Annotated in this window: 111 protein-coding genes and 4 pseudogenes (1 of these 115 running past the window's edge); 63 read left to right on the forward strand and 52 right to left on the reverse strand. The window is 59.7% G+C overall.

All coding sequences use genetic code 11. The annotated features are described in order from the left end of the window. Positions 1-414 precede the first annotated feature (414 nt). The 3 genes from KW849_RS28385 to kynU form a co-directional block, all read right to left on the reverse strand. Positions 415-1,827, reverse strand: coding sequence for an amino acid permease (locus KW849_RS28385; protein WP_218432806.1), 1,413 nt, complete (start codon positions 1,825-1,827; stop codon positions 415-417). Positions 1,828-1,912: 85 nt separating this feature from the next. Continuing rightward, positions 1,913-3,226, reverse strand: coding sequence for an OprD family porin (locus KW849_RS28390; RefSeq protein ID WP_218432807.1), 1,314 nt, complete (start codon positions 3,224-3,226; stop codon positions 1,913-1,915). Between the two features lie 102 nt (positions 3,227-3,328). Next, a complete protein-coding gene (gene kynU / locus KW849_RS28395) occupies positions 3,329-4,579 on the reverse strand; it encodes a kynureninase (protein ID WP_218432808.1) in 1,251 nt (416 codons plus the stop codon). A gap of 209 nt (positions 4,580-4,788) precedes the next feature. On the opposite strand from kynU, the gene KW849_RS28400 reads away from it, so the two are divergent. Further along, positions 4,789-5,262 carry an Lrp/AsnC family transcriptional regulator gene (locus tag KW849_RS28400; protein ID WP_218432809.1) on the forward strand — a complete coding sequence of 158 codons (474 nt, stop codon included), beginning with the start codon at positions 4,789-4,791 and terminating at the stop codon, positions 5,260-5,262. A gap of 12 nt (positions 5,263-5,274) precedes the next feature. Here the strand turns inward: KW849_RS28400 and KW849_RS28405 are convergent, their stop codons facing one another. The 3 genes from KW849_RS28405 to KW849_RS28415 form a co-directional block, all read right to left on the reverse strand. After that, positions 5,275-6,288, reverse strand: coding sequence for a helix-turn-helix domain-containing protein (locus KW849_RS28405; RefSeq protein ID WP_218432810.1), 1,014 nt, complete (start codon positions 6,286-6,288; stop codon positions 5,275-5,277). Between the two features lie 455 nt (positions 6,289-6,743). Next, the gene (kynB, locus tag KW849_RS28410; RefSeq protein ID WP_218432811.1) at positions 6,744-7,406 is read right to left on the reverse strand and encodes an arylformamidase; all 663 of its coding nucleotides are present in this window, start codon (positions 7,404-7,406) and stop codon (positions 6,744-6,746) included. Positions 7,407-7,622: 216 nt separating this feature from the next. Next, positions 7,623-7,784, reverse strand: coding sequence for a DUF2986 domain-containing protein (locus KW849_RS28415; protein ID WP_218432813.1), 162 nt, complete (start codon positions 7,782-7,784; stop codon positions 7,623-7,625). A gap of 453 nt (positions 7,785-8,237) precedes the next feature. Here KW849_RS28415 and KW849_RS28420 point away from each other — a divergent pair, with 453 nt between their 5' ends. Continuing rightward, positions 8,238-9,320, forward strand: coding sequence for a 2OG-Fe(II) oxygenase (locus tag KW849_RS28420; RefSeq protein ID WP_218432816.1), 1,083 nt, complete (start codon positions 8,238-8,240; stop codon positions 9,318-9,320). Positions 9,321-9,385: 65 nt separating this feature from the next. On the opposite strand, the gene KW849_RS28425 is transcribed toward KW849_RS28420, so the two are convergent. Further along, positions 9,386-10,399, reverse strand: coding sequence for an FAD:protein FMN transferase (locus KW849_RS28425; RefSeq protein ID WP_218432818.1), 1,014 nt, complete (start codon positions 10,397-10,399; stop codon positions 9,386-9,388). 208 nt (positions 10,400-10,607) lie between these two features. Between KW849_RS28425 and rsxC the strand changes: the two genes are divergently transcribed. From rsxC to KW849_RS28445, 4 genes are all read left to right on the forward strand, one after another. Next, on the forward strand, positions 10,608-12,008 hold the full coding sequence (rsxC, locus tag KW849_RS28430) for an electron transport complex subunit RsxC (RefSeq protein ID WP_218432820.1): 1,401 nt from the start codon (positions 10,608-10,610) through the stop codon (positions 12,006-12,008). Next, on the forward strand, positions 12,005-12,979 hold the full coding sequence (locus KW849_RS28435) for an RnfABCDGE type electron transport complex subunit D (protein ID WP_108218098.1): 975 nt from the start codon (positions 12,005-12,007) through the stop codon (positions 12,977-12,979). Before rsxC ends, KW849_RS28435 begins: the two co-directional genes overlap by 4 nt. 281 nt (positions 12,980-13,260) lie before the next feature. Further along, positions 13,261-13,881, forward strand: coding sequence for a dihydrofolate reductase family protein (locus KW849_RS28440; protein ID WP_218432828.1), 621 nt, complete (start codon positions 13,261-13,263; stop codon positions 13,879-13,881). Positions 13,882-14,136: 255 nt separating this feature from the next. Then, positions 14,137-14,931 (forward strand): glycosyltransferase family 2 protein, encoded by a 795-nt coding sequence (locus KW849_RS28445; protein WP_218432830.1) that lies wholly within the window; start codon positions 14,137-14,139, stop codon positions 14,929-14,931. Between the two features lie 418 nt (positions 14,932-15,349). On the opposite strand, the gene KW849_RS28450 is transcribed toward KW849_RS28445, so the two are convergent. From KW849_RS28450 to KW849_RS28460, 3 genes are all read right to left on the reverse strand, one after another. Then, entirely contained in the window at positions 15,350-15,994 is a 645-nt protein-coding gene (locus tag KW849_RS28450; RefSeq protein ID WP_218432831.1) for a c-type cytochrome, read from the reverse strand. A gap of 10 nt (positions 15,995-16,004) precedes the next feature. After that, positions 16,005-17,246, reverse strand: a complete 1,242-nt coding sequence (locus tag KW849_RS28455) for a molybdopterin-dependent oxidoreductase (protein ID WP_218432833.1) — start codon at positions 17,244-17,246, stop codon at positions 16,005-16,007. A 527-nt stretch (positions 17,247-17,773) separates the two neighbouring features. Continuing rightward, positions 17,774-18,082 carry a DUF6124 family protein gene (locus tag KW849_RS28460; RefSeq protein WP_218432835.1) on the reverse strand — a complete coding sequence of 103 codons (309 nt, stop codon included), beginning with the start codon at positions 18,080-18,082 and terminating at the stop codon, positions 17,774-17,776. Positions 18,083-18,218: 136 nt separating this feature from the next. On the opposite strand from KW849_RS28460, the gene KW849_RS28465 reads away from it, so the two are divergent. Together KW849_RS28465 and KW849_RS28470 are read left to right on the forward strand one after the other, a co-directional pair. Further along, positions 18,219-18,446 (forward strand): DUF2188 domain-containing protein, encoded by a 228-nt coding sequence (locus KW849_RS28465; protein ID WP_218432842.1) that lies wholly within the window; start codon positions 18,219-18,221, stop codon positions 18,444-18,446. Between the two features lie 47 nt (positions 18,447-18,493). Continuing rightward, a pseudogene (locus KW849_RS28470) lies at positions 18,494-18,664 on the forward strand (transposase domain-containing protein); the annotation flags it as partial. Positions 18,665-18,695: 31 nt separating this feature from the next. Here the strand turns inward: KW849_RS28470 and KW849_RS28475 are convergent. Beyond that, positions 18,696-19,316: a LysE family translocator gene (locus KW849_RS28475; protein WP_108218092.1), complete on the reverse strand. Its 621-nt coding sequence runs from the start codon at positions 19,314-19,316 to the stop codon at positions 18,696-18,698. Positions 19,317-19,678: 362 nt separating this feature from the next. On the opposite strand from KW849_RS28475, the gene KW849_RS28480 reads away from it, so the two are divergent. Then, positions 19,679-20,086 carry a DUF3224 domain-containing protein gene (locus KW849_RS28480; protein WP_108218091.1) on the forward strand — a complete coding sequence of 136 codons (408 nt, stop codon included), beginning with the start codon at positions 19,679-19,681 and terminating at the stop codon, positions 20,084-20,086. Positions 20,087-20,236: 150 nt separating this feature from the next. Further along, complete coding sequence (locus KW849_RS28485; RefSeq protein WP_218432844.1) at positions 20,237-20,590, forward strand: NIPSNAP family protein; 354 nt, start codon at positions 20,237-20,239, stop codon at positions 20,588-20,590. Between the two features lie 224 nt (positions 20,591-20,814). Here the strand turns inward: KW849_RS28485 and KW849_RS28490 are convergent, their stop codons facing one another. From KW849_RS28490 to KW849_RS28505, 4 genes and pseudogenes are all read right to left on the reverse strand, one after another. Further along, positions 20,815-21,123: a hypothetical protein gene (locus KW849_RS28490; protein ID WP_150725465.1), complete on the reverse strand. Its 309-nt coding sequence runs from the start codon at positions 21,121-21,123 to the stop codon at positions 20,815-20,817. A 44-nt stretch (positions 21,124-21,167) separates the two neighbouring features. After that, positions 21,168-21,881, reverse strand: a complete 714-nt coding sequence (locus tag KW849_RS28495) for a YafY family protein (protein ID WP_218432846.1) — start codon at positions 21,879-21,881, stop codon at positions 21,168-21,170. After that, positions 21,874-22,128: a helix-hairpin-helix domain-containing protein gene (locus KW849_RS28500; RefSeq protein WP_218432848.1), complete on the reverse strand. Its 255-nt coding sequence runs from the start codon at positions 22,126-22,128 to the stop codon at positions 21,874-21,876. Before KW849_RS28500 ends, KW849_RS28495 begins: the two co-directional genes overlap by 8 nt. A 539-nt stretch (positions 22,129-22,667) precedes the next feature. Next, positions 22,668-22,835 (reverse strand): annotated as a pseudogene (locus tag KW849_RS28505) (transposase domain-containing protein); the annotation flags it as partial. On the opposite strand from KW849_RS28505, the pseudogene KW849_RS28510 reads away from it, so the two are divergent. Further along, positions 22,831-22,989, forward strand: a pseudogene (locus KW849_RS28510) (transposase domain-containing protein); the annotation flags it as partial. The pseudogenes KW849_RS28505 and KW849_RS28510 overlap by 5 nt on opposite strands. Here KW849_RS28510 and KW849_RS28515 read toward each other — a convergent pair. The 3 genes from KW849_RS28515 to mqo all read right to left on the reverse strand — a co-directional run bounded on the left by KW849_RS28515 (position 22,952) and on the right by mqo (position 27,258). Further along, entirely contained in the window at positions 22,952-24,160 is a 1,209-nt protein-coding gene (locus KW849_RS28515; protein ID WP_218432849.1) for an MFS transporter, read from the reverse strand. The pseudogene KW849_RS28510 and the gene KW849_RS28515 sit on opposite strands and share 38 nt — an antisense overlap. Before the next feature lie 105 nt (positions 24,161-24,265). Next, positions 24,266-25,132 (reverse strand): LysR family transcriptional regulator, encoded by an 867-nt coding sequence (locus tag KW849_RS28520; RefSeq protein WP_256357419.1) that lies wholly within the window; start codon positions 25,130-25,132, stop codon positions 24,266-24,268. 479 nt (positions 25,133-25,611) lie between these two features. After that, positions 25,612-27,258 (reverse strand): malate dehydrogenase (quinone), encoded by a 1,647-nt coding sequence (mqo, locus tag KW849_RS28525; protein ID WP_218432850.1) that lies wholly within the window; start codon positions 27,256-27,258, stop codon positions 25,612-25,614. 430 nt (positions 27,259-27,688) lie between these two features. On the opposite strand from mqo, the gene ilvD reads away from it, so the two are divergent. Then, on the forward strand, positions 27,689-29,371 hold the full coding sequence (ilvD, locus tag KW849_RS28530; protein ID WP_218432851.1) for a dihydroxy-acid dehydratase: 1,683 nt from the start codon (positions 27,689-27,691) through the stop codon (positions 29,369-29,371). A gap of 29 nt (positions 29,372-29,400) precedes the next feature. Here the strand turns inward: ilvD and KW849_RS28535 are convergent, their stop codons facing one another. Further along, positions 29,401-30,051: a DUF2238 domain-containing protein gene (locus tag KW849_RS28535; protein ID WP_218432852.1), complete on the reverse strand. Its 651-nt coding sequence runs from the start codon at positions 30,049-30,051 to the stop codon at positions 29,401-29,403. Positions 30,052-30,209: 158 nt separating this feature from the next. Here KW849_RS28535 and KW849_RS28540 point away from each other — a divergent pair, with 158 nt between their 5' ends. Then, positions 30,210-30,641, forward strand: a complete 432-nt coding sequence (locus KW849_RS28540) for a nuclear transport factor 2 family protein (protein ID WP_218432853.1) — start codon at positions 30,210-30,212, stop codon at positions 30,639-30,641. Between the two features lie 131 nt (positions 30,642-30,772). On the opposite strand, the gene KW849_RS28545 is transcribed toward KW849_RS28540, so the two are convergent. Next, positions 30,773-31,588 carry an AraC family transcriptional regulator gene (locus tag KW849_RS28545; RefSeq protein ID WP_218432854.1) on the reverse strand — a complete coding sequence of 272 codons (816 nt, stop codon included), beginning with the start codon at positions 31,586-31,588 and terminating at the stop codon, positions 30,773-30,775. A gap of 134 nt (positions 31,589-31,722) precedes the next feature. Here KW849_RS28545 and KW849_RS28550 point away from each other — a divergent pair, with 134 nt between their 5' ends. Together KW849_RS28550 and grxC are read left to right on the forward strand one after the other, a co-directional pair. After that, on the forward strand, positions 31,723-32,241 hold the full coding sequence (locus KW849_RS28550; RefSeq protein WP_218432856.1) for a carboxymuconolactone decarboxylase family protein: 519 nt from the start codon (positions 31,723-31,725) through the stop codon (positions 32,239-32,241). A 26-nt stretch (positions 32,242-32,267) separates the two neighbouring features. Then, entirely contained in the window at positions 32,268-32,519 is a 252-nt protein-coding gene (gene grxC, locus KW849_RS28555) for a glutaredoxin 3 (RefSeq protein ID WP_108218082.1), read from the forward strand. A gap of 87 nt (positions 32,520-32,606) precedes the next feature. Here grxC and KW849_RS28560 read toward each other — a convergent pair whose 3' ends face one another. Genes KW849_RS28560 through KW849_RS28570 form a run of 3 tightly spaced genes read right to left on the reverse strand, consistent with a single transcriptional unit; the run spans position 32,607 to position 35,580 of the window. Then, positions 32,607-34,115: a tripartite tricarboxylate transporter permease gene (locus tag KW849_RS28560; RefSeq protein ID WP_218432857.1), complete on the reverse strand. Its 1,509-nt coding sequence runs from the start codon at positions 34,113-34,115 to the stop codon at positions 32,607-32,609. 15 nt (positions 34,116-34,130) lie between these two features. Next, the gene (locus KW849_RS28565) at positions 34,131-34,613 is read right to left on the reverse strand and encodes a tripartite tricarboxylate transporter TctB family protein (RefSeq protein WP_218432859.1); all 483 of its coding nucleotides are present in this window, start codon (positions 34,611-34,613) and stop codon (positions 34,131-34,133) included. A gap of 1 nt (position 34,614) precedes the next feature. After that, on the reverse strand, positions 34,615-35,580 hold the full coding sequence (locus KW849_RS28570) for a tripartite tricarboxylate transporter substrate binding protein (protein ID WP_218432861.1): 966 nt from the start codon (positions 35,578-35,580) through the stop codon (positions 34,615-34,617). Between the two features lie 385 nt (positions 35,581-35,965). On the opposite strand from KW849_RS28570, the gene KW849_RS28575 reads away from it, so the two are divergent. From KW849_RS28575 to KW849_RS28595, 5 genes are all read left to right on the forward strand, one after another. Beyond that, on the forward strand, positions 35,966-36,223 hold the full coding sequence (locus KW849_RS28575; protein WP_218432863.1) for a DUF2790 domain-containing protein: 258 nt from the start codon (positions 35,966-35,968) through the stop codon (positions 36,221-36,223). An 84-nt stretch (positions 36,224-36,307) separates the two neighbouring features. Continuing rightward, positions 36,308-36,979 (forward strand): heavy metal response regulator transcription factor, encoded by a 672-nt coding sequence (locus KW849_RS28580; protein WP_218432865.1) that lies wholly within the window; start codon positions 36,308-36,310, stop codon positions 36,977-36,979. 8 nt (positions 36,980-36,987) lie between these two features. Next, complete coding sequence (locus KW849_RS28585) at positions 36,988-38,418, forward strand: heavy metal sensor histidine kinase (protein ID WP_218432867.1); 1,431 nt, start codon at positions 36,988-36,990, stop codon at positions 38,416-38,418. 189 nt (positions 38,419-38,607) lie between these two features. Then, positions 38,608-40,935, forward strand: a complete 2,328-nt coding sequence (locus KW849_RS28590; protein WP_256357420.1) for a DUF3772 domain-containing protein — start codon at positions 38,608-38,610, stop codon at positions 40,933-40,935. Between the two features lie 122 nt (positions 40,936-41,057). Beyond that, positions 41,058-41,729, forward strand: coding sequence for a bifunctional 2-polyprenyl-6-hydroxyphenol methylase/3-demethylubiquinol 3-O-methyltransferase UbiG (locus KW849_RS28595; protein WP_218432871.1), 672 nt, complete (start codon positions 41,058-41,060; stop codon positions 41,727-41,729). A gap of 161 nt (positions 41,730-41,890) precedes the next feature. Here the strand turns inward: KW849_RS28595 and metE are convergent, their stop codons facing one another. Continuing rightward, a complete protein-coding gene (gene metE / locus KW849_RS28600) occupies positions 41,891-44,179 on the reverse strand; it encodes a 5-methyltetrahydropteroyltriglutamate--homocysteine S-methyltransferase (RefSeq protein WP_218432875.1) in 2,289 nt (762 codons plus the stop codon). Positions 44,180-44,274: 95 nt separating this feature from the next. Here metE and KW849_RS28605 point away from each other — a divergent pair, with 95 nt between their 5' ends. The 6 genes from KW849_RS28605 to KW849_RS28630 all read left to right on the forward strand — a co-directional run bounded on the left by KW849_RS28605 (position 44,275) and on the right by KW849_RS28630 (position 48,681). Next, positions 44,275-44,436 carry a hypothetical protein gene (locus tag KW849_RS28605; protein ID WP_218432876.1) on the forward strand — a complete coding sequence of 54 codons (162 nt, stop codon included), beginning with the start codon at positions 44,275-44,277 and terminating at the stop codon, positions 44,434-44,436. A 151-nt stretch (positions 44,437-44,587) separates the two neighbouring features. Next, positions 44,588-45,571 (forward strand): iron chelate uptake ABC transporter family permease subunit, encoded by a 984-nt coding sequence (locus tag KW849_RS28610; RefSeq protein ID WP_218433040.1) that lies wholly within the window; start codon positions 44,588-44,590, stop codon positions 45,569-45,571. Further along, positions 45,571-46,338 (forward strand): heme ABC transporter ATP-binding protein, encoded by a 768-nt coding sequence (locus tag KW849_RS28615; RefSeq protein ID WP_218432878.1) that lies wholly within the window; start codon positions 45,571-45,573, stop codon positions 46,336-46,338. Before KW849_RS28610 ends, KW849_RS28615 begins: the two co-directional genes overlap by 1 nt. A 52-nt stretch (positions 46,339-46,390) precedes the next feature. After that, the gene (locus KW849_RS28620) at positions 46,391-47,275 is read left to right on the forward strand and encodes a ChaN family lipoprotein (protein ID WP_218432882.1); all 885 of its coding nucleotides are present in this window, start codon (positions 46,391-46,393) and stop codon (positions 47,273-47,275) included. Positions 47,276-47,564: 289 nt separating this feature from the next. Further along, positions 47,565-48,170, forward strand: coding sequence for an SCO family protein (locus KW849_RS28625; protein ID WP_218432885.1), 606 nt, complete (start codon positions 47,565-47,567; stop codon positions 48,168-48,170). A gap of 1 nt (position 48,171) precedes the next feature. Next, positions 48,172-48,681, forward strand: coding sequence for a copper chaperone PCu(A)C (locus tag KW849_RS28630; protein WP_218432890.1), 510 nt, complete (start codon positions 48,172-48,174; stop codon positions 48,679-48,681). Between the two features lie 117 nt (positions 48,682-48,798). Here KW849_RS28630 and KW849_RS28635 read toward each other — a convergent pair whose 3' ends face one another. Together KW849_RS28635 and KW849_RS28640 are read right to left on the reverse strand one after the other, a co-directional pair. Continuing rightward, positions 48,799-49,215, reverse strand: coding sequence for an organic hydroperoxide resistance protein (locus tag KW849_RS28635; RefSeq protein ID WP_218432891.1), 417 nt, complete (start codon positions 49,213-49,215; stop codon positions 48,799-48,801). 124 nt (positions 49,216-49,339) lie between these two features. Beyond that, positions 49,340-49,669, reverse strand: coding sequence for a hypothetical protein (locus KW849_RS28640; protein WP_115947498.1), 330 nt, complete (start codon positions 49,667-49,669; stop codon positions 49,340-49,342). Positions 49,670-49,851: 182 nt separating this feature from the next. Between KW849_RS28640 and potE the strand changes: the two genes are divergently transcribed. The 8 genes from potE to KW849_RS28680 all read left to right on the forward strand — a co-directional run bounded on the left by potE (position 49,852) and on the right by KW849_RS28680 (position 60,227). After that, positions 49,852-51,261: a putrescine-ornithine antiporter gene (gene potE, locus KW849_RS28645; RefSeq protein ID WP_115947497.1), complete on the forward strand. Its 1,410-nt coding sequence runs from the start codon at positions 49,852-49,854 to the stop codon at positions 51,259-51,261. Continuing rightward, positions 51,258-53,543, forward strand: a complete 2,286-nt coding sequence (locus KW849_RS28650) for an Orn/Lys/Arg decarboxylase N-terminal domain-containing protein (protein WP_218432899.1) — start codon at positions 51,258-51,260, stop codon at positions 53,541-53,543. Before potE ends, KW849_RS28650 begins: the two co-directional genes overlap by 4 nt. A gap of 241 nt (positions 53,544-53,784) precedes the next feature. After that, positions 53,785-54,186: a hypothetical protein gene (locus KW849_RS28655; protein ID WP_218432901.1), complete on the forward strand. Its 402-nt coding sequence runs from the start codon at positions 53,785-53,787 to the stop codon at positions 54,184-54,186. Further along, complete coding sequence (locus KW849_RS28660) at positions 54,186-54,725, forward strand: HD domain-containing protein (protein WP_218432903.1); 540 nt, start codon at positions 54,186-54,188, stop codon at positions 54,723-54,725. Before KW849_RS28655 ends, KW849_RS28660 begins: the two co-directional genes overlap by 1 nt. Positions 54,726-54,924: 199 nt before the next feature. Next, positions 54,925-56,538: an arylsulfatase gene (locus tag KW849_RS28665; protein ID WP_218432904.1), complete on the forward strand. Its 1,614-nt coding sequence runs from the start codon at positions 54,925-54,927 to the stop codon at positions 56,536-56,538. Between the two features lie 69 nt (positions 56,539-56,607). Beyond that, a complete protein-coding gene (locus tag KW849_RS28670) occupies positions 56,608-57,876 on the forward strand; it encodes an OmpP1/FadL family transporter (RefSeq protein WP_218432906.1) in 1,269 nt (422 codons plus the stop codon). Positions 57,877-57,926: 50 nt separating this feature from the next. Then, positions 57,927-58,604, forward strand: a complete 678-nt coding sequence (locus tag KW849_RS28675) for a DUF3313 domain-containing protein (protein ID WP_218432908.1) — start codon at positions 57,927-57,929, stop codon at positions 58,602-58,604. An 840-nt stretch (positions 58,605-59,444) separates the two neighbouring features. Beyond that, positions 59,445-60,227, forward strand: coding sequence for a ZIP family metal transporter (locus KW849_RS28680; RefSeq protein ID WP_218432909.1), 783 nt, complete (start codon positions 59,445-59,447; stop codon positions 60,225-60,227). A gap of 131 nt (positions 60,228-60,358) precedes the next feature. Here the strand turns inward: KW849_RS28680 and KW849_RS28685 are convergent, their stop codons facing one another. Next, positions 60,359-60,802: a potassium channel family protein gene (locus tag KW849_RS28685; RefSeq protein ID WP_218432912.1), complete on the reverse strand. Its 444-nt coding sequence runs from the start codon at positions 60,800-60,802 to the stop codon at positions 60,359-60,361. A gap of 510 nt (positions 60,803-61,312) precedes the next feature. On the opposite strand from KW849_RS28685, the gene KW849_RS28690 reads away from it, so the two are divergent. The 7 genes and pseudogenes from KW849_RS28690 (at position 61,313) to KW849_RS28720 (ending at position 67,030) form a co-directional block, all read left to right on the forward strand. Further along, positions 61,313-63,283: an FUSC family protein gene (locus KW849_RS28690; protein ID WP_371319190.1), complete on the forward strand. Its 1,971-nt coding sequence runs from the start codon at positions 61,313-61,315 to the stop codon at positions 63,281-63,283. Then, a complete protein-coding gene (locus KW849_RS28695) occupies positions 63,270-63,476 on the forward strand; it encodes a DUF1656 domain-containing protein (protein WP_218432914.1) in 207 nt (68 codons plus the stop codon). Before KW849_RS28690 ends, KW849_RS28695 begins: the two co-directional genes overlap by 14 nt. Positions 63,477-63,503: 27 nt before the next feature. After that, a complete protein-coding gene (locus tag KW849_RS28700) occupies positions 63,504-64,385 on the forward strand; it encodes an HlyD family secretion protein (protein WP_218432916.1) in 882 nt (293 codons plus the stop codon). A 122-nt stretch (positions 64,386-64,507) separates the two neighbouring features. Continuing rightward, positions 64,508-64,716: pseudogene (locus KW849_RS28705) on the forward strand (transporter); the annotation flags it as partial. A 50-nt stretch (positions 64,717-64,766) separates the two neighbouring features. Then, entirely contained in the window at positions 64,767-65,441 is a 675-nt protein-coding gene (locus KW849_RS28710) for a DUF3313 domain-containing protein (RefSeq protein WP_218432925.1), read from the forward strand. Positions 65,442-65,918: 477 nt separating this feature from the next. Then, complete coding sequence (gene pcsA / locus KW849_RS28715) at positions 65,919-66,641, forward strand: phosphatidylcholine synthase (protein ID WP_108218059.1); 723 nt, start codon at positions 65,919-65,921, stop codon at positions 66,639-66,641. Positions 66,642-66,643: 2 nt separating this feature from the next. Further along, positions 66,644-67,030 carry a DUF488 domain-containing protein gene (locus KW849_RS28720; protein WP_218432927.1) on the forward strand — a complete coding sequence of 129 codons (387 nt, stop codon included), beginning with the start codon at positions 66,644-66,646 and terminating at the stop codon, positions 67,028-67,030. 124 nt (positions 67,031-67,154) lie between these two features. On the opposite strand, the gene KW849_RS28725 is transcribed toward KW849_RS28720, so the two are convergent. Together KW849_RS28725 and KW849_RS28730 are read right to left on the reverse strand one after the other, a co-directional pair. Further along, complete coding sequence (locus KW849_RS28725; protein ID WP_218432929.1) at positions 67,155-67,967, reverse strand: class I SAM-dependent methyltransferase; 813 nt, start codon at positions 67,965-67,967, stop codon at positions 67,155-67,157. A gap of 45 nt (positions 67,968-68,012) precedes the next feature. Then, positions 68,013-68,282 carry a DUF4242 domain-containing protein gene (locus tag KW849_RS28730; protein WP_218432931.1) on the reverse strand — a complete coding sequence of 90 codons (270 nt, stop codon included), beginning with the start codon at positions 68,280-68,282 and terminating at the stop codon, positions 68,013-68,015. Positions 68,283-68,460: 178 nt separating this feature from the next. Here KW849_RS28730 and KW849_RS28735 point away from each other — a divergent pair, with 178 nt between their 5' ends. Both KW849_RS28735 and KW849_RS28740 read left to right on the forward strand, forming a co-directional pair. After that, positions 68,461-69,438, forward strand: a complete 978-nt coding sequence (locus tag KW849_RS28735) for an AraC family transcriptional regulator (RefSeq protein WP_218432934.1) — start codon at positions 68,461-68,463, stop codon at positions 69,436-69,438. A gap of 76 nt (positions 69,439-69,514) precedes the next feature. Then, positions 69,515-69,976 (forward strand): GNAT family N-acetyltransferase, encoded by a 462-nt coding sequence (locus KW849_RS28740; protein ID WP_218432935.1) that lies wholly within the window; start codon positions 69,515-69,517, stop codon positions 69,974-69,976. A gap of 17 nt (positions 69,977-69,993) precedes the next feature. Here KW849_RS28740 and KW849_RS28745 read toward each other — a convergent pair whose 3' ends face one another. The 3 genes from KW849_RS28745 to KW849_RS28755 form a co-directional block, all read right to left on the reverse strand. Beyond that, positions 69,994-71,211, reverse strand: coding sequence for a cytochrome c biogenesis protein DipZ (locus KW849_RS28745; RefSeq protein WP_218432936.1), 1,218 nt, complete (start codon positions 71,209-71,211; stop codon positions 69,994-69,996). A gap of 147 nt (positions 71,212-71,358) precedes the next feature. Then, positions 71,359-71,571 (reverse strand): hypothetical protein, encoded by a 213-nt coding sequence (locus tag KW849_RS28750; RefSeq protein WP_218432937.1) that lies wholly within the window; start codon positions 71,569-71,571, stop codon positions 71,359-71,361. Between the two features lie 48 nt (positions 71,572-71,619). Continuing rightward, complete coding sequence (locus KW849_RS28755; RefSeq protein ID WP_218432938.1) at positions 71,620-71,883, reverse strand: DUF2790 domain-containing protein; 264 nt, start codon at positions 71,881-71,883, stop codon at positions 71,620-71,622. 306 nt (positions 71,884-72,189) lie between these two features. Between KW849_RS28755 and KW849_RS28760 the strand changes: the two genes are divergently transcribed. Together KW849_RS28760 and KW849_RS28765 are read left to right on the forward strand one after the other, a co-directional pair. Next, positions 72,190-72,930: a response regulator gene (locus KW849_RS28760; protein WP_218432939.1), complete on the forward strand. Its 741-nt coding sequence runs from the start codon at positions 72,190-72,192 to the stop codon at positions 72,928-72,930. Further along, on the forward strand, positions 72,927-74,237 hold the full coding sequence (locus KW849_RS28765) for an ATP-binding protein (protein WP_218432941.1): 1,311 nt from the start codon (positions 72,927-72,929) through the stop codon (positions 74,235-74,237). Before KW849_RS28760 ends, KW849_RS28765 begins: the two co-directional genes overlap by 4 nt. An 858-nt stretch (positions 74,238-75,095) precedes the next feature. On the opposite strand, the gene KW849_RS28770 is transcribed toward KW849_RS28765, so the two are convergent. Further along, positions 75,096-75,392, reverse strand: a complete 297-nt coding sequence (locus tag KW849_RS28770; protein WP_218432943.1) for a DUF1330 domain-containing protein — start codon at positions 75,390-75,392, stop codon at positions 75,096-75,098. Positions 75,393-75,462: 70 nt separating this feature from the next. On the opposite strand from KW849_RS28770, the gene ribBA reads away from it, so the two are divergent. The 6 genes from ribBA to KW849_RS28800 all read left to right on the forward strand — a co-directional run bounded on the left by ribBA (position 75,463) and on the right by KW849_RS28800 (position 82,779). Beyond that, complete coding sequence (gene ribBA, locus KW849_RS28775; RefSeq protein ID WP_218432945.1) at positions 75,463-76,569, forward strand: bifunctional 3,4-dihydroxy-2-butanone-4-phosphate synthase/GTP cyclohydrolase II; 1,107 nt, start codon at positions 75,463-75,465, stop codon at positions 76,567-76,569. Between the two features lie 288 nt (positions 76,570-76,857). Next, a complete protein-coding gene (locus KW849_RS28780; RefSeq protein WP_218432947.1) occupies positions 76,858-77,883 on the forward strand; it encodes an ABC transporter substrate-binding protein in 1,026 nt (341 codons plus the stop codon). After that, a complete protein-coding gene (locus KW849_RS28785) occupies positions 77,880-78,812 on the forward strand; it encodes an ABC transporter permease (protein WP_218432949.1) in 933 nt (310 codons plus the stop codon). Before KW849_RS28780 ends, KW849_RS28785 begins: the two co-directional genes overlap by 4 nt. A gap of 6 nt (positions 78,813-78,818) precedes the next feature. Beyond that, positions 78,819-79,628, forward strand: a complete 810-nt coding sequence (locus KW849_RS28790) for an ABC transporter permease (protein WP_007976227.1) — start codon at positions 78,819-78,821, stop codon at positions 79,626-79,628. A 16-nt stretch (positions 79,629-79,644) separates the two neighbouring features. Next, positions 79,645-80,799 (forward strand): ABC transporter ATP-binding protein, encoded by a 1,155-nt coding sequence (locus KW849_RS28795; protein WP_218432951.1) that lies wholly within the window; start codon positions 79,645-79,647, stop codon positions 80,797-80,799. Positions 80,800-81,063: 264 nt separating this feature from the next. Continuing rightward, entirely contained in the window at positions 81,064-82,779 is a 1,716-nt protein-coding gene (locus tag KW849_RS28800; RefSeq protein ID WP_218432953.1) for an amidase, read from the forward strand. 45 nt (positions 82,780-82,824) lie between these two features. Here the strand turns inward: KW849_RS28800 and KW849_RS28805 are convergent, their stop codons facing one another. After that, positions 82,825-83,823 carry a bile acid:sodium symporter family protein gene (locus KW849_RS28805; protein WP_218432954.1) on the reverse strand — a complete coding sequence of 333 codons (999 nt, stop codon included), beginning with the start codon at positions 83,821-83,823 and terminating at the stop codon, positions 82,825-82,827. Between the two features lie 85 nt (positions 83,824-83,908). Here KW849_RS28805 and KW849_RS28810 point away from each other — a divergent pair, with 85 nt between their 5' ends. Beyond that, positions 83,909-84,697, forward strand: a complete 789-nt coding sequence (locus KW849_RS28810; RefSeq protein WP_218432955.1) for a helix-turn-helix domain-containing protein — start codon at positions 83,909-83,911, stop codon at positions 84,695-84,697. A gap of 67 nt (positions 84,698-84,764) precedes the next feature. Here KW849_RS28810 and KW849_RS28815 read toward each other — a convergent pair whose 3' ends face one another. Then, complete coding sequence (locus tag KW849_RS28815) at positions 84,765-85,865, reverse strand: polyamine ABC transporter substrate-binding protein (protein ID WP_218432956.1); 1,101 nt, start codon at positions 85,863-85,865, stop codon at positions 84,765-84,767. A 536-nt stretch (positions 85,866-86,401) separates the two neighbouring features. Here KW849_RS28815 and KW849_RS28820 point away from each other — a divergent pair. Next, entirely contained in the window at positions 86,402-87,016 is a 615-nt protein-coding gene (locus KW849_RS28820; RefSeq protein ID WP_218432957.1) for a glutathione S-transferase family protein, read from the forward strand. Between the two features lie 218 nt (positions 87,017-87,234). On the opposite strand, the gene KW849_RS28825 is transcribed toward KW849_RS28820, so the two are convergent. Next, positions 87,235-88,641 carry a cytosine permease gene (locus tag KW849_RS28825; protein ID WP_218432958.1) on the reverse strand — a complete coding sequence of 469 codons (1,407 nt, stop codon included), beginning with the start codon at positions 88,639-88,641 and terminating at the stop codon, positions 87,235-87,237. Positions 88,642-88,964: 323 nt separating this feature from the next. On the opposite strand from KW849_RS28825, the gene KW849_RS28830 reads away from it, so the two are divergent. The 5 genes from KW849_RS28830 to KW849_RS28850 all read left to right on the forward strand — a co-directional run bounded on the left by KW849_RS28830 (position 88,965) and on the right by KW849_RS28850 (position 93,246). Beyond that, positions 88,965-89,450 carry a flavin reductase family protein gene (locus tag KW849_RS28830; RefSeq protein ID WP_008000480.1) on the forward strand — a complete coding sequence of 162 codons (486 nt, stop codon included), beginning with the start codon at positions 88,965-88,967 and terminating at the stop codon, positions 89,448-89,450. 282 nt (positions 89,451-89,732) lie between these two features. Then, positions 89,733-90,776, forward strand: a complete 1,044-nt coding sequence (locus tag KW849_RS28835; RefSeq protein WP_218432959.1) for an LLM class flavin-dependent oxidoreductase — start codon at positions 89,733-89,735, stop codon at positions 90,774-90,776. 187 nt (positions 90,777-90,963) lie between these two features. Further along, positions 90,964-91,113 carry a hypothetical protein gene (locus KW849_RS28840; protein ID WP_162130443.1) on the forward strand — a complete coding sequence of 50 codons (150 nt, stop codon included), beginning with the start codon at positions 90,964-90,966 and terminating at the stop codon, positions 91,111-91,113. A 91-nt stretch (positions 91,114-91,204) separates the two neighbouring features. After that, positions 91,205-91,882 (forward strand): isochorismatase family cysteine hydrolase, encoded by a 678-nt coding sequence (locus KW849_RS28845; protein ID WP_218432960.1) that lies wholly within the window; start codon positions 91,205-91,207, stop codon positions 91,880-91,882. A 5-nt stretch (positions 91,883-91,887) separates the two neighbouring features. Further along, complete coding sequence (locus KW849_RS28850; RefSeq protein ID WP_218432961.1) at positions 91,888-93,246, forward strand: cytosine permease; 1,359 nt, start codon at positions 91,888-91,890, stop codon at positions 93,244-93,246. A gap of 308 nt (positions 93,247-93,554) precedes the next feature. On the opposite strand, the gene KW849_RS28855 is transcribed toward KW849_RS28850, so the two are convergent. The 4 genes from KW849_RS28855 to KW849_RS28870 form a co-directional block, all read right to left on the reverse strand. Continuing rightward, positions 93,555-94,901, reverse strand: a complete 1,347-nt coding sequence (locus KW849_RS28855) for a glutamine synthetase family protein (protein WP_218432962.1) — start codon at positions 94,899-94,901, stop codon at positions 93,555-93,557. A 20-nt stretch (positions 94,902-94,921) separates the two neighbouring features. Then, positions 94,922-95,476, reverse strand: a complete 555-nt coding sequence (locus KW849_RS28860) for a helix-turn-helix domain-containing protein (RefSeq protein ID WP_218432963.1) — start codon at positions 95,474-95,476, stop codon at positions 94,922-94,924. Positions 95,477-95,501: 25 nt separating this feature from the next. After that, positions 95,502-96,791, reverse strand: a complete 1,290-nt coding sequence (locus KW849_RS28865; protein ID WP_218432964.1) for an FAD-binding oxidoreductase — start codon at positions 96,789-96,791, stop codon at positions 95,502-95,504. Positions 96,792-96,928: 137 nt separating this feature from the next. Continuing rightward, complete coding sequence (locus KW849_RS28870) at positions 96,929-98,131, reverse strand: NAD(P)/FAD-dependent oxidoreductase (RefSeq protein WP_218432965.1); 1,203 nt, start codon at positions 98,129-98,131, stop codon at positions 96,929-96,931. Between the two features lie 314 nt (positions 98,132-98,445). Here KW849_RS28870 and KW849_RS28875 point away from each other — a divergent pair, with 314 nt between their 5' ends. Next, positions 98,446-99,006, forward strand: a complete 561-nt coding sequence (locus KW849_RS28875; RefSeq protein WP_218432966.1) for an Rrf2 family transcriptional regulator — start codon at positions 98,446-98,448, stop codon at positions 99,004-99,006. A 94-nt stretch (positions 99,007-99,100) separates the two neighbouring features. On the opposite strand, the gene KW849_RS28880 is transcribed toward KW849_RS28875, so the two are convergent. Next, positions 99,101-99,436: a hypothetical protein gene (locus tag KW849_RS28880; RefSeq protein ID WP_218433043.1), complete on the reverse strand. Its 336-nt coding sequence runs from the start codon at positions 99,434-99,436 to the stop codon at positions 99,101-99,103. 268 nt (positions 99,437-99,704) lie between these two features. Between KW849_RS28880 and KW849_RS28885 the strand changes: the two genes are divergently transcribed. Beyond that, complete coding sequence (locus KW849_RS28885; protein ID WP_108218034.1) at positions 99,705-99,944, forward strand: hypothetical protein; 240 nt, start codon at positions 99,705-99,707, stop codon at positions 99,942-99,944. Between the two features lie 13 nt (positions 99,945-99,957). Then, the gene (gene osmE / locus KW849_RS28890) at positions 99,958-100,308 is read left to right on the forward strand and encodes an osmotically-inducible lipoprotein OsmE (protein ID WP_218432968.1); all 351 of its coding nucleotides are present in this window, start codon (positions 99,958-99,960) and stop codon (positions 100,306-100,308) included. A gap of 153 nt (positions 100,309-100,461) precedes the next feature. Here the strand turns inward: osmE and KW849_RS31555 are convergent, their stop codons facing one another. From KW849_RS31555 to KW849_RS28935, 10 genes are all read right to left on the reverse strand, one after another. Beyond that, positions 100,462-100,662, reverse strand: a complete 201-nt coding sequence (locus tag KW849_RS31555; protein WP_223463149.1) for a DUF2188 domain-containing protein — start codon at positions 100,660-100,662, stop codon at positions 100,462-100,464. A gap of 117 nt (positions 100,663-100,779) precedes the next feature. Beyond that, positions 100,780-101,478, reverse strand: a complete 699-nt coding sequence (locus tag KW849_RS28895) for an alpha/beta hydrolase (RefSeq protein ID WP_218432972.1) — start codon at positions 101,476-101,478, stop codon at positions 100,780-100,782. A 45-nt stretch (positions 101,479-101,523) separates the two neighbouring features. Beyond that, positions 101,524-102,297, reverse strand: a complete 774-nt coding sequence (locus KW849_RS28900) for a 1,6-dihydroxycyclohexa-2,4-diene-1-carboxylate dehydrogenase (protein ID WP_218432974.1) — start codon at positions 102,295-102,297, stop codon at positions 101,524-101,526. A 155-nt stretch (positions 102,298-102,452) separates the two neighbouring features. Further along, positions 102,453-103,466 carry a benzoate 1,2-dioxygenase electron transfer component BenC gene (benC, locus tag KW849_RS28905; RefSeq protein WP_218432975.1) on the reverse strand — a complete coding sequence of 338 codons (1,014 nt, stop codon included), beginning with the start codon at positions 103,464-103,466 and terminating at the stop codon, positions 102,453-102,455. Between the two features lie 10 nt (positions 103,467-103,476). After that, positions 103,477-103,965 (reverse strand): benzoate 1,2-dioxygenase small subunit, encoded by a 489-nt coding sequence (benB, locus tag KW849_RS28910; protein ID WP_218432977.1) that lies wholly within the window; start codon positions 103,963-103,965, stop codon positions 103,477-103,479. After that, positions 103,962-105,326, reverse strand: a complete 1,365-nt coding sequence (benA, locus tag KW849_RS28915) for a benzoate 1,2-dioxygenase large subunit (RefSeq protein WP_218432978.1) — start codon at positions 105,324-105,326, stop codon at positions 103,962-103,964. Before benA ends, benB begins: the two co-directional genes overlap by 4 nt. Before the next feature lie 299 nt (positions 105,327-105,625). Further along, positions 105,626-106,585 carry an AraC family transcriptional regulator gene (locus KW849_RS28920; RefSeq protein ID WP_305729739.1) on the reverse strand — a complete coding sequence of 320 codons (960 nt, stop codon included), beginning with the start codon at positions 106,583-106,585 and terminating at the stop codon, positions 105,626-105,628. Positions 106,586-106,753: 168 nt separating this feature from the next. After that, on the reverse strand, positions 106,754-107,683 hold the full coding sequence (gene catA, locus KW849_RS28925) for a catechol 1,2-dioxygenase (RefSeq protein ID WP_218432979.1): 930 nt from the start codon (positions 107,681-107,683) through the stop codon (positions 106,754-106,756). Between the two features lie 52 nt (positions 107,684-107,735). Next, entirely contained in the window at positions 107,736-108,026 is a 291-nt protein-coding gene (gene catC, locus KW849_RS28930; RefSeq protein WP_218432980.1) for a muconolactone Delta-isomerase, read from the reverse strand. 10 nt (positions 108,027-108,036) lie between these two features. Then, on the reverse strand, positions 108,037-109,185 hold the full coding sequence (locus KW849_RS28935; RefSeq protein ID WP_218432981.1) for a muconate cycloisomerase family protein: 1,149 nt from the start codon (positions 109,183-109,185) through the stop codon (positions 108,037-108,039). Between the two features lie 127 nt (positions 109,186-109,312). Between KW849_RS28935 and KW849_RS28940 the strand changes: the two genes are divergently transcribed. Next, complete coding sequence (locus KW849_RS28940) at positions 109,313-110,200, forward strand: LysR family transcriptional regulator (RefSeq protein WP_108218023.1); 888 nt, start codon at positions 109,313-109,315, stop codon at positions 110,198-110,200. Positions 110,201-110,435: 235 nt separating this feature from the next. On the opposite strand, the gene KW849_RS28945 is transcribed toward KW849_RS28940, so the two are convergent. Then, a complete protein-coding gene (locus KW849_RS28945) occupies positions 110,436-111,335 on the reverse strand; it encodes a polysaccharide deacetylase family protein (RefSeq protein WP_218432982.1) in 900 nt (299 codons plus the stop codon). A 197-nt stretch (positions 111,336-111,532) separates the two neighbouring features. Here KW849_RS28945 and KW849_RS28950 point away from each other — a divergent pair, with 197 nt between their 5' ends. Continuing rightward, a protein-coding gene (locus tag KW849_RS28950) for an SOS response-associated peptidase family protein (protein ID WP_218432985.1) crosses the window boundary here: on the forward strand, positions 111,533-111,704 show its start. It continues 509 nt past the right edge of the window; 172 of the gene's 681 nt are visible here — the first part of the coding sequence; it begins with the start codon at positions 111,533-111,535; its stop codon lies off the right edge, out of view.

Genomic DNA, 111,704 nt, shown 5'->3' on the forward strand with positions numbered 1-111,704 from the left:
GTCAGGCGCGACTCTCATCGTGGCGCGGGGCATGCCCCAGATAGACGCCGGATAGATTTAAGCAAGCCAACCACTTCACCCATTAATCAGTATTGCAAAAATGGGGGTGACCATAGATTTTTATGCGTGCATCGCGAGCATTTGCGCTGTTTATCGAGTGGTTGCGCAGGCATTGAAAGTCAAAAGATCGCAGCCTGCGGCAGCTCCTACGGGTTTTGCGTACACGCGCAAAATGACGGTTGTAGCGGACCCATGTAGGAGCTGCCGCAGGCTGCGATCTTTTGATCTTGCTTTTGCGATCTGGAGATTGTTGATCAAGATCAAAAAGATCGTCCGAACGCGGCCCGAGCCTGCGGCAGCCCCTACAGATATTTCGTTATATGTGTTCCCCGGAATTCCGTGAAGAACCATTTTTTATGGGGCCAGTATTTTTCGCTCTTGACGCGTGACCGCCCTGGGTTTCCTGAAGAAAATACCGTAGACAATCGACAGCACCAGCAGGAACGGCACACCGAACACCAGGGTCATCTTGAAGGCCTCAGTGAAATAGGTCGTGATCATCACCGCCCCCATCAGCACCAGCCCCAGCAATGTGCTGTAGGGAAACAGACGCATGCGGAACGACAGTTTGCGGTTGCCATTGCGTTCGTGAAAACGACGGAAACAGTAGTGCGTGAGGAAGATCATGAACCAGGTAAAGATCGCGCCGAACATCGAGATCGCCATCATCAGGGTGAACGAACTTTCCGGGTACAGGATGTTGAGCAAGGTCGCCAGGGCGATCCCCGAACTCGAAAGCAACAGCGCGTTCAACGGAATCCCGGTCTTGCTCAACGCACCCATGGATTTTGGCGCGTAGCCGGCACGGGACAGGCTGAACATCATGCGCGTGGTGATGTACAACTGGCTGTTCATCGCCGACAACGCGGCAATCAGGATCACGAAATTCATCACGCCGGTGGCGCCGGGAATGCCGATGGCTTGCATCACCGTGACGAACGGACTCTGGGCATTGCCTGCCTGGACCCAGGGCACGATCGCCAGCATCAACGCCAGGGTCAGCAGGTAGAACACCACCAGGCGCACGATAGTCCCGCGAAAGGCTTTCTTCACCGCCTGCTCCGGGTCTTTTGCCTCACCGGCGGCCACCGCGATCATCTCCACGCTCAGGTAGCTGAAGATCGACACGATCACCGCGATCCACATCCCTTGCAGGCCATTGGGGAAGAAGCCGCCGTGAGCGGTGTAATTGTGCACGCCGTACTCCGGATTGCCGGAACCGAACACCACATACACTGCCAGGATGATGAAGCCGACAATCGCGCCGATCTTGATGGTCGAGAACCAGTACTCGAAGGTGCCGAAAGTCTTCACGCTGATGGCATTGAGCACGATCAGCACGCTGGAGAACGAGACGATCCATACCCACTCCGGCACGTTGGCGAACCAGTACTTCATATACATCGCCACCGCCGTCACTTCCGTGCCGACCGCGAGCACGATCGCCGCCCAGTAGGCATAGCGCACCAGGAACCCGGCCAGCGGGCTGACATAAAATTCGGCGTAGGCACCGAACGAACCCGAGGTCGAATGGGCCACAGTCATTTCCGCCAGGCAACCCATCAGCAGCAAGGTGATGATTGCGCCGATGGCATAGCTGAGCAATACACTCGGCCCGGCATACCCGATGGCATAGGCGCTGCCCATGAACAGCCCGGTGCCGATTGCACCGCCAATGGCGATCATGCTCATCTGCCCCGACGTCAGCTGACGCCGCAGGCCGTGTTCACGGTTGGATATCGTTTCGAAACCGCAGTTATCGGTCATTTTTATGTCCTCTGGATTTTGTCTTTCTTGAAGAGCACGTCGTAGGTTTAACGGTGGGGATCAGCCACGCACAGCAGGACACGGATCAGAAAATACTCAGCGGATATTCGATGATCACCCGGACTTCGTTGTTGTCCGTGGTGTCGGCACGGGCGACCTGCGCAGTGGAACGCACACTGGCCTGACGCACGCGTATTGAAAGATCCCTGGCCTTGCCCGACTGCACGACATAGCGCGCCTCGATGTCACGCTCCCAGCGCTTGCCGTCATCGCCGTAACGTCCATAGGCGCCATTGGGTCCGCCGTCGTAATGGCTGTCATCGATGTGGTCGCCACTGACGTAACGCGACATGAAGCTCAGGCCCGGCACGCCGAAAGGTGCCATGTCCAGGTCATAACGCAGTTGCCAGGAGCGTTCGTTGGGGGCGTTGAAATCGAGAACCTGAATCGAGTTGGCGAGGAAGATCGACGTGCCTGGCTGCTGGTCGAAGCCCAGGTAATCGAACGGCTCGTCGCCATCGACCCGCTGGTACGCCAGGGTCAACCGATGGGCACCGAATTTGTACGCGGTGGACAGCGACCAGGTGGTGTTGTCGATCTTGCCGGCCAGGCTCTGGCCGTTGTCGTTGGTGCGATAGAGATTGAAGTCCAGGTTCAGCGACTGGCCTTCGCCAAGGGCAAAGGTGTAGTTGGTATTGGCGTAGTACTGGCGCCAGATGTCGGTGAACTGCGAACCGTACAGGCTGACACTCAGTTGATCGCTCAGGGCATAACTGCCGCCCAGATAATCGACGCTGCGGGTTTCCACGCCGGCGTACAGCGCTTTGAGCGCGCCATTGGCATTGGTCGAATTGCTGTCGTTGCCGGCGGTGAAGTGACCGATGTCCAGTTGCAATGCCTTGAGTTCATTGCTGGTCAGTTGAAAGCCGGTGGCACTGTTGGTGAACAGACGCGCATTGCCAGTGCCGAACACCGGGTTGAGCGGTGTCAGGTTGCCGTACTTGAGTTCGGTCTGCGAAATTCGCGCCTTCAGCGCACCGCCCGCTTCGGAATACTCATCCTCGGGACGACCATCGGCATCGACCGGCAGCAGACCCGTGCCCGTGCGACCTTTGCCACTATCGAGCTTGATGCCCAACTGCGCATAGGCATCGACCCCGAATCCCAGCGTTCCCTGGGTGTAGCCGGAGCGGTAATCGAGCATGACCCCGTGGGCCCACTCGTCCCGATAGTTCTGACCGCCCGGGTTGTTGAGGTTGTTGCGGTAGAAATAAAAGTTACGGTTGGTCAGGGTCAGGCTGCTGTCTTCGACAAATCCGTTGTCAGAGGCGGCACAGGCCATTTGGCCAAGGCAACTGGAGATGGCGAGCGGCAAGGCAGGCCAGAGGGACAGTTTCATTCTGCGTGCTCCTTATTATTGTGATTGCAGAACTGGTTATTGCCGGCAGCCGAAGCCCTGCCGCTGGGAAACTCCCGCAGCAGGACAAGGACGCCGCAGGGTTCAGGTCACGCTGTGGCGAACCTGGAATTGCGCTTGCGACCAGGTGTTCCGGTCGAGGATCTCGCCGAGGATCTGCACCGCATCCCAGACTTCGGTGAAGGTCGTGTACAGCGGGGTGAAACCGAAACGCATGATGCGTGGCTCGCGGTAATCACCAATCACGCCTCGCTCGATCAGGGCCTGGATCACCGCATAACCTTCCGGGTGTTCGAAGCTGACGTGGCTGCCACGTCTGGCGTGCTCACGGGGTGTGATCAACTTCAGTTCGTGAGCCGCGCAACGCTGCTCGACCAATTCGATGAACAGGTCGGTCAGGGCCAGGGATTTGCGGCGCAAGCTGGCCATGTCGGTCTGGGCGAACACGTCCAGGCCGCACTCGACCATCGCCAAAGAGGTAATCGGCTGGGTACCGCACAGGTAGCGCGCGATGCCGCTGCTCGGCTGGTAATGCGACTCCATGGCGAATTGCCGCGAATGGCCGAACCAGCCGGACAACGGCTGCGGCACCAGATCGCACAACTGTGGCGAAACCCAGACAAAGGCCTGCGAACCCGGCCCGCCATTGAGGTACTTGTAGGTGCAGCCGATGGCGTAGTCGGCACCCGCCTGATGCAGGTCGACCGGCACCGCGCCGGCGGAATGGGCCAGGTCCCAGATCGCCAGCGCGCCACATTCGTGGCTCAGCGCGGTCAGGGCCTGCATGTCGTGCATGTAGCCGGTCTTGTAATTGACATGGGTGAGCATGACCACCGCCGTGTCCTGGTCAATCGCTTGCGGCAACGCTTCAGGACTGTCCACCAGGCGCAGGGTGTAACCCTGTTGCAGCATCTGCGCGAGGCCTTCGGCGATGTACAGGTCGGTGGGGAAATTGCTCGATTCGCTGACGATCACCCGTCGCTGCGGCGACCTGGTGGCCTGTACGCGCAAAGCGGCGCTCAGCACTTTGAACAGGTTGATCGAGGTGGTATCGGTCACCACGACTTCACCCTCCCCCGCACCGATCAAGCCCGCCAAACGGTTGCCCAGACGCTCGGACAGCTCGCGCCAGCCTGCGCTGTTCCAGCTGCGGATCAAGCCATTGCCCCACTCCTCGGCAACCACCGCTTGCGCCCGGGCCAAAGCAGCGACCGGCCGCGCACCCAAGGAATTGCCATCGAGATAAATAACGCCCTCGGGGAGCGCAAACTGCCGGCGCAGGGGCGCCAGCGCGTCCTGGGCATCAAGCGCCAGGCAACTGTTTCTTGTCGTCATCGGGTGTCCTGTTTTTTGTTATGCGACGCCATCCGGGCAGGTTGCACCAGCCGGTTCCTGCGCCCTGATTCAAGGCGCTTCACTTGCCTTTCGGTGGAGAGATAATGAACGAACCTTTGAAGAATTTTCGTGCAAAGTAACTGGTCATGTAGTAGTTATTTCGCAGAATATTCGAATCAACCCCCAATAAACGCGGATTTATTCAAACCATGAATCTTGACTCGACAGACCTGCGAATCCTGCATCAATTGCAACAGGATGGCCGTATCAGCAATCAGGAATTGGCAGAGAAAGTCGCCTTGTCACCGTCGGCTTGCCTGCGTCGTTTGCGCCTGCTGGAAAGCGAAGGAATCATCACCGGCTATCGCGCGGTGCTGAATGCCGAGCGGCTGGGCATTGAACTGGAAGCCATCGTTCATGTGTCGCTGCGACAGGACGTCGAGGACTGGCACGAGACCTTCATCAAGAAGGTTCAGCAGTGGCCGGAGGTGGTCACCGCGTATGTCGTTACCGGGGCAAGCAACTATGTGTTGCGGGTCCAGGCCCGCAACCTCAAACACTTCTCGGATTTCATCGTCAACCACCTCAACCGGACCGCCGGCGTCACCGATATACGTTCGGAAATCGTCCTGCAAAAAATCAAGGAGCGCCAGCAATTGCTGGATCTGGTGGTACGCAAGTAAGGACGCCGACCTTCAATGCCCGTGCAGGCGCCGGGCTTCGTTGCGCTGCAACGTCATGCTCGGGGTTTCGTCGAACAACTTGCGGTACTCGGTGGAAAAACGCCCCAGGTGCATGAACCCCCAGCCCATCGCGATCGCGGAAATATTGCGTGCCGAACCGTGCTCAAGCATCTCCTGGCGCACGGCGTTCAAGCGGTACTTTTTCAGGTAGACCATCGGCGACATGGCGAAGTACTTCTTGAACGCATCGAACAACTTGAAGCGCGAAACGCCGGCAGCGGCCTCGATGTCCTCCAGGTGCAACGCTTCGCGGGCGTTGTCGTGGATGTACTGTCGAGCCCTGATCAGGTAATGCGGCAACTTCACGCCCAGCACATCCCGCAGCGCCTGCGAATAGTTGTTGGGCTGGGCCAGGATCAGGCCCTTGATCAGCGAGCTTTCAATGTCCCGGGTGAAGGCCACTTGTTCGAAGAGTTCGCTGCTGCGCGCAAGCTCGTCGATGAAATAACGCGCCATGCGCCACCACGACGCCGATGCGCCATCGATCGCATCCATCACCGGCTCGAATCGCAGCGGCGCGTCCAGAGGCCGTTGCAACATCCCCTCCAGCGCTTCGCTCATCGCGATACGCGTAATCACCACCTGAACCTTGCGACAGTCACCGGAGATCGCCAGCAGCTGGTTTTCATTGGGCGACACGATGACCCCTTGATCGCAGTCGGACCTGAGCACGCTGCCGTCCTTGCTCAGCTCCTGTTGGCCCACCAGCGGCAAGCTCAGGCTGTAGCTGCTGAAGTGCTCGGCGTCTTCGATATCGATGGTGACGTCGGTGCCGTATTCGATAGTGCCCAGGGTGGTGGCCATCGATTTGAACATGTTGGCGTTGTGATGAAAGCGAATCCGTTCGGGGGTCGCGCTCACCAGTCGATGGGGCCCGCAGATACCGGACATCCAGCTTCTGGCGGCCTCGAGGTCATCGCTGTCGACACGAATGTCGCGAAACTGCGGATCCACTTTGCTGCTCATCACGGTGCACTCACAGGCAATATTTTCGGCGCGCTCTGACGGCGCGTACCAGTCTGGAAAGGAGCAACTTCCACGCCATGAATCGTCGGCGCCCACTTAACGGATAGTGATCGGCAACCAAGCGGATAAGGCATGGCTGACAAAGCCACAAAAGCACTCGACCAGCACTTGATGTAGCGCAAAACATTATCCGATTGGCGCAATCAGGTGCAGCTGTTTATCACCTGGTGCGGGATTTGTGTCATCGCTGCCCACCCCACTGTTACCTGCCCCCAATTTTACGGACTGCCTTCGCCAACTTATCGGGTAGACCGCCACCCGCCCCGCTCCTCTAATGAGCGCACCAATTAGCCCAATAAAAAAGGCTCTTCACGCAATCCCGGGAAACTGTAGGAGCCAGCTTGCTGGCGATGGACTCAAGTACGCCGCGTTTATCCGGTTCACACGCGTTATCGTTATCGACCATCGCTGCGATGCGACGTACTCAGCGGCCGCAGAATCGCCCTGACCGGACTGGCGTCCAGATGAGCAAAGCGCAGCGGCAAGGCGATCAATTCATAATCGCCTTCCGGGACATCGTCCAGCACGATGCCTTCAAGAATCGCCATGTGATGGCGGGCCACGGCACCGTGTGAATCCATGGTCCTGGATTGCTGGGGGTCCAGTGACGGCGTATCGATGCCAATCAACCGCACACCCAGGCTCGCCAGCAAGTCGATGGTTTCCCTGGCAACGGCCGTGAACCCTGAATCCCAGGCTGTCAGCGGCGCTTGTCGATAGGTGCGCAGCAGCACGCGCTCGGGCACGTCGCGCAAACGTCCTTGCAGTTGCCCGGGCAGCACCAGTTCGCCGCTGTCCAGACAATGCAACACGCGGCAAGGCCCGATATAGACGTCCAACGCCACATCGCCAATTGGCGCGCCATCAGCGCTGTAATGCAGCGGTGCATCGACGTGGGCGCCGGTATGCGGCGACAGGGTGATGCGTGCGACATTCACCGGACACTCGGGACCGTAGGTCCAGACGCGCTCCTCCTGGAACGGCGTGTCCCCCGGCCAGGTCGGCGTTTCGGTACTCAAGGGTGGACTGATGTCCCACAACGTTGTGATTTTTGTCATCGCAATGCTCACCGGATTTTCCGAGTGAAATGATACGAGCGACAGCGGTGAAGATTCGTGCAAAAACCTTGGGTAACCGTGCGGGTTTTCGCACAAAGCGCCGCGGAGGATCGCGATTGCGGCAGGAAATTTCAACGCGTGTCGTTTTCACAAAGTTCGGTTCAGGGCTCTCTCAAACGCCATACCCGCCCTTCTTGTGGCGAACGACGATAGGGATCAGCTCTCAGCGCAGGGGCTGGAGTCCTGACTGGACTCAGCGGCCAGTTTCAATCGGTCCGCTTTACTGATGTATTTTGACTTGCTTTTCGGTGCCAATTTGGCACTGGCCTTTTTGGCGTTAGCCTTTAACAACTGATTTATTTTTTTACGACGATTCATATTTTCCTGCTCCTTTTGCAAGTGCCTGAATGATATCAGCTTAAAGTGCCTGGCCAGTTCCCTGTTCAGATCCAGACTGCGTGAAAACGCATGCGCGGCTTTAAAGCCTGCGTTGCTACATGAAATCTGCCAGCGTTTGCTCAGGCAGCCGGGCAATCGCGATCTGGGCAGCTTCAACAAGACTGAACTAGTTTTACCTGCAGGCTTCGAGTGCCTGGAGTTCTTCCTGCACCGGCATCGCAGTGAGCGGTGCGTAAGCCCATTTGTACGCGTAATGCTGTTCAGTTGAGGAAACTGTAGGAGCGAGCTTGCTCCGGGCGGCGTTCCGACGATGGTCGTTAACGATAACGCGTATTTACTGGTTATACGCGGCGCTCTTGAGTCCATCGCGAGCAAGCTCGCTCCTACAGAGGACCACAATAGCGATCCACTGCCTGTCGGCAAGGAGTTGTGATGCGCGCCACAGCCTTTTCAATCGGTGGACCTGCCCCTTGGTTCCATTGCCGCACTCAACAAAGAGAGCGCTTTTGTTTCGACACTATTGCCGGTCGGTATGTCGTGCTTTGTTTTTTTGGTTCCGCGGCTGATCCTGCATCAATTAAAGTTCTGGAAGGTGCTCGGGCCCATCGCCAGCGGTTCAATGACGATCACATCAGCTTCTTTGGTGTTTCCGTAGATCCCGAGGACGAAAAGCTCAAGCGGGTAGAAAGTGCGATACCTGGCATGCGCTTCATCTGGGACTTCGATCGGTCAGTCAGCCAGCTCTACGGTACATTGCAGCCAGACGGCAGCCTCAGACAAATGACCTATGTGCTCGATCCTGCGCTGCGTGTCCTGGCCATCGTCCCGATAGAGGCACCGGTCGATAACCATATACCCTCGTTAATGCGCTTTCTGGATAGATTACCCGCACTGGCTGCGCCACATGCTGCCACCCCACACGCCCCCGTCCTGGTGCTTCCCCGTATATTTGAGCCCAGGCTGTGTAAAGCACTCATCCGTTATTACGACGAACGTGGCGGGGAGGAATCCGGATTTATGACGGAGCAGTCGGGTAAAACCGTCCAGGTCACCGACCATGGTCACAAGCAACGTCGTGACTGCGTTATCGAAGACAAGGTTCTATCCAAGGCATGCTCGCTGCGTATAGCCAACCGTTTGCTTCCAGAGCTACACAAAGCGTTCCAGTTCAATGCCACTCGAATGGAGCGCTATCTGGTGGCCTGCTACAACAGCGACGAAGGCGGGCACTTCCGGCCCCATAGGGACAACACCACCAAGGGTACAGCGCATCGCCGTTTTGCAGTTTCCCTGTTTCTTAATTCGGGAGAGTACGAAGGCGGTTTTCTGCATTTTCCAGAGTTTGGAAAAGTGCTTTACAGCGCTCCAACAGGAGGGGCCGTGGTGTTTTCGTGTTCACTTTTGCACGAAGCCACGCCTGTAACCCAAGGTCGCCGCTATATGTTTCTCCCGTTTCTATACGATGATGCTGCTCGCGTCATTCGAGAAGAGAATCTTCCATTTATTGGACGCTGACTCGTGTGCAACACAACTCAGCTGTCATTAGCGCTTGGTCGACCGGTAGGCAAGGCTTCCTTCAACTACTGCTTCGTCTTGCCCTGCTCGGGAAACAACGACTCGAATCGCGGCGTCGCCCGGGCAACGAAACCCTGCCCCTGGCGCATGATGAAATAGGCAGCGAGGTCATGCCGCTCGGCGAAGGCATAACCTTCCTCCGGGCCGAGCACCATCAACAGCGTAGACAAGCCATCGGCATGCAGCCCTAAAGGGTCGACCACCGTCACTGCCGCCAGCGCGTGCTTCACCGGCCTGCCGACACGTGGATCGAAGGTGTGCGAATAGAGCTGGCCACCTTCCTCGAAATAGTTGCGATAATCGCCAGAGGTGGAAACGCTGTAGCCGTCCAGTGCAATGGTGCGCTCCACTTGCCGCTCGCTTGCGCCGCTCGGCACCTCCAGGGCGATGCGCCAGGGCGAGCCATCCGGCTTGCGGCCGACCGCCTTGAGTTCGCCGGTGATCTCGACCAGATAGGCCTGGATGCCCAGGGCCGAAAGCCTATCGCCGACCTGATCCACCGCATAGCCGGCGACAATGCTGTCAAAATCCAGTTGCGCCGCCACATCCTTGCACAGCTTTTCGCCATCCAGGTGCAAGTGCTGATGCCCTACCCGTGCCCGCTCCCGTGCCAGCGCGCCAGCATCCGGCAAGCGCTCCCCCCGTGACTGCGGACCGAATCCCCAGAGGTTCATCAATGGCTGCACCGTCAGGTCGAAAGCCCCGCCACTCTCGCGGAACAGAAACTCACCGTACGCCAGCAAGCGCTGCATATCTTCCGGCAACGCCTGACAGGCGCCGGCCGGTAGATCGTTGAAGCGGGAAACCACGGAGTCGCTACGCCAGTTGGAAAACTGCTGGTCGAGCGCCGCCAGTATCGTCTCGACTTCGGCCTTTACTCGCTGCGAGTCGGGCGTCTGCGCGGCGGGTACGTACTGGATCGAATAAGTGCTCCCCATGGTGGGTCCGGAAATGCGCTCGATCCGTTCGCCACAGCCATACAGCAACGTCAACAGCATCACCAGCAGGCTTACGCGCATCAATCAACACCTCTGTGATCCCGCGTGGGATGACTACCGCTCATCAGCAGGTCTGATCAAAAAATGAACAAAACCTCTACTCGGCACTCTGAGTTGCGGGGTGATCAATTGTCCCCCTCCCTTTTCGCTCAACGTCCTGGAAGCAAAAAAACCATCATATGCATTAGCGCATAGGGGTGTTTTTTGCCCAAAAATTGGAGGACAGAAAATGTCTAACCATTCGTTGCAGAGCGTCGAGCGCATGCAGAGCCGCGTCCGCGCCCAGCGCCAGCCGCAACAGAAACCCTTCTGGCGCAACCTGCTGGCCATCGCCTCACCCTCACAGCTTAGTTGGCACGGAGGGATCGAGCTCAGGGGCTACAAAGAATTATCCAACGCCATGCCGGTTGCCTCGGTCCCGATTGCAAACATACAGCTGGCGATTCCGCTCGAGCGCGGTCGCCGGTCCGTCCAGCCTTGCGTGCAGCCGGGACAGCATGTGCGCAAGGGCGAGGTGATCGGTATTGGCGATGACAACACCCCTTGGGTGCATGCCAGCACCTCCGGCATCGTGGAACGGATTGATCTCGCCTTCGCGGCCGACTCGGCCGAGCCGGTCATGGCCGTCATTCTGAATGCAGATGGTCTGGATGAGTGGATCGAACGCCCGGTGCCGGGGCTGCCGCAAACGCCCGAGGCGCTGGTCGAACGAGCATTGCAGATGGGCATAGTCGGTCTTGGCGGGGCGGGTTTCCCGACGGCCCTCAAGCTGGCCGGCGCCCGGCAGCCCGATCTTCTGCTGATCAACGGTGCCGAATGCGAGCCCTTCCTTACCTGCGATGACCGTCTCATGCGCGAACGCGCCGAGGCGCTGATCGAGTACGCCGACTATGTCGCCACCCTGATGGGAATAACACTGACCCGCTTCGGTATCGAAACCAACAAACCTGAGGCGATTACCGCGTTACGCGCCGCCGCTCGTCAGGCGCGCACCCGGGTCGAGATATGGCCGCTACCGGCGCGTTACCCGGCAGGAGGGCAGCCGTTGATGATCAAGGCCCTTAGTGGCCGCAACCTGGCGCCAGGGACCCTGCCCGCCGATATCGGCGTACTGGCGCTGAATGTCGCGACGCTCTACGCACTGGGCCGGGCCGTCTTCCACGGCGAGCCACTGGTAAGACGCGTGCTGACGCTGACCGGGGACTGCAAGCGCCCCGGGAATGTCCTGGTGCCGGTGGGTTACCCGGTCAGCGCACTGCGCGCACTTGCTGGCGCAGCCCCCGAAGGCCAGTTGACCCAGGTCGGCGGGCCGATGATGGGACAGCCGTTACCGGACCCCACTGCCGTCATCAGCAAGACCAGTAGTTGCCTGATATTCGGCGCCGAGCGCTACTTGCCGGCACCTCAGCCCGCAAGCAGTTGCATTCGCTGTACGCGCTGCGTGGATGTCTGCCCGATGTCGCTCAGGCCGCTGGATCTCTACGCTGCGGCCGAACGCCTTGACAAGGCCAGCCTGCAGGAACTGCGATTGGATGCCTGTATCGAATGCGGCAGCTGCAGCAGCACCTGCCCGAGCAATCTGCCGCTGCGCGAACGTTTCCGCCAGAGCAAGACGGAGCTACGTGCATGAGCCTGATATTCCGTTCTACCGCGCACCGACAACTGCGCACAATAATGCTGCTGGTCAGCCTGTGTCTCCTGCCGGGCACCGCCCTGTACGCCTGGCAATTTGGCATCGTGGTCTGGTTGCAGACTTTCTGGTGCGTGCTGCTCGCCCTGGGCTTCGAAGCCGGCCTGCTGCGCCTGCGCGGACGTAATGTCCGCGAGGGTTTGAGCGACCTGAGTTGGCTGGTGCTAGGCCTGATACTGGCTCGGGCATTGCCGCTGCTGGTGCCGCTGTGGATGATCGCCGTGGCCAGCTTTGCCGCGCTCGCACTGTGTAAACACGGCAGTGGGGGCCTGGGTCGCAACCGCCTCAACCCCGCCATGGTTGGCCTGGGGATCATCGCTATCTGCTTCTACCAGCAACTGTACCCTGCGCCTTCGAACTATGCCCCCTGGACTCTCGCCCTGGACGCCAAGGCGGTTCTGCTACAACAGTTGCAGCTGGCGCCACGCCTTAACCTCGATGCGTTCGCCGGCGCCACTCAGTTGGCCAAGAACCAGTTCACACTGATCACACCCAATCTGTCGGGGTACGGCTACATTGCCGGCGGTTTGATGCTGGCAGTCCTGCGGGTGATCCGAATCGAGATTTCGCTGGCGATGCTCGCGAGCACAGTATTGCTGTGCCTGGCAGCCGGTCATAACCTACAGGAAAGCCTGTACAACCTCAGTCTCGGTGGCTATCTCTTCACGGCCTTCTTCATCGCCACCGATCCGGTCACCAGTCCCGATACACGCGCCGGTCGCATCCTCTTCGGCGTGGCCATTGGAGCGGTGACTGAATTGATTCGCGAATTCGGGCTTTATGCCGATGGTCTGTGCTTCGCCGTGCTGGCCGCCAATCTGCTGGTACCGCAGATCGACCAGTTGGTGCTGCGCCTACAGCGCCCCTGGTACACACGGACACCTGGCACTGAGAGCCTGTGCAGCGGGTAGCCCGCGCCTCTTCGGCGGGTACCCGACACACCTTGCGTGGTTGGATTCGCGCCCACTGATGCGGTAGCAGTTGACCGGCTACCGCATTACGTCGTGCGTCCACCAGCGGCCACTGGAAAACAGGGGTTTATCGCAACGGATCATTCCCACGAGAAATAAAAAACGCGCAGCCTGTTGTCGATTTCACAGCGTCCGGTTCGACTATCTTTCAGGCAATGGTCTCAAGGGATCGCAGACTTCCCTGCCTGAACTCTTTCACCCGGATGAATCAGGAGAAGAACATGCGCACACTTACCGTTGCCGCGTTCGTGAGTCTGGACGGCGTCATGCAAGCGCCCGGCGGGCCCGAGGAGGACACCAGTGGCGGATTCCACTTCGGTGGCTGGATCGTCCCCTACGCCGACAAAACCACCGGTCAGGCCGTACAGGACCTGTTCTCCCAGCCGTTCGAGTTGCTGCTGGGACGTCGTACCTACGACATCTTCGCCGCCTACTGGCCCCACATTCAGGCCAACTCCGCCCACCACACCATTGCTGATCTATTCAACGGCGTACCCAAGCACGTGGCCACCCATCGCGCCGATTCGCTGGCCTGGCAGAACAGTCATGCGCTGCAGGGCAACCTGGTCGACGCGATCAGCGCGCTCAAGCGCCAGGACGGTCCTCAACTACTGACCCAAGGCAGCGGCGAACTGGTGCGCCAACTGCTTGCCGCCGGCCTGGTGGACGAGTTGCGGCTGATGATTCATCCCATCCTGCTGGGGCGCGGCAAGCGTTTGTTCGACGACAACGCACAAGCGTCGGCCTTCACCTTGCTGAACTCGTTCAGCTCGCCCGGGGGTGTGCTGATCGCCCGTTACATCCGCAGTGGCGGGGTGCGCACAGGCACATTCGAACAATAGCCCAGGTGAAAAAAGCGTGGGCACGCTCCCTTGTAGGAGCTGCGGTGCGGCGATCCGACTTGTCGGGTCGCCGCATCGCAGCGATGGTCGATAACGATAACGCGTGTGAGCCGGATAAACGCGGCGTACTTGAGTCCATCGCCAGCAAGCTGGCTCCTACAGTTTCCCGGGATTGCGTGAAGAACCGAAATTAAGCCTGGGCTAAGGTTGCCTCTGTTAGTCTTCGACGTTTTTAAGTCGTCGAGCATTTCGAAGATGGGTAGTGTCGATACAAACACCAAGCCACCGTTCAGCATCGTTCTGGTTAATTACAAAACCCTTGATTTGACCAGGATCTGCCTGGACCTGTTGCGTGAGCCTGTACGCAAAGCCGCAATCCCGGTCTGGGTGGTGGATAACGGTTCGGCGGACGCCAGCGTCGAGTATTTGCGCTCACTCGACTGGATCAACCTGATCGAACGGGATGCCCCCACCAAAGAGCCGGGCCACATCGCCCATGGCAAGGCGCTGGACATGGCGCTGGCCAGGGTTGATACCGACTATCTGTTGCTGATGCATACCGACACGTTCGTCTTCGATGCAAACGTCTTTTCGATGATGATGGAGCACTGCACAAAAGATCGAAACGTCGCAGCGGTCGGTTGCACGGAACAACTCAACCGCGGACTGCCAAGGACCCTGTGGCGCTTCACTTCACGCCTGTTCAAGCACCATTTCCGACGGTTGAAGCTATCTTTGGGCCTGCGCTCAAAAGAGCCGAAACCCTACAGGGAAACTTACTTGAAAAGCTTTTGCACGTTATGGAATTGCAGGCTGATGAAGCAAAAGGGTCTGCATTTTCAGATCGACGACCGTGTGCCCGGTTATGAGCTGCAAGACCGGGTGATCGGGCTTGGCTACAAGGTCGTGTTTCTGTCGCCCGGCAAAATCTTCAAGTACCTGGACCACGTCCAGGCCGGCACCGTTGCCGCTGCTGGCGGTTATGGCCAGGATCATCGACGGACCAAGATGTACCAGGACATTCTCAAGCGCTTCAGTGCCAACACCTAGATGCCTTGAACAAACCTGCGCCCCCAAAAAAAGGTTCTTCCCGGTAATCCGTGAAGAACCTTTTTTATGCGTGCATCGCGAGCATTTGCGCTGTTTATCGAGTGGTTGCGCAGGCATTGAAAGTCAAAAGATCGCAGCCTTCGGCAGCTCCTACGGGTTTTGCGTACACGCGCAAAATGACGGTTGTAGCGGACCTCTGTAGGAGCTGCCGAAGGCTGCGATCTTTTGATCTTGATCTTCAGCAATTTCCAGATCGCAAAAGCAAAATCAAAAGATCGTCCAAACGCGGCCCGAACCTTCGGCAGCCCCTACAGATATTTCGTTATATGTGTTCCCCCGGAATGCCGTGAAGAACCCAAAAAAAGCCCACTGACCGTTGTCGGTTCAGTGGGCTTTTTCGCATCAGGCTAACGCTGATTCACTGCTTCATGATGAACGTCGCCAGGCTCTTCAGGTCGTCCGAACTCAACTGCGCGAACGGTGGCATGGGCACCTCCCCCCACTTGCCGCTACCGCCGTGCTGAATGCTGGACATTACCCGGGCCAGTGCCTGCGGGTCATTGGCATACTTGACTGCCACATCGTGATAGGCCGGGCCGACGACCTTGCGGTCGACCGCGTGACAGGACAGGCAGGCGTTGTCCTGGAGCAAGGCCGAGGCGACTTTCGCTACCGACACCGTGGGTGGCTGATCCGGCGGCGGGTTCGAGGCCGCCTGAACATCGGCATCGCTCGCCTTGGCACTGCCGTAGGTCACTGCCAGATAGGCGCCGATCACATTCACCTCCTGGTCGCTGATCGGCGCACCGTACACCTGCTGCATCTTGCGTGCTTCAGCAGTCCATTGCGCCAGGTTCATGCCGGGCGGCTGGAAGTTGATGTAATCGGCCGAATGGCAGATCGAACACTTCTGCTGCGCCAATGGGTAGCCCGGCAACGTACTGGGCTTGAGCGCCACCGTTTCGGGCGGCAAGGTGATCGACAGTGGCGCGGCACCAGCCAGGGTGGCCAGACCAACCTGAGCCGCGCACAGCACGGCGCTCATGAGTTTCACAAGTTTCATGCAGTCCTCCTCAGGCGACGGTCACGTGGGTGGTTTCGACGACGTGGCGGCGGTAGCCAGCGGGGTTCCAGTCGGCTTGCAGTGGCTGCGTCTCGCCCGCACTGTTGCTGGCTCGCACCATCAACTGCGTGGCGCCCTTGCTGGTAAAGCTGATCGGCAGTGTCCACTCACGGAAGGAGAAACGGCCAAGGTCCTGCCCAAGCGCAGCTTCGCGCCAGTTTTTTCCGCCGTCGATCGACACCTCCACCTTGTTGACCCCAACGCCACCGTCGAACGCAATGCCCTTGAGCGCCACGCTTTTGTTCAGCGGCAATACATCGCCGTGTTTAACGCTGGTGATGAAACTGCGCACCGGCAGCTTGGAAATCGGCCGGGTTTTCGCCGCCGTGGTGCCGGGGGCAATGCAGAAGCAATCGTTATCCGGAACCCGGTACGCCTTGGCCATGAAGAAACCGTCATAGGTATGGTCGATGACCTCGATCTCACTCAGGTGCTTGACCCAATACGTGCCGAAATAGCCCGGCACCACCAGACGAATCGGGTAACCGTTGAGAAATGGCAGGTCGGTGCCATTCATCGACCAGGCAATCATCGGCTCGCCGTCCATGGCATGGCTGATGTCCAGCGCCTTGATGAACTCCGGCGTGCTCGGCAACACCGGTTTATCGAGCCCACGGAAGGTCACTTGCGCGGCACTGGCTTTCACACCAGCCTTTTCCAATACCGCCTTGAGCGGCACCCCCACCCACCGCGCATTGCCCATCGAGCCATTACCCAACTGAGCGCCGAACACCCGCGGCATCGAGAAGCCACGGCTGTTACCCGAACACTGATTGACGGCCACCACTTCCACCGGTTTGGCGAGGGCCTTGAGCTCGGCGAGGGACAGTGACAGCGGCGTGTCGACCGTGCCCTTGATCGTCAGGCGGTAGCTGTCGGGATCGATGCTGGTCGGGAAATCGGCCAGGTGGTAACGCACGAAAAAGGCGTCATTGGGCGTGATTGGCCCTTCGTTGAAGACGGGGAATGGCGTCTCCAGATGCGGCGGACGGGCAGTCACCAGGGTCAACGGGCGTTTTTGCGGGTATTGCACCAGCGGTCGCGGGCCAGCGGCAAAGGTCACTTCTTCGGCGTTTTCGTCGGCTGCCCTGGCGAGGCTTGCCAACGGCGAGGCCGCCACAGCCAGAGTGAAAGCATCGCGTAAAACCCGCCGGCGGCTCGGCTGGCTGCTGTCTACAAAACTGAACTTCATTCTGCGCTCTCTCTGATTGTTTTATTGAGATGCAACTGACAGTCCTTCATCAGAATAGTGGGGCAGGACTTCATGTGCCAATGCGGTTTCGCTATACGGTTCGACTTCGGAAAACAAACCAGTATCGTCACGGGCAAGCGGGTTGCTTCACATTGAGCGTCAGTGACTTGGCAATTGATGACAGGGGCTGCCGAAGCGTGCGGCATAGAGAGCAATGCTGTTCAGTTAAGCGCGGTGCTTCAGGCACACCTGCTTTTGTGGCGAGGGAGCTTGCTCCCGCTGGGCTGCGTAGCGGCCCCAAAAATGTGATAACAATGCCGTTTTTGTGAGTGCTACGCACTCAAGCGGGAGCAAGCTCCCTCGCCACGGGTTTCTCTCAGACTGAAGACACGCATATAAGTGAACAGCATTACGGCATAGAGAGGCCTTGTTCGAAACGATGTCTTTGTTCTCACCCACAAAAAAACCCACTGACCGTCGCCGGTTCAGTAGGCTTTTTCACATCAGGCTAAAACCGCCCTCGCCTGCTACTGCGGATCTACCTGATCCAGCACGCGGTTCACCGATAGTTCCGCCAAGGCAATCATCTGTTGAACCCCCAGTGCCAAATTGCATTTTGGGCCAGAGAGGATAAACGCCAGTTCACTGGCCATGACACTGGCCGAGGCAAGGGTTTCACAGGCATGAACCAGGAGGGTTTCGTTGTTGACGTTGGGGGCGATGGTGAAGATGGGGTTGGGACGGCGGTCGGCCCCGGCCGGTTTGCGGGACACGAACTCGGGATCGAACTCTGACGAGTTTGGGGTTGCTGATGAATCAGCGTTTTCGTTGAGCATTTGGAACTCCAATGGATTGGGCTCCTATGGAAACCGGGCTACCACACCCGTTCGCTGAATTGGCAGCGACGGGCGAAGGTTAGCGAGGTGGGTTGTGAAGTGCAAGCCCCATGGGATATGGAAAAACTTGAGACTAATGACCGCTTTCAAACCAATAAAAAGTCATCAAAAGCCGTGCGGGACGCTGCATATGTACAGTGGTGGTCAGCGTTCATCTGGTCACTTCGATACCAAAAAAGATGCTGTAAACCGAGCTTGTGAGATCAGCAAAAACCAAGAAACTGAGTTACTGATACACAATAAAGACGGAAAAGCTGGAAGCAAAGATGGTCATGAAAATGATCCATCTCCACCTAAAGGCTAATTGTCATAACCGTCCGGGCAACACACCTTCCTGATGCCATCGCTCAAGGCTCGTTACGCAGTGGTAAGCGTGCGGCGGCGATCATGTGTTTGATCCAGTCGGTCCGGCTCAACGGGCATGATCCGTATGCTTACCTGAAGGATGTTTTAGCGCGCCAGCCGACGCAGCGGGCGAGTGAAATTGACCAGTTGCTGCCGCATAAGTGGCAGCCGGTTTAATCACGCAAGACGTGATGTCCGGCGCATACGATCAAGCCCGACGTGCCATCAATAGCATCGAGGCGGCCGCGGACAATAAACCAGCACAGCAGCGATTGAAAATCTTCTTACCCCGAGGCTGCGCAAACCAGCGGCGCATATGCAATCCAATGTATGCGTAGATCCCAATGGCAATCCATTCCAATGCCAGAAAAAATAGTCCAAGCAACGTAAACTGAGAACCAATATCTACCGCCGGGTCAATAAATTGCGGTAGGAACGCGGTAAAAATCAGAATAGCTTTGGGATTACCTGCGGCAACGAGGAACTCCTGCCGTGCCAGCGCCCATAAACCTACTCGAACGTTTTCTGACTCAGCCTCAGCTTCCGGAACAGCGCCCCATAGCTGATACGCCAAGTAGAATAGGTACGCAGCGCCAACTATTTTGATCCCATAGAAGATCAGTTCTGAGGTTTCCAGCACGACAGCCAAGCCCGCCGATGCGAGTGCAATCATGATCGCGAAGGCCAGCAAGCGACCGGCACCTGCCATACAAGATGTGCGGTATCCATATCTTGTTGCATTGCTGATAGATAGCAAATTGTTAGGTCCAGGCGCCATATTCAGTGCAAAGCACGCTGGCAGGAATAACGCTAACGTCGCATGATCCATATGCATCTCCATAATCATTCTGCGCCAATGCTACATTTGAAGCCCAGGATATGCCATTAGCCGCAGAGCCAATTCAGTGCCGGCCAGCACAGTAGTAGCCACATGCAAAGGTGTGTCCCCCGGACGCTTACCATCGACCTAACCATTCAGCCAACATCTCGTTCTGATCCCAACGCTGGGGCGCTGGTGTGTGCGTCATTGAGATTTGGATTCAGGAAGGTTTGTTGGCCGGGCGCTTACTGAGTTGCTGCCGCATAGATGGAAATAGGCTTAGCTCCGCAGAGCGTTTTTGGCTCCGTGCGTGCTGTGCTGTGCTGTGGAGTACAATGAGAGCTTCACTCTTTGGATAGAGACGGATGTGAATGGAAGCGTTAGCCACTTTTTCTACTCAGAATTTCAAACCAACAGGCCTGAGCCCAACCCCCGAGATTACTACCTCCTTGCCAGTGTCTATCAGCACCATGGAGAAATGCTACTCGGGTGCTATCGACGGTATTTCCTCAACAGTTTTTACTGCGGCGTTCGACCAGACGACCAGGACGGGCAGTTACATCGCAATTGAGAGCTTCAAAGGTGCGGTGAATGGGAAAGAAGGCGCCTTCAATTTCATCCACTCTGCCTCCACAACCGGCACTGATCGGGCAGATGAATTTTTCTGCATAGTCGGAGGTAGTGGTACCGGTGATTTGAGAGGGATATCGGGATCAGGAGGGATCAAAATCGACACCGATGGCACGCACCATATTTGGTTGAATTACCAACTCGAATAGCTCAGAAATAGTTTTGAGGTAATGCCGCAGAGGACACCATTGCCCTGGATACTGCATCAGGGTAGGTGTCTTCGCCGGACGCTTACCGCCTAACAACGGAAAACGGGATGTACGGATGCTCACGTTGAAACTCCACATGGAAGACTTGGAATGACTCGAATTATTGAAATCCTGATGTACACCTTAAAACCAGGATCGGGATTGGATTTTCATCGAATAATGCAGAATGTAAGTGTTCCGCTTCACCTGGAAGCTGGCATAGATGTCGTTTCTTATGGCAGCTCATTGCATGATTGTGACAGCTATCACCTGATTCGCGCCTATCAAAGCGAGAGCCATCGCCTAGCATCCCAAGATATTTTTTACGCAAGCGCTGCCTGGAAACAGGGCCCGCGAGCAGACATTATCAGTCTCATTGAAGTCAGTACAACGACAGTTATGGCGCTCACTCAAGACGTAATTGATGCCATCAGAGCTTCTAGAGCCGAAGCTCGATCCGCGTAGCTGACATCGACAAAGGCAGACCCCGTAGCCTTAAATGCGGGGATCAGGAAGATGTGTGGGCCGGACGGTTACTTTTTTCGAAACGGTTTTACCATATGACTTCAGTTTGCAGCCCGGAATCCAGCAATAGGTGATCTGAGAACACTGACACTGGAAGTGACGACACCGATGCCTGACAGCAAAGGCATCGGTGTCTCTTGCCTGCTCTGGCAGTCCGTCGGGGGTCAACTCATCTCTGGAACGAGATGACTCATGAACGTCAGGTTTTCAATAGCGTACATATACTCGGAGAATCTCGGATCTCCATCGTTGAACGCCTTTGCCACTTTTTGTGCGTTCTCAAGACTGTCCCACATTGCCAGGTCCGCGAAGATTCGGTCGTCGCTCATAGGGCAGTACGCGTGGTACTCAATCAAACCCGGAAAGGTCTTTAACGTTTCACGAAGCCTCGCGCGAAGTACTGGCACTTGCGCGACGCATTCCTGTTTGACCTTGAAAATGGCTAACTCGAGTACATGAGATGAGCGCTGCATAGGGATGACCTGCTGTGTGTTAGGAAGTCCCAATTATCAGTAGCTCATACTGACAGCGTAGTGTCAGTAGTGGTGATCGCTTTCCACTGGCTTGCCTGGTGCTTCATATACGCTTGGAGATCAAGGGCAGGATTGTCGGGTGATGGTTGTTGGGCAATAACGATGGAGGCTATGCGATCGACCCGAAAATCGCGGTAAGCCGCCCTGGAGCTACACCAGCTTCCAACCGTCCACTTTCCTCCCCAGTAGAAAAGGCCAAGGGGGGAAATGAGGCGTTGCGAAACCGCACCGTCCAAGCTGGTATAAGTTATCTTCAGCGCCTGAGTGTTTTCGATGGCATTTCGAAGGGTTGCCAAATGACCACGCGTCGAGGAAGGTGTTGTTCCAAGTGCCCTGATTTTTGCCGCGCTGGGGTCAACCTTGTGATGGATTACGGACGCTGAGATTTTGCTCAACAACATCCTCGCAGCAGCACTTAGATCGTTATCGGCAGAAGCTGAAAGCATTTCCATCCCGAGCATCAATGCATCCAGTTCGAGTCTGTTCAACGTTAACGGCGGCATCTCAAAATCGGCATCCAAGGCATACCCCACGCCAGCGGTACCATAGATTGGGATTCCACTGAAAGAAAGGTCGTCGATGTATCGATAGATTGAGCGAACGGAAACGCCAATTCGGCTGGCCAGTCGTTCAGCAGAGATTGGCTGATGGACACGAATCAGATTTACCAATTGAAATAAGCGATCAGCTTTACGCACCAGGTGTGCTCAACTGAGAGTTCTTTGCAAGCTCAATGGCCGCGTTAATGGCGGCCCGAGCTTGGGGGCTATTCTTCCAGCAAGTCGATCCCACTGCTGCCGATGCCTGAGCCAGGATGTCACAAGCATTCGCTTTGCTGAGCATAGCTAGCGAGTCAATGCCCATCTGCTCAAGACGAGCGATAACGGCCGGCCCTACGCCCTTCAGGGCCAACAAGGCATTATGTTCCGTCAGTGGAAATGGCATCCGTAAACTCCTGTTATCGGCCAATGAAGCAACCGGAGTTTGCCCGACGCAAGAGGGCATCTCAATAGATGGACTCCATCGCTCTAAGCGCAGGCATCAGGAAGGTGGGTTCAGCGATCACTCCTTCCCAGTTTGCAACGAGTCGTTGGTCGATCCCGCTATCATGCAGGGCGTAGATCACGAATGCAGATAACGCTATGCCAAGATTGTCATTCGCCGTCAGAATTTTGTTCGCATGCTGCCTTTTCATCGCAACCGCTAATCACATCCGTGCAGATATTTCGCATGGACTGCTCTGGGACTATGGATACGGGTCTAGCGCTTACTTGGCTAGCCGTATTTTCTGGGGGGCGCTTACGTTTTTTGACCCGCTTGCAGCACTGCTACTTTTCATCAAGCCAAGAGCCGGAATCGTGCTTACGATAGCGATTATTTTGGTCGACGTAACCCACAACACTTTTTACGTCGCATTGAAGCAACAGTGGCTGGAGCCGTTCTACCTGTCCCAGGTAGCTTTCCTTATCGTAGTATCCCTACTCTCACCCATCGCTTGGAATGGCCCTATTCGGGACGTAGCGCGCACCAATCCAGTCCGACTGTGATTCGCTCCATTTATGAGGTAGAAGCTCTTCGATCTCACTCGCCCGCTGCGTCGGAAGGCGTGTCAGAACGTCTTTAAGATAAACATACGGATCATGCCTGTTGATCCAGTCTGCGCGCATGAAAGGACACGATACATACACCTATCTGAAAGACGTCCTCAGGCGCTTGCCAACCCAGCGCGCCAGTCAGATTATCGATCTGCTGCCACATAAGTGGCTCGTTAAGCCTCGCCGTGTGTACGAGTTTGACTTTGCTTAGGGACGTGCCTCCAAAGCTGCGTGAGCGCCAAAGAAGCAAGACTCGCGATAATGAGCGCAAGTGAGCTTATTCCAATGTTCAACCCCCAAAAGTCGATCAAGTAACCTGTTAACACCGGGATCGCCCCAGCAGGCACATACCCTCCCATGTTGAACACTGCGTTGGCTTCGGCTCTGCGCTGCGCAGGCACGCGGTCAGCAATAAGGGTCAGTCCACCTAACTGGCCCAAGCCTTGACCGGCGCCTGCCAACAGAGAGGAAACGATCAGCCATGGAGCGGAACCGGTTTCCAGCGCGATCCACACGAAAATCATTGAGAAGACAGTACCGATCCCGCTAAGCGAAAACACGGTACGGCTGCTGTATCGCTTCGCCGCAAACTGCACACCCACGGCGACGAGGAACATTGAAAAGGCCATACAACCCGTGACAAGGGGACTATTCACGCCTAGAAAAGTCGCTATCAGCTTGGGGCCGAGCGACAGGATGAATGATGTCGAAGTTATTCCAGGGCCGAAGAACGCTATCCCCAATAGCACGATGCCGAGGTTTTCCTTAGCGACGGTGGGCAAGCGCGGTTTAAACGTACCGCCCCCAAGCTTTTGGTTTTTTTGATTGAGTAGCGCTAGGAGCGCCACGCACAAAATCGCGATTTCCACTCGGAAGACTGTGTGGATCGGGTTCGGAAGATATTGCGCAACGACCCCTGCCAATAGCGGCCCCGTGCCCGCTCCGGCCACCATCGCGACAGATGCCATTAGCGAAGCAAAATGCTTGCGATGAGGCTGAGCATGCTCGACGACATTCGCCATGCCCCCAGATACAACGAGGCCCACCGAAATGCCGGTGAGGAAGCGCGCGAGCATCAAGACGCCGATGCTGTGCGCTTGATCGAACAGAATCGCTGCAATGATAGCCAGCCCCATACAGGGTAGAAGCAAGGCTTTGCGCCCGTAGTGGTCGGACAGTTGCCCAGCGACGGTGAGAGTTAGAAGAAGACCAATGATGTAGCAGGCAAAAATTACGGTTAGCACCCCCGACGCGAAGCCGAGGGACTGCTGCCAAAAGCTGTAGAGTGGCGTAGCGGCATTTGAAAGTATAAAAATCGCGGTCACGATCCACGCTGTACGGTACACAGCCATTGAGCTTTTTATGGGATGGGAACTGCTCATTGGTGAAGGGCCTCTCAGTGGGCAGGAATTCAATTCGGAGCCCAGAGTAGAGGTATGTTTCGTGATGGCCCATTCATCAAAATCACAAACCGGATGTGAAAAAATTCACAGCTCCTGTGCCTGCACTAATCCCTCCATGAGGAAATCAAGCACTGCCCGAATTTTTAGAGAGTTGCGTAAATCTTCATGAAACGCGAGCCAGATGGGTAGTTCCAGCGGTGTGTGATCCATATCAACCCTTGCCAGCCCATATTCTTTGCCTAAAAAATCCGGAAGGAAAACTATGCCAGCATTGCCTACAGCAGCTAATGCCTGAATGCGCAGGTCGTTGCTGGTGACGGAAAGCGGTCTTCCTTCCAGCCGATCCAGGAGCCATTGCTGCTGTACCGAATCCTCCATGCTACGGTCGTAGCCTATGAACTCGAACTCTTCAGGTTCACGTTGACTAATGTAGTCCTCGCTTGCATGAGGGTAAAAACGCAATGAGCCGAGACTTTTGGCGACGACACTCTGTTCATCCGGCCTGCTGAAGGTAATGGCAATATCGGTTTCTTTCCTTGCCAACGACGCAGTGGACTTGGCTCCGACGAGCGTCAGCTGCAACCGGGGATAACGCTCGCGCAATACCCCAAGTCGCCGAGCTACCAACGTTCCGAGGTATGCAGGAGGCGCAGACAAGATCACCGCACCCTCAATACGGTTTTCTCCCCCGTCAGCGAATCGCCTGAGCGCAAGTGACGCAGACTCCATCTGCGCGGCATATTCACCTACCCTCACCCCATCCTCGGTCAGTTGGTAGACACGACCCCTACGATCTACCAGCTTCATGTCCAAAGAGGCTTCAAGGGCAGCTATTCGGCGAGCCACAGTCGCGTGCTCCACCCCCAGCGAGCGAGCCGCAGCGGCTAAGGAGCCCTCATGAACAAAGGCAAAGAAAAAACGGAGGCTGTCCCAGTCAAGCATATTGGTCATCAGAGTGTGGTTAGGAGTGGATTTACAGCGAGCGAAAAGCGTAGCTTACCGATAAATCAGGTGGCGCTGCCGCATATAGCTTGGACTTGATTTCGTCCCCATGTTCTCCGCCCCAAGAACCGCTTGGCGATTGCAGCGATCACGACGGGCATGGAATATTCAGTCCCCCCGGGGTCTGTAGAGCAACGGGCAAAATCGCGGGTGATATCAGGGGGCCCTTGTCCTTCCATCGGCGCTCCGACTTCGACTCCACTGCTCACTCCGCGCACTTCCATTTGCACCTAACGCATCGCTTCCAGCATCCCCGACGCGGCTGGGTTAGGATTCTAGCCCGGTGCAGGTCAGTTTCGTTGCGCAAGGTGTATTGGACGGACGCTTACAAACATAATGCCGATCATGCCTCCAGAATCATTTTCCAGCCCACAAAAAAACCCACTGACCGTCGCCGGTTCAGTGGGCTTTTTTGATCCGGTCTCTAATTACAGAGCCATATCACTCGCAGCATTAGCCTTCGGCGCTTTTACAGCAGTGTCGACAGTCACTGGCTTCACAGCCGGTGCGATCACCGCTGGTGGCGGAGTCAGCTGCAGCACCTTGGCGGTGTAGGCCCACTCTTCAGCAACCTTCTCAGGGCTGTTGTTCAGCTGGGTGCCGTAGCTCGGTACGATCTGGTGCAGCTTGGCCTGCCACTCAGGGGTCGCGACCTTGTCCTTGAACACTTTCTGCAGCACGGTCAGCATGATCGGTGCGGCGGTCGAAGCACCTGGCGAAGCACCCAGCAGGCCGGCGATGCTGCCGTCTTGCGAAGCGACGATTTCGGTGCCCAGTTTCAGCACGCCACCGGCGGCTTCGTCACGCTTGATGATCTGCACGCGCTGGCCGGCTTGCCACAGGCGCCAGTCTTCGGCCTTGGCGTTCGGGAAGTATTCTTTCAGGGCGTTCATGCGGTCTTCGTCAGACAGCATCAACTGACCTGCAAGGTACTCGACCAGCGGGTATTCCTTGATGCCGACCTTGGTCATCGGCCACACGTTGTGCGTGGTCGTGGTGGTCAGCAGGTCCAGGTACGAACCTTCCTTGAGGAACTTGGTGCTGAAGGTCGCGAACGGGCCAAACAGGATCACGCGCTTGCCGTCCAGCACGCGGGTGTCCAGGTGCGGAACCGACATCGGCGGTGCGCCCACCGAAGCCTTGCCGTAGGCCTTGGCCAGGTGTTGCTCGGCGATGGTCGGGTTCTCGGTCACCAGGAACGAGCCGCCTACCGGGAAGCCTGCGTATTCCCTGGCTTCAGGAATGCCGGACTTCTGCAGCAGGTGCAGGGCACCGCCGCCGGCGCCGATGAACACGAACTTGGCGTCGGTTTCGGTCTTGCTGCCGTCTTTCAGGTTTTTGTAGCTGACGCGCCAGCTGCCGTCTTCGTTCCTGGTAATGTCCTGCACTTCGCTGGACAGCTTCAGGTCGAACTTCGGCGTGGTTTGCAGGTACGCGACGAACTGGCGGGTGATTTCGCCAAAGTTCATATCGTTGCCGAGCTGGCTCCAGGTGGCCGCGACTTTCTGGTTCGGGTCGCGCCCTTCCATCATCAGCGGCACCCACTGCTTGATCACAGCCGGGTCTTCGGAGTACTGCATGCCGGCGAACAGCGGGCTTGCTTGCAGGGCTTCGTAGCGCTTCTTCAGGAACTTGATGTTGTCATCGCCCCACACGAAGCTCATGTGCGGAGTGGAGTTGATGAACGAACGCGGGTTCTTCAGCACGCCTTGCTGAACCTGCCAGGCCCAGAACTGACGGGAGATCTGGAAGGCTTCGTTGATTTCAACGGCTTTCGCGATCTGGACGTTGCCCTTGTCGTCTTCCGGGGTGTAGTTCAGCTCGGCCAGGGCGGAGTGACCGGTACCGGCGTTGTTCCAGCCGTTGGAGCTTTCCTCGGCGACACCGCCGAGGCGCTCGACCATTTCCATCGACATGCCAGGTTCCAGCTCATTGAGCCACACACCCAGGGTTGCGCTCATGATGCCGCCGCCAATCAGCAGCACATCGACTTTCTTTGTCTCTTGCGCGTGGACGGGAATCATCCCCATCGACAAAGCCAGCCCCAGCAGGGCCGTGTTCACTTTCTTAAACATCTGTAGCACCTATGATAAAACGCCATCCGCCCTTCCATCCTCATGCGCACAGCCCCATGTTTCACGGCAGTCACGGATGCGGCACTCAAGGATTGCAGGGTGGGCACACAAGACCGACGAACCGCGTCGACCCCAATTTAATGTCCCTTCTGAACTGACTTTTTATCTTTATTGGCTTCAGCTACTTGAGCGACAGTGATTCCGTCGGCACGTCTTGCGGACATGCAAACTGAATAGGTCAAACCAAGTTGGCGCGCAGAATATCACGACAAGGCTTACCCGCGCGTCTGTTCCCGACCGGTTAGTCCGGGCCCGGGCGCCCGGCCTTCTATACTCATCCTGTTTTTCTCAACGAGCATGTGTGGAACAGCCATGAGCGATAGGAAACAACCATGAGCGACAGGAACAACCATGAGCGATAGGAGCAGTCATGAGTGACAAAGACGATCTGCGCAAGTACTCCTCTCAAGTGATCGACGGCGTGGAAGCCGCACCGGCACGTGCCATGCTGCGGGCCGTGGGCTTTACCGATGCAGACTTCCAGAAGCCGCAGGTCGGCATCGCCTCGACCTGGGCCATGGTCACGCCCTGCAACATGCACATCGACAAGCTGGCGCTCGAAGCCGAAAAAGGCGCGAATGCCGCGGGCGCCAAGGGCGTGATCTTCAACACCATCACCATTTCCGACGGCATCGCCAACGGCACCGAAGGCATGAAGTATTCGCTGGTGTCCCGCGAGGTGATCGCCGACTCCATTGAAGTGGTGGCCGGTTGCGAGGGATTCGACGGCCTGGTGACCATCGGCGGCTGCGACAAGAACATGCCGGGGTGCCTGATCGGCATGGCGCGGCTCAATCGCCCGTCGATCTTTGTCTATGGCGGCACCATCCAGCCGGGGGCCGGCCACACTGACATCATTTCCGTGTTCGAGGCCGTGGGCCAGCACGCCCGGGGCGATATCAGCGAGATTCAGGTCAAGCAGATCGAGGAAGTGGCGATTCCCGGCCCCGGTTCCTGTGGCGGCATGTACACCGCCAACACCATGGCCTCGGCCATTGAAGCATTGGGCATGAGCCTGCCCGGTTCCAGCTCCCAGGACGCCATTGGCGGCGACAAGGCCTCGGACAGTTTCCGCGCCGGCCAGCAGGTCATGGAGCTACTCAAGCTCGACCTCAAGCCGCGCGACATCATGACCCGTAAAGCCTTCGAGAATGCCATTCGCGTGGTGATCGCCCTCGCCGGCTCGACCAATGCCGTGCTGCATCTGCTGGCCATGGCCAACGCGGTGGATGTGGAACTGACCCTGGATGACTTCGTCGAGCTGGGCAAGGTATCCCCGGTGGTCGCCGACCTGCGCCCCAGCGGCCAATACATGATGAGCGAGCTGGTGGCCATCGGCGGCATTCAACCACTGATGAAACGCATGCTCGATGCCGGCATGTTGCACGGCGATGTGCTGACCGTCACCGGCCAGACCCTGGCGGAAAACCTCGCCAGCGTGCCCGACTACCCGGCCGGCCAGGACGTGATCCGGCCGTTCGACCAGCCGATCAAAAAAGACTCCCACCTGGTCATTCTGCGCGGCAACCTCTCGCCGGGCGGTGCCGTGGCCAAGATCACCGGCAAGGAAGGCCTGCGCTTCGAAGGCACGGCCCGGGTCTATCACGGCGAGGAAGGTGCGCTGGCCGGCATTCTCAATGGCGAAGTGCAGCCTGGCGAGGTGATCGTGATCCGCTATGAAGGCCCCAAGGGCGGGCCGGGCATGCGCGAAATGCTCTCGCCGACATCGGCAGTCATGGGCAAGGGCCTCGGCAAGGAGGTGGCGCTGATCACCGATGGCCGTTTCTCCGGCGGCTCCCACGGTTTCGTGGTCGGTCACATCACGCCGGAAGCCTTCGAGGGCGGGCCGATTGCGTTGGTCGAGAATGGCGACAGGATCATCATTGATGCAGAGACCCGGCAGATTACCGTTGATGTGTCTGTCGCGGACCTGGCCGAGCGCAAGAGCCGTTGGGCGCGCCCGGAATCGAAATACAAGCGAGGGGTGCTGGCCAAGTATGCAAAGACGGTGTCCAGTGCTTCGGAGGGGGCTGTGACGGATAAATACCTTTAGCCGCCGACCTGTAGGAGCCGTCTGCCCGATCACCTTGCGGTCGTCATCGCTTGTTTTTGCACCCTGCCGCGCAGGGACACCAGCAGCAGAGTGGCGAACGCACCGACCACCGCGACGGCCATGTCCTTTTGCGAGTCCCAAGGGTCATTCTGCGCGCCGACAAAGGCATTCGCCGTGTCATTGCCCAGAAAGGCCCCGCCGAACCACTCCACCAGTTCATACACCGCGGACGTCGACAGCATGACGTTCAGGGTCACGAAAAACAGCCAGAACCCGCGCAGCGAAGTCAGGCGCCACAACACTTCACGCACCGGATAAGCCAGCAGCAGTCCGTAGCTCAGATGCACCAGTCGGTCGTAATGATTGCGATGAACACCTGACACCTGCTCGAAACTGAAGCCGAACCACGCCAAAGACCAATGATCGTAAGGCACCAGGGAATAGGTGTAGTGGGCGCCCAATTCATGGACGCAGAGAAACGCAAACACCAGCGTGATCGATGTCGCCGACAAGCGGAACCAGCGAGAAACCGCCACCAGCGTCCCCACCAGCAACAGCACCAGCAGGTTTTCCAGCGCCCAGTCCACCCGGCTGCGGGGAGAAAAACCCGACACCACGACAATCAGCAGGAATACCACGAGCAATGTCAGGTCGTGCCGCAAACGTTGATTCGGCTGCATGACTGCAATACCTCGAAGTCAGGACATCGCCCTTTTAACTTCGAGACAAGACCGTCGGGCAAGTTCGCTTTTTTCCTCCACCGCATGATAAGTTGTACGATGACTGATGAATGTTCACCCAGTCGTCGCGCTACCCCTACAACAACAAGGAAATACTCATGAAAAAAGCAAAAGTGCTGTTGGGTTTTTTGTGCCTGTTCAGCGGCTACGTTGCCGCCACCCCGGCTGCCACGGACAAGGACGTGGCCCAGGCGGTCGACCACCTGACCCAGGCCATGCTGCACAAAGACATCCCGGAGTTGAACGCCTTGACCGCCGAGAACCTGACCTACGGGCATTCCAGCGGCAAGATCCAGGACAAGCAGGCCTTCATCGCCGACATCGAAACCGGCAAAAGCGCGTTCAAGACCCTGGAGATGCAAAACCAGACCATTACCGTCTCCGGCGATGTCGCGCTGGTCCGTCACCACTTCTCGGCGCAAGCGCTCAAAGGCACTGAAGTGGTGCCCACCGAAATCGAGAACTTCCAGATCTGGCAAAAGCAAGACGGTAAATGGCTGCTGGTAGGACGACAGGCGTTCAAGTTCTGATGAGTTCGTAAGCCAGCAACATAACCTGTAGGAGCGAGCCTGCTCGCGATGACGGTAGTCCATTCAACATCAATGTCGACTGGCTTGACGCTATCGCGAGCAAGCTCGCTCCCACAGGGTTTTCGGGTGAATCAACTACCCTTCCACTCCCTGGGACTGAGCCCGGTCTTGCGCCGAAACGCCCGGGCCAGCGCCGAGGGGCTTTCGTAACCGACTTCCTCGGCAATCAACGCAATCGGCCGGCCCTCGCGCAGGCGTTTCTGCGCCAGGCTGATGCGCCAGCTCACCAGGTAATCCACCGGCGTCTGCCCGACCACCCGGCGAAAATGTTCGGCGAAACTGGCCCGCGACATGTTGGCGGCGACCGAGAGTTCGGCCACGCTCCAGGCCTTGGCCGGGGTTTCGTGCATCAGGCTCAGGGGCCGCGCCAGCCGTGAATCGGCAAGGCCAGCCATCATGCCCGGTTGCTGGCCAGTGGTGCTCAAGATGTGCCGCAGCAACAGAATCACCAGCAGCTCGAACAGGCGATCCATCACCGCTTCGCGTCCGCACGTACCATCAAACGCCTCGTTGAACAGCCATTCCAGAGTCCCGGCCAGGGTCGGGATTTCATCGAGCTTGAGCACCAGGTAATCCGGCAGCGCCGCCGCCAGGGCATTGCCCGCACCGCCGTCGAAATCCAGGGTCGCGCAGACCAGTTGCGTGCCGAAGGCATCAGACGCGAACAGGCGATGACGATAGGGCCGGGGGAAAAAGATCAGGCTCGGTTCGGTCAATTGCAGATCCGGCTGATCGCCCAACTTGAGCCGCAACTCACCCGCCTGAAGCAGGTGCAAATGGCCGCTGGCCTGTTGGCCGTCGTAGGCGGTGGTGCCGCAAAACGTACCGCTGTGAAAGGTGCCGGCATTGACGCCGAAGTGCGTGAGCAACGTGGACAAGCGATCCATGACAAGGCTCCCGAAGGCAGTTTTGGACGATCTGTCGCATATCCTCGACGATTTGCACCCAACAAGCCAAGCACTGTCTCTAACATCAGCTCCGTACCCAGCGCATACCGCGCTTCACACCACGGAGTATCACCATGACCCGCATTGCCCCGATCAACCTGGAACACGCCACCGACGCCACCCGCCCACTGCTGGAAGGCGTGCAGAAGAAAATCGGCTTTCTGCCCAACCTCTTCAAAGTATTGGCCCACGCCCCGGCGGTGCTGGCCTCGTACCTGCAAAACTCGGCCGCACTGGGCAAGACGTCCTTGAGCGCCACGGAAAAAGAAGCGGTGTTCCTCGCCACCTCGCAGATCAACGGCTGCGACTACTGCCTGGCCGCTCACACGCTGTTCGCCAGCAAGGCTGGGCTGTCGGGCCAGGACATCCTCAGCGCGCGTCAGGGTGAACTCAACGCTTATGCCACCCTCGCCCGCCAGGTCACCGAAAGCCGTGGCCACCTGACAGTCGAACAGATCGCCGCGGCACGTGCTGCCGGCATCGACGACGGCAAGATCATCGAAGTGATCGCCCACGTGGCTTCGCAGACGTTGACCAACTACCTCAACAACACCGCGCTGACCGACATCGACTTCCCGGCCATCGACGCCTGAATGACTTGAACGACGGAGTACCCACCATGAACACCGTGACCTTGTACACCACCGACACCTGCCCTTACTGCCGCAATGCCAAGGCCTTGCTGGCAAGCAAAGGCGTGGCGATGCAGGAGATCAATATCCAGCGCGAGCCAGGCAAATTCGAGGAAATGCTCAGCCGCAGCAACCGCCGCAGCGTGCCGCAGATTTTCATCGGTGACACGCACATCGGCGGCTTCGACGACCTGGCCAAACTGGATCGTCAGGGTGGGTTGATGTCGATGCTGGCCTGAACCGGTCAGGTATTGGTTGTCCACCTGGTCCACTGCAATACCCTGTGGGAGCGAGCCCGCTCCCACAGGAGTTGCGCATCGCGAGACTCAATCATCCTCATGCAACTTGATGCCGCGTTTATGCAGCACATGGGGCACCACCAGTACCAGCAGCGTCAGGGCCAGGAAGAACGCCGAGATCGGTTGCGTGACGAACACCATCCAGTCGCCCTGGCTGATGGACAAGGCGTTACGCAGTTGTTTCTCGGCCATCGGCCCCAGCAGCATGCCGACGATCACCGGGGCGACGGGGAAGTCGAAACGGCGCATCAGCACCCCGCCCCAGCCAATGGCCAACATCAGGATCAGGTCGAAGGATGAGTGACGCATGCCGTACACGCCGATGGTCGCGAATACGAGGATGCCGGCATTCAGGTACGGCCGGGGGATTTGCAGCAGCTTGACCCACAACCCCACCAGCGGCAGGTTCAACACCAGCAGAATCACGTTGCCGATATACAGCGAGGCCACCAGCGTCCAGACCAGGTCGGCGGAGGTTTCGAACAGCATCGGCCCCGGTTGCAGGTTGTAGTTCTGGAACGCCGCCAACAGGATCGCAGCGGTGGCGGACGTCGGGATGCCCAGGGTCAGCAACGGCACCAGGGACCCGGTCGCGCTGGCGTTGTTGGCCGCTTCCGGGCCGGCGACGCCTTCGATGGCACCCTCGCCCTTGTTAGCGGAAAATTCCTTGGGGTACTTGCTGAGTTTGCGTTCAGTGGAATAGGACAGGAAGGTCGGAATCTCGGCGCCACCGGCCGGAATCGAACCGAACGGAAAACCGATCAGCGTGCCCCGCAGCCATGCAGGCACCGAGCGTTTCCAGTCGGCGCGGGTCATCCACAACGAGGTCAGGCGATGCCGTCCTTCGTTTGATTCGGTTTGATAGAGCAAGCTGTACAAGGCCTCGCCCACCGCGAACAAGCCGACCGCCACCAGCACCACTTCGATGCCGTCCACCAGTTCCGGTACGCCGAGGGTGTAGCGGGCAATGCCCGAGGTCGAGTCCAGCCCGATCAAACCGATGGTCAACCCGACACCCAGCGAGGCAAACCCGCGCAGCATCGAAGCGCCGAGCACCGCCGACACGGTGGTGAACGACAGCACCAGGATCGCGAAGTATTCGGTCGGGCCGAAATTCAGCGCCAGCCTGGCCACGATGGGCGCAAACAGGGTCAGCAAAATCGTGGCGATGGTGCCGGCGACGAATGAGCCTATCGCCGCCGTTGCCAGCGCTGGTCCCGCCCGGCCGTTGCGGGCCATCAGGTTACCTTCCAGGGCGGTGACCATGGACGACGATTCACCGGGGGTATTGAGCAGGATCGAAGTGGTGGAGCCACCGAACTGCGCGCCGTAATAGATACCGGCGAACATGATCAGCGCGCCAGTGGGGTCGACCTTGGCGGTGATCGGCAACAGCAGGGCCACCGTCAGCGCCGGACCGATCCCCGGCAATACGCCAATGGCGGTGCCGAGCAGGCAGCCGATGAACCCCCACATCAGATTGATCGGCGTCAGCGCCGCGGCAAAACCCATCGCCAGGCTTGAAAGAATGTCCACCGTGTCGATCTCCTTTCAGAGCCAGATGTTGATCAGCGACGGCAGGGAAACCCCGAGCCCGGCGTTGAACAGCCAGTAGATCGGCAGGGTCAAGGCAATGCCGATAGCCAGGTCCCGCAGCGGATGACGGCTGCCAAAACCCCGTGCCGAACAGGCAAACAGCAACCCGGCCGCGAGCACGAAACCGATCAGGTTGATCAGCAGCGCCACCCCGACAAGTCCCGCCGTCACCCAGGCCGCACCGGTTTTTCCACCCGGCACCGTGGCAGTGTCGTTATCCAGTTCGCGAAAACCGCCGCTGACGGCCTGATACCCCAGCAGCAGCCCCACTGCTCCCAGAAACGCCGCCACGACATAGGGATAAACGTACGCCGGCAGGATGACGAAACCCATTTCCGGCGGAAAACGGTAGGCGCCCATCGCCAACACGACGCTGATGGTGATCAGGCCGATGCCGACCGCCAATTGCGTCGGCACCACTGTACGTAGTGTGGCCATTTCAAATCAGCCCGACCTTGACCAGCATGGCGTGCAACCGCACATGTTCTTCCTCGACGAATTTGCCGAAGTCATCGCCGGTCAACACGCTGGGCGTCCAGGCGTTGGTCTGGATATTGTCCTGCCAGACCTTGCTGTTGGTGGCGGCCACGACAGCGTCGATCACTTCCTTGCGCTGCTGCGGGGTGAGGCCCGCCGCACCGTAAACGCCGCGCCAGTTGCCGATCGTCACGTCATAGCCGCTCTCCTTGAGGGTCGGTGCCTCAATGCCGGGAACGCGCTGCGGCGCACCAATGGCCAGGACACGGAACTGGCCGGTCTTGATGTATTGGCCCAGCTCGGCGTAACCGCCGGTGATCACCTTGAGCTGGCCGCCCAGCGCCTGGGCAACCACCTCGCCACCGCCACCAAAGGCCACGTAGTTGACCTTGTTGACCGGCACGTCCAGCTTGCCCGCCAGCTCGGCGATGCCGATGTGATCCACCGAGCCCTTGGAGCCGCCGCCCCAGGTGATGCTCGTCGGATTGGCCTTGAAGGCCTTGATCAGGTCATCGAGGGTCTTGTATTCGGACTCCTTGCGCACGGCGATCACGTTGTACTCGGTGAACAGCCGGGCAATGGGCGTCACATCCTTCAGGCTGATCTGCGGTTTGTTCTGCTCGATGCCCGCGACCATGATCGCGCCGACCACCAGCAAAGCGTTCGGGTCACCCTTGGTGCTGTTGGCAAATTGCGCCAGTCCCAGGGTTCCGCCCGCGCCGCCCTTGTTCTCGAAGGTGACGGCTTTGGCGGTATTGGCTTCGACCATGGCCTTGCCCAGCACCCGGGCGGTCTGGTCGTAACCACCGCCCACCGAACCCGGGGCCATGAATTTCACGGTATCCAGCGCAAAGGCGGGGGCGACCAGCGCGGCAGCGGTCAAACCAGCGGCCACGCAGCGACTGAAACGACGGATCAGAGCGGACATGGGCATCTCCTGATTGCATTGTTTTTATAGGTGCCGATTGCCCATCGAGGTGCTCGATGAACATGGGCCTGCGAACAAGCTTAGGCCATGGATCCGTGGGTTGATCTGTTTTAAAGCGCTGCACCACCCTGTAGGAGCGAGCTTGCTCCGGGCGGCGTTCCGACGATGGACGTAAATGCACCGCGTTTATTCAGGTAACACGCGTAATCGTTAGCGACCATCGCGAGCAGGCTCGCTCCTACAGGGTTCGCGGTGTTCCGACCGGCGTTTGATTACAACTTTGTCATCAAGCTGTTGGTCGGCTGTCCGGATCACTTCGTTAGCCTGAACTCACTGTCAGGCCTACCACCGGCAGCCACCCTGCCCTTGTAGAGAGAGATTCGTCATGAAAATGTTGATCGCGGGTTTTGCCGCCCTGCTCGCCACCGGTTCGGCGTTTGCCGCTACCCAGCCCACCTCATCGATCATTCACGACAAAGACGGCTTCTATGTCCCGGTGGATGTGGCCAAGGTCCTGTCGATGACCGACCTCAACGGCAAGTGCGGCATCGTGCCAGCGCAGTTCAACTACCTCGACCACCAGGGTCGCGAGCACCAGCTGGACTACCAGGTCCAGGGCGTTGGCTGCATTGGTGAGAACTGAGCGGATGCCTGCCGTCGCCGCCGATCGGGCTACACTTTCGCCACTGATGCGCCCCCGTAGCCCGACCGAAACAGGCAGGTCCCGATGAACATCCTCGTAGTCGAAGACGAACCCAAGGCCGGCAATTACCTGCTCAACGGCCTGCAGGAACTCGGATACACGGTGAGCCTGGCGCGGGACGGCGTCGACGGCTTGCACCTGGCCCTGGAACACGACTTCGATGTGATCGTGCTGGATGTCATGATGCCGAAGATGGATGGCTGGGAAGTCATGCGCCGCTTGCGCAAGGAAGCCGATACACCGGTGCTGTTCCTCACCGCCCGGGATGACATCGCCGACCGCATCAAAGGCCTCGAACTGGGTGCCGACGATTACCTGATCAAGCCGTTTTCCTTCGCCGAACTGGTGGCACGCCTGCGCACCCTGACCCGGCGCGGTCCTACCCGGGAGGAAGAACACCTGCACGTCGACGACCTGCAGATCGACGTGCTCAAGCGCCGCGTCAGCCGCGCCGGCAACCGCATCACCCTGACCAACAAGGAGTTCGCCCTGCTGCACCTCTTCGCCACGCATCAGGGCGAGGTGCTGTCACGCTCGATGATCGCCTCGCGGGTCTGGGACATGAATTTCGACAGCGACACCAATGTCGTCGATGTCGCCGTGCGCCGCCTGCGCCTGAAAATCGATGATCCGTTCCCGATCAAGCTGATCCACAGCGTGCGCGGCATTGGCTACCGCTTCGACACTCAACCCTGAATGCAACCATGAATGCCATGACGCCGCTGCAATCCGCATCCCGTCTCAGCCATTCCCTGACCCTGCGTCTGGCGCTGGTGTTCGCCCTGCTGGCGTTTGTTTCGCTGGCGCTGCTGGGTGTCGCGCTGTACCGCGACCTGGAGCGCGAGTTGATCCATCGCGACGACATTGCCCTGATCACCCGCATCGACCAGTTGCGCACGTTCCTCAACGACAGCAACACCCTGGACCTGATCAAGGCCAAACCGGCGCTGTTCCAGAACATGATGGGCAACCGCGAGGCCCTGCTGACCATCGGCACCCCTGGCCAACCACCGTTGCTGGTGGTCAACCCGGGCAACCTGAACATGCCGGTGCTAACCCCGGTGGCGATGGATCATCGGCTGACCCTGGACGACGTGCAGCATTTGCCCAACGTCAACGGCGTGCCGTTTTCCGTCCTGGCGGCGACCATCGACTCGGGTGACCTGGGCAGCCTGCAAGTGGTGACCGGGCGCCTGATGACTGAACGCACCGCCGTGCTCGCCGACTACCGGCTCAATGTGTACCTGTTCGCCAGCGTCGCGGCGATCCTGCTGGCGCTGTCCGGTTATGTGCTGGTGCATCGCGGCCTGTTGCCCGTGCGGCGCCTGGCCCGCCACACCCAGAGCATCGACGTCGGCAACCTCAACGAACGCCTCGACAGCCAGGGCGCGCCGCTGGAACTGCTGCCGATGATCGACGCCTTCAACGCCATGCTCGACCGCTTGGACAAAGGCTTCATCCAGTTGGGCCAGGTATCGACCGACATGGCCCACGAACTGCGCACGCCGATCAACAACCTGCTCGGTGAAACCCAGGTGGCCTTGCAGCAGAACCGCAGCACCGACGCCTATCAGCAGCTGTTGGCCTCGAACGTCGAAGAACTCGAACGCCTGGCACGCATGCTCGACAACATGCTGTTTCTGGCCCGCACCGATCCGCGCAGTGCCTTGCGTCAGCGCCAGGAGCTGGATGCCGCCGACGAAATGCAACGCATGGCTGACTATTTCGAAGGCCCGGCGACCGACGCTGGCATCTGCATCGATGCCCGGGGCAGCGGCTTGATCTGGGCCGAGCCGATGTTGCTGCGTCGAGCATTGGCCAACCTGTGCGCCAACGCCATCAAGTACGGCGCCCCGCATTCCGAGCTGTGCATCCACGCCAACCCGACGGCCGATGGCATTCAGGTGCAAGTGCGCAACCACGGCCCGACCATCCCGGCCCAGCATCTGTCACGGCTGTTCGAACGTTTCTACCGGGTCGACGAATCCCGCGAACGCTCGGCCCAATCCAATGGCCTGGGCCTGTCGATCGTGGCGACGATCATGCAACTGCACAACGGTGCCTGCCACGTCAGCAGCGACGACGGCATCACCTGCTTCGAACTGTTTTTCCCGGCGAGGCAACAGCATGAGTGACGCCTGACCTGAAACCACCCGGGGCACTTCCAACAAAACAATGCTCTAGGGTGCGTGTCATGACCTAACCTCATTGGCTAAGTGACTAACAACCCGTCGAGCTCGCCGATGTGCAATGTCTTGAAGTCAATGATCTGCGTCTCCTTCGCGCTTCTGGTGGCCAGCCCGGGATGGCTGTTGGCGGGGGACATGGCCGACGCTCCTGCTCTTGCTCCCGCCCCCGCCCCCGCCCCCGCCCCCGCAGCCCCCATCATCAGCATCGCCGACAGCGAATTGCTGGGGGTGCAAAACCAGCTCAACAGCCTCAAGCAGCAGGTTTCCCAGGCCAGCAATTACACCCAGCTGGAAAGCTCACAGGATCTGGTGCAAGTACTGATTCAGGATATTGAGCGCTTGTCCACATCGCTGCTGCCCGGACAGGCGCAGTTGCAGGCGCAACTCAATGTGCTGGGACCGGTGCCGCTCGACGAGAACGCCTTGGTGACGTCTGCCATTACCACCCAACGAGACGCCCTCGGCGAGCAAAAAAACAAGCTCGATAGCCAGCTCAAAACCCTGGCCGCGCTGAAAACAAGTGCCGCCGAACTGATCACCCAGATTGGCAGTATTCGGCGCAGCCTGCTGGAAGCGGAAGTGACCCAGCAAACCAGCAGTATCCTGAACCCGGGATTCTGGTCGCCATTGTTCGCTCTTCCGATCGAGGACCGCCAGCGTTTCAGCTCCCTCATCGAGCAACTCGAGGTCACGCACCGGGCCGCCTGGCAACCCGGACAACGCGGGATCACCGCCGCCCTGCTGATCCTGGCCCTGGCCATCTGGACCGTGGGGCGAAAGCTCGCCGGCCGGGCTCTGGCATGGTTGTGCATCCATCGAATGCCTGAAGGCCGGTTGCGGCGCAGCTCCCTTGCGCTGGCATCGGTAGTGGCGACGGTGCTGACCGCCGGCATCGCCCTGCAACTGCTGCATTTTGCCGGGACCCGCCAACTGCCCTACACCCCACTGCTGGCCGATCTGGCGCAGTACCTGGAAAAGCTGGCCTATACCTGCGTGCTGATCACCGGGTTGAGTCGCGCATTGCTATCGACCAAACACCCTTCATGGCGCCTGCCCGATATCGCCGATCCGGTGGCGCTGGCGATGGAACCCTATCCAAGGTTGCTGGCAAGCCTGCTGCTGGTGCTGGTGACCCTGGTGCAGATGAGCAATGTCACCGGCATGAGCGCCGAAGTGGTGCTGTTCGGTCGGGGTGTCGTGGCGTTGGTCGCGGCACTGGTGATCGGCGCGATGCTGTTGCGCGTCAGCAAGACGCGCCGAGACCTGATAGTGGCCGGAGAGACTCCCGAAGGCGTCACCACCTTCGCCGGACTGATTTATACGTTTACCGGCTTTGCCGTGGTGGTGTCCCTGTTCGCCCTGGTGATCGGCTATGTGACGATGGCCCGGTTCATCACCTATGAATTGGTCTGGATATTCATCATCTTCGCCGCTTTCTACCTGCTCACACAGGTTTACCAGGACACCTGCGACTACGTTTTTTCGCCCCGGCAACCCGCCGGCAAGGCCATCAAACAGCTGCTGGGCATCGGCAATCCGCGCCTGGAGCAGATCTGTACCGTGTTTTCCGGCGCAGGCCGCGCCATCCTGATACTGATCGGCGTCATCGCGTTGTTTGTCGGCGGCGTGGGGACGACGCTCGGGCAACTGGTCACCGGCACTGTGGCCATACTCGGCGGTGAAGGGCTGCGCAAGCTGAACATCGTCCCGGACAATTTGATGCATGCCCTCCTGACACTGATGATCGGTGTCTACCTGATACGCACGCTACGCCGCTGGCTGGATAGCGAGTTCCTGCCGAAAACCGAGATGGACCCGGGCATGTGCGCCTCGCTGAGCACCCTGTTCGCCAACATTGGCTACGTGTCCGTCGTCCTGCTCACGCTGGCGTCGCTGGGGATCAAGTGGACCAACCTCGCCTGGATCGTCAGTGCCCTGTCAGTGGGCATCGGCTTCGGGCTTCAGGAAATCGTGAAGAATTTCATCTCCGGCCTGATCCTGCTGACCGAGCGCCCGGTGAAAGTCGGCGACCTGATCAGCATCAGTGGCGTGGAAGGCGACATTCGCCGAATCAACGTGCGGGCCACGGAAATACAACTGGCCGACCGCTCGATCATGATCGTGCCCAACTCGCACCTGATTTCGCAGAACCTGCGCAACGTCACCCTCGGCGGCAGCGCCCAGGGCGTGGTGATACTCGAACTGATGTTCCCGTTGGACATCGACCCTGAGCAGGTGCAAAACCTGCTGCACGACACCTTCACCGAACACGAATCCATTCTCGATAAACCGGTGCCATTCCTGCGTTTCAGTCAGCTGAAACCTGAAGGCATCACCTTGACCATCACCGGTTATGTCGCCAGCCCGCGCACCGTCGGCGCGATCAAAAGCGAGTTGCTGTTTGCAATTCTCAAGCGGCTGGGTGCTGCGGGGATTGAACTGGCGAAACCGCCTGCTGTGTGATGCGCAACCGAATGTGGCAGCGGGAGCCACGCGCAGGCGATGGTGCCGGGTAAACACCGGCTCCACCGTTAACCTTCTGTTGCCCTATCCTTTCATCCAAGCCATCACGCCGGACATCGACCATGTCAGCCCCCGAATCCACCCTCCTCGACAGCTGGCACCACAACGCCCGAGCCTGGATCGACGCCATCCGCAGCGGCACCATCGAAAGCCGCCTCAAGGTCACCGACCAGGCCATTCTGCTGGCGGTGCTGGGTCGTCAGCCCGAGCGTGTGCTCGACCTGGGTTGCGGCGAAGGCTGGTTGTTGCGCGCGTTGGCTGAACGGGCCATTGACGCGGTGGGTGTGGATGGCGACGTGACGCTGGTGGAGGCGGCGCGAGCGGCGGGTTCGTCGATGGTGCATGTGGCGAGCTATGAAGCGTTGGCCGAAGCGAAAATCGACATCGGCCGCGACTACAACCTGATCTGCGCCAACTTCGCCCTGCTGCATCAGGACATCATCCCCCTGCTCGCCGCCATGAACGCCCTGCTCGCCCCGGGTGGCGCGCTGGTGATCCAGACGTTGCATCCATGGGCAGCTGCGGCGGGCGACTATCAGGATGGCTGGCGGGAAGAGACCTTCGCCGGCTTCAAGGGGCAGTGGCAGCCCATGCCGTGGTATTTCCGAACCCTGTCCAGTTGGCTCAATGCGCTGGACATGGCGGGTTTCGCACTGGCCGGTTTGCAGGAGCCGCAGCACCCACAAAGCCCTGTGCCGCAGTCGTTGCTGTTGGTGGCCGAACCGCGACGGTGATTGGCTTTCAAAGCCTGCATACAGGTGCTGACTGCCATGCAATCCGGTGGGAGCGAGCTTGCTCGCGATGAGGCCGGCACATTCAACATTGATGTCGCCTGGCACTCCGCCTTCGCGAGCAAGCTCGCTCCTACAGGTTCGGTGGTGCACCCAATACAGCGTCAGGCCCATTCTTTACGCAGCTGGCGCGCCGCATTGACCATGTGCACCAGCGCCGCTTCGGTTTCCGGCCAGCCGCGGGTTTTCAGGCCGCAGTCCGGGTTGACCCACAGGCGGTCGGCGGGAATGCGCTTGGCAGCCTTGCGTAGCAGGTTGGCCATTTCCGCGGAGTCCGGCACCCGTGGCGAGTGGATGTCATACACGCCCGGGCCGATTTCGTTCGGGTAGGCAAAGGCTTCGAACGCGTCCAGCAGCTCCATGTCCGAGCGTGAGGTTTCGATGGTGATCACGTCGGCATCCATGGCGGCGATGGACTCGATCACATCGTTGAACTCGCTGTAGCACATGTGCGTATGGATCTGGGTTTCGTCACGCACACCGCAGGCGCACAGGCGGAACACTTCGGTCGCCCAATCCAGGTAGTGCTGCCAGTGCGCCCGGCGCAACGGCAGGCCTTCGCGGAATGCAGCTTCGTCGATTTGCACGATCTTGATCCCGGCGGTTTCCAGGTCGACCACTTCGTCGCGAATGGCCAAGGCCAGTTGACGGGCCTGCACTTCGCGGCTCACGTCTTCGCGCGGGAACGACCACATCAGCATGGTCACAGGGCCCGTCAGCATGCCCTTCATCACCTTGTCGGTGAGGCCTTGGGCGTAGCGGATCCACTCAACGGTCATGGCTTTCGGACGGCTCAGGTCACCGTAGATCACCGCCGGTTTCACGCAGCGCGAACCGTAGCTCTGGACCCAGCCGAAACGAGTGAACACGTAGCCGTCGAGTTGCTCGGCGAAGTACTCGACCATGTCGTTGCGCTCGGCTTCACCGTGCACCAGCACGTCCAGGCCCAAGTGTTCCTGCACTTGCACGGCGTGACGGATCTCGCTGTGCATCGCTTCGGTGTATTCGGTTTCGGTCAGCTTGCCTTGCTTGAACGACTGGCGAGCCAGGCGGATCGAGGCGGTTTGCGGGAACGATCCGATGGTGGTGGTCGGGAACAACGGCAGGTTCAGGCCGGCGCGCTGTTTCTCGATACGTTGGGCAAACAGCGAATGACGCTGGCTGTCCTTGGCGGTGATCGCGGCAACACGTGCCTGCACGGCCGGTTTGTGGATGCGCGGCGACGCGGCACGGCTGGCCTGCACGGCGCGGCTTCGAGTCAGCGCTTCAAGCACCTTCGGCGCTTCTGGTTCATTCACCGCCTGAGCCAGCACCGCGACTTCTTCACACTTCTGCACGGCAAACGCCAGCCAGCTTTTCAGTTCGGTATCGAGCTTGTCTTCACGCCCCAGGTCAACCGGACTGTGCAACAGCGAGCAGGATGGCGCGACCCACAGGCGATCACCCAGACGCTCGTGAGCATACTGCAACGTGGCCAGGGCGTTTTCCAGGTCGCAGCGCCAGACGTTGCGGCCGTTGACCACGCCCAGCGACAGCACTTTGTAGGCCGGCAGGCGGTCGAGGATGGTCGGGAACTGCTCAGGTGCACGCACCAGATCAATGTGCAGACCGTCCACCGGCAGGTTGGCGGCCAGGCCCAGGTTCTCTTCCAGACCGCCGAAGTAAGTGGCGACCAGCTTCTTCAGCGGGTCGCGCTGAATCAGGTTGTAGGCTCGCTCAAAGGCGTTTTTCCAGTCCTGCGGCAAATCGAGGACCAGGATCGGCTCGTCGATTTGTACCCATTCAACGCCTTGTGCCGCCAGGCGCTGGAAGATTTGACCGTACAATGGCAGCAGACGATCGAGCAGTTCGAGCTTGTCGAACTCGGCGCCCTTGGCCTTGCCCAGCCACAGGTAAGTCAGCGGGCCGATGATCACCGGCTTGACGTTGTGCCCCAGTGCGCGGGCCTCTTCGACTTCTTCGAACAGCTGATCCCAACCGAGCTGGAATTGTTGATCGACGCTGAATTCAGGCACGAGGTAGTGATAGTTGGTGTCGAACCACTTGGTCATTTCCTGGGCGTGCGCGCCACCGCAGCAACTGTCGCTCACACCGCGCGCCATGCCGAACAGGGTTTGCAGGCTGGCCTTGCCATCGTGCGGGCGGAAGCGCTCGGGGATCACACCGAACATCAACGAGTGGGTCAGGACCTGGTCGTACCAGGCGAAGTCGCCGACCGGCAACAGTTCGATCCCGGCTTTCTTCTGCAAGTCCCAGTGGGTCTTGCGCAGGTCACGGCCCACGGCGCGCAGGCCGGCTTCGTCGAGCTCGCCCTTCCAGAACGCCTCTTGAGCCTTTTTCAGCTCGCGGTCGCGACCAATGCGCGGAAATCCAAGGGAATGGGCCACAGCCATGTCAAATAACTCCAATGCGTTCAATGGGGCCATTGTCGACAGTGCCAGCGAGTGAGACAAACTCATTTTAATCGTGATGATCACAAGTTATTCTCATGATCAATGACACTGCACCGCCTGCCCTGGATGGACACCTGGTTCAGCGTGCTCGCCCCAATGTTCAACCTGCATCTGAAAACCACTGGCGTGTGCGTAAGCCGGGCGTCGATGGCATCATCACCCGCTACGAAGGTTTCGATGATCGCCACCCCCTCTGATCGGCCAAGGAATAGTCCCGATGCGTATCAAGACACTGCCGGCCCGGGCCACGGCGTTCTACCCGAACGCCAAAGCGCAGACCGCCGGGATCAACCCATGACGGCCATTTTTCGGCCGCGTCCGACGTTGATCTTTTTGCTGCTGTTGCTGGTGCTGGTGTTCTGGCTGTCCCTGGCCCTCGGGCCGGTCAGCCTGCCGCTGGGCGATACCTTGCTGGCCGGGATGCGTCTGCTGGGGTTGCCGCTTGACGGTGGCGACACGCAGCAGGCGGAGTTGATCCTCGGTCAGATTCGCCTGCCGCGCAGCCTGCTCGGCATTGCCGTGGGTTCGGTACTGGCGTTGTCCGGCGTGGCGATGCAGGGGTTGTTCCGCAACCCCTTGGCGGACCCGGGTCTGGTCGGTGTTTCCGGTGGCGCGGCACTCGGTGCCGCCCTCGCCATCGTCGGCGGCAGCCTGCTCGGTGGCATGCCAGCGGCCATCGAACCTTATCTGCTGTCGGTCAGCGCCTTCGCCGGTGGTTCGATTGTCACGGCGGTGGTGTATCGCTTCGGCCGCCGCAACGGGCAAACCGACGTTGCCACTCTGCTCTTGGCGGGTGTGGCGATGACGGCCATGGCCGGTGCCGGCGTGGGGCTGTTCACCTACCTGGCTGATGACGCGACCTTGCGCACCCTGACGTTCTGGAACCTGGGCAGCCTCAACGGTGCCAGCTACTCGCGCTTGTGGCCGTTGCTGATCGTTACCCTGGGCGTGGCGTTGTGGTTGCCACGTCGGGCGGCGGCGCTCAATGCCATGCTGCTGGGTGAGTCGGAGGCCCGTCACCTGGGCTTCGACATCGAGCGGATCAAGCTTGAGCTGGTGCTGTGCACGGCGCTCGGCGTTGGCGCGGCAGTCGCCGCGGCAGGCCTGATCGGTTTTATCGGCCTGGTGGTACCGCATCTGATGCGTCTGCTGGTCGGCCCGGATCACCGGGTGTTACTGCCCGTGTCGTTGCTGGCCGGCGCCAGCCTGCTGTTGCTGGCCGACCTGGCCGCACGTCTGTTGTTGGCGCCGGCCGAATTGCCCATCGGCATCGTGACGGCACTGATCGGCGCTCCGTTCTTTCTTTATCTGCTGGTACGAGGGCGTTCCTGATGCTGCGGGCAAACAACTTGCTGGTACGTCGTGGCAACCGCACGGTACTGGCGAACATCGATATCGAGTTGCGCCCCGGTGAAGTGCTCGGTGTGCTGGGGCCCAATGGCGCCGGCAAAAGCACCCTGCTCACCGCTTTATGCGGAGAATTGGCGAGCAGCGAAGGCACGGTCAGCCTCGACGAGCGTCCACTCGCCGACTGGCCGGGTCAGGAACGGGCCAGACGCCTGGCCGTGCTGCCGCAGAGTTCGAGCCTGAACTTTGCGTTCTCGGTCAATCAAGTCGTCGGCATGGGTCGCTTGCCTCACGCCAGCGGCCGCGTGCGCGATGCCGAAATCGTCGCCGAAGCGCTTAAAGCGGCCGATGCGCTGCATCTGGCCGGACGCAGCTATCTGGCCCTGTCCGGCGGCGAACGCCAGCGCGTGCATCTGGCGCGGGTGCTCGCTCAACTGTGGCCGGGTGCGGCAGGGCAAATCCTACTGCTCGATGAACCGACGTCGATGCTCGATCCGCTGCACCAGCACACCATTTTGCAAGCCGTGCGTGACTTCGCCGAGCGCGGGGCCGCCGTGCTGGTGATCCTGCACGACCTCAACCTGGCCGCACGTTACTGCGATCAACTGCTGTTGTTGCAACAGGGCCTGCCCCACGCCTACGGTCCACCGGCAGAGGTGCTGACCGCCGAAGCGCTGGCGGCAGTCTATGGGTTGGAGGTGCTGATTCAGCAACACCCGGAACGCGGCCACCCGTTGATCATCGCACGCTGATACCGCCCCCTCCTCTGTCATCGAGGGGGCACCTGTCCAATAAGGAAAACCGATGCGCTTTGTGTTGCTCTGTGCATTCAGCCTGTTGGCTGCCTGCCAAACCCATCAGGCCACACCACTGCCGGCGCCGATCGCCCCGCAAGGCCGTGATCACACTGACCTTGGGGTCATCCGTGAACTCGCCACGGGCCGTAGGCTGACGCCGCAAGAACTGGTCGAACGCCTCGCCGTTACGCCGCGGGTTCTGGTCGGTGAACAGCACGACAACCCGGACCACCACGCCCTGCAATTGTGGCTGCTGCGCGAACTGGCGGCACAACGGCCCCAGGGCAGCCTGTTGATGGAGATGCTCAATCCCGATCAACAGGCCAGGGTCGATGCCGCGCAAGCCGCGACCCGCGCCGGCCAGCCACCGGCCGATGCGTTCACGGCGCTGGCCTGGCAGGCCAATTGGGACTGGAGCGTGTATGGCGCACTGGTCACCTACGCGCTGCGACAACCGTATCCACTGCTGGCAGCGAATCTGGATCGTGCGCAGATCATGCAGATCTACAGACAGCGCCCGGTACTCACGGGGGCAGCCTCCACCACCCAACAAGTGCAGGCGACCTTGCTCGAAGACATCCGCGAATCCCATTGCGGCCTGCTGCCCGAAGCACAGATGCCGGCGATGCTCGCGGTGCAGCAACAGCGTGACCGGCACATGGCGGAGCGCCTGATGGAAGCGCCTCTACCTGCGCTGTTGCTGGCCGGAGCCTTCCACGTGCGCAAGGATCTGGGGGTGCCGCTGCACCTGAAGGACCTGGGTGCCGGTGAAGGGAATGCGGTGCTGATCCTGGCCGAAGCGGGCAAGACCGTGACGGCCGAGAGTGCGGATTTTGTGTGGTACACCGCTGCGCAACCGGAAGAGGACCATTGCGCGCAGCTGCGTCGCTGAACCTGTGGCGAGGGAGCTTGCTCCCGCTGGACTGCGCAGCAGGCCCCTGCTCTCAAGGGGTAAGGGGGGTCGCTTCGCAACCCAGCGGGAGCAAGCTCCCTCGCCACAAGAGCGCTCTCGCCCTCGGTCGGCCTCGCTCCGGCGCGACACTATGTCACGCCTCTTCGTCGGTCCAATGATTGTATCCACCCCTCCGGCACCGGCACAGTTTGTTAACATCCCCACGATTTTTTCGTCTGTACAGTCATCACGCTGTCATTTCAGCCTGTTCAACAGGATGCTTTTTTTCATGAGTACTGTGTATACCCGCCGAACGGTCCTGCAAGGCATGGGCCTGTTGAGCCTGGGCCTGCTCGCCGGTTGCGACGACAGCAGCAAGCTGTCGTTCAAGTACGGCAAAGACCTCAGCGACAAGATCATGGGGCGCAACTTCAAGCTCAAGAACGCTCAGGGCGAAACCCGGATGCTGGGCAGCTATCGCGGCCTGATGCCGATGGTGTTCTTCGGTTTCACTCAATGCCCGGCCGTATGCCCGACCACGCTGGCCCGCGCGGCACAGGCCAAAAAACTGATGGGTCGCGATGGCGAAAGGCTGCAGGTGGTCTTCATCACCCTGGACCCTGAGCGCGACACGCCAGAGATGATCGATAAATACGTAAAAGCCTTCGACCCGAGTTTCGAGGCGCTGTACGGCACCCTGGAAGAAACCGCCACCACCGCCAAGGAATTCGGCGTGTTCTTTGAAAAGGTCCCGAGCGGCGATACCTATACCCTCTCCCATACCGCGACCAGCTATGTCTTCGACTCCCGGGGCACGCTGCGCCTGGGACTGTCCACGTCCCTGACGGCCCAAGAGTGCGCAGAAGACCTGCTCACCGTGATGGAGGTTTGCTGAAATGAATGCCCCGCAGGCTAAAAACCGTTTTGCACAACGCTGCAGGCAAATGGCACTGGGATTGTCCCTGGTTGGCCTGGCCTTTCAGGCGTCGGCACAAACCGAGATCAAAGACGCCTGGGTCCGCGCCACCGTAGCCGGTCAGCCGTCGAGCGGTGCCTTCATGACCGTCACCGCCAGCGCCGACAGCAAGCTGCTGAGCGTGCAAACGCCGGTTGCCGGGCTTGTGCAGATTCATGAAATGAGCATGAAAGACGACGTGATGAAAATGCAGCAGGTGGGCGCCGTCGCACTGCCCGCCGGTAAAGCGGTGAGCTTCGATCCCCACGGCTACCACATCATGCTCATGAACCTGACGGGCCAGATCAAGGAAGGCGACAAGGTGCCCCTGACCCTGACCGTCGAAGACGCCAAGGGCGAGAAAGAGTCGATTCAGGTTGAAGCCGTTGCCAAGGCGATTGGCACCATGGATCACAGTTCGATGATGCACGATCACAGCAAGATGAATTGATTTACCCCTGATATCGCAACACCAAAAAGATCGCAGCCTGCGGCAGCTCCTACGAAATCGGTGTAGGAGCCTGCCGCAGGCTGCGATCTTTTTTGATCAAGACCTTTTCATGTCAACTCAAACCAGCTTGAGCACGACATTGATGTTGTTGCGCGTGGCTTTCGAGTACGGGCAGTACTGGTGCCCGGTGTCGACGATTTTCTGCGCGGTTTCGCGATCCAGCCCTGGCAGGCTGACATTGAGCCGCGCCTGGAGCAGATAGCCGCCTTCATTGGTGCCCAGGTCGACTTCGGCATCGACGGCCACATCCTTGGGCAGCGCCACGTTCATTTCCCTGGCAGCAACCTGCATGGCGCCGATAAAACAGGCTGACCATCCGGCAGAGAACAGTTGCTCGGGGTTAGTACCGCCACCGCCCGCACCTGGCGACGACAGCTTCACATCGAGGATTCCGTCGGAGCTGCGGGAGGCGCCGTCACGCCCGCCGGTGGTGTGGGTTTTGGCGGTGTACAACACTTTATCGATCTGGTTCATGGTGACCTCCTGATTAAGTTGTAAAAAACCGGCTTTAACACCCCATCGAGTCGCCGGGATGGTCAATCAATATAGACGTCACACGCCCACACCGTGGTCGATCCGACCAGCGCCCGTTTTTTCTTTATTTACGCGCCAACTTGTACCTGACGCAGTCCTCATAAAAGCTCTGCCGTACAGCAGTCGGTTTGAATCTCGACGGACTGTCATAAGTTTGCTCTGTAATACCAAGTGCCATCATGCGCATCCAGGTTTTGGCGAACTTGTAGGCCTGGATTTTCTGGCGGGCGGCATACAGAGAAACGCCTGAAAGCTTGAGTTCCTGTGCCCTTGCAGCGGTGCCCGCACCCCAACTGCACATGTACTGATCATTGCTGGCCAGTTCTTTGGCTTGAGCCGAATTGGCTACACCCGCAACTATCAGCGGGATTAACGCGATCCATGTCTTGCGCATCTTGACCTATTTAACTGACTGAAAATGAACTAATTTTGCTGAGGATTCTTAAACTTGGGGGCCAGCATCGTGCCTTTTCTGCAAATTAATTCGAAAAAGAGATGGGCAATGTCATTTCTTGCGAGTTTTCAATCCTTTGCTATAGCTAAGACTCTCAATCGCCAACTAAGTGAGGCAACGGAATGTCAGTCGCAAAGAAAATGAGTGTGGGGCAACTGACAATGTTGACCGCCGTCAACATGTTGGGCTCAGGCATTGTGCTACTACCGACGAAACTCGCGGAAGTCGGTGCAATTTCGATCCTCTCCTGGCTGGTGACCGCCACCGGTTCCCTCGCTCTGGCCTACGCGTTTGCGCGATGCGGGATGCTTAGCCGCAAGACCGGCGGTATGGGCGGTTATGCCGAATACACGTTCGGTAAAGCGGGTAACTACATCACCAACTACACCTACGGTCTGTCGCTGTTGATTGCCAACGTGGCGATCAGTATTACTGCGGTTGGTTATATCCAGGTGTTGTTCGGGATAAAACTCGATTCGCTGCAAGTAGGCCTGGCCACCATTGCCTTGTTATGGATCACCACTTTCGCCAACTTTGGCGGCGCGAGCATTACCGGCCGGATCGGTGCGATCACGGTCTGGGGTGTGATTGCACCTGTGGTGCTGGTATCCACGGTGGGCTGGTTCTGGTTCGACAGCAGCGTTTACGCCGCTGGCTGGAACCCCCACGACAAGGGCTGGTTCGAAGCGGCCGGCGCCTCGGTAGCGATCACCCTGTGGGCCTTCCTCGGTCTGGAATCGGCTTGCGCCAACACCGACGCGGTGGAAAACCCTGAGCGCAACGTACCGATTGCCGTGCTGGGCGGCACCCTGGGTGCGGCGGTGATCTACATCGTCTCCACCAACGTCATCTTCGGTATCGTCGGCAACGAAGAACTGGTCGCGTCCACCGCGCCGTTCGGCCTGGTGTTCGCCAAGATGTTCACCCCGATGGTCGGGGACATCGTGATGGCGGCAATGGTGCTCGCCTGCATCGGTTCGCTGCTGGGTTGGCAGTTCACCATTGCCCAGGTGTACAAAAGCTCGGCGGACACCGGTTACTTCCTGTCGATCTTCGCCAAGGCCAACAAGGCGGGAACGCCGATTGTCGGCATGCTGGTACTGCTCGCCGCACAGACCGCGCTGGCCCTGCTCACCATCAGTCCCGACCTGAGCAAGCAGTTCGACACCCTGGTCAATCTCGCGGTGGTGACCAACCTGGTGCCTTACATCCTGTCCATGGCCGCGCTGATGACCATGCAGAAAGTCTCCAACGTGCCGGAAGGCAAGGCGCTGGCGACCAACGTCATTGCCCTGATCGCGGCAGCCTACAGCTACCTGGCGCTGTACAGCTCCGGTGAGCAGGCGCTGATGCTGGGCGGCGTTGCCACCATCTTCGGTTACACCCTGTTCGGCTTCGTCAACAACCGCCTGATCCGCCTCGAAGCACTCAACAACAGCGTGCCGACGCAAACCGTCAGCGCGCAACACCTCACTGCCGAGCCAGTGCCGGTGAACAATCTGAATACAGCCACTATGGAGGTTCAAGCATGACGGAATATAAACACTCGCTGGGCATGCTGGCGCTACTGGTCAGCAGTCCGCCGGACAAGCGAACGGTGTTCGGCCGCGCCCTGGATCAACTGGTCCAAGACGTAGAGGGCCGTGGTGTCAGCGTACTGGCTTCGGAAAGCCTCATAGATGCTGCATCGATCCTGCGTTCGGACCCGGCCATTCAATGTGTGATCATCCGATGGGAAATGGACACCAGCGAAGGCCACGCCGACTGCACCCGATTGCTGGTCAAGCTGCGCGAGCGCAACACCCGGGTGCCGGTGTTCCTGATCAGCGACCGTACCACCGCGTCGACCATTCCGTTATTGGTCATGCAACACGCCGACGACTTCATCTGGCTCCCCGAGGACACCTCCCGTTTCCTCAGCGGGCGCATCCTGGCCGCCATCGAACGCTATCGCCAGGCTGCCCTGCCGCCGATGTTCGGCGCGCTGGTGAAGTTTGCCCGCAACTATGAATATTCGTGGCACACCCCCGGCCATGCCGGCGGTACGGCATTCCTGAAGAGCACCGCAGGCCGGGCCTTCTACGAGTTCTTCGGCGAGAACCTGCTGCGTTCCGACCTGTCGATCTCGGTCGGCGAACTGGGCTCTCTGCTCGATCACAGCGGCCCTATCGGCCAGGGCGAACGTTATGCCGCCAAGGTCTTCGGCGCGCACCGCACGTACTACGTGACCAACGGCTCGTCGATGTCCAACCGCGTCATCCTCATGGCCAGCGTCACGCGCAATCAGATCGCCCTGTGCGACCGCAATTGCCACAAGTCCGCTGAACATGCGATGACCCTGTCCGGGGCGATTCCGACCTACCTGGTGCCGACCCGCAACCGCTACGGCATCATCGGCCCGATCCTGCCGCAGACCCTGAGTGCCGAAGGCGTGAAAGCCGCCATCGCCAACAACCCGCTGGTCAAGCAAGGCATCGACCCGACACCGGTGCACGCGATTGTCACCAACTCCACCTACGACGGCCTGACCTACAACGTCACCCGTGTCGAAGAGCTGCTGGGCGAAAGTGTCGACCGTCTGCACTTCGACGAAGCCTGGTACGGTTATGCGCGCTTCAACCCGCTGTACAGCGGACGCCATGCCATGCACGGCAACCCGGCCGATCACGACAAATCCAAGCCGACCGTGTTCGCCACCCAGTCGACCCACAAGTTGCTGGCCGCCCTGTCCCAGGCCTCGATGATCCACGTACGTGACGGCCGTAACCCGATCGAACATGCGCGCTTCAACGAGTCGTACATGATGCACGCCTCGACCTCGCCGAACTACGCGATCATGGCGTCCTGCGACGTCAGCTCGGCGATGATGGAAGCGCCGAGCGGGCAGATCCTCACCAACGAGTCGATTGAAGAAGCGATCAGCTTCCGCCAGGTGCTCTCGCGCATGCACAACGAGATGCTGAGCAAGGATGACTGGTTCTTCACTTGCTGGCAGCCGCCGACCGTACAGGTTGGCGCAGCGACCGTGCCGTTCCATGAGGTCGACCCGGCTACGCTTAAAACCGACCCGAACTGCTGGGTCCTGCACCCGAACGCGGTATGGCACGGCTTCGGCGACATTGAAGACGGCTACTGCATGCTCGACCCGATCAAGGTTTCGGTACTTGCCCCGGGCATGGGCGACGACGGCAACCTGCTCGCCAACGGCATCCCCGCCTGCGTGGTCACCGCGTACCTGGGTCGTCAGGGTATCGTGGTCGAGAAAACCACCGACTTCACCATCCTGTTCCTGTTCTCCATCGGCATCACCAAAGGCAAATGGGGCACGCTGCTCAACGCCCTGCTCGACTTCAAGCGCGATTACGACGACAACGCCGAGCTCGAGCTGTGCCTGCCCGATCTGTACAACGCCAACCAGCATCGCTATGCCGGCATGGGCCTGAAGGATCTGGCCGACGAAATTTTCGCCGCCATGAAGAAACACAAGACCACCGCCAACATGTCCCAGGCCTTCGGCACCCTGCCAAAAGCCGAGTTCAGCCCGGTGGAGGCCTACGAAAAACTGGTGCGCAACGACATCGAACTGGTGACGCTCAACGAAGCCGCCGGGCGTCTTGCCGCGACCGGTATCGTGCCCTACCCGCCAGGCATCCCGCTGCTCATGCCGGGTGAGAACGCAGGGCCTGCGGACGGTCCGTTGCTGGCGTATCTCAAGGCACTGGAAGCCTTCGACAAATCCTTCCCCGGCTTCACCCATGACACCCACGGGATCGAAGTCGAGGACGGCGTTTATCGGATGCTGGTATTGAAATAAGTCCAACTGGTTCACCGCAACACCTGTGGGAGCGGGCCGTGGCGAGGGGGCTTGCCCCCGTTGGGCTGCGAAGCAGCCCCAAAATTTCCGATGTATCGAAGATGATGTATCGAAGATCTTGTGAGTGCTGCGCACTCAAACGGGGGCAAGCCCCCTCGCCACAGCTCGCTCCCACATTGCATTGCATCCCCCAAAAATCCCTATGGGCAAATTCGATCACAGCGCTCTATGATTGATCCCCATGACCACCACCGCTGCGATCCGCTCACCCTGCCCGCCCGGCGCCTGCGACTGCGGGCGTGACCCGTTGCTGGAAACACCGGGGGCGGACCTGCGCATCCTGTTTCTGACCCGCAACGAAGAAAAACGCCTGATCGAACGTCTGGAAAACCTGCAGAGCCTGAGCGATCTTGAGCACGTGCAACGGCGCATGTTCGAACAGTTGGGTATCCGCCTGAAGATCGCCCCCGGCTTCAATGAAGTGCGCACCATGCGCGGCATCGGCATCCAGGTTGGCGAACTGCCGGGGCTGTGCCGCAAGACCCGCGCCAACATCCCCGCCGCCATTCGCCGAGCCATGGAAAAGCACCCGGAGATTGCCTACGAACTGCTCAATGCCAACGACCTGTTGCGTGACGCCTGATGAAACCCATTCTCGAATTCCCCCTCACCGACAAGATTCTCACCACGTACGCCCTGGCCATCGGTGCCGACCTGCAGGGCTACCGCAACCACATTTACCGGGTGCTGAATTTCCATGGCGCCCTCAGCGGTGCCGAGGGCCTGCCCTCGCAAGCCGTACAAATCGCGGCGGCGTTTCATGATCTGGGTATCTGGACCGATGACACCCTCGACTACCTGCCCCCGTCCATTGCTCTGGCCATCGAGTACCTCGACAGCCAGCAACGACCGGAACTGAAGGATGAAGTCAGCGCGCTGATACTTGAGCATCACAAGCTGCGCCGGTATCGCGGCGCTTTCGCCAACAGTGTCGAACCCTTCCGCCAGGCCGATCTGATGGATGTGTCCCTGGGACTGGTGCGTTTCGGCTTGCCCCGAAGCTTCATCAAAACCGTGCAGGCGACCTTTCCCGATCATGGTTTTCACTCGACGCTGATAAAGCTTTCAGCCCGGCAATTCATCCGTTCACCGCTGCGGCCGCTGCCCATGTTCCGCTGGTGACACCCGTGTCTGTCTCCCTCTCTGACGGTGCCTTTAGCGCAAAGCCATTTCACTGCAAAGCGCCTGAAACACTAACTGTCTGACTATCCATTACTGGATATTTCGCAATTCAAACCTACGCTCTTCGCGGGGGCTTACGAATTTCAACGACGGTTGGGGCCCGTCTCGATGTACTCACGCTGGTACTCAGGAGCTCGACATGAACCGGACATCCTTATCCACGATGTTTGCGCTACCCCTGTTGTTGTCTGCAATGGCGTTACCCGCCCTGACCCTGGCCGCTGACAAGTCTCCCAACATTCTGGTGATCATGGGCGACGATATCGGCTGGTCGAATATCGGCGTCTACAACCAGGGCATGATGGCTGGCAGAACCCCCAACCTCGACCAACTGGCGAATGAAGGCATGCGTTTCACCGACTATTACGCCGAAGCCAGTTGCACCGCCGGACGCGCCAACTTCATCACCGGCGAACTGCCGATTCGGACAGGCATGACCACCGTCGGCCAGGCCGGCTCGCCCGTGGGCATTCCCGCCCAAGCCGTCACCATCGCGACCGCGCTCAAAGCCATGGGTTATGCCACCGGCCAATTCGGCAAAAACCACCTGGGCGACCTGAACCAGTTTCTGCCCACCGTCCACGGTTTCGATGAGTTCTTCGGCTACCTCTATCACCTCGACGCCATGGAAGACCCGGCGCACCCCAATTATCCGAAAGAACTGCTGGACTCGGTTGGCCCACGCAACATGGTCCACAGCTGGGCTTCCACCACCGATGACACGACCGTGATGCCGCGCTGGGGCAAGGTGGGCAAGCAGAAAATCGAAGACGCTGGCACGCTCTATCCGGAGCGGATGAAAACCGTCGACGACGAAATTCGCGACAAGGCCTTCTCTTTCATCGACAAGGCCAAGCAGGACAACAAGCCGTTCTTCGTCTGGCTCAACCCGACCCGCATGCATATCGTCACGCACCTGTCCGACAAGTACCAGGCCATGCGCAACTCGGAAAATGGCTGGTCGGAACAGGAAGCCGGCATGGCGCAGCTCGATGACGTCGTCGGCGATGTCCTGGCGAAGCTGAAAAAAGACGGCATGGACGACAACACCATCGTGATTTTCACCACCGACAACGGTGCGGAAAACTTCACTTGGCCCGATGGCGGCACGACGCCGTTCGCCATGGGCAAAGGCACGGTCATGGAAGGTGGCTTCCGGGTGCCGGCGATCATTCGCTGGCCAGGCAAGGTGCCGGCCAACCAGGTCGCCAACGGCATCATGTCCGGCATGGACTGGTTCCCGACCCTGGTCGCGGCGGCGGGCAACCCGAACATCACCGCCGAACTGCTCAAAGGTAAACAATTGGGCGACACCACCTACAAAGTTCATCTGGACGGCTATGATCAAACTCCAATGATCACCGGAAAAGGTCCGTCGAACCGGCATGAAGTCTTCTACTTTGGAGAGAGCTCCTTGGGTGCAGTGCGCATAGACGACTACAAATATCGCTTCATTGACCAACCGGGTGGCTGGCTGGGGGCTAAAGTTGCTGTGGACGTGCCGATCCTGACCAATCTCCGACTCGACCCGTTCGAACGCATGGGCTGGCCGGAAAATCAGGCCGCGCAGGGTTCGCAACAATACTTCGACTGGTTCAAGTTCCAATTCTGGCGTTTCGTGTTCGTCCAGCAGCAGGTGGCCAAACTGGCAGAAACAGCGATCGAGTTCCCGCCGATGCAAAAAGGCGCGAGTTTCAACCTCGACTCGGTCAAAGCCAAGATCGCCGCGGCTCGGGCAGAGATGGCCAAGTAAACAGCCGAATCCACGGGTGGCTGGTGCAGTCCACCCGTATTCGAAATGGACAATTGCTGAGGGATTTCAATGCCGACAAAAACCGCTACCCTGCCCGCCTCTGCGCTACTTGCCCTGTGCTGCCAGCAAGCCTGGGCCGGCGGCATCATGCTCTATGAAATCGGCACGGATAACACCGGCCTGGCCAACGCCGGTGCCGCCGCCCGGGCCCAAGGCCCTTCCACGATAGCCAGCAACCCCGCGGGCATGAGCTATCTGCCGGGCACACAAATCACCGCCGGTTTACAGGTCCTGTACGGCGACCTGAGCTTCGACCGCGACTCCGGCACCAACACCCCGGGCAGCGGCAGTGGCAATGCCCTCGATCCGATTCCCGGTGGCAGCTTCTTCATCAGCCATGAACTGGACGAGCACTGGAGTGTCGGTTTTGGCCAGTACGGTGACTTCGGGTTGGCGGTCAATTACGACAACGACTGGTCCGGCCGCTACTTTTCGCAGTACTCCAGCCTGCTCGGCCTGTCGCTGGTACCGAGCGTGGCTTACCGCTTCAACGAGCAGTGGTCGGTCGGCCTGGGCATCAAGGCCATGTACGGCATGTTGAAGGCCGACACTGCCATCGACCGTTCCCCTTTCGGCTTCACTGACCGCTCTGACGGCCAATACAAGTACCGCGACAACGACTGGGGCTATGGCGCCAACGTGGGGGTGATCTACGCCCCGCAACCCGGCACGCGCATAGGCCTGACCTACACCAGCCAGGTCGACTTGGACTTCAAGGACCGGATCGATGTGAAGGGCGACGGACGTCTGCTCGAGCGCGTCAACAACACCGATACCGCACTCGACATCAAGGTGCCGCAGACCGTGACCCTGAGCCTGTTCCAGCAACTGGACCGGCAATGGGCCTTGCTGGCTTCGGCCAACTGGCAGGACTGGTCCAAGTTCGGCGATATCGGGGTAGAGGTCGACACCACGGCCTTCGGTGCGCAATCGACAACGATTGACGCCGGTTTCAAGGACACCTGGCACCTCTCCCTTGGCGCGCAATACCAGGCCACCGAGCAATGGCTGTGGAATGTTGGCGTGGCCTACGACAGCAGCGCCGTCTCGGACGGCAACCGCAGCGTCATCGCGCCGATGGGTGAATCCTGGCGCATTGCAACGGGAGCCACCTATGCGCTGAACAAGGACACCGATGTCAACGTTAGCTGGGTCATGACCTGGCTCGGCGACCAGCCGGTAGACCAGAGCAAATCCGTGTCGGGCACTCGAATCTCAGGTCAGTTCGACAATGCCTGGATACAAGCCTTGACCGGCAACATGACCTGGCGATTCTGAAGCGCAGCAACCGAAAGAACGACGATTTCATCCAAGGAGTAAACACCACTATGAATCTGTCCCGAAACCTGCTTGTCGGCGCCGCGCTGGCCAGTCTGTTGCTAGGCGGTTGCACCTCGCAAGTCACAGAGAAGGATCAGTACTCAGGCTTCCTGCCCAACTACAACAACCTGGAAGAAGTGACTACCGCCAGTGGTGAGAAAGCCATGCGCTGGATCAGCCCGTCATGGAACCCGAGAGCATATGACACGGTGGTATTCAATAAACTGGAACTCTATCCGGCGCCCAAGCCCAACGAACGGGTCAACCAGCAGACGCTGGACGAATTGCAAAACTACATGACCAGCAAGGCCAAAGGTGTGCTGGGCCAGAAATACCGGGTGGTGTCGAACGAGAGCGCAGCACCGGCCGGGTCAAAGCCCCTGATCCTGCGCGCTGCGATCACCGGAGTGAGTGCTTCCAACGAAGGCATGAAGTGGTATGAAGTGGTGCCGATCGCGGCCGTAGTCGGGGCCACGCAGGCCGCCACCGGTCATCGGGATCAGGACACTAACCTGTTCATCGAAGCCGAGTTTATCGACACAAAAACCAATCAAACCGTAGCCAAAGTCGTTCGCAAGGTATTTGGCACCCAGCTGTCGAACGAGAGCCAAAAAATCACCACAAAAGACTTCAAAGCTGCAATCGACAAATTGAACGCTGATCTCTGGGCCTTCATATACAAATAATCTGCGTTTCAACCGCCAACCTCCGTTGGCGGTTGAATAAAGTTCAATGAGAGGACCGCTGATTTGTGGGCCTGTTCATCGATTCGATTTTTTCGATTACAAATGCTGTTGTTCACCTCGGCGCTCATCGCCAGCATGCTCGCGCTGAGTATCTGCGCGACGGAAGATGTGCAGACGACCGCTTGGGAAGTTGCACCTCACTTGACCACCCATTTGCATTCGACTTGACCAGCCAATTGCGCTCGACTTGACCGCGATGATTTGAATTGAGCTCTCACTATTTACGGGCTGGGTGGCAGAAGGACCCGCTTTGATGGCGCTGATTGAAAGCATGAAAGCACCGTCAGATATCTGGGATATCGAGGTCGATGGTGCCCTGGAAATGGCGGAACAGACGGAAGTCTGACCATCTATAGTGACGGTCGATGCTAGACCGTCGCTATCCGATCTGTCCCTCGGTGCCCAGCGAGCATCCCGCAAAGGTGCGTAATTCAGTTCATGGATACGCTGAATCGCAGGTACCTGCCGCGATACGCCATCCGTTTAGTCACCTAGGGAGTGATGGACGCTTACGCAAGGCGAGCGCCCGGCACCTAGGCCTTGGAACTGCTGCTATCACTGAACTAAGCTTTTCTGTGTGCTTGCGGATGCATGGTCTGGGCCTTCTTGGCACGGTTGAACTTAGGGACGGAGCAGTTGGATCAACTTATGAGGCTCTGACCATGTGGGGAATCCGCGATTGGGTAACACACCTTACGGTTCATCCCCCTGCACGTTCAGCGCTGATCATCCACGCCGTTGCGGCGCTAGCATTCGCTCTTTTCGCCGGCCCGAGGCGGAATGAAGGTAAATGCCTATCGCAAATGTTGGACCTGCGCACCAACCTACTCAAATCAATGGGAATGGGAAGGCGAGATGAACGGTAATTTATTATTACTTGCGTTCGTGCTCGGCGCGGTTTCTCAGGCGTCACTGGTCATTAGTGCCATAGCTGTATACGTGGTGAAGTTTCCGACACGGCTGGTCGGCGCGCTTGCCGCGTTCGGCGCCGGAGCACTCATCGCGGCCGTAGCCCGCGATCTGCTCCCGGAAGCGCAAGAACTCCACCTTGGAGTGGCCTCGTTATGGGCTATGGCGGGAGCACTGACTTTCCTCGGCGGCGAGCATCTCGTCGAAAAGAAATTTGGTTCGGGTGGCGCCGCTGGCGCGCTCGGTATTGTAATCGGCGCGGTGGTGGATGGAGTTCCGGAGTCGATCATTTTCGGAATTCAGCTGGCGAGTGGCACACCGATCAGCCTCGCTTTCATCGCAGCCGTCTTCGTGTCCAATATTCCGCAGGCCATTGCACCTTCTGCCGAGCTGGCTGCCATTGGGTGGAACTGGCGCCGCGTCGCGGTGCTGTGGAGCTGGGTGGTGCTCGCCTGCGGCGCCGCGAGCATACTGGGATATGGCATTGGCTCCGCCAGCGATCTGTTAAGAGGCGCGCGCATGGCGGCGTTTGCCGGCGGCGGCATTCTAGCCATGCTTTCCAATTCGCTGGTGCCGTTCGCGCACGAGCGTACCAAGGCCGCCGGCCTGTGGACGGTCGTGGGCTTCTGCGCTTCGTTTGCGGCGGGGAATTGATCTGGTCGATCGCGATTTATGCAAATTTCATGAACGATCCGAATTGGTCTTTGAAAGATGCTTCACCGTCAGTTCTGTGACGAGCCATACTCAGTAGCGTCCGCATAGGAGTACTAGCCAATAAGAATCCATCAAGACTTGTGATTGTCATTGGTTTTCGTATGAGTCAGTTGATAAATGTGATTAACCGTCGCGAAGAAGATGCCTGTGGATAAACCGCACATGAGGATCCCGGTCAAGCCCTCAATTGGCGCGAACAACCGCCATGGCTTCGCCATCACCACCTCTCCATAACCAATCGTCGCGTACGTCACTCCCGAAAAGTAAAGTGCCGTTTCGAGATCGGGCAGACATTCCTGCCACAGATAAAACGCAGCCCAGATCGTAATTTCTACCAAATGGAGCAAAAGCAAGTAACAGGCCACCCAAACCAACCTCCAGCTAATGGCCCAGAGGAGCTTCGGAGACGTCCAAGCCCAGCGATCCAGAGCCCTCAGCATCAGAGCCATTCCGACGGCATGTACGATCACTGTACTAGCCGTCAGCCCCCAAGCGAAAAGGATGTTCGAAGGCATTGGTGCTCCTCCAGCCATGTCGACCCAGACACCCGGCAGTTGCAGCAATGGAGGTGTCGCTTCACTCTAGTCGATTGACGGCAATGCAACCAGAACGCCAGAACGCGTGAAAGTCGTCGACCTTCGCAAAGCATCCTTCACTCCCCTTTCAAGCACACCACGTCGGCGCTCGAAGCGCATGACTCTCTCGGGCGGTTTCCACTGAGAATGTCGGCATCTGGATAGATTTGAGAGCATCGCGCGTCTTCGTTCACCCATGCCAAATGAAACGACCTAGACTTAAATTCATCTACGAAGATCAACGCGTTCAGGAGGACTGATAGCTGCGGTCGTTGCAGTACTAATGCGGTCGTTGCAGTACTAAAAAGAAGTTTCGCGCACATGTGTCACTGGTTGCGCAAACCGAGGTCAGTGTCCACCAGGGATGGTCTCAGCGGCGACAAACTAGGAGGCTTCCTTGTGGGATTTTCTGGTTAGCATCAAAGCAGTGAATTCCTGGAAGAAACTCCAGTGAGTGACTCATGGAAAGCTTTTTTCATGCCGACACCATTGGCGCTGAAGTTCGCAATCAAGACACTTCTCGCCGGGGGACTGGCTCTTTGGCTGGCGTTTCGTTTCGATTTGCAGCAGCCGCAGTGGGCCTTGATGACCGTCTTCATCGTGTCCCAGCCTTTGTCAGGGATGGTGGTGTCGAAGAGCATTTTCCGCTTGGCAGGCACGTTGGTTGGCGCCGTCATGTCGGTGTTGATAACGGGTCTGTTCGCGCAAGCCCCTTGGCTCTTTCTGCTGGCGATCTCTCTATGGCTGGGGCTTTGTACCGTCGCCTCGACCAGCCTGCACAACTTTGTTTCCTATGCCTTCGTGCTATCCGGCTATACCGTGGTGATTATTGGCTTGCCAATGCTCATCCAGCCGCTGCATGTGTTCGATCAAGCCGTTGCCCGCGCCACTGAAATCAGCTTGGGAATTATCTGCGCATCATTGTTCAGCGCTTTGATCTGGCCGCAGCGGGTTGAACACAATCTTGAAAAACAAGCACGCATGACCTTACTGGCCAGCATGCAGGCCGCAAAGATGGAAATCAGCACTGCAGTACGCGAAACCAAAACCTTGCTTGCCGCGCTGAGTAAGATTGTCGCGACGGATGTACTGCGCGACCATGCCCGGTTCGAAGGTTTTCGTGGCCGCCATCGCGCTCGGGTGTTGCGCGTGTTATCGCGCGAATTGCTTAGCCTGTTACGCATGGCACGGGGCGTGGCACTCCAGCGTCATCTGCTGTCAACTGACGATGTTCAGCGCTTGCAACCTTGGTTTGAGCAGGTCGCCGAGCAGCTTGAGCACCCAGACGCTGTCGCGATTTCAATCCTGCGCGATCGCTTGGCGCAAACTTCGGCGCAAGAACAGCGCTCCAACGTCGTGCGGTGTTGTCTGGAGCGCTGCTCAGCACTGCTGCTCAACTCCACAAGGGCTCAGCAATCAATGTCGGCGGTTACCAGCGGTGAGATAGTCGCTGATGATCCGGGGACTTTATCCTGGCACCGAGACGGGGTGCAGGCTCTGTTTTATGGTTTGCGCAGCACCTTGGTTGTGCTTGGGCTTTCGGCCTTTTGGTATGCCAGTGCCTGGCCGTCAGCAATCGGAGCAATCGTGTTATCGGGCGTTCTCTGTAGCTTGTTTGCCAACTACGAGAATGGGGCTGCCATCACCATGGGTATGACCCGCGGCTTCCTCTATGCAATCCCGATTGCAGCTATAGTTACACAATGGATGTTGCCTGAATGGAATGGTTTTCCATTGCTCTGTCTAGCCCTCGGTGTGCCGTTATTCTTTGGCGCGCTGGGGATGGCCGAACCACGCTTGACGCCAACGCCCACGGCCTTTGTCATACAGTTCATCATTCTGGTGACACCGAGCAATCTGATGCATTACGACTTCTCCGCATTACTCAATTCGGCAATAGGGTCACTGGTGGGGGGATGCTTTGCGGTGCTGGTTTTTCGTTTGTTAACCCTGCCACCCGGCTGGTTTAACCGACGACTGCTCAACGCGGTCTGTAATGATCTCGCTCGACTGACACGCTATCCCTTGGCACAGGCTGACAACTGGTTCGGTGGGCGCATGGCTGATCGCCTGCTACGTTTGGCTCAACTATCACCTGGCGCTGATTCGAAACATTGGAATGATGGTCTGTTGGCTATGGATCTGGGTAATGAGTTGATTCAGCTACGTACTTGCTTGAGCGATACAGACAGTAGTTTGCGTAACGAGTGTGACCGGTTCCTGGCACAGCTTGGCCAGCGGCTCGCATTCGGCCCGACCCCTGAAAGCGCTCTTCTATTAAGCGACCTGAGTCAGCATCTCAACGGGGCATTGCAGCAGACCCATTCGCAAGCCTCGCAACTGGCGCAAGCATCATTGGTTGAAATGCAGACACTCTGGGAGCAATGGTGCCAGCGGGAGGACGAACGTGGGATTGCATGAGTGGTCATGGGGCGGAGTGTTTCTCAGCCCTCTATTGGTCTACGCGATTTTGGCACTTGGCCTGACCTTCTGCGTGTTCTGGCTGCTGGAGTTCACGCCTGTATGGCGATGGGTCTGGCACGATGCGTTATTCGAGTGCGCGGTGTTCGTATTGATCTTCGTGGCGATAACCTGGAGCCTCTCAGACTTGTAGAGTATGAAGGGCATCAAGAGAAATACTATGCGTGTTTATGTTCGCGTATTGTTCACCGTCCTGGTCGCTGGCACCGCCGTACTCGCGGCGATCTGGCTATGGAATTTCTACATGCTGTCGCCCTGGACACGTGATGCGCGAGTAGGCGCCGATGTGGTGGTGATTGCACCGGACGTGTCGGGTTGGGTCACAGAACTACCCGTTCAGGACAATCAGCAAGTGAAGGCCGGCGACTTATTAATGCGCATCGATCGAGATCGCTATCAAGCAAACCTGGATTATGCAAAGGCAGTGGCCCAGACTCACCATCAACAGTTTTTGCAGCGCAGCTACGAAGCTTTGCGGCGAAGTAAATTGGGCCTCGCCGCCATTAGTGCCGAAGACAAGGAAACAGCGCAACTCAACGCCTCGATTGCTGGCAGTCAATATCAGGAAGCGCTGGCCCAAGTGAAGCTGGCCGAATTGAACCTGTTGCGCAGCGATGTACGTGCGCCGCGCAACGGTCAGGTGACGAACCTTCGGTTGACCCGAGGCAATTATGTGCAGACCGGACAGGCCGTCATGGCAGTGATTGATCAGCAATCGTTCTACGTCACGGCTTACTTTGAAGAGACCAAACTACCCAGGATTCGTTTGGGTATGCCGGCACGAGTCCTGCTGATGAGCGGCGAAATCCCTTTGGAAGGTCGTGTCGAGAGCATCAGTAGCGGTATCACCGACAGCAATACGACTCCCGATCACCAGTTGCTGGCCAATGTTCAACCGACGTTCAACTGGGTTCGATTGGCACAACGAATTCCCGTACGAATCAAACTGCTAAAAGTGCCTGCCGACACTCACCTGAGCACAGGGATGACAGCCACGGTCAACATCTTGGATGGAGCAGAAAACCAGGCGATTCCTCAGTAAACAGTGCAGCTACGCCTTGAAAGAAAAGGCAGGAACTCTACAGGCACGCGCATCATCCGCTTCTGGCTCGCAGCGCTGCATCACGCGGTTGAGGTGGACGGCGATCCTGGACACTTCACTCGATCGTGCCGATGGGCGAATCCTGGCGCATTGCCACAGGCGCCCCTATGCTCTGAACCAGGACACCGATGTCAACGTCAGTTGGGCCATGGTCTGGCTCGGCGACATGCCGGTAGAACAGACCAAATCCGTATCGGGCAATCAACTCTCCGGTCAATTCGACAATGCCTGGATTCAAGCCCTGACCGGGAATATGACCTGGCGATTCTGATGTTTTGTAAACGAAAGAACGACGATTTCATCCAAGGAGTAAACATCACTATGAATCTGTCCCGAAACCTGCTTGTCGGCGCCGCACTGGCCAGTCTGCTGCTAGGCGGTTGCACCTCGAAAGTGACGGAGAAGGCGCAATACTCTGGCTTCCTGCCCAACTACAACAACCTGCAGGAAGTCGAAACGCAGAGCGGCGGGACCGCGATGCGCTGGGTCAGCCCTTCGTGGAACCCGAATGCTTATGACACTGTGGTGTTCAACAAACTGGAGCTGTACCCGGCCCCCAAACCCGATGAGCGGGTCAACCAGCAGACGCTGACCGACATTCAAAACTACATGACCAGCAAGGCCAAGGCCTCGCTGGGTCAGAAGTACCGCGTAGTACCCACGTCCTCATCCGCCCCGGCGGGCTCCCGGACCCTGATCATGCGGGCGGCGATTACCGGGGTTAACGCCGAGAACGAAGGCATGAAGTGGTATGAAGTGGTACCCGTTGCGGCCGTTGTCGGGGCAACTCAGGCCGCCACCGGTCACCGCGACCAGGACACCACCCTGTTCATCGAAGCCGAGTTCGTTGACGCCAAGAGCAACCAGACCGTGGCCAAAGTGGTGCGCAAGGTGTTTGGCACCGAACTGAAAAACGAAAGCCAGATGATTACCGCCAAGGACTTCAAGGCGGCGATCGACAAACTGGGTACCGACTTCCAGGCGTTCCTCAAGTAACACCCGCCCAGGTGGCAAGGGAGCTTGCTCCCTCGCCACCTGAGGTTCCCTCCCTGACCGTCCCCTTCACTTTCTCATCCCGACCCGCCGACGCCCTGCGACGGTGATTGCCAGTTGCTCGGCATTCTTGTGGAAAAACAGCTCTCCAGCGATACCGTCCAGCGCGCGGACCAGGGCCACCGGACGACCCTGGAGGCTGCGGGGTGACGCCCGATTTCAGTGCTGATCAGACGCTGGTTCTCTTTTGCAGGGGTTTATCCAGTCAGGCAACGATGGACCTCGCAGGTGAATGTGCCAGCACCGTTGGGCTGACGCGCCTTCGCGAGCGCGGATTTGTCCGGTCTGTTTAGCTAAGATTCATGGGTGGTGAACCTTATTCCCGGAAACCCGGTCGATACCTGCAACCCGACCCGGTTTGCCACCACCCCCGTACGCGAGGTGACAACTGGCTTGCTTCATTCACTGGAGAACGCCCCCGTGATTTCAACCCTGTACATCGCCAGGCTCAAAGCATGGGGCGCCCATGGTTTTACCGCCACTGGCGTAGTCACCGCTTTCCTGGCCACCCTGTCCCTGCTGGATAACCAGCCGACCCATTGCCTGCTGTGGCTGGGTGTCGCCCTGATCGTCGACGGGCTGGACGGTGCGCTGGCACGCAAGGTCAACGTGCAGTCAGTGCTGCCGAGCTTCGATGGCTCGATCCTCGACCTGGTAATCGATTACCTGACCTATGTGTTCATCCCGGCACTGTTCATCTACCGCTACATTCCGCTGCCGGACTACACCTTGCTGCTGAGCGTATCGCTGATTCTGGTGTCGTCGCTGTTCTGCTTCTGCAACGTCAACATGAAGAGCAAGGACAACTACTTCCAGGGCTTCCCCGCCGCCTGGAACGTGGTTGCCCTGTGCCTGTACATCATCGCCCCGTCACCGTGGATCACCTTCGTTACAGTCATTGGCCTGTCTCTGCTGACGGTGAGCCGGATGAAATTCCTGCACCCGTTTCGCGTGCGCCGCTTCATGCCGATCAACATTGCGGTGACGGCCATCTGGTTGCTGTGCAGTTTGTCGCTGGTGCTCAACCATCCGTTGATCAACCCGTTGGTGATGGGGCTGTGGCTGCTGATGTCGGCGTACTTCCTGGGTATCTGCCTGTGGCGCACGGCGCTGGAGTGGTTCGACGAATCGAGGCACAAGTAGCCATGGCGGTCCATATCGTTCAACTCGGATCACCGCGCCGCCCCGACGAAGGTTTGCGCCTGGGTACGGTACGCCGCCCTCCCCGCGGCGTACCGAAAGCCGAATTCGCCCGTCGGGATTTTTATGATGTCTGGCAACCGTTGCTGTCACCCAGCGCGGAGCTGGTGGCCGAGGCCAAGGCTGCGCAGGATGCCAAGGCCTGGGAGGTGTTCAGACGCAAATTCAAGGCCGAGATGAGCCAGCCCGCTGCCAGTCAAATGCTGGACCTGCTGGCCGCGCTGTCCCACCGGACGTCCCTGGCCGTGGGCTGTTATTGCGAGGATGAAGCGCATTGTCATCGCTCGGTGTTGCGCGAGTTGCTGGAGGCGCGTGGGGCGCACGTCATTTAGCGGGCACTACTATCCCCTGTAGGAGCGAGCCTGCTCGCGATGGCGGTCTTTCAGTCACAGATGCTGTGGCTGATACACCGCTTTCGCGAGCAGGCTCGCTCCTACAGGGGGGGTGCATGGTCGCTCAACGCCGCGTAATCACCACCTCCAGGTATTCACTCGGCACCACCAGCGACTTGTCGCCTGCCCGGTTCATCCGGTTGATCAGCTCGGTCAGGTCCGACTCCAGGGCCTGGGCGCCGTCCGGTGGTAGCGCGGCGAAGGCCTTGTGCACCGGCCCGTACCACTGGCGGAAGGTGTCGATGAAATGCGCCGCCGAGCGATAGCGGAAATTGAACGTGCGGCGCGTCACCTGGAGCAGAAATTCACGCTCGTCAAAATGCTCGTGCAACCAGGCTTCGGTGCCCCAGCGTGAGGGCGGATTCGCTCCCGGCGGCGGTGGCAGGTGCTGGCCCAGGGTCTTGAACATCTGGCCGACGAACCCCTCCGGCGTCCAGTTGGCCAGGCCAATCCGCCCGCCCGGGCGACAAACCCGCGCCAGTTCCGCGGCGGCTTTTGGCTGGTCCGGCGTGAACATCACGCCGAAGGTCGACAGCACGGCATCAAAGCTGCCGTCGGCAAAGGGCAAGGCTTCGGCATCGGCGACCTGGAAGGAGACGTTCAGGCGTTCTGCCCGGGCCCGCTCTTCGCCGCGTTCGAGCAAGGCGGCGACATAGTCGGTGGACGTCACCTGGCAACCACGGCGTGCAGCCGCGAGGGTCGCGTTGCCGTTACCGGCGGCAACGTCGAGCACGCGCTCATCGCACAACAGGTCACAGGCTTCGGCCAGTTGCTCGCCGACGATCTGCAGGGTGGTACCGATCACGGCGTAGTCACCGCTGGCCCAGGAGGCCATCTGGCGGTTTTTCAAGGCACTCAGATCAATGGGTGTACTCATGGAGACGCTCTCTGGGTTGAAACACGAATCGGGCCTGACGGGCATTCACTCCGCCGTTGTCGGATCGATGATGTTCATCACCTGGGAAATGCGATTGGCGGGAAAACCACTGATCCTGGCGTGCTCCCTGATCTGCTCCTCGTTCGGCGAGATGTACACGCAGTAGAGCTTGTCACCGGTGACATAGCTCTGCAGCCACTGTACCTCTGGCAACTCACGCAACGCCCGACAGGACTTTTGCGAAGCAGCTTTCAAATCCCTGTCCGACAATGCTCCGGCGCCCTGGATCTCGCGCTCAATGACGAACTTCGGCATGGCAACCTCTCTTTTCTTGTTCTGGATGGCCGGGCGGCAATCACCCTGTGAATCAACTATCGTCCTGACGAACGTTGGCGTCCTGTCCGATCGTCGCCCAACCCTGCCCGATCGTCCGGAGATTCCACGTTGCGCGCCGGCGCGTTCACAATCAGGAACCTCCCACGGGGAAACCCAAATGGACGCTCTGTCACAGACCCTGCGCGTCGTGCACCTGGTCGGCGCGATCTTTATCAACGCCCGGTTCACCGCGCCCTGGTGCTACCAGTCGCCCAGCGCCGATACGGCGGCGCCGTTTCTGGAGCCCGATGCGGAACGGGTGGTGATCTTTCACCTGATCACTGACGGCGAGTGCTATGTGGAACTAGGCGATGACCCGCCGCTGCTGCTGAGTGCGGGCGACGTGGTGATCTTCCCCCAGGGCGATGCCCATCGCATGTGCTCACATCCCGGATTGCCCCCGGCCACGGGTGCGCGACTGGATGCGGTGCTGGCGCGGCGGCCCCGGCAGCTGAGTTATGGCGGTGGTGGCGCGGTCACCCGCCTGGTGTGCGGTTACCTGGCCTGCGACACGCGCCTGGCGGGCATGCTGCTCAAGGGCTTGCCGGCGGTGGTGCGGGTCAATGTGCGCGGTTCGAATGCCGGTATCTGGCTGGAGTCCTCGGTGCGCTATGCCCTCGCCGAAGCCCGCTCACCCCGCCCCGGCGGCGAAGGGGTATTGGCCAAACTGGCCGAAGTGCTGTTCATCGAAGTGCTGCGCCTGTACATGAACGAACAGGGCGAAGGCCGCACCGGCTGGCTGGCCGGCGTGCGCGACCGCATCGTCGGCGCCGCCCTCAACGCCTTGCACAAAAAGCCCTGCCACGCCTGGACTCTGGACGAACTGGCGCGCACCGCCAGCACCTCAAGATCGGTATTGGCTGAACGATTCCAGCAACTGGTGGGGGTGTCGCCGATGCAGTACCTGACGCAATGGCGGATGTTGCTCGCCGCCAACCTGTTACGCAGCAGCAACAGCTCATTGACGCGCATCGCCGAAGAAGTCGGCTACCAGACCGACACCGCCTTCAGCCGCGCCTTTCGTCGCGAGTACGGCGCACCGCCGGCGGCGTGGCGGCGCGGTCAGACCGCCTCGAATCACTTGAGCAGTCGCTGAACCAGCGGGGGCGACAGCACCGCCCAGGCCCGCTACTCTCGCGATCCAGCGACTGACCTCTGAAAGGACTCACAACATGGCACCCCGCCTGGACTGGCTTGCTCGACATATGCGGCACAGCAACACATTCGCTTCGTGGATCCACCAGCAGTTCCACTACGAATACGCCGGACAGCCCCTGCCTGACTGGCAACGGGAATTCGCCGAAGGCCAAGACAACGGCGACTGGAAATGTCTGATCGCCCTTGATCACGACGAGCTGTTGGGCGGCGCAGCACTGGCCAGGGCCGACCTGGACCGTCGCCCGGATCTGGGGCCGTGGCTCGCTTGCGTGTTCATCATCCCCGAGGCACGCGGCAAGGGCCTGGCAGAGCGATTGATCGAAGGGATTTGCGCGCAAGCCAAAGCCAGCGGCGAAAAGAGGATCTACCTGCACACCCAGGACCAGAGCACTTATTACGCCAAGCGCGGCTGGGTGGTGCTGGAGCGTTTTGAAGCGTGGGAAAAGGATCAATGGCTCATGACTCGGGACCTGTGAGCCATTGATCGAGTGGATTACGCCGCTGGCGCGCCGGCCTTGGCCTCCTGCAGCAACTGCTGAATCATTTGTTCCTGCGTGTCGTAGCTGCCTTCACCGAAGTGGGTGTAACGCACCTGCCCCTTGGCATCGATCAGGTAGTGCGCCGGCCAGTACTGGTTGTCGAAGTTGCGCCAGATCGCGTAGTTGTTGTCGATCGCCACCGGGTAGGTGATGCCGTACTCCTTCACCTTGGCCCTGACGTTGTCGATGATCCGTTCAAAGCCGTATTCGGGCGTGTGCACGCCGATCACCACCAGTCCGTCCTTTTCGTATTTCTTCGCCCAGTCCTTCACGTACGGCAGGGTGTGCTTGCAGTTGATGCAGTCGAAGGTCCAGAAGTCCACCAGCACCACTTTGCCTTTCAGCGCTTCGTTGGTCAGGGCGGGCGAGTTGAGCCAGTCCACTGCGCCGGACAGCGACGGCATGGCGCCCTGAGCGTTGCCCATGGTGCTGTCGGCCTTGACCTTGCTGACCAGGTAATCGACGACTTTCGGCACGGTCGCCAGCACGCCCTTCTCGACACTGCTGACACCTTGCGAAGAAGTATTGGCCAGCAACAGGTCGTTGGCCCCCGTTGCAATCACCGCCGCGCCGGCCAGCACCGCAACCCCTGCGCCACGGCGAAACCAGCCCGTAACCGGAATCGACGGTTTCAAGCGATTGACCAGGCCGCGACCGGCAAAGATCAGGGTGCCCAGGGACAGCGCACTGCCCGCGCCATAGGCCACCAACAACAGACTGGTGCCGGCGTTCGCGCCCTGCAGCATGGCGCTGGTCAGAATCACCCCGAGGATCGGCCCGGCGCACGGTGCCCAGAGCAACCCGGTGGCGACACCGATCATGATCGAAGCCAGTGGCCCGGACACCTTGCGCGAGTTCGGGTCGATGCGATTGCCCAGCAGCACGAAGGGCCGCGCCAGCCAGTCACCGACCCGGGCGGAGATCAGCGACAGGGCGAACAGCACCATCACGAACAGGGCGACGTGGCGGCCGGTGTTGCTGGCCTGAATCACCCACTCACTGCTGACCACGGCCAGGCTGGAGACCAGGGCGAAGGTCAGGACCATGCCGCCGAGGGTGAGCAGGATCGAGGAGCGTGTGCGGTCGGCCCCGGCAAACAGGAATGGCACGACCGGCAGGATGCACGGGCTGAGGACGGTCAATATGCCGCCCAGGAAAGCGATGAGTAACATGGGATCACCTGATGCAAATTAAAGGGCAACACAGGATCACTGTAGGAGCGGGCTTGCCCGCGAAGGCGGTCTTGCAGGTGACATCTCTATTGAATGTTCCGACGCCTTCGCTGGCAAGCCAGCTCCTACAGTGGATCGGGGGTGTTCTCAAGCGGTCTGTTCATCCAGCAACTGCCCCTGAGGCGTGCGGCTGGAGCCGTCTTGCGCCAGGAGCCCATGGCTACCCTTCTCCGCCACCGGCGTGAGCTGGAAGCAGGTGCTGCTGGTGCAGGCGCCTTGCTCGACAGCGGCGTTGGCATGGGCCACCGCACCGGCGACGGAAAAGGCGATGGCGGTCAAAATGCGGGATACGTTGTTCATGATGTCCTTCCTGATTCAAATGGATTAAGCGGTCGTTGGGCGCGACACTCAGTTTTCCGAGTTGCAGTTGTCAGCCAACTTGCTGTAATCCAGCACTTGGGTTTTTGACTGGGAGTCGAGGTAGGTCAGCCGTGCATTCACCACGCCGCAGGAAGGCGTAGCGTCCTCGGTCAGCGACACCACTTTCCTGATGTCAAGTTGGGTGCCGTAGGTGTAGTTTTTGGGCGCGACATCGGCTTCGGCACGGGCCGACAAGGTGCAGATGTTCAGGGCGGCAAACAGGCACGCGGCGTAGATGGCTTTGGTGTTCATGGCGAGTTCCTCGAGGTTTCAACAGGTTGATCGTTGGTTGATCCGAGGCGGTCTGGTTTGCCTCGATGGAACCTATTAAAAGCTTGCGAGGTATCTCGGCTGTGTCGGAAATGGGCGTGAATCAATCGGTACGTATCAGAACCGGGCGCAGATACAGAGCAATACAAAACCGCTGAAAATCGGCTTTTTTGCCTTCGTGTGTATCCTCAGGCAAGCCAGATACACTGCAATACAAAGGACGGCAGGCGAGCCCGCCCAGGCTCGATAGACTGTGTGGCATTCCCCATTTATCAGAGGTTTGGCCCAATGGATCATGTTGATCACATCCTCATCGTTGACGATGACCGCGAAATCCGCGAACTGGTTGGCAACTACCTGAAGAAGAACGGCCTGCGCACTACCGTCGTGGCGGATGGACGGCAGATGCGCGCTTTTCTGGAAACCACCCCGGTGGACCTGATCGTGCTCGACATCATGATGCCGGGGGACGATGGCTTGCTGTTGTGCCGCGAATTGCGCGCCGGCAAACACAAGACCACGCCAGTGCTGATGCTCACCGCCCGCAACGATGAAACCGATCGCATCCTCGGTCTGGAAATGGGCGCCGACGACTATCTGGTCAAGCCGTTCGCTGCCCGTGAACTACTGGCGCGGATCAATGCGGTGCTGCGACGCACCCGCATGCTGCCGCCAAATTTGGTGGTGACCGAAGCCGGCCGCCTGTTGGCCTTCGGCCGCTGGCGCCTGGACACCTCGGCCCGTCACCTGCTCGATGGAGACGGCACCATGGTTGCCCTGAGCGGTGCCGAGTATCGATTGCTGCGGGTGTTTCTCGATCATCCGCAACGAGTGCTCAACCGTGATCAGCTGCTGAACCTGACCCAGGGCCGCGATGCCGACCTGTTCGACCGCTCCATCGACTTGCTGGTCAGTCGCCTGCGCCAGCGCCTGCTGGATGACGCCCGCGAGCCGGCCTACATCAAGACCGTGCGCAGCGAAGGCTATGTGTTCTCCCTGCCGGTGGAAATCCTGGGCGATCTATCATGACGCAGGCGCTGCATTGGCCGCGGACCCTGGCCTCACGGCTGTCGCTGATTTTCCTGATCGGCCTGATCCTCGCCCAGGCGCTGTCCTTCGGCGCGCAGTATTACGAGCGCTACGAATCCTCGAAAAACACCATGCTCGGCAACCTGGAAACCGACGTTTCCACGTCCATAGCCATCCTCGACCGCTTGCCCGCCAACGAGCGAGCCGGCTGGCTGCAGCAACTGGAGCGGCGCAATTACAGCTACCTGCTCAATGAGGGTTCGCCGGGCACGCCCATACGCACCGACATGCCCGATACGCCCATTGCCATCGCCTCGATCAAAGACGCCATCGGCCACGATTACCCGATGACCTTTACCGACATCCCCGGGCCGAGAAAACATTTTCAGGTGCACCTGAACCTGGCGGATGGCAGCCCGCTGACCATCGACGTCTGCCCGGCGATGGTCCCGTTGTCGCCCTGGCTGCCCATCGTGCTGCTCGGGCAACTGGCGCTGATGCTTGCCTGTTCCTGGCTGGCGGTCAGAATCGCCATCCGCCCCCTCACCCGCCTCGCCGGTGCCGTTGAAACCCTGGACCCCAACGCACACCCAGTACTCCTGGACGAAAAAGGCCCGACCGAAGTCGCCCACGCCGCCAAGGCCTTCAACTCGATGCAGGCACGCATCGCGGCGTACCTGAAGGAACGCATGCAGTTGCTCGCGGCGATTTCCCACGACCTGCAAACCCCGATCACCCGCATGAAACTGCGCGCCGAGTTCATGGACGACTCCAGCGAAAAAGACAAACTGTTGAACGACCTGGGCGAGATGGAACACCTGGTCCGCGAAGGCGTCGCCTACGCCCGCAGCATCCACGGCGCCACCGAAGAAAGCCGCCGCACCGACCTCGACTCGTTCCTCGACAGCCTGGTGTTCGACTACCAGGACATGGGCAAGGACGTGCAGCTCGAAGGCAAAAGCGCCACCGTTATCGACACCCGCCCCCACGCCTTGCGCCGGGTGCTGGTCAACCTCACGGACAACGCATTGAAATTTGCCGGTGCTGCCGAGTTGCATGTGGGAAAACAGGCCGATGGCAACCTGTCGATCAAGATCCTCGACCGCGGCCCGGGCATCGCCGAAGAAGAACTCAAGCAAGTGATGGAACCGTTCTATCGCGTTGAGAACTCCCGCAACCGCAGCACCGGCGGCACCGGGCTGGGACTGGCAATTGCCCAGCAATTGGCAATTGCCATTGGAGGGTCGTTGACCTTGAGCAATCGTGAAGGTGGCGGGTTGTGTGCGGAGCTGAAGTTGCCGGGGTAGAAGTTTTCGGTTCGGGGGGCGAGGAATGCCAGACCAGCTGTAAAGAATGGTTGGCTGGCAGGCCGTCATCGCGTCGAGTGCAACGAGGCTGCGATCTGTTGGCTGTATTACTGACCAACAAGATCAAAAGATCGCAGCCTTCGGCAGCTCCTACGGCCTGATACATCCGCGAAATCAGGTCGGCTGGCCGGCCTGGTTCGTCATCCGTACGCATTTCCCCGTAGGAGCTGGTAGGAGCTGGTAGGAGCTGGTAGGAGCTGTCGAGTGCAACGAGGCTGCGATCTTTTGGCTGTATTGCTGACCAACAAGAGCAAAAGATCGCAGCCTTCGGCAGCTCCTACGGCCTGATACATCCGCGAAATCAGGTCGGCTGGCCGGCCTGGTTCGTCATCCGTACGCATTTCCCCGTAGGAGCTGGTAGGAGCTGGTAGGAGCTGTCGAGTGCAACGAGGCTGCGATCTTTTGGCTGTATTGCTGACCAACAAGAGCAAAAGATCGCAGCCTTCGGCAGCTCCTACAGTTGGGCTGGGTACATTCGAAAGAAATTGGTCGGCTATCAGGCCGCCATCGCGAGCAGGTCGGATCGCCGCACCGTAGCTCCTACAGAAGAGCAAAGGCAGGTCGGCGTACACAAACGCTCTTCACCACTCAACAGGCCGAGCGTTAGCTCGCCTGCAGCTCTTGATCTTGATCCACCCGCCCCCCCCCCCCCCCCCCCCCCGGATGAATACCGCAGCGAGGGGCCGTACGTAAGGGCGAAACCATAAGCCGCCGTTACCCAAAAAACGGATATGCACTCAGTCAACAAAGCAAAGCCTTCGCTGGCAAGCCAGCTCCTACAGGGTGATGCGGTGTTCGTTATGCCGGTGCCACACCTTCAACGATGATGACCTCTGCCACGGCCACCCCCTCACGGTGCCCACGCGCCTCCTGATATTGCTCGGACCGATAACAAGCCACCGCCTGCTCATAGGAATCAAACTCGATCACCACACTGCGCTGCGGCGTCGAGCGGCCTTCCATCGCCTCACTGCGCCCACCCCGCGCCAGAATCCGACCGCCATACAGCGCAAACGCCTGCGGCGCCCGCCGAGTGTATTGGCTGTATTGATCGGGGTCCGTGACATCCACATGAGCAATCCAGTACGCCTTCATAGTGACCTCTCGGTTTATTTTGTATTATGGTATACCACATTACCAATCCAACAAATACCGAGACTCCAGCATGGCCTTCAACAGCATCGAAGAAATCATCGAAGATTACCGCCTCGGCAAAATGGTCCTGCTGGTCGACGACGAAGACCGGGAAAACGAAGGCGACCTGTTGCTGGCCGCCGATTGCTGCACACCCGAGGCGATCAGCTTCATGGCCCGTGAAGCCCGTGGCCTGATCTGCCTGACCCTGACCGACGAACACTGCAAACGCCTGGGCCTGGAACAGATGGTGCCGAGCAACGGCAGTGTGTTCAGCACCGCCTTCACCGTGTCCATCGAGGCCGCCGTCGGGGTGACCACCGGCATCTCCGCTGCCGATCGTGCCTGCACCGTGGCCGCTGCCGTCGCCGCCCATGCCGGCCCTGCCGACATCGTGCAACCCGGCCATATCTTCCCGTTGCGCGCCCGGGAAGGCGGCGTGCTGACCCGCGCCGGGCATACCGAAGCCGGCTGCGACCTCGCACGCCTGGCCGGCCATACCCCGGCCTCGGTGATCGTCGAGGTGATGAACGACGACGGCACCATGGCCCGCCGCCCCGACCTGGAAGTGTTCGCGCGCAAGCACGGGATCAAGATCGGCACCATCGCCGACCTGATCCACTATCGCCTCAGCACTGAGCACACCATCGTGCGCATCGGTGAACGTGACCTGCCGACCGTACATGGCACCTTTCGTCTGATCACCTTTGAGGATCGCATCGAAGGGGGTGTCCACATGGCCATGGTCATGGGCGATTTGCGTCGCGATGAGCCGACGCTAGTGCGGGTGCATGTGATCGACCCGTTGCGCGACCTGGTCGGCGCCGAATACAGCGGGCCGACCAACTGGACGTTGTGGGCCGCCTTGCAGCGCGTCGCCGCCGAAGGCCACGGCGTGGTGGTGGTGCTGGCCAATCATGAATCCTCCCAGGCGTTGCTCGAACGCGTATCGCAATTGACCCAGCCGCCACGGCAGTTCAGCCGTTCGCAGTCGCGGATTTATTCGGAAGTCGGCACCGGTGCGCAGATCCTGCAGAACCTGGGTGTCGGCAAGCTGCGCCACCTCGGCCCGCCGCTGAAATATGCGGGCTTGACCGGGTATGACCTGGAAGTGGTGGAGAGCATTGCGTTCCTGTAGGAGCTGGCTTGCCAGCGATGGTCGTCAACGATAACGCGTGTTGCCTGGATCAACGCGGTGCTTCTGGGTCCATCGCTGGCAAGCCAGCTCCTACAAAAGGCAACTGACATTCCTGAATAACGTGTTTCGGCTGATAGCCGGTACGGCAAAATGCTTGCACAAAGCTTGGAATACCATAATATGATATTCCATAGACCGGACAGTCAGCACTGACTCGATGGACCTACTGCTCCCGATAGGCGGGCACTCGAAAGCCCCGCTCATAAACACAACAATGAGGGCGTGAAAATGGTGTTGAACAAACGTGCGACCGCGGTTCTTTTTGCGGGACTGCTGAGCGTGACCAGCCAGGCATTGCTGGCGGCTGAAAGCGTCAACTTCGTGAGTTGGGGCGGCAGCACCCAGGATGCGCAGAAGCAGGCCTGGGCCGACCCGTTCAGCAAGGCCAGCGGCATCACCGTTGTACAGGATGGCCCGACCGACTACGGCAAACTCAAGGCCATGGTCGAGAGCGGCAACGTGCAATGGGACGTGGTCGACGTCGAAGCCGACTTCGCCCTGCGCGCCGCCGCCGAAGGCTTGCTCGAACCCCTCGATTTCAAAGTCATTGAACGCGACAAGATCGACCCGCGCTTTGTCAGCGATCACGGCGTCGGTTCGTTCTTCTTCTCCTTCGTCCTCGGCTACAACGAAGGCAAGCTCGGCGCCAGCAAGCCTCAGGACTGGTCCGCGCTGTTCGACACCAAGACTTACCCCGGCAAGCGCGCCCTCTACAAATGGCCAAGTCCTGGCGTGCTCGAACTGGCGCTGCTGGCCGATGGCGTGCCCGCCGACAAGCTCTACCCGCTGGACCTGGACCGCGCCTTCAAAAAACTCGACACCATCAAGAAAGACATCGTCTGGTGGGGCGGCGGCGCGCAGTCGCAGCAGCTGCTGGCCTCCGGTGAAGCGAGCATGGGCCAGTTCTGGAACGGCCGGATTCATGCCCTGCAAGAAGACGGTGCCCCGGTCGGCGTAAGCTGGAAGCAGAACCTGGTCATGGCCGACATCCTGGTCATTCCCAAGGGTTCGAAAAACAAGGACGCGGCGATGAAGTTCCTGGCCAACGCCAGCAGTGCCAAAGGCCAGGCCGACTTCTCCAACCTGACCGCCTACGCCCCGGTCAACGTCGACAGCGTGCAGCGCCTGGACTCGGTGCTGGCCCCGAATCTGCCGACCGCTTACGCCAAGGATCAGATCACTCTTGATTTCGCGTACTGGGCCAAGAACGGTCCTGCCATCGCGACACGGTGGAACGAATGGCTGGTCAAATGAAAATGACGGCAACCGCATCCCGTCCCTCCACGTCAGTCGGGAGCGCCCCTGGCGCTGCCGGCAAGGCGGCTGCAATGACGCAATCGCCGAGTCTGGCCCAGCGCTGGCGCGGATCGGGCAACCTGATCCCCGCCCTGCTGTTCCTCGGCCTGTTCTTTCTCGCGCCGTTGATTGGCCTGCTGTTGCGCGGCGTGCTGGAACCGGTGCCGGGCCTGGGCAACTACGAACAACTGTTCGCCAATTCGGCCTATGCCCGGGTGTTGCTCAACACCTTCTCGGTGGCCGGCCTGGTGACGCTGTTCAGCTTGCTGCTGGGCTTCCCGCTGGCCTGGGCGATCACCCTGGTGCCGCGCGGCTGGGGCCGCTGGATCCTGAACATCGTGCTGCTGTCGATGTGGACCAGCCTGCTTGCCCGCACCTACTCCTGGCTGGTGTTGCTGCAAGCCTCCGGGGTGATCAACAAGGCGTTGATGGCCATGGGCTTCATCGATCAACCGCTGGAGATGGTGCACAACCTCACCGGTGTGGTGATCGGCATGAGCTACATCATGATCCCGTTCATCGTGCTGCCGTTGCAGGCGACCATGCAGGCCATCGACCCGATGATCCTGCAGGCAGGTTCCATCTGCGGCGCCAGCCCCTGGACCAACTTCTTCCGGGTGTTCCTGCCGCTGTGCCGGCCGGGGCTGTTTTCCGGCGGCCTGATGGTGTTCGTGATGTCCCTCGGTTACTACGTGACCCCGGCACTGCTGGGCGGCGCGCAGAACATGATGCTGCCCGAGTTCATCATTCAGCAGGTGCAGTCGTTCCTCAACTGGGGCCTGGCCAGCGCCGGCGCCGCGTTGCTGATCGTGATCACGCTGGTGCTGTTCTACTTCTACCTGAAGCTCCAGCCGGAATCCCCGGTTGGCGCCAGCAACGCGAGGTAAGCCGTCATGCTCCTGACCCCCAATGCCATGAGCCGGCGCATGCGCTTCGGCCTGTATGCCACCACCGGGCTGATCGGGCTGTTCCTGCTGCTGCCGATCGTGTTCATCGTGCTGCTGTCGTTCGGATCGTCCCAGTGGCTGGTGTTCCCGCCACCGGGCTGGACGCTGAAATGGTACGGCCAGTTCTTCTCCAATGCCGACTGGATGAACGCCGCCATGGCCAGCCTCAAGGTCGCGGTGCTGACCACCTTCTTCGCCGTCGCGCTGGGCCTGCCCACCGCGTTCGCCCTGGTGCGTGGCCGCTTCCCCGGCCGGGAAATGCTCTATGGCCTGTTCACCCTGCCAATGATCGTGCCGCTGGTGATCATCGCCGTGGCGGTCTACGCGCTGTTCCTGAAACTCGGCTACACCGGGACCATGTTCGCGTTCGTGGTCAGCCACGTCATCGTCGCCTTGCCGTTCACCATCATCTCGATCATCAACTCGCTGAAGCTGTTCGATCAGTCGATCGAGGATGCGGCGGTGATCTGCGGCGCCTCGCGCCTGCAAGCGGTGTTCAAGGTGACCTTCCCGGCGATCCGTCCGGGCATGGTGGCCGGCGCCCTCTTCGCCTTCCTCGTCTCGTGGGATGAAGTGGTGCTGAGCGTGATGATGGCCAGCCCGACCCTGCAAACCCTTCCCGTGAAAATGTGGACCACTCTGCGCCAGGACCTGACGCCCGTGATCGCCGTCGCTTCGACGCTGCTGATCGGCCTCTCGGTGTTGGTCATGGTGATCGCCGCCGCTCTGCGCCGGCGCAACGAAATCAGCGCTTGAGCGCCAGGAGTACGACATGAGTGCAGTGATCAAAGATTCCGCGCAGCAAAATGACAAGCCCCTGGTCAGCCTGCGTAACCTGAACAAGCACTACGGCGACTTCGCCGCCGTGGACAACATCTCGCTGGACATCAAGGACGGTGAATTCCTCACCTTCCTCGGCTCCAGCGGCTCGGGCAAAAGCACCACGCTATCGATGCTGGCCGGCTTCGAAACCCCGAGCAGCGGCGAGATCCTGGTCAACGGCCAGTCGCTGGTGAACGTGCCGCCGCACAAACGCGACATCGGCATGGTGTTCCAGCGCTACTCACTGTTCCCGCATCTGTCGGTACGCGACAACATCGCCTTCCCGTTGGCCATCCGCAAACTGGCCGCCGCCGAACGCGAGCGTCGGGTCGATGCGATGCTCAAGCTGGTGCAGCTTGAGCAATTTGCCCATCGCCGCCCTTCGCAACTCTCCGGTGGCCAGCAGCAACGAGTCGCTATCGCCCGTGCGTTGGTTTACGAACCACGCATCCTGCTGATGGACGAACCCCTCGGTGCACTGGACAAGAAACTGCGTGAAGACTTGCAGGATGAACTGCGCCAGCTGCATCGACGCCTGGGCATCACCATCGTCTACGTGACCCACGACCAGGAAGAAGCCATGCGCCTGTCCCAGCGCATCGCGATTTTCAGCCACGGCAAAATCGTCGGCCTGGGCAGCGGCTATGACCTGTACCAGAATCCGCCGAACGCCTTTGTCGCCTCGTTCCTCGGCAACTCGAACTTCCTCAAGCTCAAGGCCCAAGGCAATGCGGTGGCGACCTTCGAGGGGCAGCCGCTTTCGATCCGACTCACCGCCGGCCTGCAAACCGATCAGGACGTGCTGCTGATGGTGCGTCCGGAAAAAGCCCTGGCCCTGAGCACTGAACAAGCCCTTGCCGAACCGCTGGCCGCCGGCTGGAACGAAGTCTCGGCCAAGGTCGTGGAAGTGCTGTTTCTCGGCGAAAGCCAGACCTGCAGCGTGGTCACCGCGGGCGGCACCTCGATGACGGTCAAGGCACTGTCCGCCGCCGGCATGCCGCTCAAGGCGGGCGACCCGGTGCGGGTGCGCTGGGCCACCGCCGATGCCTGCGTGTACACCGAATGGGCCGAAAGCGACCTGAACAAGGCCGCCGGCGCTCACTGATCCATTGGCCTGCGCGCGCGGGCCACTATAATGAGTCACCCTCGGGCCACCACAACGTCGGGTTGTGGTGGCCTTTTTTCTGTCGACTGTAAGATAAATTGGACAACGGATTCCTATAATCCCGGTTTAATGCTAAATAGTGCTCAGTATTTTTAACACCCGACCCTGTCGTGCCACACAGTGCAACGAGAATAACGATATGAAAGTCCATTTCGAGAAAACTGAAGTGTTTGGGACCCTCCACCTGCAAGCGGCGGTGGCAGCATGATCGAAGTTACCGAAGTTTCCATTGCCGAGCTGCGCGCCGCGCTCGAATCCGGCCAGACCACCTCGGTTGAGCTGGTCCAGGCCTATCTTGCGCGGATCGACGCCTATGACGGCCCCGAAACGCCCACCGCCCTGAATGCGGTCGTGGTTCGCAACCCCGAGGCGCTCGCCGAAGCGCAGGCGTCCGACGCCCGTCGCGCCAAGGGCCAGATGCTGGGTCCGCTGGACGGCATCCCTTACACCGCCAAGGACAGCTATCTGGTCAAGGGCCTCACCGCCGCATCCGGCAGCCCGGCCTTCAAGGACCTGGTTGCCTATCGCGACGCGTTCACCATCGAGCGCCTGCGCGCTGGCGGGGCGATCTGCCTGGGCAAGACCAACATGCCGCCGATGGCCAACGGCGGGATGCAACGTGGCGTCTACGGCCGTGCCGAGAGCCCGTACAACGCTGACTACCTCACCGCCCCTTTCGCCTCCGGTTCGTCGAACGGCGCGGGTACTGCCACGGCCGCAAGTTTCGCGGCCTTCGGCCTGGCGGAAGAAACCTGGTCGAGCGGCCGTGGGCCGGCCTCGAACAATGGTTTGTGCGCCTACACCCCTTCGCGCGGGGTGATCTCGGTGCGCGGCAACTGGCCGTTGACCCCGACCATGGACGTGGTCGTGCCGTTTGCCCGGACCATGGCCGACCTGCTCGAAGTGCTCGACGTGGTGGTCGCCGATGACCCGGACACCCGTGGCGATCTGTGGCGCCTGCAACCCTGGGTGCCGATCCCGAGCTCGTCCCTGGTGCGCCCCAAATCCTACGCGGCGCTGGCCGCCAACAGCGATGCGCTCAAAGGCAAGAAGTTCGGCATCCCGCGCATGTACATCAACGCCGACCCTGAAGCCGGCACCTCTGAAGCGCCGGGCATCGGTGGCCCGACCGGCCAACGCATCCACACCCGTCCATCGGTGATCGGGCTCTGGGAACAGGCACGCAAGGCCCTCGAAGACGCGGGTGCCGAAGTGATCGACGTGGATTTCCCGCTGGTCTCCAATTGCGAAGGCGATCGTCCTGGCGCGCCGACCGTGTTCAATCGCGGCATCGTCTCCAAGGAATTTTTACACCATGAACTGTGGGACCTGACCGCCTGGGCGTTCGATGATTTCCTGCAGGCCAACGGCGACCCGAAACTCAACCGTCTGGTCGATGTCGACGGCCCGCAGATCTTCCCTCACGATCCGGGCACCCTGCCCAACCGCGAGGGCGACCTGGCCGCCGGCATGGACGAATACGTGCGCATGGCTGAACGCGGCATTACGCCGTGGGATCAGATCAGCACAGTGCCGGACGGCCTGCGCGGGCTGGAAAAGACCCGCAAGATCGATCTGGAAGACTGGATGGATCGCCTGGGCCTGGACGCGGTGCTGTTCCCGACGGTCGCTGATGTGGGCCCGGCAAATGCCGATGTCGATCCGCAATCGGCGGATATCGCCTGGAGCAACGGCGTATGGGTCGCCAACGGCAACCTCGCCATCCGCCACCTCGGCGTGCCAACGGTTACCGTGCCGATGGGGGTGATGCCGGACATCGGCATGCCGGTCGGCCTGACGTTTGCCGGGCGCGCCTATGACGACTCGTCGCTACTGCACCTGGCGTCGGCGTTCGAATCGACCGGGAACAAACGCATGATCCCGCCGCGTACCCCGCCATTGGTCGCCGACAAGCGCTGACCCGTAAAACCCTGGCGGCTCACTCGAGCCGCCAGGGTTGGCAAATCAGGGATCAACCTGGGCCATCAGTTCCGGTATCGATTCCGGCCGCTTGGCATAACGCTGCGCCAGCACCGCACAGACCATCAGTTGAATCTGGTGGAACAGCATCAACGGCAGGATCAGCACGCCAATGGTGCTACCGGCAAACAACACCTGGGCCATCGGCACACCGGTTGCCAGGCTTTTCTTCGAACCACAGAACACAATGGTGATGCGGTCTTCCTGGTTGAAGCCGAAGGCTTTGCCGAGCACCGTCGACGCCAGCAACACCAGCGCCAGAACGATGCAGCAGACCAGCACCAGCCCGACCAGATCCAGCATTGGAATCTGATGCCAGAGCCCCTCGATCACCGCCTCGCTGAACGCGCCGTAGACCACCAGCAAAATCGAACCCTGATCGACGAACTTCAACCAGCTCTTGTTACGCGCCACCCAGTTGCCGATCCAGCGCCGCGCGATTTGCCCGGCAATGAACGGCAGCAGCAACTGCACGCTGATCTTGAAGATGGCGTCGAGGGTCGAGGCGCCTTCGCCGTGCACATTCAGCAGTAGGGTCACCAGCAATGGCGTGAGGAAAATCCCGAACAGGCTGGATGCCGCCGCGCTGCAAATCGCCGCCGGGATATTGCCCCGTGCCAGCGAAGTAAAGGCAATCGCCGATTGCACCGTAGCGGGCAGCGCACACAGGTAAAGCATGCCCATGTACAGGTCGTTGCCGATCAATGGCGACAACAGCGGTTTTAGCGCCAGGCCGAGCAACGGAAACAGCACGAAGGTCAGGCTGAACACCAGCAGATGCAGGCGCCAGTGCCCGGCACCGGCAACGATCGACTCGCGAGACAGCTTGGCGCCATGCAGGAAAAACAGCAGCGCAATGGCGATGTTGGTCAGCCAGCCAAAACCGACCGCGACCTGACCGCTGGCGGGCAGCAGGCTGGCGAGTGTGACCACGCCGATCAGGGTCAGGGTGAAGTTGTCGGGTAACAGACGGGGGCGGGTCATGGGTTTGGTCATCCGGGGGTTGCCAGTACGTGGAAGCGACTCTAACGTGACTGGATATTACCGACTAACGCCGATGAGCCAGCAGATGCCGCCTAAAGGACATGACAAAAGTATCCGGCGCAGTATTCCCGGGCTGTCCAGCCTGCCACGGCCACTCTACGGCCGTACCGAATCGCTGCCCAATCGCGCCCTGACCCGGCGCCACAGCCACCCGTGGGTGCAGCTTTCCTATGCGATTGCGGGCGTGCTCGAAATTCAGACCGGTGTCGGGCGCTTCGTGGCCCCGCCGGAGCGTGCGGTGTGGATTCCGGCGGGCATGCCGCACCGGGTGTTCAGCTCGCCGCGCACGGAAATGCGCAGCCTGTACATCGATTGCAGCGTCTCGACGTGGGCGCCGCCAGGCTGTCATGTCTTGGGGGTCAGTGATTTGTTGCGTGAGTTGATCCGTGCCTTCAGTCAGGTTCCGGTGGAATACGATCAGAACGGTCCGCACGGTCGGTTGGCCCAGGTGATTCTGGATCAGTTGGCTGAGGCGCCGCAGATCGATTTGATGCTGCCCCTGCCCCAGGACAGCCGATTGCGGCAGATCGCTCAAAGCCTGGAGTCGCACCCGGAGCAACAGACCACGCTCAGTCACTGGAGCAACAAATTCGGCGTCACCGAGAAAACCCTCAGTCGCCTGTTCCTGCGCGACACCGGCCTGACCTTTCGCGCCTGGCGCCAGCGTTTGCGCCTGCTCGGCGCCCTGACGCCACTGGAACAGGGCGAACGAGTGACCGACGTCGCGCTGGCCTGTGGCTACGACTCGACGTCGGCGTTTATCGCTGCCTTCCGCCAGCAGTTCGGCGAAACACCGGGGGAGTTTTTTCGATAAATTCGACACAGGACGACCTGTAGGAGCGAGCTTGCTCCTACAGGGATTTCACATAAATATTTCGGGGTTACTGATCGGACTTGATGCTGGTCCAGACCCGGGTCCGCACTCGCTCAAGCTTTTGCGGCAATGGCTGCACGACGTACAGCGTCTTCAATGCCTCGCTGGTCGGTGTCAGGTTCGGGTTGCCGGTGATGTCTTTGTTGATCAGCGCCAGCGAGTCCTTGTTCGCATTCGGGTAACCGAGGAAGTCGCTGATCGGCGCGATGACTTTCGGGTCCAGCAAGTTGTTGAGGAATTCGTGGGCCTCGGCGACGTTCTTCGCGCTTTTCGGGATGGCGAAGGTGTCGAACCAGATCGGCGCGCCTTCTTTCGGCAGGCGCCAGTCGACGACCACGCCGTTGCCCGCCTCTTTGGCGCGATTGCCGAATTGATAGAAGCTGCCGGAGTAGCCGATGGCCACGCAGATATCGCCGTTGGCGATGTCTGTCATGTACTTGGCGGAGTTGAAGTAGGTGACGTAAGGGCGAACCTTGAGCATCAGCGCCTTGGCTTTTTCGTAGTCATCCGGGTTCTGGCTGTTCGGATCCAGCCCCAGGTAATGCAGGGCCAGCGGCAGGATCTCCGACGGCGAGTCGAGCATGGCGACGCCACAGGCCTTGAGCTTCTCCATGTTCTCGGGCTTGAACACCAGGTCCCAGCTGTCCACCGGTGCATTCTCGCCCAGCGCCGCCTTGACCTTGGCCGGGTTGAAGCCGATCAGCACCGTGCCGTACATGTAGGGCATGCCGTACTGGTTGCCGGGGTCGTTCTTGTCCAGCAGCTTGAGCAAGGCCGGGTCCTGGTGCGACCAGTTCGGCAGCTTGGACTTGTCGAGTTTCTGGAACACGCCCGCCTTGATCTGGGTTTCGATGAACTGGTTCGATGGTACCACCAGGTCGTAGCCCGAGTTGCCGGTGAGCAGTTTGGCTTCCAGGGACTCGTTGGTGTCGAAGGTGTCCCAGGTCACCTTGATCCCGGTGTCCCTGGCGAAATCCTTGGGCACGGACGGCAGGATGTAGTCCGCCCAGTTGTACACCCGCAATTCGTGCTGTTCGGCGTGTACCGCGCTGGCCAGCAGCGACAGTCCGCAAACGCTGGCGCCCAGTATGCGTTTCATTGAGTCCATGGATCATTTCCCCAAGTGTGGCGTGAGCTGGATGGTTTTTATGTTCTGTACACGGCAGCAATCTTGAAAATAGCCAAGGGTAAGGAAGTGAAGCTTCTGGTTGTGATTTGACCTTGGGTTGCCGACTCGGCAACCCGCGTCTGATTCTTGCTGACGGCGGCGCCGGCTCACAGTGTGAGGCAGGCCAAAAGGAGATCGATGCGGCCAAAATACGTGTCCGCTTTGATCGGTGCCGTGGGGCAATCAATCCCCGGTAAGTCCAGACTGCCGATGCCTGCGCAGCCTGTTTACTGCCTATTACGCATTACACCAATAACAAGATCGCGAGGCTTCAATGAATGGTTTGTGAAACGCTTGAAGCATTTCAAGAGGCTATTATCAAACGCAGTGAAAGTAGTTTTCGTGGGGGGATAAGGCTTGTCGCGCTGGGGTATGGACGATCACTGTTTTTGCATATCGGTGCGGCGGATTTTCATCAGACTGACATCATTGGCAGTGTTCGGTGGCTGCCTGTGTCCCGACAAGAGCAATGACCCATGAACGATCAAATCGAACTGTACGGCGCCAACACCGGCAACAGTCTGCGGGCCGCGATTGCCCTGGAAGAATCCGACATCGCCTACACCGCACGCAGGCTCGACCTGTATGCGAAGGAACACCATGGCCTGGCCTTCCTGGCGCTGAACCCGGCCGGGAAAGTCCCGACCCTGATCGACCACGGGACCACGCCGGCGCTGATCATCAATCAGTCCAACGCCATCATCCAGTACGCCGATGCCAAGGCGCCGGGACGACTGGCGCCGGCGCAGCCCGGACCTGAGCGTATCCGGGTGATTGACCGCTATTTCTTTTTCGTGACCGATGTCATCGCCCCCAGCCATGCCGCGTTTTTTCTGCACCAGGCGGGGCAGGACAAGGCGGCGGCGATCATCGATCTGCGGGTGATCGAGCAGCTGACCTACGCGGAAAGTTTTTTGACGAACGAATTCATGGCCGGAGCGCAGTTCTCCATGGCCGACATTTCGGCGTTCACCATCGCCACAGCGTTCCGTGACCGGCTGGAATGGAAAGAGCTTCCGCAACTTTCGCGCTGGTTCGACACGGTCGAAGCCAGGCCGGCGGTACAACGCGGCCTGAATGTGTTCAAGTAAACCTGAGCGGTCAGCGAAAACAAAAATGCCCGGCACGTCGCCTTCACTGTAGGAGCGAGCTCGCTCGCGATGGTCGTTAACGATTACGCGTATTTACTGGCTAAACGCGGCGCTCTTGAGTCCATCGTCGGAACGCCGCCCGGAGCAAGCTCGCTCCTACAGAATCCTTGACCGGCGAAGTGCCGGGCATTTTCAGACGCACACGAATCTTTTTTTTCTCAGTCGGTGTAGCCGAGCTCTACCGAACGGCTTTCCTGCGCCTGGCTTCGCGTAGCGAGGCAGTAATACAACGGACACGTCACTACCAGCCCCACCAGCCACGACAGGTCCGCGCCGTCCACCAGATTGGCGTACGGTCCGACATACAGCGACGTATTGGCGAATGGCAGCTGCACGATGATGCCGATGAAGTAAGCGATGATCGCGTGCAGGTTGAAGCGACCGTAGATGCCGCCGTCAGCGCGGAAGATCGAAGCGATGTCATAGCGACGACGTTTGATCAGGTAGAAGTCGATCAGGTTGATCGAAGCCCACGGCACCAGCACCAGCAACAGCGCCAGGATCAGGCCGATGAACTGCGAAATGAAATCCGCCGAGGCCCCCAGCGCCACCACGCAGCAACCTGCCAGCACGATACTCGACAACACCACCCGCACCCTGATGCTGGGCGTCCACTGGCTGGCGAAGGTCTGGATGGAGGTGATGATCGACAGCACCGCGCCATACAGATTCAAAGCGTTGTGGCTGATGATGTTGAGCAGGAACAGCACCATCAGGATCGGCCCCAGCCAACCGGTGGACTGCTTGACCGCCGCCATCGCCTCGGTGCCCTCCGGGGTTGCCAGTACCGCCACGGCGCCGAAAGTGAACGACAGGATCGTGCCCAGGGTCGCCCCCAGGTAGGTGGCGAAGAACGGCCGGGTGATGCCGATATCCGCCGGCAAGTAGCGCGAGTAGTCCGACACGTACGGCGAGAAGCTGATCTGCCAGATGATGCCTAGCGAGACCGTGGCCAGCCAGCCGGACAGGTTGAAGCCACCGCGGGTGAAGAAGTCCGCTGGCAGATCATGGGCAAAGATATAGAGGAAGCCGGCGAGCAACGCGCTGCCCATCACCCAGGTGCCGATGCGGTTGAGGGTATGGATGAAGCGATAACCGATCACCCCGATGGCCGTGGCACTGAGGGCACCGATGAGAATGCTGGCCGGCACCGGAACCGACGGCGCAATGCCGACAATCGATTTGCCTGCCAGCACGATGTTGGAAATGAAGAAGCCGACGTAGATCAACGCCGCGAAGAACACGATCAGCAGCGCGCCGTAGCGGCCGAACTGCCCACGACTCTGCACCATCTGCGGGATGCCCATGCACGGCCCTTGGGCGGACGCGAGGGCAATCACCACACCGCCGACCATGTGCCCGAGCGCAATCGCCAGCAGGCCCCAGAACAGGTTGAGGTGGAACACCTGGACCACCATGGCGCCGGTGACGATGGGCAGTGGCGCAATGTTGGTGCTGAACCACAGGGTGAAAAGATCGCGGGCCTTCCCGTGGCGCTCTGCGAGTGGAACATAGTCAACCGTGTGGTTCTCGATCAACGGATCTTGCCGGGACATCTGGGACATATGCATGAACTCGAGTTTGTCTGTTCTTATCTTTGTATGAAGCCAAACCGGGGGGACTCGCTGGCCGCCCCTCAGATGCAAACCATATTATGGTATTCCAAACTTTAAACAAGACTGATCCGGTCTTTGAACAAGCATCTGAGCCGGCATCCTGCCCGATTCACGCCAGCACTGCTCAGCTGAGAGCCCAGCAATCATTGGGCTCAAGACGAAAGCCTTACGTTTATCGGTTCACCCAAAAACACCTTGCAATAGATGTATTACGGTATACCATCAGACCTACAAACACATAAAAACGCGTCACACCATCCGAGGACCTTCCAATGATCGATGCCGCCATCTACAAACAAGTCATGGGTTCGTTCCCGTCCGGAGTGACCGTGATCACCACCCTGGATGACGACGGGCAAATCGTCGGCCTGACTGCCAGCGCCTTCAGCTCGCTGTCGATGGACCCGGCCCTGGTGCTGTTCTGCCCCAACTACAGCTCCGATTCCTACCCGGTGTTGATCAAGAACAAACGATTTGCCATCCACGTGCTTTCCGGCGGCCAGCAAAACGAAGCCTATGCTTTCGCGCGCAAAGGCAAGGACAAGGCCCAGGGAATCGAGTGGACGCTGAGCGAGTTGGGCAACCCGATTCTGGCCAACGCCACGGCGGTCATCGAATGTGAACTGTGGCGCGAATATGAAGGCGGTGACCACGCGATCATGGTCGGCGCCGTGAAAAACCTGATCGTGCCCCGGCAGAGCAGCGGGCCACTGGTGTATTGCCACGGCAAGATGGGCGCCCTGCCTGTTCTGGCCTGAACCGATCACATGACTGACATAAAACCTGTGGCGAGGGAGCTTGCTCCCGCTGGACTGCGAAGCAGTCCCCCTATTGAGGCCGCTTCGCGACCTGACGGGACGGTGCGGCGATCCGACAAGCTCCCTCGCCACAGGTTACTCGGCGCTTGTTCTATCTTTTACTGACTGACACCCGGACAAGTTCGCCAAGCTATATTCCTCTGTAAATTCGTATTATGGTATACCAACAATCAACAGGCCCGCGATCGACAGGCCAACAACAATAGATCCGAGGTAAGCGTCATGAAGTTTTCCCTGTTCGTACACATGGAACGTTGGGACGAAAGCGTCAGCCACCGCCAGTTGTTCGAAGACCTGACCGAGCTGACACTGATGGCCGAAGCCGGTGGATTCAGCACCGTTTGGATCGGCGAACACCACTCCATGGAATACACCATCTCGCCAAGCCCGATGCCGCTGCTGGCTTATCTGGCGGGCAAGACCACCACCATTCACTTGGGTGCCGGCACCATCATCGCGCCGTTCTGGCATCCGCTGCGGGTGGCCGGTGAATGCGCGTTGCTCGACGTGATCAGCAACGGGCGCATGGAAGTCGGTCTGGCCCGTGGTGCCTACCAGATCGAGTTCGACCGCATGGCCGGCGGCATGCCAGCGTCCTCCGGCGGCCAGGCATTGCGGGAAATGGTTCCGGTGGTGCGGGCACTGTGGAACGGCGACTACGCCCACGACGGCGACATCTGGAAATTCCCGACCTCCACCAGCGTGCCCAAGCCGATCCAGCAGCCGAACCCGCCGATGTGGATCGCCGCCCGCGACCCGGACTCGCACAACTTCGCCGTGGCCAACGGCTGCAACGTCATGGTCACGCCGCTGATGAAAGGCGACGAGGAAGTCCTCGACCTGAAGAACAAATTCCAGGCTGCCCTGGACAACAATCCTGGCGTGCCGCGCCCGCAACTGATGGTGCTGCGTCACACCCACGTGCACACCGCTGACGATCCAGAAGGCTGGCAAGTCGGGGCCAAGGCGATCTCGAAGTTCTACCGCACCTTCGATGCCTGGTTCGGCAACAAGACCACCCCGGTCAACGGCTTCCTCGCGCCGAGCCCGGAAGAGAAATTCGCCGGTCGCCCTGAGTTCGAACTGGAAAGCCTGCACAAGACCGCCATGATCGGCACCCCGGAAGAAATCATTCCGCGCATCAAGTACTACCAGGAACTGGGGGTCGACGAATTCAGCTTCTGGTGCGATAACAGCCTGCCCCACGCGGAGAAGAAAAAATCCCTGGAGCTGTTCATCAAGCACGTGGTGCCAGCGTTCCGCTGATTGCGCCGCCCTGCTCCCCGGACGCGAAGCCGGGGTGTAGGAGCGAGCTCGCTCGCGATGGACGCCAACGATAACGCGCGCCATCTGAATGACCGCGTTGTCCAGTGTTTTTCGCGAGCAAGCTCGCTCCTACAGGTATGCATTTGTCCTGTGGGAGCAGGCGTTCCCACAAGGGTCGATTTCAATGATGACAGGTCGTCTCCCATCACTCGCCCTTCCCTCCGGCGCCGCGCGGGCTTACCTGCGCGGTGAATGGACCGCTTCGCACCTGCATTTCAAGCGCCTGCGCGCCAGCGTTTCGGCCAAGCAGAACGGCTTCTGGCAAATAGTTCACTGAGCCCACCCGAACAGCCAATCACGCACCCCGCGTCTCGCCATTGCATGGCGCGTACGGTGCCTTGTGTTTCGCCTTTGATCAGGTTTGCCCAATGAACAATAACAACGCGCTGTTGATCATCGACATGCAGCAGGAGGACGGCTTCGTCCTGGAAAACTTCGACCGGGTCGTCGCCCATACCGCCGCCCTGCTCGATACTGCCCGCCATCAGCGGATGCCTGTCATCTATACCCGCCACATCAATCAGGCCGATGGCAGTGACCTGCCCCGTGGCGAACCGCTGGCCGCCGACGGTGGCCCTGGCAGTTACCGCGCCGGCACCCGGCAAGTGGAAATCATCGAATCACTGACGCCGCAGCCCGGTGAATTGATCATCGACAAGGGCCGTTACAGTGCCTTTCACCGCACCGACCTCGACGCCCGACTCAAGGCAATGGTGGTCGACACGCTGATCGTCTGTGGCGTGTTGACCGACGTCTGCGTGCTCACCAGCGTGTTCGATGCCTTCGCCCTGGGCTATCGCGTGCGCCTGGTCAGCGATGCCTGCACCACGACCTCCGAGGCCGGGCATTACTCGGCCCTGCTGATCATGACCAACTGGGTCTATTCGCTGGAAATCCTCACCACGGCCGAGTGCCTGCGCGCCCTGCAACAACTCGATTACGTCAGCCTGATCCCCGAGCATCCGGACCTGTTTGCCCACCAGTCCCACGAGCTGCAAAGCACCATCGCCCGTCTGCAATCCCGTCTCGTCCGGACTCAGGAGTGATCGCCATGCAAGTCGAAAAAAGAAGCATCGATTTCATCCCCGAGACCGAACGCCACGGCAAGCCGGGTTCGCTGTTCTATATCTGGTTCGGCGCCAACATGAACATCACCACCATCGCCTCCGGCGTGTTGCCGGTGGTGATGGGGCTCAACCTGTTCTGGAGTGCGCTGGCAATCATCGTCGGCTCGTTGCTGGGGGCGATTTTCATGGCCTCGCATTCGGCACAGGGACCGAAGCTGGGCATTCCGCAAATGATCCAGAGCCGGGCGCAATTCGGCGTGTTGGGGGCGGTGTTGCCGCTGCTGTTCGTGATGCTGATCTACCTGGGCTTCTTCGTCAGCAACACCTTGCTCGCGGCCCAGGCGCTGGAGTCCGTCAGCCCGCTGCCGATGTCCGGCAATATCTACCTGATCGGCGCGTTGTGCTTCGTCGTCGCGCTCTATGGCTATCGGTTGATTCACCGCTTGCAGAAACTGCTGTCGATTCTGTCGCTGGTGGTGTTCGTGGCGGCCACAGTGCTCGCCTTGCAGTTGCCGATCCCGGCCGAACAATGGCTGCCAACAGGCTTCTCGTTGTCGAAGTTCCTGGTGGCGGTGAGCATCGCCGTGACCTGGCAACTGTCCTACGCGCCTTACGTTGCCGACTACTCGCGCTACCTGCCGAGTAACACGCCGAGCGCCCAGGTGTTCTGGTACAGCTACGCCGGCACGGTCAGCGGCGGCGCGTGGATGATGATTCTCGGGGCGATCCTGAGCGTCGGCATCGGCGACTTTTCCAGCAACGTCGGTGGGCATGTCGCCGGTTTGTTCGGCGCTGGCGCGGTGCTGTTGTTCGCCTTCATCGTCTACGGCCAGGTGTCGATCAACGTGTTCAACCTGTACGGCGCGTTCATGTCGACCATCACCGTGATCGAGCCTTTTGCCCGGCTCAAGGTGACGCCACGGGTACGCGGTGTGTTCATGCTGCTGATCAGCCTGGTGGCCACGGCCCTGTGCACCATCAGTCAGGACGACTTCATCAACTTCTTCCTCAACTTCATCTTCTTCATGAGCTATTTCCTGATCCCGTGGACGGCGATCAATCTGGTGGACTTCTACTGCCTGCGCAAAGGCCAGTACCGGATTGACGACATCTTCGACCTGAACGGGATCTACGGGCGCATCAACCGGATTGCCTGCGGCAGCTTCCTACTGGCGATTGCCCTGGAAATTCCGTTCATGAACACCACGCTGTACGTTGGCCCGGTGGCCACGGCGCTGGACGGGGTGGATCTGGCGTGGATCGTCGGGTTGCTGGTGCCGGCGTTGAGTTATTACTGGCTGATGAAGCTCGGCAAGCGTGCACCGGTGGCAGAGTCCGCATAACGAAGATCTCATGTAGGAGCTGCGGTGCGGCGATCCGACTTGCCAGCGAAGGAGGCTTGTCTGACACACCGCGTCGTCCGGTTCGCCAGCAAGCCGGCTCCTACAACCTTCGCCCCGCGTACGGAATTTCAGGCAAAAAAAATCCCAGGCAGCTGATGGACGCCTGGGATTTAAAAATGCATAAACCGTGGTGGTGAACGCGGCGCGGATACTACGGAATATTTCAGCCTGTAACAAGATATTTTTATTCACTATCCAGTTACTAATCCTTCTAACCCCTTCAATATCCACATATTTTTTAAGGACGACTAGAGAAACCAGCGATACTCCCGAGCGCTGATATCATGCAGAAATGCCAGATGATCCTGACGCTTGTTTTCGCAGTAGACGTCCACAAACTCCGCCCCCAAGCCTTTGCGCAGCGGTGAATGACTTTGCATGGCCTGTACCGCTTCGAGCATTTCCAACGGAAAATCGATGCCACTGCTGCGGTCTTCGTTGAGCGGCGCAATCGGCTCGCGCTCCCCTTCCAGGCCTTGCTCCAATCCCACCAGAATCGCCGCCAACGCCAGATACGGGTTGGCATCGGCGCCCGCCAGGCGATGTTCGATGCGCAGGTTTTTGACGTCCGACTCCGGTATGCGCAAGCACGCATCGCGATCCTCGAAACCCCAGCTGGCGCGGGACGCGACGTTCACCGTGGCGCTCAAGCGGCGCATGGCATTGTGGTTCGGGGCAAAAATCGGCATGCAGTGCGGCAACACATCCAGGCAACCGGCCACCGCATGGCGCAGCGCCCGCTGACCGTTCGCCGCCAGCAGGTTGTTGCCGGCCTGGTCATACAGGCTGACATGCACGTGCATGCCGCTGCCGGGGTACTGCAAATAGGGTTTGGCCATGAAGCTGGCTCGGTAGTTGTGCTTGAGCGCCACGCCCCGCGTGCTGCGGCAGAACAGGGCCGCCCAGTCGGCGGCGCGCAGGCCGTCATCGCAATGGCCGAAGTTGATTTCGAACTGGCCTGGGCCGAGTTCGGCGGTGATCACCGTGGCATCGACACCCTGGGCTCGCGCGGTCTCGACCATTTCATCGAGCACCGGGGCGAAGCGCGACAAGCGTTCGATGTGCATGTTCGGCTGATCGTCGGCATCGCCGGTCAACTCATCACGGGGGAACTGCGGCAAGCCGTCCTTCAGGTGACTGTCGAACAGGTAGAACTCCAGCTCGAAGGCCACCACCGGGAAAATGCCCTTGCGCTTGAGTCGGTCCAACACCCGCGCCAGCACTTCACGGGGTTCGAATTCGATGGGTTTTTCGGTGCCGTCGGAGGTGATCAGCATCTGGCCCAGAGGCTGCTTTTCCCAGGTCACCAGCTTCAACGTGCCGGGCACCAAACGGCGCAGCGCATCCGGGTCACCATCGTTGAAGCAGTAATCGCCGATCTTGAACAGCCCGCCCTGGGTGCCGAGCAGCACGCAGTTCTGCGGCAGCTTCAGTGCACTGCCGGCAGCGACTTTTTCCAGCATCTCGATCGGGTAACGCTTGCCGTAGAAATGCCCCGGAATATCCAGGGAGATCAGGTCGACGTAACGCACTTCGGGGTTGCAGTGGCGGAAGTTGCGAACCTCGGCCAACAGTTCAGAGCACACAGCATCCATCGTTTTGTTCCTTGTTGTTCTCAGGTGTAAACCCAAAGCACACGGGTCAGTTGGTCGGACAGGTTGCCGTAGCGGCAGTGCGCATGGCTGGCCAGTTGAAAGCTGTCGCCTTGGCACAAGGTCACCGGTTCGTTGTCGTCGAGCCAAAGGGTCAGCTCTCCTTCCAGGACGTAACCGCCCTGCTCCGAGCTGTCCTTCATGTGCCGGTCGCCGCTGCTGGCACCGGGCTCCAGCTGGCTTTCGAGCATCGAAAAGGATGCACGCATTTTTGGCGAAACGAGGATGTCGGTGATGCCGTCGGCGTAGTACAGCGTCCGGCGCTCATCCGGGCGGGTGACCCAGGACAAGGCCATGGGTTTGGGCAGGCTGTAGAAATAGGTGGTCGGCACCCCCAGGGTTTCGCTGATGGCGGTCAAGTCCGCCACCGTCGGGCGCGACAGGCCGCGCTCGACCTGGGACAGAAAACCCACGGAGCGGCCGATTTTGTCCGCCAGTTCCTTCAGGGTGTACTTTTTGTGTTTGCGCAGGTCCTGGATCAGGATCGCCAGCGCCGAGATTTCTTCTTGCATGTCCATCTAGAGGCTTCCAGAAAGTGTCGCTTCAAATACTGTCGCGCAGTCGATACCAGGCCTTGCCGATGGCTTCCAGCGGCGCGGCCAGGTATTTTCCGCCGGGAAAACTGCCGTTGTTCAGGCCCTGATACAGGGACAGCTCGTCGGGCTGACCGAGTATCGCGTCGGACACCGCCCGTGCCGCGGCCAGTGTCGGCAGCACGCCATGCCCGGAATACCCCTGCATCCAGTACAGATCGCCCCGCCGTCCGATATCCGGCGTGCGCTTGAGGGTCAGGTCGATGTGGCCGCCCCAGGCAAACTCCAACCCGACGCCGGTGAGTTGCGGGAACACGCGCTCCAGGAACGGCCGGGTCGCTGCGGCGATGTCCTTGGGCATCCCGCCCAGGTAAGTGCAACCGCCGCCGAACATCAGGCGGTTGTCCGGGGTGCGCCGGAAATAATCGAGCACGAACTGGTTGTCGGTCACGCACACGTTGCTCGGTAGCAGCGCCGTGGCCTGGTCCTTGGTGAGCGGCGCGGTCGCGACCTGATAGGTCCCGACCGGCAACACGCAACTGGCCAATTGCGGGGCGAGCCGGTCGAGGTAGGCGTTGCACGCCAGCACCAGCACATCGGCGCGAATACGACCGCGCTCGGTCGTCACCATAAACCCGTCGCCCTCCTCGCCATAGCTCAGCGCCTTGCTTTGCTCGTGGATGCGGCCACCGGCCCGCTCGATCGCATCCGCAAGGCCCAGGGCCAGTTTCAACGGGTTCAAATGCCCGCCCTCGGGATCGAACAGGCCAGCTTGATAACGCTCGCTGGCCACCCATTCCGGCAACTGTTGCCGTGGAATGAATTGCAGTTTGTCGTGACCCCACTTGTGACTCGCCTCGTGTTGCCACTCGGTCAGCATTCCGACCCGACGCGACATCACCGAAGTCCAGAGATGGCCGGCGCGGTAGTCGCAATCGAACCCATGGCGGCCGGGCAAATCACGCAGTTCACGCGCAGCCCAGCGCATGCCGTCCCACAGTCGCCGCGCCCGTTCGTAACCCAGCGCCGCTTCCAGTGGTGGCATGTCGCACGACCAGCCGAGAATCGCCTGCCCGCCATTACGCCCGGACGCGGCCCAGGCCACCCGGCTGGCTTCGAGCAAGGTCACGCGCTTGCCGGCCAGCGCCAGGCGCAACGCCGTGTGCAACCCGCTGAAACCGGCCCCGATGATCAGCACTTCAGTGTCGTGCTCACCCTCCAGTGCAGCTCGATCGATCAGACGATCGGCGCAGGTGTGGGCGTAGTAACTGGCGACATGCCGTGTGGATTGCTGAAACATACGGCCTCGTGAAATTTTGTATTTTTAATTTCATGAAAAAATACACGGTAAATTTCACACAGGCAATCAAGGCGTAAAAAAATCCCGCTCAGGCGAACCCGAGCGGGATTTTTTTATTCAGACGCGAAGTTCAAACATCAGGCTACGGGAATCATCGGATCCGCCGAAGCCAATGCAGCAACACGATCAGCCGCTGGCGGGTAGATCCACAGGGTATTGATCTGAGTCTTCAGCGCCTTGGCCTCCTCCTTGACCAACTTGACCTGACGATCCCAACCCTCGGTGTACACCGCGCCCCAGGCGCCCAGATCGAGGCAGGTCACGTACTTCGGCTGGCTGTAAGGCGTCGGGTCGACACCGAGAATCTGCGCGGCGACGTTGTTGCCGGCATGACGGCCCAGCGAAATAGCGTGCTGACAGGTCATCAAGGCGTAGTTGCCGATCTCGTCACTGGCCGCATAGGCAACGTCGCCGGTGGCGAAGATGTCGTCCTGGCCGATGACTTTCAGGTGTGCGTCGACATGCAGACGGCCCAAGTGATCGCGCTCGGCCGGAATCTGCTCGGTCAGGGAGCTGGCGCGAACGCCGGTGGTCCAGACCACGGTGTTTGCGTCGATGCGAGCACCGTCGGACAGGGTCACGCCATTGGCATCGACCGACACCACCGAGGCCTTCAAGTGCCATTTCACGCCGGTCGCCACGCTGGCCTCGACGATCGATTCGGCGATTTGCTCACCCATCGAGCCGCCAACTTTATCGCCACGGTCAACGATGATCACATTGATGTCGGCACGGTCGCCGAAGATGGCCCGCAGGCGGGTCGGCATTTCAGTCGCCGTTTCGATCCCGGTGAAACCGCCACCGGCCACCACCACGGTGTTGCGCGCCTTGCTTTCGGGCTGATTGGCCAGCGCCTTGAGGTGGTTTTCCAGACGCACGGCCTGTTCGATCTGATCGACGTCGAAGGCATGTTCGGCCACGCCCGGCGTGTTCGGCGAAGCCAGGCGGCTGCCGGTGGCCAGAACGAGTTTGTCGTAGCTTAAGACTTGTCGGGCACCTGAGGCATCGATGTAGCCGACCTGTTTTTGCCCGACGTCGATGGTCTGCGCCGCGCCCTTGATGAACTTGACCCCTACGGCATCGAACAGGTCGCCGATCGGCGCGGCCAGTTGGTGGGCGTTCGGCTCGTAGAAGCGCGGACGCACACGCAGCTCGGCCTGAGGCGCCAGCACAGTCACCTCAACGTCGTTGTGGCCGTGAATGTCGAACAGACGGGTAGCACTCAGAGCGGTCCACATGCCACCGAAACCTGCACCGATTACCAGAATGTGCTGCTTCATTTTTGACTCCTGGGGGGAATGACCAAGTGTTGAAAATCGTTGAGGGGCTCAAGGATCGCCGTCGGGTTGTACCCGGATAAGCGCCTGCCACTGCGACCGAACAACTACGACTGTATTGATCCTAGTTAAAACCTGCAACAGGTTTTTACCGAAGGTCGCCATCGAAAAACCCGACCCCTGAGCTGAACCCCCCATGTATTCAGCGCATCAGAAGATGCATTAGCTGTCATGAAAAAAGGTTGAACGAGGAGGGATTCGTTGCCTGACTTGCTTTCGGTTGCTAAAATTTGCGACTAATTCAGTCGGAGATTTGCATGTCTCTCTACAGCGCGGGTGTCGAATACGGCATCCACTGCCTGCTTTTTCTGGTGGGTAATGGCGGCGACTCGCGCGAAGCGAGCGTGCGCGACCTTGCCGATCTGCAAGGTGTCCCCCAGGACTATCTGGCGAAAATCTTCACCAAACTGGCCAAGGCCAAACTGGTGGCCGCCACCGAAGGCATGCGCGGCGGCTTCAAGCTGGCCCGGCCCGCTGACGAAATCACCCTGCTGGATATCGTCAACGCCATTGACGGCCGCAAGTCGATCTTCGATTGTCGGGAGATCCGTGGCCGTTGCGCCGTGTTTGACGGCGCCCCGCCTGAATGGGCATTGGAAGGACTGTGCGCGATCAATGGCGCGATGATGGTGGCGCAAAAACGCATGGAAGAGGCCCTGGCCCAACAGACCATCCTCGACATCGCCAGGAAACTCGGGCGCAAGGCCCCGCCAGAATTCGGCGTCAAAGTAGAAAGCTGGATGAACGAGCGTCGGGAACGCAAAACTGCCGCCCAGGCGGACGAGCACATCATCCCGACCACCAACCTTGCAGACTGATCCACACAAAAAAAACCGGATGCACGCCAGGCATCCGGTTTTTTCTCGATTCGGGTGAAAATACGGTCGGCGACCGATTCTCACTCATCCGCGCTTACAAGCAGTCGTGCACGATTTTGCGCAGGTCGCCGGATTTGGCCCAAGGTGGCCCCTGATACAGCGAAATCCGGCTGCCGTCCTTGTACTTCACGATATCCAGCACTTCGTCGGCCGTGATCACGCTGGGCGCGGTGATGCGGATTCCATTGGATATCGAAACCTGGGTGGTATTCGCTACTTCCTTTTGCCAGGCAGGCAAAACGCACGCCGCATACTCTTTTGGCGTCTTCGCGCTGTGCTTGCTGACATTCGGCTCGCCCGGAACCAGCGATGCCGGCAACGAACACCCGGCCAGCAATGCCAGCGCGACTCCCCCCATCAACATCCGCATGCTGCTTCCTTTAATTCTAAATAAGAAAATGTAGCTTGCCGTCGTCCTTACATCCACCCCAAACGAATCAGCGACGTTCATTGATATCGCTTCCCTCGTTTAGTTCCTTGGGTTCGGATAAACCATCCAACTTTCTTGGGCAGGACAGCGTATTTTCTCGTTCACTTTTAATTCCCGACCAAAGGAAACCCCGCGGATTCAGACGAATACAACATCCGTCGCGGTAAACAGGTCTAAAATTTCGGTGTGCAGAGTTCAGGAGGTCATCATGTGGCTTAACGAATCGGAACAGGAACTTCGGCGTGATCTGCAAGGGCTTGCGTCAGATTTGCGCTGGTCAGCAGTGGAGCTGTTGCGCATCGAGGAGCAATTGCGCCTGCTCGGGAGCGAAGCCGACGCGCAAGCCGTGCAAAGACTGTGTTCTTTATTTCAGGGTGATGAAGAAAAACTGTCCGGCTATGCCGAGGAAGTGAAAGCCAAGGTCATTAGCCGCAACAAGGCTCAATAGCGGGAGCGCTGCCATGAACAGGCCTCTATTCACGCTGGTTGTCGCACTGACCGCGTTGGCAGGCTGCAGCACCAACTCGATCTACCAGGACCAGCCGCTGGTTGCGAAAGTCGACACCGGCATGAGCCAGGAGCAAGTCCGGCAAATCGGCGGCCAGCCCTTGGCGGTCACTGATCGTACCGTCGAACCCGGTACGTGCTTTGACTACAAACTGACTCAGTCCGGCCATCAACAAGCTTACAATGTCAGCTTTGACGGCCGGGGCATGGTCGACCACAAAAGCTTTATGACGTGCGCGGAATGGAGCCACATGCAGCAAAAGGCCCGAGAACCCTCCCGCCCCAGCGGAGGCGGTGGCTATTAGCGCCCTTAAGGACTTTTTTGTAGGAGCGAGCTTGCTCGCGATGGACTCCAGCGCGCCGAGTTTAGCCAGGAAACACGCGTCATCGTTAGCGACCATCGCGAGCAAGCTCGCTCCTACAAGAGATTACCGGAGCACCGGGGCTTCGGGCTGGATTCACTTAGCTTGATGGCTGCGCGCAGGCCTGCCGGCACGAGCCCTGTAGCCGGGCAGCGACGCGGCAAATGCCAGTGCTTCTTCCCGACTGTCAAATGAACCCAGTCGGTCACCCTGGGTACATACCCGCCAGGGCCCATTGCTCACTCTGAGTACGTCATAGCCGTTCATGTGCATCTTGTTCAGCATCGGAACGCTCATAGTCACCTCCTCCTGGGCAGTGATATCAGGTTGACTTGCTTACCTTACACCCGCCCTTCTCCAAAATACCGACCAGATATCGCCATGAAGATTCCCGAATCCGGTTGCACCTGGATCCTAATCCTTGGCCAACGCCGTCGCGGCCCTGTCGATCAATGCCGCCACTTCAGCGGGCATCGACGCCAGGGACGCATGGCTGGCAGTCAAGGTCAGAATCTCCCGGGCGTTCAGCCGCTCGGCCATCCATTGCTGGTTTTGTGGAGCGATCATCCGGTCCCCGGTCGAAATCTGATACCACGATGGTTTTGTCTTCCAGGCCACCGTGCCAATAGTGTCACCGAAGGTACTCGCCAGCGGCGCTTTCTGGGTGAGGCCCATGACCAACCCTTCGGTCGCCGGCAGGTCCTGACAGAAGCTTTCGTGATAGAGCTCTGGCTTGACCCACAGGTAACCGTCGCTATCGGGCGCCAGGTTGGCCGCCGCCGCTGGCAGATGCCGTTGCGTGATGCCACCGGGGCTTTCACCGGCGTCCGGCGCGAACGCGGCGATATACACCAGGCCAACCACATTCGGCAAATCACCCGCTTCAGTGATCACCGCACCGCCATAGGAATGCCCCACCAGCAGCACCGGCCCCGGTACCTGGGCGACCATCTTGCGCGTACGCTCGGCATCATCGGCCAAGGACGTCAGCGGTAACTCGACGGCACGAATGTTCGTGTCACCCCGGCTGAGCAATTTGACGATGACCTTGTTCCAGTGGGCAGCGCCGCCCCAAAAACCATGGACCAGCACGATCGTGGGTTTGTCACTCATCACCATGACTCCGTTGTTTACGGATGGGGTTGTCTGTCGCTCGCCTCAGCCCTGATCGCCGCCGCCCACGGGCATGACCATGCCGGTGATATAGGACGCTTCGTCGCTGGCCAGAAACAGAATAGCCCCCGCCTGCTCATCCAGGGTGCCGTAGCGTTTCATCAAACTGCTGTCGAGGGTCTGGTCGACGATCTGCTGGTACCAGAGCTTTTCCTGCTCACTCTGCTCGGCACCGTTGCGGGGTATGCGTCGCGGCGGTGCTTCGGTGCCGCCAGGTGCAGTGGCGTTGACCCGCACGCCGCGACCGGCGGTTTCGAATGCCAGACAAGCGGTCAAGGCATTCACCCCACCCTTTGCCGCACCGTAGGGCACGCGGTTGAGGCTACGGGTGGCGATGGAGGATACGTTGACGATCGCCCCGCTGCCCTGCTCCAGCATGAACGGCAGCGCCGCATGGCAACACCACAAGGTCGGGAACAGCGAACGGCGAACCTCGGCCTCGATCTGCGACGCTTCATAGTGCTCGAACGGCTTGGCCCAGATCGTCCCGCCGACATTGTTGACCAGCACGTCGAGGCGATCGAAGCGCTCGACGGCGGTTTGCATCACCCGACAGCATTCCTCGTATTGTTCAAGATCGGCGGTCAGGGCCAGCACCTGGGTGGTCGAGGCCAGTTGTTGCTGGACTTCGAACACCAGGTCGGAGCGGTCCACCAGGATCAGCTTCGCCCCTTCGGCGGCCATGCGCTCAGCCACCCGCCGCCCGATGCCTTGGGCAGCGCCGGTGATCAGTGCGACTTTTTCTTCAAATCTGTTCATGTGTACCTCATGAAGAAGTGCCTACTGTCCTGTAGGAGCGAGCCTGCTCGCGATTACTGACTCACAGGCGACCTGGATGCTGAATGTTCCGGCCTCATCGCGAGCAGGCTCGCTCCTACATTGGGTTTGTGTCGTTCGTGGTATTCAGGGGCGGCTCAGGCCGCGCTAGCGGCGAATTTCTCAAAGTAGAAGTTCGCAGGCGCGATGCCTTGCTCGCGAATGAACTGGCTGACGGCCTCGACCATCGGCGGCGGGCCGCACAGGTAGACGTCGACGTCGCCATCGTTCAAATGCCTGGGCTCGATGTGCTGGGTCACGTAGCCCTTGAGCGGGTGCCGGCTCTCGGGGCTGGCGACGCAGGCGCTGAAGGTGAAGTTGGGGATGCGCGTGGCAAAGGCTTCGAGGCGGTCGATTTCCACCAGGTCGAAATCGTGGGTCACGCCGTAGATCAGATGCAGCGGATGATCGCTGCCCTGCTCGGCGATCTTCTCCAGCATCGCGGTGAACGGCGCCAGCCCGGTGCCACCGGCCAGCAGCAACAGCGGCCGACGGATGTCCCGCAGGTAAAAGCTGCCCAAGGGACCTGCCAGGCTCATGCCGTCACCGGCCTTGGCCAAGCCGGTCAGGAAGCTGCTCATCAAGCCGCCGGGCACGTTACGGATCAGGAAACTGACCTCGCCATCGCGCTGCAACGAACTGAAGGAATAGGCGCGGGTCTGTTCGCTGCCGGGAATCCCCAGGTTCACGTACTGCCCCGGCAGGAACGCCAGTTTGCTCAAGGCCTCGCCCTTGATCGACAGCGCGATGGTGCTGTCGGACAACTGGCGCACGGCGCTGATGGTGGCCTCAAAGCTGGCCTGACGGGTGCGGCAGACTTCGGAGGATGTCGGCACCCGTACCACGCAATCGCTTTGGGCGCGCATCTGGCAGGTCAGGACAAAACCCTGCTCGGCCTCTGCAGGGCTGAGGGCGTCTTCGATGTACTCCTCACCCAGATCGTAAGTGCCGGCTTCGGCAAAACACTTGCAGGTGCCGCAGGCGCCGTCGCGGCAGTCCAGCGGAATATTGATGCCCTGGCGGTACGCGGCATCGGCCACGGTTTCGCCGACGTTGGCGTCGATGAACCGGGTGACGCCGTCTTCAAAGTTGAATGCAATGGAATGGGTCATGACGGCCGCCTCACAGGTGGTAAACATCGATGACCTGACGAACGTAGTCGTTCTTCAGGATCACTTTCTTGGCCTTGATCAACGGGTTTTCACCGCGCACGTCGAGGGTGTAGAAACTGCTGCCGAAATAGCTGTCGACGGTTTTGTAGCGAAAACTCAGGGTGTGCCAGTTAAAGCGCACCTTGCACAGTCCGTCGGCCTGTTCGAGCAGCTCGATGTTGCTGATGTTGTGGGACGTGCGGGTGTCCGGCACGCTGGCACTGGAGCGCTCGGTCTTGATGCGGAAGATGCGGTCTTCAAGGCCCGTGCGGTTGCCGTACCAGATCAGCGAGATTTCCCGCTGCGGATCCTCGGTCAATTCATCGTTGTCGTCCCAGGACGGCATCCAGTACGTCGCGTCCGTGGCGTACAGTTCCAGCCATTCGTCCCACTGCCGGTCGTCGAGGTAGCGCGCTTCGCGGTAGAGGAAATCGCGCACGCTGTCGTAGGTGATGGTCATTGCACGTCCTCCACGGCGATCAGTTCCGACTGCTCATCAGCCAGGGCCTTGAGCATGGTCTGCTGCCAATACTTGTGTTGCAGCACAAACAGGCCTTCGTCTTCGGTGCGTACGCCGCTGAGCAGCGGATGCAGGTCGATCTCTTTGGCGGCTTCGTCGGCACCTTCGATCCAGTGCTCGGCACCCCGGGACATGTCGTTCCAAGTGGTGACGCTGCCCTGATAGCTGGTCTGGCAGGAGCGGAATTCCTCCAGGTCGTCCGGCGTGGCCATGCCACTGACGTTGAAGAAATCCTCGTACTGGCGAATGCGACTCGAACGGGCGTGGTCGCTCTCGCCCTTGGGGGCGATGCAGTAGATGGTGATTTCCGTGCGGTTGACCGAGATCGGCCGGGCGATGCGGATCTGCGAGCTGAACTGGTCCATCAGGTACACGTTGGGATACAGGCACAGGTTGCGCGAATTCTCGATCATCCAATCGGCGCGGGCCTTGCCGAAGTCTTGCGCCAGCTCATCGCGGCGCTCGTACAGCGGACGGTCCTCGGGGTTGGCCCAACGGGTCCAGAGCAGCATGTGGCCCTTGTCGAAGGAATAGAAACCACCGCCTTGCTTGGCCCAACTGCCGGCGCTCATGGTCGGATTGCTGTCGCCGGCCTCGCGCTGCTTGCGCTGGTTCTGGGTGGCCGCGTAGTTCCAGTGCACGGAGCTGACGTGGTAGCCGTCGGCGCCGTTTTCGGCAGTGAGTTTCCAGTTGCCTTCGTAGATGTAGCTCGAAGAACCACGCAGCACTTCCAGGCCATCAGACGACTGGTCAACGATCATGTCGATGATCTTCGCCGACTCGCCCAGGTGCTCGACCAGTGGCAGCACATCGGTCTTGAGGCTACCGAACAGAAAGCCGCGATAGGACTCGAAACGCGCGACGCGGGTCAGGTCGTGGGAGCCTTCGCAGTTGAAGCTCGCCGGGTAGCCGGCGTTGGCCGGATCCTTGACCTTGAGCAGCTTGCCGGAGTTGTTGAAGGTCCAGCCGTGGAACGGGCAGGTGTAGGAGCTCTTGTTGCCGGACTTGTGCCGGCACAGGGTCGCGCCACGGTGGCTGCAGGCATTGATGAAGGCGTTGAGTACACCGTCCTTGTTGCGCGCGATGAAGACCGACTGGCGCCCCATGGTGGTGGTGTAGAAATCGTTGATATCGGGGATCTGGCTTTCGTGTGCCAGGTAGAGCCAGTTGCCCTCGAAGATGTGCTGCATCTCCAGGTCGAACAACCGGGGGTCGGTGAACATTTCGCGCTTGCAGCGATAGAGGCCCTGCTCGGGATCGTCTTCAAGCAGGGAAAGCAAATATTCGGGTCGCAGGGACATGGCCGCCGCCTCCATTGTTATTGTTCAGGCAGGGCCATGCTAGGACGGGAGGGCAGGCTGGAATATCCGCGGGGTGCAGACCTTTATCCGTTTTGTGCAGGGAGAATTCGAGAGGACAACGCTAAACCTGTGGCGAGGGGGCTTGTCGGAACGCCGCACCGCCCCGTTCGGCTGCGAAGCTGTCGTTGGTCCTGTGAATTCGGTGGTGACTGACATTCAGTCGGGGGCCGCTTCGCGGCCCAACGGGGGCAAGCCCCCTCGCCACAGCAAGCCCCCTCGCCACAGGTTGTGCGGTGAACTCAATGCCGGCGCTTGAGGGTATCGGACGGCAACTCGCCGAACTGCTTGCGGTAGCTGTCGGAGAAACGCCCCAGGTGCAGGAAGCCGTAGTCCATCGCCACTTCCGTGATGTTGCGCACGTTGCAGGTCGGGTCGTTCAGGCAGGCGTTGATGCGTTCCAGGCGTTTCTGGCGCAGGTAGTTTTTCGGCGTAAGGCCGGCATTGCGTTCGAACAGTCCGTACAACGAACGCAAGCTCATGTGCGCCTGGCGCGCCAGTTCCTCGCTGTCGATGTCCCGCTTGAGATTGCTCGCGATATAGTCGGCAATCGCCTCGAACGTGGCCGTCTGCGAGCCCAGTTCGAGGCGACAGACGTTGGTTTTCATCAGGCTGAGCATCTTGTTGACGATGATCTGCGTGTAATGCTCCTGCACCCTGGGGATCTGCTCGGTGGATTCGGCCTCCTGGCAGATCATCGCCAACAGGTTGACGAAACCTTCCAGTTCATTGAGCTGATAACGGTTTTCCAGAAACCGCACGCCCTGCCCCGGATAGCGCCAGCGCTGCTCATCGCAGACCGATTCAAACAAACGGGTCGGGACTTTGAGGATGAATTTTTCGCAATCGGCGGAGTACGTCAGGTCCACCGGATCGTCGGGATTGATCAACAGCAGTTCGCCGGGGGCGAAGTAATGTTCCTGGCCGTGGCCACGCCACAGGCAATTGCCGCGCAGCAGCACCTGCAGGTGATAGATGTTCTCCAGTGCGCCCGACGTCACCCGTACACTGGCGCCGTAGCTGATGCGGCACAGGTCGAGGCTGGCGAACTTGCGATGGTCGAGACTGGCCAGCGGACTGCCGGCGCGGGGCATGAGAATGCAGTGGTTGCCGACATGCTGATTGACGTAGCCCGACACCGCATAAGGGTCGGCATGGTCGAATACTCTGCTGCGCTGACTCAACAGTTGCGCTTGCATCATCGGGTCACTCTCATTGTTGTTATAGGTCGCGTCGGGCCATTTTAGAACCGAAACCTTTGTAGGAGCGAGCTCGCTCGCGATGGACTTGAGAGCGCCGCGTTTTGCCAGCAAACACGCGTTATCGTTAACGACCATCGCGAGCAAGCTCGCTCCTACAGGGTTGTGCTATCAGTCCTCGAGTGCGCGAACCCGCTCGTGGCGCTGTTGCTCTTCAGGCTGGGCGGTCGACTGCAGGGTGAAATCGAACTCGATTTCGGCAAAGCGACCGCTCACACCATGGGCCGCCGCGCGCTGCTGATCATCGCTGAAGGTGATTTTGGCGATCAGCTCGTCACGGGTGGCGTAAGCGAAATCGTCATGCAGGTACTGATCGCCATCAAGGTTGATCTGGGTGGTCAGGTGGCGATGATCCGGCGCGGAAATGAAGAAGTGAATGTGCGCCGGGCGCTGGCCATGACGGCCCAGTTGATCGAGCAGTTGCTGGGTCGGACCGTCCGGTGGGCAGCCGTAGCCCGACGGCACGATGCTACGCAAACGATAGCGGCCATCGGCGTCGGTCACGATGCGGCGACGCAGGTTGAATTCCGACTGCGTGGTATCGAAGTACGAGTAGGTGCCGCCGGTATTGGCGTGCCAGACGTCTACCACGGCGCCAGCCAAAGGTTCGCCAGCGGTGTTGAACACGCGGCCTTGCATGAACAGGGTCACGCCCGGATCGACGCCATCGTCGAGTCGCGCTTCGCCTTGCGACAGCGGCGCACCGGCCACGTACAGCGGGCCTTCGATGGTGCGCGGCGTGCCGCCGGACTTGCCGGCCTGTTCGTCTTCGGCGTCCATCAGCAGGTCGAGGTAATGCTCCAGACCGACACCGGCCACCAGCAGCCCGGCTTCCTGGCGTGCACCCAGCACGTTGAGGTAGTTGACGGCTTTCCAGAACTCTTCCGGGGTCACGGTCAGGTCTTCGATGATGTTCACCGAATCACGCAGGATGCGGTACACCAGCGCCTTGGTCCGTGGATTGCCGGCGTCGTTGAGCAGGCCGCTGGCTTCTTCGAGAAATTTCTGGACTTCGGCAGTGTGGGAAATCTTGACGTTCATTCTGGGTTCCTCATCTTGTAATTATTAGCGTAGCGCGCTGAACAGGCTGGGCTCAGCGGTCATCGTCACGGATGGAAGAAGGATGCCGACACATCGCGTCGATCTCGATGGCCATGTACGGGAACAGCGGCAATTGCATCAGCAGGTCATGCAGTTCCTGAACGCTGTCGACATCGAACACGCTGTAGTTGGCGTAGTGCCCGGCGATACGCCACAGGTGGCGCCACTTGCCCTGCTCCTGCAGGCGCTGGGCCAGGGCTTTTTCGTCAGCCTTGAGTTTGGCGGCTGCCTGCGGGTTCATGTCGACCGGCAGGTTCACGGTCATTTTTACGTGGAACAGCATAATGCTCTCCTCAGGCTTGATGAATGGCAGTCGATGTCTTGTCGCGGCGGAAGAACGCCAGGCGCTCTTCATCCAGGCTCAGGCCCAGACCCGGTGTATTCGGCACGTGCAGTTCAAAATCGCGATACACCAGCGGTTCGCTGAGAATGTCTTCGGTCAGCAGCAACGGGCCGAACAGCTCGGTGTCCCACGCCAGTTTGTTCAGGGTGACGAAGGCATGGGCCGAGGCCATGGTGCCCAGGCCACCTTCAAGCATGGTGCCGCCGTACAGGGCGATGCCGGCTGCTTCGGCGATGGCGGCGGTACGCAATACAGCGCGTGGGCCACCGTTCTTGGCGATTTTCAGGGCGAACACCGAGGCCGCGCCTTCGCGGGCCAGATTGAACGCATCCTCCACGCATTCGATGGATTCGTCGGCCATGATCGGCGCCGGGCTCATGGCGTTGAGGCGGGCCATGCCGGCGCGGTTATTGCGCGAGATCGGTTGTTCAATCAGGTCGATGCCGTTGGTACCGAGGATTCGGCAGGCACGTATTGCCACGGCTTCGTCCCACGCCTGATTGACGTCGACCCGCACACTGGCGCGGTCACCCAGGGCTTTCTTGATGGCGATGACATGGGCAAGGTCGCGATTGACCTCGCCGGCACCGATCTTCAGTTTGAAAATGCGGTGGCGGCGCAGGTCGAGCATTTTTTCCGCTTCGGCGATGTCTTTTGCGGTGTCGCCGCTGGCCAGAGTCCAGGCCACGGGCAGCGCGTCGCGAACACGACCGCCGAGCAATTCGCTGACCGGCAGGCCGAGGCGTTTGCCCAGGGCATCGAGCAGTGCGGTTTCGATACCGGATTTGGCGAAGGTGTTGCCGCGAATGCTGCGCTCCAGGCGCAACATGGCAGCGTTGACATTGTTGCTGTCCTGGCCGATCAACAACGGTGCGAAGTGCGTGTCGATGTTGGTCTTGATGCTGTCCGGGCTTTCATTGCCGTAGGCCAGGCCACCGATGGTGGTGGATTCGCCGATGCCTTCGATGCCGTCGGCGCAACGCACGCGAATGATCACCAGGGTCTGGTTCTGCATGGTGTGCATCGCCAGCTTGTGCGGGCGGATGGTCGGCAGATCGACGATGATCGTCTCGATCGACTCAATGGCTGTTGCAAGCATTTCGATACCCGTCAGGTTCTTGAAGTTCTGGAATCGATTCTCGTACGGCTTTTTTTGCGATGCCAATATAGAATTGGTCTGGCTTGATACCTTAAAGGTATGCAACCGATCCGCATCTGGAGGCTCCATGGAACTGCGTCACCTGCGTTATTTCCAGGTATTGGCTCAAACCCTCAACTTCACCCGCGCCGCAGAGCTGCTGCACATCGCCCAACCGCCCCTGAGCCGGCAGATCCAGCAACTGGAGGACGAACTGGGGGTGATGCTGCTGGAGCGCGGCCGACCGCTGAAGTTGACCGACGCCGGGCGGTTTTTCCATGAGCACTCCACCGCCCTGCTCGAACAACTGAACAAGGTCTGCGACAACACGCGACGTATCGGGTTGGGTGAAAAGACCTGGCTGGGGATCGGCTTTGCGCCGTCGACACTGTATGGCGTGCTGCCGGAACTGATCCGCCGCTTGCGCAGCGGAGAGCCGCTGGAGCTGGAACTGGGGCTGTCGGAAATGACCACGTTGCAACAGGTGCAGGCGCTCAAGGCCGGGCGCATCGACATCGGTTTCGGCCGGATCCGCATCGACGACCCGGCCATCGTCCAGACCGTGCTCACCGAAGACCGCCTGGTCGCCGCCCTGCCCGCCGGGCATCCGCTGCTCGCCGGTCCCATCAGCCTGCGGGAGCTGGCAAAGGAACCCTTTGTGCTGTACCCCGGCAACCCACGGCCGAGTTACGCCGACCATGTGATTGCCCTGTTCGAGTCCTATGGCGTGCGCATCCACGTCGCGCAATGGACCAACGAGCTGCAAACGGCGATCGGCCTGGTGGGGGCAGGCATCGGGGTCACGCTGGTGCCCGCCTCGGTGCAATTGCTGCACCGCGACGACATCGGTTTCACGCCATTGCTGGAAGACAACGCCACCTCGCCGATCATTCTCAGCCGACGGGTGGGCGATGTGTCGCCTGGGTTGAACCATTGTTTGCGGATGATTGATGAACTGCTGCCGCCAGCAGCGTAAGACGATGATCACCTGTGGCGAGGGGGCTTGCCCCCGTTCGGCGGCGCAGCCGTCGCAAGCTCAAATACGGGGCACCGCAGTGAAATTCAGTTGAATGGTTTTAGGGCCGCTACGCAGCCCAACGGGGGCAAGCCCCCTCGCCACAGGTCAGTGTTCACTGGAAACCCGGGGCAGCCCGCCACCCGCCCGGTGACATTCGCAATGAGTCCGATCCAGTTCTCATTTCTGCAAGCGCCTAACGGGCGTTCCCGCCCCAGATCCAGTTCCAGAACCCCGGCAATTCGACCGGCTGCGAATCGTCGCGCACGGTTCGCGCCATGGCGGCCCGCAGCAACGCGGCCTGATCCTCGTAAAACGGCTTGTCCGCGGTTTTCACCCCGGTCTGCCGGGCGCTGTCGAGCAGAATCTGCAGGTACTCACGGGTATGCCGGGCGGTATAACGGTTGAGGTCGTGGAAGGTCACCACCACTGGAATCACCCCATCGACCACCGGCAGTTCGCCGCGGGCAATGCGTTCGCGCACTTCGGACATCGAACGCAGCATGTGCGATCGGCGCCGGGGGCTGGCGTTGAAGCCCCAGATCTTGCCGTCGTTGGCGCTCAAGTCCGTGAGCAGTACATGCAGGCCATGCCGCTGATAAGCGGCGAAGGTGCGTTTGTCGTAGTTCCAGAATGGCGGGCGCAGCAAGGTTGGGGGGGCGCCGGTGATCGCCGCGATGTCGGTGCTGCCATCGGTCAGGGCCTGTTCCAGCTCTTGCGGCTCCAGCGAGCGATGATTGGTGTGCCGGGGCGTGGCGGTGTGGAAGCCCAGGATATGACCTTCGGCGTGTTCGCGGCGCATGATTTCCCGGCCCAGCTCGCTGCCGCCAGCCCGCGGTGCGCGAGTTTGCACGAAGAACACGGCTTTGATGCCTGGTTGCAGCGGGTTTTGCGCCAGGCTCTCGAGCACCGTCACGGTCGGATTCCACCAGCTCGATGCACTGGGACCGTCATCGAAGGTCAGCAGAAAGCGGATGGGGGGTTGCTCGTGCAAACGCTGTTCGGTCTGCGCAGTCATTTCGATCGGTGCTGCGATGCACCCCAGCAGACCCACTGCCAAGGCGCACACCGTAAAACACTTGAACAATTGTTTCATCTTTTGCCTTGGGCCAGACCATCACGGTCGATACTTCAACTGGCAGCAATCCTTCGCCCGTTCATCCGTCGTTGGCCCGCATCAAGACGGCGGGCCAAGGTTGGATAAGGTACACAGAGTTTGGTTCCAGTGCTTGCCAGGCCCGTTTCGTCGCCACCAACTAAACTGAAAAAAATGCTCAACCAGAGTGTCAGGCCATGTGCGGACGACTGTCGCAATACCGCGGAATCCACGACTTCGTGGCGGTGCTGGGCATCCCCGACGCGCTGATCAACCGCGTCGGTAACGAACCCCTGGCGCACTACAACGCCGCGCCCACCACGCCACTCGCCCTGCTGCATCTGGAGAACGAGCGGCTGCACGCCGACC

This window comes from Pseudomonas sp. PDM26, from assembly GCF_019219185.1.
Lineage (GTDB): Bacteria > Pseudomonadota > Gammaproteobacteria > Pseudomonadales > Pseudomonadaceae > Aquipseudomonas.

What these genes read in the sequence shown, in the direction of transcription:
- KW849_RS28840 (WP_162130443.1), top strand. Translation starts at nt 90,964, where the DNA reads ATGACAGGTCGTCTCCCATCACTCGCCCTTCCCTCCGGCGCCGCGCGG.
- KW849_RS31555 (WP_223463149.1), bottom strand. Translation starts at nt 100,662, where the DNA reads ATGAGCGTTCCGATGCTGAACAAGATGCACATGAACGGCTATGACGTA.
- KW849_RS28625 (WP_218432885.1), top strand. Translation starts at nt 47,565, where the DNA reads ATGAGTACTGTGTATACCCGCCGAACGGTCCTGCAAGGCATGGGCCTG.
- KW849_RS28465 (WP_218432842.1), top strand. Translation starts at nt 18,219, where the DNA reads ATGACCGCTTTCAAACCAATAAAAAGTCATCAAAAGCCGTGCGGGACG.
- KW849_RS28770 (WP_218432943.1), bottom strand. Translation starts at nt 75,392, where the DNA reads ATGAAGGCGTACTGGATTGCTCATGTGGATGTCACGGACCCCGATCAA.
- KW849_RS28535 (WP_218432852.1), bottom strand. Translation starts at nt 30,051, where the DNA reads ATGCAGCCGAATCAACGTTTGCGGCACGACCTGACATTGCTCGTGGTA.
- KW849_RS28720 (WP_218432927.1), top strand. Translation starts at nt 66,644, where the DNA reads ATGGCGGTCCATATCGTTCAACTCGGATCACCGCGCCGCCCCGACGAA.
- KW849_RS28520 (WP_256357419.1), bottom strand. Translation starts at nt 25,132, where the DNA reads ATGACCAATATGCTTGACTGGGACAGCCTCCGTTTTTTCTTTGCCTTT.
- benA (WP_218432978.1), bottom strand. Translation starts at nt 105,326, where the DNA reads ATGTCCCTGCGACCCGAATATTTGCTTTCCCTGCTTGAAGACGATCCC.
- KW849_RS28685 (WP_218432912.1), bottom strand. Translation starts at nt 60,802, where the DNA reads ATGCCTTCGAACATCCTTTTCGCTTGGGGGCTGACGGCTAGTACAGTG.
- KW849_RS28900 (WP_218432974.1), bottom strand. Translation starts at nt 102,297, where the DNA reads ATGAACAGATTTGAAGAAAAAGTCGCACTGATCACCGGCGCTGCCCAA.
- rsxC (WP_218432820.1), top strand. Translation starts at nt 10,608, where the DNA reads ATGTCTAACCATTCGTTGCAGAGCGTCGAGCGCATGCAGAGCCGCGTC.
- KW849_RS28405 (WP_218432810.1), bottom strand. Translation starts at nt 6,288, where the DNA reads ATGAGCAGCAAAGTGGATCCGCAGTTTCGCGACATTCGTGTCGACAGC.
- ribBA (WP_218432945.1), top strand. Translation starts at nt 75,463, where the DNA reads ATGGCCTTCAACAGCATCGAAGAAATCATCGAAGATTACCGCCTCGGC.
- KW849_RS28845 (WP_218432960.1), top strand. Translation starts at nt 91,205, where the DNA reads ATGAACAATAACAACGCGCTGTTGATCATCGACATGCAGCAGGAGGAC.
- osmE (WP_218432968.1), top strand. Translation starts at nt 99,958, where the DNA reads ATGAACAGGCCTCTATTCACGCTGGTTGTCGCACTGACCGCGTTGGCA.
- KW849_RS28680 (WP_218432909.1), top strand. Translation starts at nt 59,445, where the DNA reads ATGAAGGTAAATGCCTATCGCAAATGTTGGACCTGCGCACCAACCTAC.
- KW849_RS28895 (WP_218432972.1), bottom strand. Translation starts at nt 101,478, where the DNA reads ATGAGTGACAAACCCACGATCGTGCTGGTCCATGGTTTTTGGGGCGGC.
- kynB (WP_218432811.1), bottom strand. Translation starts at nt 7,406, where the DNA reads ATGACAAAAATCACAACGTTGTGGGACATCAGTCCACCCTTGAGTACC.
- KW849_RS28880 (WP_218433043.1), bottom strand. Translation starts at nt 99,436, where the DNA reads ATGCGGATGTTGATGGGGGGAGTCGCGCTGGCATTGCTGGCCGGGTGT.
- KW849_RS28515 (WP_218432849.1), bottom strand. Translation starts at nt 24,160, where the DNA reads ATGAGCAGTTCCCATCCCATAAAAAGCTCAATGGCTGTGTACCGTACA.
- KW849_RS28825 (WP_218432958.1), bottom strand. Translation starts at nt 88,641, where the DNA reads ATGTCCCAGATGTCCCGGCAAGATCCGTTGATCGAGAACCACACGGTT.
- KW849_RS28850 (WP_218432961.1), top strand. Translation starts at nt 91,888, where the DNA reads ATGCAAGTCGAAAAAAGAAGCATCGATTTCATCCCCGAGACCGAACGC.
- KW849_RS28755 (WP_218432938.1), bottom strand. Translation starts at nt 71,883, where the DNA reads ATGAACACCAAAGCCATCTACGCCGCGTGCCTGTTTGCCGCCCTGAAC.
- catA (WP_218432979.1), bottom strand. Translation starts at nt 107,683, where the DNA reads ATGAACGTCAAGATTTCCCACACTGCCGAAGTCCAGAAATTTCTCGAA.
- KW849_RS28820 (WP_218432957.1), top strand. Translation starts at nt 86,402, where the DNA reads ATGAACGATCAAATCGAACTGTACGGCGCCAACACCGGCAACAGTCTG.
- KW849_RS28490 (WP_150725465.1), bottom strand. Translation starts at nt 21,123, where the DNA reads ATGCAGCGCTCATCTCATGTACTCGAGTTAGCCATTTTCAAGGTCAAA.
- KW849_RS28650 (WP_218432899.1), top strand. Translation starts at nt 51,258, where the DNA reads ATGACGGAATATAAACACTCGCTGGGCATGCTGGCGCTACTGGTCAGC.
- KW849_RS28445 (WP_218432830.1), top strand. Translation starts at nt 14,137, where the DNA reads ATGGGTAGTGTCGATACAAACACCAAGCCACCGTTCAGCATCGTTCTG.
- KW849_RS28440 (WP_218432828.1), top strand. Translation starts at nt 13,261, where the DNA reads ATGCGCACACTTACCGTTGCCGCGTTCGTGAGTCTGGACGGCGTCATG.
- metE (WP_218432875.1), bottom strand. Translation starts at nt 44,179, where the DNA reads ATGGCTGTGGCCCATTCCCTTGGATTTCCGCGCATTGGTCGCGACCGC.
- KW849_RS28500 (WP_218432848.1), bottom strand. Translation starts at nt 22,128, where the DNA reads ATGCCATTTCCACTGACGGAACATAATGCCTTGTTGGCCCTGAAGGGC.
- KW849_RS28455 (WP_218432833.1), bottom strand. Translation starts at nt 17,246, where the DNA reads ATGAAGTTCAGTTTTGTAGACAGCAGCCAGCCGAGCCGCCGGCGGGTT.
- KW849_RS28780 (WP_218432947.1), top strand. Translation starts at nt 76,858, where the DNA reads ATGGTGTTGAACAAACGTGCGACCGCGGTTCTTTTTGCGGGACTGCTG.
- KW849_RS28830 (WP_008000480.1), top strand. Translation starts at nt 88,965, where the DNA reads ATGATCGATGCCGCCATCTACAAACAAGTCATGGGTTCGTTCCCGTCC.
- KW849_RS28640 (WP_115947498.1), bottom strand. Translation starts at nt 49,669, where the DNA reads ATGCGCAAGACATGGATCGCGTTAATCCCGCTGATAGTTGCGGGTGTA.
- KW849_RS28485 (WP_218432844.1), top strand. Translation starts at nt 20,237, where the DNA reads ATGACTCGAATTATTGAAATCCTGATGTACACCTTAAAACCAGGATCG.
- KW849_RS28450 (WP_218432831.1), bottom strand. Translation starts at nt 15,994, where the DNA reads ATGAAACTTGTGAAACTCATGAGCGCCGTGCTGTGCGCGGCTCAGGTT.
- KW849_RS28745 (WP_218432936.1), bottom strand. Translation starts at nt 71,211, where the DNA reads ATGTTACTCATCGCTTTCCTGGGCGGCATATTGACCGTCCTCAGCCCG.
- KW849_RS28615 (WP_218432878.1), top strand. Translation starts at nt 45,571, where the DNA reads ATGCTGCGGGCAAACAACTTGCTGGTACGTCGTGGCAACCGCACGGTA.
- KW849_RS28810 (WP_218432955.1), top strand. Translation starts at nt 83,909, where the DNA reads ATGCCGCCTAAAGGACATGACAAAAGTATCCGGCGCAGTATTCCCGGG.
- KW849_RS28655 (WP_218432901.1), top strand. Translation starts at nt 53,785, where the DNA reads ATGACCACCACCGCTGCGATCCGCTCACCCTGCCCGCCCGGCGCCTGC.
- KW849_RS28420 (WP_218432816.1), top strand. Translation starts at nt 8,238, where the DNA reads ATGCGCGCCACAGCCTTTTCAATCGGTGGACCTGCCCCTTGGTTCCAT.
- KW849_RS28590 (WP_256357420.1), top strand. Translation starts at nt 38,608, where the DNA reads ATGGCCGACGCTCCTGCTCTTGCTCCCGCCCCCGCCCCCGCCCCCGCC.
- KW849_RS28585 (WP_218432867.1), top strand. Translation starts at nt 36,988, where the DNA reads ATGAATGCCATGACGCCGCTGCAATCCGCATCCCGTCTCAGCCATTCC.
- KW849_RS28545 (WP_218432854.1), bottom strand. Translation starts at nt 31,588, where the DNA reads ATGGATCGCTTGTCCACGTTGCTCACGCACTTCGGCGTCAATGCCGGC.
- KW849_RS28635 (WP_218432891.1), bottom strand. Translation starts at nt 49,215, where the DNA reads ATGAACCAGATCGATAAAGTGTTGTACACCGCCAAAACCCACACCACC.
- KW849_RS28665 (WP_218432904.1), top strand. Translation starts at nt 54,925, where the DNA reads ATGAACCGGACATCCTTATCCACGATGTTTGCGCTACCCCTGTTGTTG.
- KW849_RS28865 (WP_218432964.1), bottom strand. Translation starts at nt 96,791, where the DNA reads ATGTTTCAGCAATCCACACGGCATGTCGCCAGTTACTACGCCCACACC.
- KW849_RS28670 (WP_218432906.1), top strand. Translation starts at nt 56,608, where the DNA reads ATGCCGACAAAAACCGCTACCCTGCCCGCCTCTGCGCTACTTGCCCTG.
- KW849_RS28385 (WP_218432806.1), bottom strand. Translation starts at nt 1,827, where the DNA reads ATGACCGATAACTGCGGTTTCGAAACGATATCCAACCGTGAACACGGC.
- KW849_RS28540 (WP_218432853.1), top strand. Translation starts at nt 30,210, where the DNA reads ATGAAAAAAGCAAAAGTGCTGTTGGGTTTTTTGTGCCTGTTCAGCGGC.
- KW849_RS28570 (WP_218432861.1), bottom strand. Translation starts at nt 35,580, where the DNA reads ATGTCCGCTCTGATCCGTCGTTTCAGTCGCTGCGTGGCCGCTGGTTTG.
- KW849_RS28660 (WP_218432903.1), top strand. Translation starts at nt 54,186, where the DNA reads ATGAAACCCATTCTCGAATTCCCCCTCACCGACAAGATTCTCACCACG.
- benB (WP_218432977.1), bottom strand. Translation starts at nt 103,965, where the DNA reads ATGACCATCACCTACGACAGCGTGCGCGATTTCCTCTACCGCGAAGCG.
- KW849_RS28805 (WP_218432954.1), bottom strand. Translation starts at nt 83,823, where the DNA reads ATGACCCGCCCCCGTCTGTTACCCGACAACTTCACCCTGACCCTGATC.
- KW849_RS28785 (WP_218432949.1), top strand. Translation starts at nt 77,880, where the DNA reads ATGAAAATGACGGCAACCGCATCCCGTCCCTCCACGTCAGTCGGGAGC.
- ilvD (WP_218432851.1), top strand. Translation starts at nt 27,689, where the DNA reads ATGAGTGACAAAGACGATCTGCGCAAGTACTCCTCTCAAGTGATCGAC.
- KW849_RS28480 (WP_108218091.1), top strand. Translation starts at nt 19,679, where the DNA reads ATGGAAGCGTTAGCCACTTTTTCTACTCAGAATTTCAAACCAACAGGC.
- KW849_RS28945 (WP_218432982.1), bottom strand. Translation starts at nt 111,335, where the DNA reads ATGAAACAATTGTTCAAGTGTTTTACGGTGTGCGCCTTGGCAGTGGGT.
- potE (WP_115947497.1), top strand. Translation starts at nt 49,852, where the DNA reads ATGTCAGTCGCAAAGAAAATGAGTGTGGGGCAACTGACAATGTTGACC.
- KW849_RS28475 (WP_108218092.1), bottom strand. Translation starts at nt 19,316, where the DNA reads ATGGATCATGCGACGTTAGCGTTATTCCTGCCAGCGTGCTTTGCACTG.
- KW849_RS28940 (WP_108218023.1), top strand. Translation starts at nt 109,313, where the DNA reads ATGGAACTGCGTCACCTGCGTTATTTCCAGGTATTGGCTCAAACCCTC.
- KW849_RS28835 (WP_218432959.1), top strand. Translation starts at nt 89,733, where the DNA reads ATGAAGTTTTCCCTGTTCGTACACATGGAACGTTGGGACGAAAGCGTC.
- KW849_RS28795 (WP_218432951.1), top strand. Translation starts at nt 79,645, where the DNA reads ATGAGTGCAGTGATCAAAGATTCCGCGCAGCAAAATGACAAGCCCCTG.
- KW849_RS28875 (WP_218432966.1), top strand. Translation starts at nt 98,446, where the DNA reads ATGTCTCTCTACAGCGCGGGTGTCGAATACGGCATCCACTGCCTGCTT.
- grxC (WP_108218082.1), top strand. Translation starts at nt 32,268, where the DNA reads ATGAACACCGTGACCTTGTACACCACCGACACCTGCCCTTACTGCCGC.
- KW849_RS28730 (WP_218432931.1), bottom strand. Translation starts at nt 68,282, where the DNA reads ATGCCGAAGTTCGTCATTGAGCGCGAGATCCAGGGCGCCGGAGCATTG.
- KW849_RS28605 (WP_218432876.1), top strand. Translation starts at nt 44,275, where the DNA reads ATGATCAATGACACTGCACCGCCTGCCCTGGATGGACACCTGGTTCAG.
- KW849_RS28575 (WP_218432863.1), top strand. Translation starts at nt 35,966, where the DNA reads ATGAAAATGTTGATCGCGGGTTTTGCCGCCCTGCTCGCCACCGGTTCG.
- KW849_RS28390 (WP_218432807.1), bottom strand. Translation starts at nt 3,226, where the DNA reads ATGAAACTGTCCCTCTGGCCTGCCTTGCCGCTCGCCATCTCCAGTTGC.
- KW849_RS28815 (WP_218432956.1), bottom strand. Translation starts at nt 85,865, where the DNA reads ATGGACTCAATGAAACGCATACTGGGCGCCAGCGTTTGCGGACTGTCG.
- KW849_RS28725 (WP_218432929.1), bottom strand. Translation starts at nt 67,967, where the DNA reads ATGAGTACACCCATTGATCTGAGTGCCTTGAAAAACCGCCAGATGGCC.
- KW849_RS28935 (WP_218432981.1), bottom strand. Translation starts at nt 109,185, where the DNA reads ATGCTTGCAACAGCCATTGAGTCGATCGAGACGATCATCGTCGATCTG.
- KW849_RS28760 (WP_218432939.1), top strand. Translation starts at nt 72,190, where the DNA reads ATGGATCATGTTGATCACATCCTCATCGTTGACGATGACCGCGAAATC.
- KW849_RS28550 (WP_218432856.1), top strand. Translation starts at nt 31,723, where the DNA reads ATGACCCGCATTGCCCCGATCAACCTGGAACACGCCACCGACGCCACC.
- KW849_RS28675 (WP_218432908.1), top strand. Translation starts at nt 57,927, where the DNA reads ATGAATCTGTCCCGAAACCTGCTTGTCGGCGCCGCGCTGGCCAGTCTG.
- KW849_RS28740 (WP_218432935.1), top strand. Translation starts at nt 69,515, where the DNA reads ATGGCACCCCGCCTGGACTGGCTTGCTCGACATATGCGGCACAGCAAC.
- KW849_RS28595 (WP_218432871.1), top strand. Translation starts at nt 41,058, where the DNA reads ATGTCAGCCCCCGAATCCACCCTCCTCGACAGCTGGCACCACAACGCC.
- KW849_RS28700 (WP_218432916.1), top strand. Translation starts at nt 63,504, where the DNA reads ATGCGTGTTTATGTTCGCGTATTGTTCACCGTCCTGGTCGCTGGCACC.
- KW849_RS28435 (WP_108218098.1), top strand. Translation starts at nt 12,005, where the DNA reads ATGAGCCTGATATTCCGTTCTACCGCGCACCGACAACTGCGCACAATA.
- KW849_RS28735 (WP_218432934.1), top strand. Translation starts at nt 68,461, where the DNA reads ATGGACGCTCTGTCACAGACCCTGCGCGTCGTGCACCTGGTCGGCGCG.
- KW849_RS28855 (WP_218432962.1), bottom strand. Translation starts at nt 94,901, where the DNA reads ATGGATGCTGTGTGCTCTGAACTGTTGGCCGAGGTTCGCAACTTCCGC.
- KW849_RS28920 (WP_305729739.1), bottom strand. Translation starts at nt 106,585, where the DNA reads ATGATGCAAGCGCAACTGTTGAGTCAGCGCAGCAGAGTATTCGACCAT.
- KW849_RS28885 (WP_108218034.1), top strand. Translation starts at nt 99,705, where the DNA reads ATGTGGCTTAACGAATCGGAACAGGAACTTCGGCGTGATCTGCAAGGG.
- KW849_RS28790 (WP_007976227.1), top strand. Translation starts at nt 78,819, where the DNA reads ATGCTCCTGACCCCCAATGCCATGAGCCGGCGCATGCGCTTCGGCCTG.
- KW849_RS28400 (WP_218432809.1), top strand. Translation starts at nt 4,789, where the DNA reads ATGAATCTTGACTCGACAGACCTGCGAATCCTGCATCAATTGCAACAG.
- KW849_RS28800 (WP_218432953.1), top strand. Translation starts at nt 81,064, where the DNA reads ATGATCGAAGTTACCGAAGTTTCCATTGCCGAGCTGCGCGCCGCGCTC.
- KW849_RS28630 (WP_218432890.1), top strand. Translation starts at nt 48,172, where the DNA reads ATGAATGCCCCGCAGGCTAAAAACCGTTTTGCACAACGCTGCAGGCAA.
- KW849_RS28750 (WP_218432937.1), bottom strand. Translation starts at nt 71,571, where the DNA reads ATGAACAACGTATCCCGCATTTTGACCGCCATCGCCTTTTCCGTCGCC.
- kynU (WP_218432808.1), bottom strand. Translation starts at nt 4,579, where the DNA reads ATGACGACAAGAAACAGTTGCCTGGCGCTTGATGCCCAGGACGCGCTG.
- KW849_RS28565 (WP_218432859.1), bottom strand. Translation starts at nt 34,613, where the DNA reads ATGGCCACACTACGTACAGTGGTGCCGACGCAATTGGCGGTCGGCATC.
- KW849_RS28870 (WP_218432965.1), bottom strand. Translation starts at nt 98,131, where the DNA reads ATGAAGCAGCACATTCTGGTAATCGGTGCAGGTTTCGGTGGCATGTGG.
- KW849_RS28425 (WP_218432818.1), bottom strand. Translation starts at nt 10,399, where the DNA reads ATGCGCGTAAGCCTGCTGGTGATGCTGTTGACGTTGCTGTATGGCTGT.
- catC (WP_218432980.1), bottom strand. Translation starts at nt 108,026, where the DNA reads ATGCTGTTCCACGTAAAAATGACCGTGAACCTGCCGGTCGACATGAAC.
- KW849_RS28710 (WP_218432925.1), top strand. Translation starts at nt 64,767, where the DNA reads ATGAATCTGTCCCGAAACCTGCTTGTCGGCGCCGCACTGGCCAGTCTG.
- KW849_RS28860 (WP_218432963.1), bottom strand. Translation starts at nt 95,476, where the DNA reads ATGGACATGCAAGAAGAAATCTCGGCGCTGGCGATCCTGATCCAGGAC.
- mqo (WP_218432850.1), bottom strand. Translation starts at nt 27,258, where the DNA reads ATGTTTAAGAAAGTGAACACGGCCCTGCTGGGGCTGGCTTTGTCGATG.
- KW849_RS28765 (WP_218432941.1), top strand. Translation starts at nt 72,927, where the DNA reads ATGACGCAGGCGCTGCATTGGCCGCGGACCCTGGCCTCACGGCTGTCG.
- KW849_RS28580 (WP_218432865.1), top strand. Translation starts at nt 36,308, where the DNA reads ATGAACATCCTCGTAGTCGAAGACGAACCCAAGGCCGGCAATTACCTG.
- KW849_RS28620 (WP_218432882.1), top strand. Translation starts at nt 46,391, where the DNA reads ATGCGCTTTGTGTTGCTCTGTGCATTCAGCCTGTTGGCTGCCTGCCAA.
- KW849_RS28460 (WP_218432835.1), bottom strand. Translation starts at nt 18,082, where the DNA reads ATGCTCAACGAAAACGCTGATTCATCAGCAACCCCAAACTCGTCAGAG.
- KW849_RS28415 (WP_218432813.1), bottom strand. Translation starts at nt 7,784, where the DNA reads ATGAATCGTCGTAAAAAAATAAATCAGTTGTTAAAGGCTAACGCCAAA.
- benC (WP_218432975.1), bottom strand. Translation starts at nt 103,466, where the DNA reads ATGACCCATTCCATTGCATTCAACTTTGAAGACGGCGTCACCCGGTTC.